General features: G+C 38.8%; 80 protein-coding genes, 2 tRNA genes and 1 pseudogene (2 of these 83 cut by a window edge). 48 read left to right on the top strand and 35 right to left on the bottom strand.

Features of this window, described 5'->3' with window-relative positions; genetic code table 11:
• A protein-coding gene (locus tag LV716_RS07905; protein WP_163417203.1) for an outer membrane beta-barrel family protein crosses the window boundary here: on the bottom strand, positions 1-949 show its 5' portion. 1,472 nt of this gene lie to the left of the window's left edge; the window shows 949 of its 2,421 coding nt (coding positions 1-949); its start codon is at positions 947-949; its stop codon lies beyond the left edge, outside the window.
• A gap of 154 nt (positions 950-1,103) precedes the next feature.
• On the opposite strand from LV716_RS07905, the gene lepA reads away from it, so the two are divergent.
• Entirely contained in the window at positions 1,104-2,900 is a 1,797-nt protein-coding gene (gene lepA / locus LV716_RS07900) for a translation elongation factor 4 (RefSeq protein ID WP_163417202.1), read from the top strand.
• A gap of 49 nt (positions 2,901-2,949) precedes the next feature.
• On the opposite strand, the gene LV716_RS07895 is transcribed toward lepA, so the two are convergent.
• The 3 genes and pseudogenes from LV716_RS07895 to LV716_RS07885 all read right to left on the bottom strand — a co-directional run bounded on the left by LV716_RS07895 (position 2,950) and on the right by LV716_RS07885 (position 7,504).
• Positions 2,950-3,213 (bottom strand): hypothetical protein, encoded by a 264-nt coding sequence (locus tag LV716_RS07895; RefSeq protein ID WP_163417201.1) that lies wholly within the window; start codon positions 3,211-3,213, stop codon positions 2,950-2,952.
• Positions 3,214-3,391: 178 nt separating this feature from the next.
• A pseudogene (locus tag LV716_RS07890) lies at positions 3,392-5,247 on the bottom strand (cation:proton antiporter).
• A 52-nt stretch (positions 5,248-5,299) separates the two neighbouring features.
• Entirely contained in the window at positions 5,300-7,504 is a 2,205-nt protein-coding gene (locus LV716_RS07885) for an amino acid permease (RefSeq protein ID WP_163417199.1), read from the bottom strand.
• Between the two features lie 283 nt (positions 7,505-7,787).
• Between LV716_RS07885 and LV716_RS07880 the strand changes: the two genes are divergently transcribed.
• The 5 genes from LV716_RS07880 to LV716_RS07860 all read left to right on the top strand — a co-directional run bounded on the left by LV716_RS07880 (position 7,788) and on the right by LV716_RS07860 (position 14,278).
• Positions 7,788-8,654 carry an MBL fold metallo-hydrolase gene (locus LV716_RS07880; protein ID WP_163417198.1) on the top strand — a complete coding sequence of 289 codons (867 nt, stop codon included), beginning with the start codon at positions 7,788-7,790 and terminating at the stop codon, positions 8,652-8,654.
• Between the two features lie 28 nt (positions 8,655-8,682).
• Positions 8,683-10,332: a S8 family peptidase gene (locus LV716_RS07875; RefSeq protein WP_163417197.1), complete on the top strand. Its 1,650-nt coding sequence runs from the start codon at positions 8,683-8,685 to the stop codon at positions 10,330-10,332.
• Between the two features lies 1 nt (position 10,333).
• Positions 10,334-12,190 (top strand): M1 family metallopeptidase, encoded by a 1,857-nt coding sequence (locus tag LV716_RS07870; protein WP_163417196.1) that lies wholly within the window; start codon positions 10,334-10,336, stop codon positions 12,188-12,190.
• A gap of 65 nt (positions 12,191-12,255) precedes the next feature.
• A complete protein-coding gene (rnpA, locus tag LV716_RS07865; protein WP_233759261.1) occupies positions 12,256-12,669 on the top strand; it encodes a ribonuclease P protein component in 414 nt (137 codons plus the stop codon).
• Positions 12,653-14,278 carry a S41 family peptidase gene (locus LV716_RS07860; RefSeq protein WP_163417195.1) on the top strand — a complete coding sequence of 542 codons (1,626 nt, stop codon included), beginning with the start codon at positions 12,653-12,655 and terminating at the stop codon, positions 14,276-14,278. The genes rnpA and LV716_RS07860 overlap by 17 nt, the downstream gene beginning before the upstream one ends.
• Before the next feature lie 89 nt (positions 14,279-14,367).
• Here the strand turns inward: LV716_RS07860 and fucP are convergent, their stop codons facing one another.
• The 11 genes from fucP to LV716_RS07805 all read right to left on the bottom strand — a co-directional run bounded on the left by fucP (position 14,368) and on the right by LV716_RS07805 (position 36,193).
• The gene (gene fucP, locus LV716_RS07855) at positions 14,368-15,645 is read right to left on the bottom strand and encodes an L-fucose:H+ symporter permease (protein ID WP_163417194.1); all 1,278 of its coding nucleotides are present in this window, start codon (positions 15,643-15,645) and stop codon (positions 14,368-14,370) included.
• Between the two features lie 33 nt (positions 15,646-15,678).
• Positions 15,679-16,620: an aldose 1-epimerase family protein gene (locus LV716_RS07850; protein ID WP_163417193.1), complete on the bottom strand. Its 942-nt coding sequence runs from the start codon at positions 16,618-16,620 to the stop codon at positions 15,679-15,681.
• Positions 16,621-16,643: 23 nt separating this feature from the next.
• Positions 16,644-19,478 carry a TIM-barrel domain-containing protein gene (locus tag LV716_RS07845; protein ID WP_163417192.1) on the bottom strand — a complete coding sequence of 945 codons (2,835 nt, stop codon included), beginning with the start codon at positions 19,476-19,478 and terminating at the stop codon, positions 16,644-16,646.
• 33 nt (positions 19,479-19,511) lie between these two features.
• A complete protein-coding gene (locus LV716_RS07840; protein WP_163417191.1) occupies positions 19,512-22,130 on the bottom strand; it encodes a glycoside hydrolase family 2 protein in 2,619 nt (872 codons plus the stop codon).
• A 40-nt stretch (positions 22,131-22,170) separates the two neighbouring features.
• Complete coding sequence (locus LV716_RS07835; protein ID WP_163417190.1) at positions 22,171-24,219, bottom strand: hypothetical protein; 2,049 nt, start codon at positions 24,217-24,219, stop codon at positions 22,171-22,173.
• A gap of 11 nt (positions 24,220-24,230) precedes the next feature.
• The gene (locus LV716_RS07830; RefSeq protein ID WP_163417189.1) at positions 24,231-25,805 is read right to left on the bottom strand and encodes a glycoside hydrolase family 28 protein; all 1,575 of its coding nucleotides are present in this window, start codon (positions 25,803-25,805) and stop codon (positions 24,231-24,233) included.
• 43 nt (positions 25,806-25,848) lie between these two features.
• Positions 25,849-28,026 carry a Sip1-related alpha-galactosidase gene (locus LV716_RS07825; RefSeq protein ID WP_233759260.1) on the bottom strand — a complete coding sequence of 726 codons (2,178 nt, stop codon included), beginning with the start codon at positions 28,024-28,026 and terminating at the stop codon, positions 25,849-25,851.
• 42 nt (positions 28,027-28,068) lie between these two features.
• Positions 28,069-29,796: a family 43 glycosylhydrolase gene (locus LV716_RS07820; protein ID WP_163417187.1), complete on the bottom strand. Its 1,728-nt coding sequence runs from the start codon at positions 29,794-29,796 to the stop codon at positions 28,069-28,071.
• Between the two features lie 187 nt (positions 29,797-29,983).
• Positions 29,984-31,582, bottom strand: coding sequence for a RagB/SusD family nutrient uptake outer membrane protein (locus LV716_RS07815; protein WP_163417186.1), 1,599 nt, complete (start codon positions 31,580-31,582; stop codon positions 29,984-29,986).
• Between the two features lie 13 nt (positions 31,583-31,595).
• Positions 31,596-34,877, bottom strand: a complete 3,282-nt coding sequence (locus LV716_RS07810; protein WP_163417185.1) for a TonB-dependent receptor — start codon at positions 34,875-34,877, stop codon at positions 31,596-31,598.
• Between the two features lie 149 nt (positions 34,878-35,026).
• Positions 35,027-36,193, bottom strand: coding sequence for a FecR family protein (locus LV716_RS07805; protein ID WP_163417184.1), 1,167 nt, complete (start codon positions 36,191-36,193; stop codon positions 35,027-35,029).
• 103 nt (positions 36,194-36,296) lie between these two features.
• Here LV716_RS07805 and LV716_RS07800 point away from each other — a divergent pair, with 103 nt between their 5' ends.
• Positions 36,297-36,890: an RNA polymerase sigma factor gene (locus LV716_RS07800; RefSeq protein WP_163417183.1), complete on the top strand. Its 594-nt coding sequence runs from the start codon at positions 36,297-36,299 to the stop codon at positions 36,888-36,890.
• Between the two features lie 165 nt (positions 36,891-37,055).
• On the opposite strand, the gene LV716_RS07795 is transcribed toward LV716_RS07800, so the two are convergent.
• Positions 37,056-37,286, bottom strand: coding sequence for a hypothetical protein (locus LV716_RS07795; RefSeq protein WP_163417182.1), 231 nt, complete (start codon positions 37,284-37,286; stop codon positions 37,056-37,058).
• 195 nt (positions 37,287-37,481) lie between these two features.
• Here LV716_RS07795 and LV716_RS07790 point away from each other — a divergent pair, with 195 nt between their 5' ends.
• The 17 genes from LV716_RS07790 to LV716_RS07710 all read left to right on the top strand — a co-directional run bounded on the left by LV716_RS07790 (position 37,482) and on the right by LV716_RS07710 (position 51,681).
• Positions 37,482-38,543: an AraC family transcriptional regulator gene (locus tag LV716_RS07790; RefSeq protein ID WP_163417181.1), complete on the top strand. Its 1,062-nt coding sequence runs from the start codon at positions 37,482-37,484 to the stop codon at positions 38,541-38,543.
• 60 nt (positions 38,544-38,603) lie between these two features.
• On the top strand, positions 38,604-39,740 hold the full coding sequence (locus tag LV716_RS07785) for an NAD-dependent epimerase/dehydratase family protein (protein WP_163417180.1): 1,137 nt from the start codon (positions 38,604-38,606) through the stop codon (positions 39,738-39,740).
• Between the two features lie 128 nt (positions 39,741-39,868).
• A complete protein-coding gene (locus tag LV716_RS07780; protein WP_163417179.1) occupies positions 39,869-40,801 on the top strand; it encodes a hypothetical protein in 933 nt (310 codons plus the stop codon).
• Positions 40,802-40,940: 139 nt separating this feature from the next.
• The gene (locus LV716_RS07775) at positions 40,941-41,549 is read left to right on the top strand and encodes a hypothetical protein (protein ID WP_163417178.1); all 609 of its coding nucleotides are present in this window, start codon (positions 40,941-40,943) and stop codon (positions 41,547-41,549) included.
• A 159-nt stretch (positions 41,550-41,708) separates the two neighbouring features.
• Positions 41,709-42,161 (top strand): nuclear transport factor 2 family protein, encoded by a 453-nt coding sequence (locus tag LV716_RS07770; RefSeq protein WP_163417177.1) that lies wholly within the window; start codon positions 41,709-41,711, stop codon positions 42,159-42,161.
• A 157-nt stretch (positions 42,162-42,318) separates the two neighbouring features.
• Positions 42,319-43,050 carry an NAD(P)-dependent oxidoreductase gene (locus LV716_RS07765; protein ID WP_163417176.1) on the top strand — a complete coding sequence of 244 codons (732 nt, stop codon included), beginning with the start codon at positions 42,319-42,321 and terminating at the stop codon, positions 43,048-43,050.
• Positions 43,051-43,184: 134 nt separating this feature from the next.
• Positions 43,185-43,694, top strand: a complete 510-nt coding sequence (locus LV716_RS07760; RefSeq protein ID WP_163417175.1) for an N-acetyltransferase — start codon at positions 43,185-43,187, stop codon at positions 43,692-43,694.
• Positions 43,695-43,715: 21 nt separating this feature from the next.
• Entirely contained in the window at positions 43,716-44,171 is a 456-nt protein-coding gene (locus LV716_RS07755) for a GNAT family N-acetyltransferase (RefSeq protein ID WP_163417174.1), read from the top strand.
• Between the two features lie 94 nt (positions 44,172-44,265).
• Positions 44,266-45,765, top strand: a complete 1,500-nt coding sequence (locus LV716_RS07750) for a S41 family peptidase (protein WP_163417173.1) — start codon at positions 44,266-44,268, stop codon at positions 45,763-45,765.
• An 8-nt stretch (positions 45,766-45,773) separates the two neighbouring features.
• Positions 45,774-46,616 carry a CPBP family intramembrane glutamic endopeptidase gene (locus LV716_RS07745; protein WP_163417172.1) on the top strand — a complete coding sequence of 281 codons (843 nt, stop codon included), beginning with the start codon at positions 45,774-45,776 and terminating at the stop codon, positions 46,614-46,616.
• Positions 46,617-46,723: 107 nt separating this feature from the next.
• Positions 46,724-47,260, top strand: coding sequence for a GNAT family N-acetyltransferase (locus LV716_RS07740; RefSeq protein ID WP_163417171.1), 537 nt, complete (start codon positions 46,724-46,726; stop codon positions 47,258-47,260).
• Between the two features lie 86 nt (positions 47,261-47,346).
• Positions 47,347-47,838, top strand: a complete 492-nt coding sequence (locus LV716_RS07735) for a hypothetical protein (RefSeq protein WP_163417170.1) — start codon at positions 47,347-47,349, stop codon at positions 47,836-47,838.
• A gap of 127 nt (positions 47,839-47,965) precedes the next feature.
• Positions 47,966-48,322 (top strand): hypothetical protein, encoded by a 357-nt coding sequence (locus LV716_RS07730; protein WP_233759259.1) that lies wholly within the window; start codon positions 47,966-47,968, stop codon positions 48,320-48,322.
• A 78-nt stretch (positions 48,323-48,400) separates the two neighbouring features.
• Positions 48,401-49,252: an HAEPLYID family protein gene (locus LV716_RS07725; RefSeq protein ID WP_163417168.1), complete on the top strand. Its 852-nt coding sequence runs from the start codon at positions 48,401-48,403 to the stop codon at positions 49,250-49,252.
• A 176-nt stretch (positions 49,253-49,428) separates the two neighbouring features.
• Entirely contained in the window at positions 49,429-49,773 is a 345-nt protein-coding gene (locus LV716_RS07720) for a hypothetical protein (RefSeq protein ID WP_163417167.1), read from the top strand.
• A 74-nt stretch (positions 49,774-49,847) separates the two neighbouring features.
• Positions 49,848-51,083 (top strand): DNA (cytosine-5-)-methyltransferase, encoded by a 1,236-nt coding sequence (dcm, locus tag LV716_RS07715; RefSeq protein ID WP_163417166.1) that lies wholly within the window; start codon positions 49,848-49,850, stop codon positions 51,081-51,083.
• The gene (locus LV716_RS07710; protein ID WP_163417165.1) at positions 51,073-51,681 is read left to right on the top strand and encodes a hypothetical protein; all 609 of its coding nucleotides are present in this window, start codon (positions 51,073-51,075) and stop codon (positions 51,679-51,681) included. Before dcm ends, LV716_RS07710 begins: the two co-directional genes overlap by 11 nt.
• Before the next feature lie 2 nt (positions 51,682-51,683).
• Here the strand turns inward: LV716_RS07710 and LV716_RS07705 are convergent, their stop codons facing one another.
• The 3 genes from LV716_RS07705 to rpiB are packed head-to-tail and all read right to left on the bottom strand — an operon-like array spanning position 51,684 to position 53,487.
• A complete protein-coding gene (locus LV716_RS07705) occupies positions 51,684-52,124 on the bottom strand; it encodes a GNAT family N-acetyltransferase (protein WP_163417164.1) in 441 nt (146 codons plus the stop codon).
• Positions 52,124-53,044 carry a cation diffusion facilitator family transporter gene (locus LV716_RS07700; RefSeq protein ID WP_163417163.1) on the bottom strand — a complete coding sequence of 307 codons (921 nt, stop codon included), beginning with the start codon at positions 53,042-53,044 and terminating at the stop codon, positions 52,124-52,126. Before LV716_RS07700 ends, LV716_RS07705 begins: the two co-directional genes overlap by 1 nt.
• An 11-nt stretch (positions 53,045-53,055) precedes the next feature.
• Entirely contained in the window at positions 53,056-53,487 is a 432-nt protein-coding gene (rpiB, locus tag LV716_RS07695; protein WP_163417162.1) for a ribose 5-phosphate isomerase B, read from the bottom strand.
• A gap of 595 nt (positions 53,488-54,082) precedes the next feature.
• Here rpiB and rnr point away from each other — a divergent pair.
• From rnr to LV716_RS07680, 3 genes are read left to right on the top strand one after another with little or no spacing between them, the layout of a single operon-like run.
• Positions 54,083-56,281, top strand: coding sequence for a ribonuclease R (gene rnr, locus LV716_RS07690; RefSeq protein WP_163417161.1), 2,199 nt, complete (start codon positions 54,083-54,085; stop codon positions 56,279-56,281).
• Between the two features lie 35 nt (positions 56,282-56,316).
• Positions 56,317-56,997 carry a head GIN domain-containing protein gene (locus LV716_RS07685; protein ID WP_163417160.1) on the top strand — a complete coding sequence of 227 codons (681 nt, stop codon included), beginning with the start codon at positions 56,317-56,319 and terminating at the stop codon, positions 56,995-56,997.
• Between the two features lie 5 nt (positions 56,998-57,002).
• On the top strand, positions 57,003-57,692 hold the full coding sequence (locus LV716_RS07680) for a LysE family translocator (RefSeq protein WP_163417159.1): 690 nt from the start codon (positions 57,003-57,005) through the stop codon (positions 57,690-57,692).
• On the opposite strand, the gene LV716_RS07675 is transcribed toward LV716_RS07680, so the two are convergent.
• From LV716_RS07675 to LV716_RS07645, 7 genes are all read right to left on the bottom strand, one after another.
• A tRNA-Cys gene (locus tag LV716_RS07675) sits at positions 57,692-57,762 on the bottom strand. The genes LV716_RS07680 and LV716_RS07675 overlap by 1 nt on opposite strands.
• Positions 57,763-57,851: 89 nt before the next feature.
• A tRNA-Cys gene (locus LV716_RS07670) sits at positions 57,852-57,923 on the bottom strand.
• A 59-nt stretch (positions 57,924-57,982) separates the two neighbouring features.
• Complete coding sequence (gene folB / locus LV716_RS07665; RefSeq protein ID WP_163417158.1) at positions 57,983-58,339, bottom strand: dihydroneopterin aldolase; 357 nt, start codon at positions 58,337-58,339, stop codon at positions 57,983-57,985.
• Positions 58,340-58,382: 43 nt separating this feature from the next.
• Positions 58,383-59,333: a type IX secretion system membrane protein PorP/SprF gene (locus LV716_RS07660; protein ID WP_233759258.1), complete on the bottom strand. Its 951-nt coding sequence runs from the start codon at positions 59,331-59,333 to the stop codon at positions 58,383-58,385.
• A gap of 19 nt (positions 59,334-59,352) precedes the next feature.
• On the bottom strand, positions 59,353-73,689 hold the full coding sequence (locus LV716_RS07655; RefSeq protein ID WP_163417156.1) for a T9SS type B sorting domain-containing protein: 14,337 nt from the start codon (positions 73,687-73,689) through the stop codon (positions 59,353-59,355).
• Positions 73,690-75,756 (bottom strand): type IX secretion system membrane protein PorP/SprF, encoded by a 2,067-nt coding sequence (locus tag LV716_RS07650; protein WP_163417155.1) that lies wholly within the window; start codon positions 75,754-75,756, stop codon positions 73,690-73,692. It lies immediately after the preceding gene.
• A 5-nt stretch (positions 75,757-75,761) separates the two neighbouring features.
• The gene (locus LV716_RS07645; RefSeq protein ID WP_163417154.1) at positions 75,762-77,993 is read right to left on the bottom strand and encodes a gliding motility-associated C-terminal domain-containing protein; all 2,232 of its coding nucleotides are present in this window, start codon (positions 77,991-77,993) and stop codon (positions 75,762-75,764) included.
• A gap of 265 nt (positions 77,994-78,258) precedes the next feature.
• Here LV716_RS07645 and LV716_RS07640 point away from each other — a divergent pair, with 265 nt between their 5' ends.
• From LV716_RS07640 to LV716_RS07630, 3 genes are all read left to right on the top strand, one after another.
• A complete protein-coding gene (locus LV716_RS07640) occupies positions 78,259-79,947 on the top strand; it encodes a glutamine--tRNA ligase/YqeY domain fusion protein (RefSeq protein WP_163417153.1) in 1,689 nt (562 codons plus the stop codon).
• Positions 79,948-80,157: 210 nt separating this feature from the next.
• Positions 80,158-81,435, top strand: a complete 1,278-nt coding sequence (locus LV716_RS07635; RefSeq protein ID WP_163417152.1) for a POTRA domain-containing protein — start codon at positions 80,158-80,160, stop codon at positions 81,433-81,435.
• A gap of 318 nt (positions 81,436-81,753) precedes the next feature.
• Entirely contained in the window at positions 81,754-83,169 is a 1,416-nt protein-coding gene (locus tag LV716_RS07630; protein WP_163417151.1) for a BspA family leucine-rich repeat surface protein, read from the top strand.
• Positions 83,170-83,442: 273 nt separating this feature from the next.
• On the opposite strand, the gene LV716_RS07625 is transcribed toward LV716_RS07630, so the two are convergent.
• From LV716_RS07625 to LV716_RS07615, 3 genes are all read right to left on the bottom strand, one after another.
• Positions 83,443-84,372 (bottom strand): SPFH domain-containing protein, encoded by a 930-nt coding sequence (locus LV716_RS07625; protein ID WP_163417150.1) that lies wholly within the window; start codon positions 84,370-84,372, stop codon positions 83,443-83,445.
• A gap of 207 nt (positions 84,373-84,579) precedes the next feature.
• Complete coding sequence (gene gltX / locus LV716_RS07620) at positions 84,580-86,097, bottom strand: glutamate--tRNA ligase (RefSeq protein ID WP_163417149.1); 1,518 nt, start codon at positions 86,095-86,097, stop codon at positions 84,580-84,582.
• 54 nt (positions 86,098-86,151) lie between these two features.
• Positions 86,152-87,201 (bottom strand): alkane 1-monooxygenase, encoded by a 1,050-nt coding sequence (locus LV716_RS07615; RefSeq protein ID WP_163417148.1) that lies wholly within the window; start codon positions 87,199-87,201, stop codon positions 86,152-86,154.
• Between the two features lie 74 nt (positions 87,202-87,275).
• On the opposite strand from LV716_RS07615, the gene LV716_RS07610 reads away from it, so the two are divergent.
• From LV716_RS07610 to LV716_RS07580, 7 genes are all read left to right on the top strand, one after another.
• On the top strand, positions 87,276-90,719 hold the full coding sequence (locus LV716_RS07610; RefSeq protein WP_163417147.1) for a hypothetical protein: 3,444 nt from the start codon (positions 87,276-87,278) through the stop codon (positions 90,717-90,719).
• Positions 90,712-91,131 carry an rRNA maturation RNase YbeY gene (gene ybeY / locus LV716_RS07605; protein ID WP_163417146.1) on the top strand — a complete coding sequence of 140 codons (420 nt, stop codon included), beginning with the start codon at positions 90,712-90,714 and terminating at the stop codon, positions 91,129-91,131. Before LV716_RS07610 ends, ybeY begins: the two co-directional genes overlap by 8 nt.
• 2 nt (positions 91,132-91,133) lie before the next feature.
• Positions 91,134-93,002: a tRNA uridine-5-carboxymethylaminomethyl(34) synthesis enzyme MnmG gene (gene mnmG / locus LV716_RS07600; RefSeq protein ID WP_163417145.1), complete on the top strand. Its 1,869-nt coding sequence runs from the start codon at positions 91,134-91,136 to the stop codon at positions 93,000-93,002.
• Positions 93,003-93,104: 102 nt separating this feature from the next.
• On the top strand, positions 93,105-93,620 hold the full coding sequence (locus LV716_RS07595; protein ID WP_163417144.1) for a hypothetical protein: 516 nt from the start codon (positions 93,105-93,107) through the stop codon (positions 93,618-93,620).
• 61 nt (positions 93,621-93,681) lie between these two features.
• Complete coding sequence (locus tag LV716_RS07590) at positions 93,682-94,227, top strand: hypothetical protein (RefSeq protein WP_163417143.1); 546 nt, start codon at positions 93,682-93,684, stop codon at positions 94,225-94,227.
• Entirely contained in the window at positions 94,205-95,035 is an 831-nt protein-coding gene (locus LV716_RS07585) for a bifunctional 2-polyprenyl-6-hydroxyphenol methylase/3-demethylubiquinol 3-O-methyltransferase UbiG (RefSeq protein ID WP_163417142.1), read from the top strand. Before LV716_RS07590 ends, LV716_RS07585 begins: the two co-directional genes overlap by 23 nt.
• A 239-nt stretch (positions 95,036-95,274) precedes the next feature.
• Positions 95,275-95,781: an OmpH family outer membrane protein gene (locus tag LV716_RS07580; RefSeq protein WP_163417141.1), complete on the top strand. Its 507-nt coding sequence runs from the start codon at positions 95,275-95,277 to the stop codon at positions 95,779-95,781.
• A 25-nt stretch (positions 95,782-95,806) separates the two neighbouring features.
• Here the strand turns inward: LV716_RS07580 and LV716_RS07575 are convergent, their stop codons facing one another.
• The 3 genes from LV716_RS07575 to LV716_RS07565 all read right to left on the bottom strand — a co-directional run bounded on the left by LV716_RS07575 (position 95,807) and on the right by LV716_RS07565 (position 98,007).
• Positions 95,807-96,367 (bottom strand): DUF5946 family protein, encoded by a 561-nt coding sequence (locus LV716_RS07575; RefSeq protein WP_163417140.1) that lies wholly within the window; start codon positions 96,365-96,367, stop codon positions 95,807-95,809.
• 76 nt (positions 96,368-96,443) lie between these two features.
• A complete protein-coding gene (locus LV716_RS07570; RefSeq protein ID WP_163417139.1) occupies positions 96,444-96,842 on the bottom strand; it encodes a DoxX family protein in 399 nt (132 codons plus the stop codon).
• A gap of 13 nt (positions 96,843-96,855) precedes the next feature.
• Entirely contained in the window at positions 96,856-98,007 is a 1,152-nt protein-coding gene (locus LV716_RS07565; protein ID WP_163417138.1) for an ATP-binding protein, read from the bottom strand.
• Positions 98,008-98,266: 259 nt separating this feature from the next.
• On the opposite strand from LV716_RS07565, the gene pgk reads away from it, so the two are divergent.
• The 3 genes from pgk to LV716_RS07550 all read left to right on the top strand — a co-directional run bounded on the left by pgk (position 98,267) and on the right by LV716_RS07550 (position 102,235).
• A complete protein-coding gene (gene pgk / locus LV716_RS07560) occupies positions 98,267-99,457 on the top strand; it encodes a phosphoglycerate kinase (RefSeq protein WP_163417137.1) in 1,191 nt (396 codons plus the stop codon).
• 123 nt (positions 99,458-99,580) lie between these two features.
• Positions 99,581-101,224 (top strand): lytic transglycosylase domain-containing protein, encoded by a 1,644-nt coding sequence (locus LV716_RS07555; RefSeq protein WP_163417136.1) that lies wholly within the window; start codon positions 99,581-99,583, stop codon positions 101,222-101,224.
• 12 nt (positions 101,225-101,236) lie between these two features.
• On the top strand, positions 101,237-102,235 hold the full coding sequence (locus tag LV716_RS07550) for a DUF4837 family protein (protein ID WP_163417135.1): 999 nt from the start codon (positions 101,237-101,239) through the stop codon (positions 102,233-102,235).
• 81 nt (positions 102,236-102,316) lie between these two features.
• Here the strand turns inward: LV716_RS07550 and LV716_RS07545 are convergent, their stop codons facing one another.
• The 3 genes from LV716_RS07545 to tatA all read right to left on the bottom strand — a co-directional run bounded on the left by LV716_RS07545 (position 102,317) and on the right by tatA (position 105,645).
• Positions 102,317-102,487: a DUF6747 family protein gene (locus LV716_RS07545; protein ID WP_163417134.1), complete on the bottom strand. Its 171-nt coding sequence runs from the start codon at positions 102,485-102,487 to the stop codon at positions 102,317-102,319.
• A gap of 665 nt (positions 102,488-103,152) precedes the next feature.
• Positions 103,153-105,282 (bottom strand): OmpA family protein, encoded by a 2,130-nt coding sequence (locus LV716_RS07540; RefSeq protein WP_233759257.1) that lies wholly within the window; start codon positions 105,280-105,282, stop codon positions 103,153-103,155.
• Between the two features lie 168 nt (positions 105,283-105,450).
• Positions 105,451-105,645 carry a twin-arginine translocase TatA/TatE family subunit gene (gene tatA, locus LV716_RS07535; protein WP_163417133.1) on the bottom strand — a complete coding sequence of 65 codons (195 nt, stop codon included), beginning with the start codon at positions 105,643-105,645 and terminating at the stop codon, positions 105,451-105,453.
• A gap of 280 nt (positions 105,646-105,925) precedes the next feature.
• On the opposite strand from tatA, the gene LV716_RS07530 reads away from it, so the two are divergent.
• The 8 genes from LV716_RS07530 to LV716_RS07495 all read left to right on the top strand — a co-directional run.
• Entirely contained in the window at positions 105,926-106,795 is an 870-nt protein-coding gene (locus tag LV716_RS07530; RefSeq protein ID WP_163417132.1) for a M23 family metallopeptidase, read from the top strand.
• Positions 106,796-108,292: a GH3 auxin-responsive promoter family protein gene (locus tag LV716_RS07525; RefSeq protein WP_163417131.1), complete on the top strand. Its 1,497-nt coding sequence runs from the start codon at positions 106,796-106,798 to the stop codon at positions 108,290-108,292.
• A 58-nt stretch (positions 108,293-108,350) separates the two neighbouring features.
• Complete coding sequence (locus LV716_RS07520) at positions 108,351-110,036, top strand: hypothetical protein (protein WP_163417130.1); 1,686 nt, start codon at positions 108,351-108,353, stop codon at positions 110,034-110,036.
• A 1-nt stretch (position 110,037) separates the two neighbouring features.
• Entirely contained in the window at positions 110,038-111,030 is a 993-nt protein-coding gene (locus LV716_RS07515) for a hypothetical protein (RefSeq protein ID WP_163417129.1), read from the top strand.
• 103 nt (positions 111,031-111,133) lie between these two features.
• Positions 111,134-112,213, top strand: a complete 1,080-nt coding sequence (gene wecB / locus LV716_RS07510) for a non-hydrolyzing UDP-N-acetylglucosamine 2-epimerase (protein WP_233759274.1) — start codon at positions 111,134-111,136, stop codon at positions 112,211-112,213.
• Positions 112,213-113,454 carry a UDP-N-acetyl-D-mannosamine dehydrogenase gene (wecC, locus tag LV716_RS07505; protein ID WP_163417127.1) on the top strand — a complete coding sequence of 414 codons (1,242 nt, stop codon included), beginning with the start codon at positions 112,213-112,215 and terminating at the stop codon, positions 113,452-113,454. Before wecB ends, wecC begins: the two co-directional genes overlap by 1 nt.
• Entirely contained in the window at positions 113,454-114,725 is a 1,272-nt protein-coding gene (locus LV716_RS07500) for an oligosaccharide flippase family protein (RefSeq protein ID WP_163417126.1), read from the top strand. The genes wecC and LV716_RS07500 overlap by 1 nt, the downstream gene beginning before the upstream one ends.
• Positions 114,703-115,343: the 5' portion of a CapA family protein gene (locus tag LV716_RS07495; protein WP_163417125.1), read on the top strand. It continues 481 nt past the right edge of the window; 641 of the gene's 1,122 nt are visible here — the first part of the coding sequence; it begins with the start codon at positions 114,703-114,705; the stop codon falls past the right edge of the window. The genes LV716_RS07500 and LV716_RS07495 overlap by 23 nt, the downstream gene beginning before the upstream one ends.

Raw genomic sequence — 115,343 nt, 5'->3', positions numbered from 1 at the left:
TTTCGTCAAAATCATAATCCAAGATTATCGTTCCATTTTGTGCCTGGGACTTATTAATTTGTTCATAGTTTGTGTCCCAGTTGGCAAAAACATTATCAGTATCGTCTATAAAGTTGATGCCTTTGTTGGTTTTTCTAAGTTCTTTTTTAGGACTGATACTATAATTTGCGAAGAGGTTTAACTTTTCCGTTTTGTAGTAATGGCTTGTGCCAAAACTATATTTAGGAAAGACAGCTTGTGTAAGGCTTGCATTAACACTTCCTTTGTAGCCCGGTATAATATTTTTGCTGGTCGTTATATTTAAAATAGAACCTCCTTCCGCTTCATACCTGGCTGGTGGGTTATAGATTACCTCAACAGATTTGATGTTGGCACCTGAAAATCCTTCCAACAAGTCTTTCACTTCCTGACCGGACAATTGTACTTTCCTATCGTTGATATAAACCGTTGCACTTTGTCCCCGTATCTGAAGCTCCTCCTGATTCACAATAACCCCTGGTGTACTTTTAAGAATATCCCATGAGCTTCCTTGTGAAATTACCGTGTTCTCGACCGAAAAGACCAATCTATCCGGTAATCTTTCAAGGGTCGGTTTCTTTGCAGTTACCACTACTTCGTCCAACGCTGTCGTCTCTAAAGAAATTATTAATGCGCCCAGTGCTATGTCTCCTATCACATCCAACGCTAATGGTTTTGAGCCTTTTCCTACGTAACTTGCTTGTAGTAAATATAAATCTGGTTCCACTTCAGAAAATACAAATAGACCATTATCATCTGCAGAAGTTCCTTTAACAAACGTAGAGTCAGCTGCTTTTAAAAGTAGGATATTTGCAAAAGAAATGGTTTTATTTTGCTCATCAACAACTTTCCCTTTAATCTCAAAGCTTTGCCCAATACTACTTTTGCAAACGAAAAGCGCTAATAAGAAGGCGTAGGAAAAAAACTTCATTTAGAGTTGGGGTTAGTCTCCAAATCTAAGAAAATAATTTTAGAGCTATTGTACCATTTGAACACTCATATTTATAAAAACACATGCTGTAGGTAGCTAAAACACCTATATTTGCAGTTGCCAGCAAGCATTTCTTTGTTGGGCTATCGTTGTTATGAAAAAGATTAGAAATTTTTGCATTATTGCACATATAGATCATGGTAAAAGTACCCTGGCCGATCGTTTGTTGGATTTTACAGGTTCCGTAACGGAACGTGAAAAACAAGACCAGCTTTTGGACAATATGGACTTGGAGCGGGAACGTGGCATAACCATTAAAAGTCATGCCATCCAAATGGAATACACCCATGAAGGTGAAACCTATATACTCAACTTGATCGATACTCCCGGACACGTTGATTTTTCTTATGAAGTATCCCGTTCGATCGCTGCATGCGAAGGGGCACTTTTGGTTGTTGATGCCGCTCAAAGCATACAGGCACAGACCATATCCAACCTCTATTTGGCATTGGAGAATGATTTGGAAATCATTCCCGTGCTCAATAAAGTCGATTTACCAAGCGCAAATCCAGAAGAAGTAACGGATGATATCGTGGATTTACTAGGTTGCAAACCTGAAGAAGTAATCCCGGCAAGTGCCAAGACCGGTATTGGTATAGAAGCCATTCTAACGGCAATTATCGAACGTGTCCCAGCACCACAGGGAAATCTGGACGAATCTTTACAGGCTTTGGTATTTGATTCTGTTTACAATCCTTTTAGGGGCGTTGAAACCTATTTTAGGGTAATCAATGGTGAAATTAAGAAAGGCCAGAAGATAAAATTCGTTGCTACCGATAAGGATTATTTTGCCGATGAAATTGGCACCCTTAAACTAACACAGGTTCCTAAAACCACCATCTCTTCGGGTGACGTTGGTTATTTGATAACAGGAATAAAAGATGCTCGCGAAGTAAAAGTTGGAGATACGATTACCGATGCCGCAAACCCAACCCAAAATGCCATTGAGGGTTTTGAAGACGTAAAACCCATGGTTTTCGCTGGAATATATCCCGTTGATACAGAAGATTTTGAGGAGCTCCGTTCTTCTATGGAAAAGCTACAACTTAATGACGCCTCCTTGGTTTTTACCCCAGAGAGCAGTGCCGCATTGGGTTTTGGTTTTAGGTGTGGATTTTTGGGAATGCTCCATATGGAAATCATTCAGGAACGATTGGAGCGTGAGTTTAACATGACCGTTATTACAACGGTTCCCAACGTTAGCTACCATGCTTTTACGACCAAGGACAGGGAAGTTCCGTTAATTGTAAATAATCCATCGGATTTGCCGGACCCTTCAACCGTGGACCGCGTTGAGGAACCTTACATAAAAGCCACGATTATCACTAAATCGGATTTTGTGGGCAATGTAATGTCGCTCTGTATTGAAAAGCGTGGACAGATCACAAACCAGACCTATCTGACAACAGAACGGGTAGAATTGATTTTTGATATGCCCCTGGCAGAAATTGTTTTCGATTTTTATGATAGATTGAAGACCGTTTCCAAAGGATATGCTTCTTTTGACTATACGCCTATTGGGATGCGGACTTCCAAATTGGTTCGAGTGGATATTCTATTGAATGCGCAGCCCGTTGATGCTTTATCGGCACTGGTACATTTTGATAACGCCCAGCACATTGGAAAAAAAATGTGCGAAAAATTGAAAGAGCTTATCCCAAGACAACAATTTGATATCCCCATACAAGCAGCAATAGGTTCAAAAATAATCTCTAGGGAAACAATAAAGGCGTTGCGTAAAGATGTTACCGCAAAGTGTTACGGCGGTGACATTTCCCGTAAAAGAAAACTATTGGAAAAGCAGAAAAAAGGGAAAAAGCGTATGCGTCAGGTAGGGAACGTTGAAATCCCTCAACAAGCTTTTATGGCGGTATTGAAGCTAAATGATTAAGAGACGTCTCTTTCAAGACATCCCTTATTGTTCTTTTCTGTTGATTTGATTACTGTGTGAAGTCCAAATCCAAGTCTATATCTCCACTGCAAAGGCCATCGGCAAACTCTTCAAAGGTGTTGTCTCCCAAATCCACATTGGAGGATTCACCATCTACTTCTAGTCTTGCCGTTCCATCACCATTATCAGTAATAGTAATAGGGATGAGACCTAAGGCGTCACATGATCTACTGTCACCGCCATCATCGTCTTTTGAACAGCCCATAAAAATCATTGAAGCCATTAATGCCAGGGGTAGGATAGTTCTTTTCATAAAATAAGGTTTGATTTTTGTTATGGAAAAAGAACGCAGGCTTTCTTCACGAATTACATTTTATATGCATTGAAATTTGGAATTGTTGCGAACCTCAAGAAAAGTGTTGTCAATCTGCAACATGAATATAGCTTTTGGAATATGTCTAGCGTTTTTAAGTATTTGACTAACGAGTATCTCAATCTTCTTCTTGGGAATCTTCCCCTATGGTTTCGATATCGAATGCTTTTCCCAGATAGACCAATTTATAACCTTCTTTTACATCCGTAAATTCTTTACTGAATGCAGAGATAATTTTTAAATCCCCCTGTCGTCTTTTAAGAACAATGGGATAATATCATTATCTGCTTTAGTTATTTCAATAAGGCCGTTGTACTGTTCCTGTCCTTTTAGTTCTATCTCATGGATGGATGGGTTCTTCCTAGCAGCTTCGGTCAATTTTATAAAATCGTCAGTATGCGAAAACAAGCCTTCTTCGGGATTATTTTGCGGATCGTTCATTTCGTCAGAATTTACGAGCCTAAACGCCCCGTTTTCACCAAACTGTTTCTGGAATTTATCTATAGCAAATTTATTGATGTCAGAGTTGCCGGTCAGTGCCATAAGGTATCCCATATCGTTCAGTTCAATATTATCGGTCAAAGAATCTGAATAAATATTGGCGGCTAGCGCTTCTAACCCCAAGCTTTTGGCTTTTCCTACATTGGTCTGATTATTATCGATCAGCACAACGTGTCTGCTATTCTTTTTTAGATAACTTCCTATAAGCCTAGATACTTTTGAGGCGCCAATAATCAAAATCCCTTCGGATTTGGTCAAGAAAACACCGACCAGTTTTGCAAATAATCTAGCAGTAGTGGCATTTAAGAGTACCGTACCCAAAACAATCATAAAAACCAAGGGGGTGATATATTCCGCGCCCGGTTCTCCTTTTGCCAATAGTTTGGAACCAAAGAGGGAAGCAATACCCGCAGCCACAATACCTCTGGGGCCTACCCAACCGATAAATAGTTTTTCTGTCAATTTTAATCCCGATCGGTGCGTACTCAAAAAAACACCCAATGGCCTGATTATGAATACCACCGCTGCAAACAGCATTGCCGTCTGCCAGTTGTACAAAAGCTCTAGGTCACTAATATTGATGTTGGCCGCTAAGAGTATAAAAAGTATGGAAATCAATAAAACGCTCAAGGATTCTTTAAAATAGAGCAATTCTTTTAGGTTGGGCAAGTTCATATTTCCCATGACCATTCCCATGACCACTACCGCCAAAAGTCCAGATTCATGTGCAAAAACATCGGATTCAACAAACACCAGTAATACTACAGAAAGTGAAACTACATTCATTAAGTAATGTGGAATCAAGTCTTTTTTAATGGCAAATGCGAGTGCATGAGCAAATGTGAAACCGAAAGTGGTTCCAAAGAGCAAAATCTTTCCAAACTCGACCAAGGCCGTACGGGTAAAGGCACTACCTTCTCCAACACTTATAAATTCAAAAACCAAAACAGCTACCAAGGCTCCTATAGGGTCTATTAATATGCCTTCCCATTTTAATACCGTAGAGACATCCTTTTTCAGTGGAATGTTTCTCAAAATAGGGGTAATAACCGTAGGACCGGTAACGATGATAAGCGCAGAGAACAAAAATGATATTTGCCACGAAAGTCCAAACGTATAATGTGCCGCAATCCCCGCACCAAAGAACGTAACTATGGAACCAATGGTTATTAGTTTTGTAATCACCGGCCCCACATTTACAATTTCAGAACGTTTTAAGGTCAACCCTCCTTCAAATAGTATAATACTTATGGCAAGGGACACGAAATAATACAATCCGTCCCCAGGAAAAAGGCCATTTTTGCCGTTCCAGATAGGCTCAATAAGCTTAACCGCATCTTCGGTATACAATGTGGCTATTGGCCCGACCAACAAACCAATCAAAATTAACGGTAAAATTGCAGGTAGTTTAAGTCGCCAGGCCACCCATTGCGCAATAATTCCCAGAATAATTATACCTGCAAGTTCAAGCATCCATTTGAGTTTTAGTAAAAATACTAATTAATACAAATGCTAAAGCAATTATCTAGTGATCTCTCATGGTCAATCGTAACACGGAGCAAGCTGATTTTTCCGTGAACTTATCTTTTCCAGTACCAAAAAGGATATCCACCCAATTATCCTTCTGGGGAGTTCCCAATATGAGCAGGTCAAAACTTGCCGAAGCCCTGGAAATAGCCCCAATGGAATCGTCCTCCTTTTGAACAATGACCATGCTGGGCGTATCCACTTTTTCCAATAGCTTTTTTGACTTGGTTTCCATGGCATCAATGGTTTCATCATCCGTTTTACTGGGCACCACGTGCAGTAATGTTAGAGAAGCTCTGTAATAGTTACAGATTCGGTCTGCAACGGCAATAAAGTTTTTGTCTTTTCTCCCCGGCCTTAACGCCAATAAAACCTTGCCGATATACCTAACACCATCATCCTTGAACAGGGCAAAATCTGAATTGATGTGCGTTAATAACCATCCTATGGGATTGCTGACCAAGATTCCGCTATGTGCCCGACCGTTCCACCCCATTACCAACCAATCGCAGTGGGTCTGATTGCTCAATTCATGTATGGTATCAGAAATTTCATGGGTTACGGCTGCTTCAAAATCCAAATCAATGCCCTGTGACACTGCCAAGCGTGAAACTCTTCTTTCCAAGGACGCTATTCTTGGGTTTTCTTCTACCATAGCATCCAAAAACGTCTGATTGGGAACTTCCGTTACGTTGACCACTTGAATTTTTTCGTTCTTATTGATTGCCGCACCAATTTCTACCAGCATTTCTGGGGAACGCTCGTTCCCCAATAAAGGAACTACAACACCAGCATCCGAAGCTAGCTTACCATCAAGGTTCTGTAAGCTACCTGTGCCATTATTTCTATAGGTGATTTTAGCATTTCGCTTTCTTTTGTACAGTAGGTACAAGGCAGGACGATGTCCGTATTTTCTAAGGATTCCCGTTCTAGTGGCATTTCTTCCAAAAAAGTAATAGATAACCAGACCAAGAATAAGGATACCGACTATAGCCAACATTGGACCAGAACCCAGGAAAATCAATAAGGCTATTCCGCTAAAAATCCCGAATAATTGTACAAATGGGTATAATGGAGAGCGATATTCCGGTTTATACCATTGCGCGGACGTTTCACGCAAAACGATAACGCAGGCATTGACCAAAATAAACATCATCACCATAAACGCACTTGCCAACTTTGCTATTTTCTCAACGTCTAGGAAAATAATGACCATTGCCATCAAAAAACAAGTCATTACAATAGTGACCACAGGGGTTAAATACTTTGCGTGAATTTTGCCCATAAAATCTGGAAGCAATTTATCTATGGCCATTGCAAAAGGAAATCTAGAAGCAGCCAAAACACCAGAGTTTGCCATGGAGATCAAAGTAATGATACCAACTACAGAAGCAATATAACCTACATTGTTCCCTCCTAATAACTTAGCAATGGTATAAATAGGTTTAATGTCTGTTTTGAGTTCATCCAAGGGGAGGTTTCCTACTAGTACAAAAGCAACCGAAACATAGATTATCGTCATAATGAACAACGATAGAATCATGGCAAGGGGAAGGTTTGTGCCCGGATTTTTTATTTCTCCGGCTATGGCAGCCACTTTAGTAACCCCTGCATAAGAAATGTAAACGAACGCCACTGTGGAGAATAATCCCATTTTTCCTTTTATCATAAAGGGGTCCAATAACTCTGCGGAAGTTCTTGGGATTCCGAACAATAAAATCAACGCAAGACTGATAAGACTTATGCTTACGATAAAGATTTGAACTTTACCTACTTTTTTTACGCCCAAAATGTTCAAAAACAGGATTAAAGCTAAAAATGTGACCGCAACATATTTGGTCAGTCCCGCATCTATATTGATTAATATGGACAGATAAGCACCAAAGCCTACAAGTGCAAAAGCGCTTTTAAAAAGTAGGGAAAGCCAAAGGCCTATTCCAGCGATAGTTCCAAATAGCGGTCCAAAAGCACGTTCAATATACACATAGGTTCCACCTGAAGAAGGCATGGCGGTAGCCAGTTCAGATTTGGAAAAAGCAGCAGGTAAAATACAGACTGCGGCCAAGAGGTAGGCCAGCCAAACGGAAGACCCTGTTTTAGCAGCAGCTAAACCTGGTAAGACAAAAATACCGCTTCCCAGCATTCCACCTATGCTAATGGCAATAACGGAGGTTAAGGATAAACTACGCTCTAACTTCTTCAATACGGTTTTGGTCTAAATGTTAAATGTAGCCTTTTTGAAACAAAAATCTAGCATGTTCCCAATACACATTGGACTTAATCTATTTATGCGTGTCGATATGGATTAACCAAAAGAGGCCAGATTGTTTCGTTGTAATTCTAGTGCTTTTTATGGTTCCCTCTTTTCAAAACCTAAAAAACGGTGGTATCTCAGGTAGTTTTTGTTAAAAAACGACTAATAAAATCATCGTTTTTAATTAATTGCGTTACGCTTTTCTTATTTTGCATGCTATTTCTCTTTCTGAATGACAATTTATCCCATCGAGACCGGTAATTTTAAGTTAGACGGCGGCGCCATGTTCGGGGTCGTTCCAAAATCCATTTGGAACAGAACCAATCCTGCCGATTCCAATAATATGATTGATATTGCAGCTAGGTGCCTTCTTGTTGAAGACGGTGACCGTCTTATTTTGATAGACACTGGCATGGGCAATAAGCAATCTGATCGGTTTTTTGGTTATTATCATCTATGGGGGGAGCACTCCATGGATAAGTCCTTGAACGCTTTGAACTTTCGTAGAGATGACATTACGGATGTCTTTATGACCCACCTCCATTTTGACCATTGTGGGGGAAGCGTACAATGGAACGCTGATAGAACGGGTTATGAACCTGCCTTCAAAAATGCGCGTTTTTGGACCAATGAAAGTCACTGGGAGTGGGCTATAAACCCTAATGCCAGAGAAAAAGCTTCCTTCCTAAAGGAAAATCTTTTACCTATGCAGGAAAGTGGACAGCTTCATTTTGTACAACGAACAAATACGCCTTTTTTGGAAGAATCGGAATTAGGTTTTGGAATTCTTTTTGTGGATGGACACACAGAGAAACAAATGCTTCCGCACATAAAGTACAAAGGCAAGAACATTGTATATACAGCAGATTTGCTGCCCACAGTGGGCCACATTCCACTGCCCTATGTTATGGGCTTTGATACCCGACCACTAATAACCTTAAAAGAAAAAGCAACTTTTTTAGATACTGTTGTCGAAAACAATTTCCTATTGCTCTTTGAGCATGACGCACATAATGAACTATGCACCTTAAAACAAACCGAGCGAGGTGCTCGTGTGGACGAACTGTTTTCTTTTAACGAAATATTCAATTCACAGTAAAGTTTTACATTTCTATAAAATGATATTTATGAATCACAAATACATCAAATCTTCTTTTGCATTACTTCCTTCATTTTTAGTATTGATGGGCTGTGGTGCCACAGCTCTAGTCTCCACTCCCGTTGAGAATATTGACACCATACCTCTAAAGGTTTCTGAACTTACCGAGGCACAGAAAAAAAACTGGGGTCATGCAGACCTTGTTAGGGATACAATTCCGGGGATGAGTGTAGATAGGGCTTATGATGAAATCATTAAAAACAAAAATGGAAAGACCGTAATCGTTGCGGTTGTAGATTCTGGAATGGACCTAGAACACGAAGATTTGAAGGACGTGCTCTGGACCAACAAAGGCGAACGCCCCAATAATGGCAAAGATGATGATGGCAATGGGTATGTTGATGACATTCATGGTTACAATTTTTTGGGTGAGTCCTATAACGAGCAACTGGAATACGCTCGTATGCTCAGACTGAATATTGGTGATGCTGCGACCAGGGCCAAAGCGAGATTAAAACTAGATGAAGAATATCCAAAAGCCTTGCAAAACAAGCAGCAGTACGAACAAATCTTTCAGGTGGTCAAAAATGCAGATGAAGCTGTAAAAAAGGCATTGGGGAAAGACACCTATACAAAATTGGAATTGGCTTCTATCGAAGCTAAAACTGAGCAAATGCAGCAAAATGTTGCTGTGCTGAACCAAATGTTCACGTATGGGGATACCATTCCAGAAGTACTGGAAGAGTTATCAGAAGGCATCACCTATTTTACGGAACAGGTAAATTACAACCTCAACAAAGATTTTGATGGAAGGGAACCAGTGGGTGACGACCCATACGACTTTAACGATAAAAACTATGGAAACGGAAATCCAAAAAACCAAGTTGCTACCGAAAGCCACGGAACCCATGTTGCCGGAATCATAGCTGCCAAAAGAAACAATGGCAAAGGTGTAAACGGTGTTGCAAGAAATGTCCAGTTAATGAGTGTTCGTGCGGTTCCCAATGGAGATGAATATGATAAGGATATTGCAATGGCAATCCGATATGCAGTAGACAATGGGGCAAAAATCATTAATTGCAGTTTTGGCAAATCCTTTTCTCCTAATGCCGAGTGGGTCTACAGTGCCATTCAGTATGCAGCATCAAGAGATGTTTTAATTGTCCATGCAGCTGGAAATGACGGTAAGGATTTAGATAGTGCTGATAATGCCAATTATCCCAACGATCACAAGCTCACAAATATGGAATTTACCAATAACGTCATTACCGTGGGAGCGCTTACAAGCAAATATGGATCTGAAATGGTTGCTACTTTTTCCAACTACGGAAAATCAAATGTGGATGTTTTTGCTCCAGGAGATGCTATTTATTCCACCATGCCAGGCAATGAGTATGATTTTCAAGGGGGAACTTCCATGGCAGCTCCAGCAGTTGCAGGTGTGGCTGCGTTGATTCGGTCCTATTATCCTCAATTGTCGGCCAATCAGGTAAAACAAATCATCGTTCAATCCGGGTTAGGCTCAAAAGCATCGGTTATTGTGGCTGGGGATGAAACCAATGCAAAGACTTTCGACAGTATTTCAAAATCAGGAAAAATGGTCAATGCCTATAATGCACTTCTACTTGCCGAAAACATTTCAAAAGGTAAAATGACCTTAAACAATAACACGAAATAACATGAACAGCGCACGATTTCTATTTTTTGCAGTTTTAGTAGCCGGACTTTCAAAAATCTCAGCACAGAACAATACTGCTTACTGGCAGCAACATGTTGACTATACCATGGATGTGGAAATGGATGTGGAAACCTTTCAATATTCTGGAACCCAAAAACTCATCTACACCAACAATTCTCCAGATGAACTGGGTAGGGTCTATTACCATCTTTATTTTAATGCCTTTCAGCCGGGGAGCGAAATGGATATTCGCCTCCAGACCATAAAAGATCCTGACAAACGAATGATGGCGGATGGAAAAAGCAGAATTGCTTCCCTTTCAGAAACCGAGATGGGTTATTTACATGTGCAATCGCTAACCCAAGATGGGAGTACTGTTTCTTTTAACGAAGAGGGCACCATATTGGTCGTGGATTTGGACAAACCCATCCCTTCTGGCGGAAAAACAGAGCTATCTATGGAATTTAAAGGTCAAGTGCCTTTACAAATTAGACGTTCGGGCAGGAACAATGCGGAAGGTGTTACGCTCTCCATGAGCCAATGGTATCCCAAACTTTCAGAATATGATTTTGAGGGCTGGCATCCCAACCCCTACATAGGACGTGAATTTCATGGTGTTTGGGGCGATTTTGATGTAAAATTGACGCTTGATAAGGATTATGTTGTTGGCGGTTCTGGGTACTTGCAAAACCCCAATGAGATAGGGCACGGATACGAAACTCCAGGCACTAAAATAAAAACGAAGGGAAAAACATTGACTTGGCACTTTAAAGCGCCCAATGTTCACGATTTTATGTGGGCGGCAGACCCAGACTATATTCACGATATGGTAAAAATGGATGATGGACCTACCCTCCATTTCTATTATAAGAATGATGCGGAAATCATTGAGAATTGGAAAAAGCTTCAACCTAAAACCGAGGCTGCGATGCGTTTCTTCAATAAAAATATTGGCAAATATCCTTATAATCAATATTCTGTTGTTCAGGGCGGTGATGGAGGCATGGAATACGCTATGAGTACCCTCATTACAGGAAAGCGACAATTTGGAAGCCTTGTAGGTGTTATGGTCCATGAAATGGCACACTCATGGTTTCAACATGTTTTGGCCACTAATGAAGCTAAGTACGAATGGATGGATGAAGGCTTTACTTCCTTCATCAGTAGTCTGTGCATGAACGAAATCATGGAACAGAATAAAGAAAACCCTTTTGAAGGTTCCTATAAAGGTTACTATGCGCTTGTCAACTCTGGATTGGAACTTCCCCAAACCACCCATGCGGATAGGTATACCACAAATTTTGCATACGGAATTGCAGCTTATAGCAAAGGGTCTATTTTCCTGTCGCAATTGGGCTATGTTATAGGACAAGATAAATTAATGGAAACCATACGAGCATATTACGAAGCTTTTAAGTTCAAACATCCTGTGCCCAACGATATAAAAAGAACTGCAGAAAAGGTCTCTGGAATGGAATTGGATTGGTACTTGACCGATTGGACAAAAACGACCAATACTATTGACTACAGTATAAAAAGTGTTGAAGCTGAGGGCGAAAAAACCAAAGTGGTCTTAGAACGTTTGGGCGAAATGCCAATGCCTTTGGACATTTTGATTGTTGGCTCGGACAGTACCCAAGAAACATACTACGTGCCTTTGCGCATGATGCGGGGAGAAAAAGCCAACCCGTATCCTAATCTAGAAAGAACTGTGCTAGACGATTGGGCCTGGGCCTATCCTACCTATGAATTTGTCATTGACCGCCCCTTGAGTGCAATTACGGCAATAGTGCTAGACCCATCCCAATTGATGGCAGATGTGAACGGAGAGAATAACGTATATCAATCCAATCCATGATGTAATTTTAGTTGAGTATTGTTTCCCTAAGGAGGCAATCAAAAAGTAAAAATCTTAAAAACGAAGTGAGTGAAACTTCAAATAAAAGCCCAATAGACTTTTCTTTTCCAAAAAAAGAAAAGCTTAAAAACAAGAAGCTTTTTGAAAAACTTTTTAGTGAAGGGAAGGGCATTACTGCATTTCCGATAAAGTTGTTGTACATTAAAACTGGGTTTGATGATGATGTCAATTTTAAAACTGGCGTCGTGGCTCCAAAAAAAAGATTTAAGAGTGCCGTTAAGAGAAATCGTGTAAAACGAATGTTACGCGAAGGGTACCGTCTTAATAAGCACCTTGTTTTTAACAACATACAGGGAGACTTTGCGTTCCTATTTTTATACCTTGGTCATAAAATGCCCGACCTTCAAGAGGTTGACAAGGCAATGAAACAGCTCTTATTGGCTTTTTTAAAAAAAGAATCCCATGAAAAAAATAATTAAAAAAAGAGTTTTAATCCCCGTTTTGGCCTGTACTTTTCTGGTCATAGGAAGTGGATTTAAAAGCGACTTTTTTGAGATTGCTAAGCAAATCGAAATTTTTACCACGCTTTTCAAAGAATTGAACATGAATTATGTGGATGAAACGAATCCAGCAGAACTTATGGATTCCGCCATAAAAAATATGTTGAACAATCTAGACCCCTATACCCGTTTTTTAAATGAACAGGATGTTGAGGCTTTTAAAATCAACAATGCGGGAGAATATTCTGGAATTGGGGCACTTGTTCGTTCCTATGAAAATAAATTGCTCATTGTTGAACCTTACAAGGGCTATCCAGCGGACAACGCTGGGTTAAAGGCTGGTGATGAAATCATTAAAATAGGAGATACTAAAGTAGCCGACTTTGATGATAATGCAAGTGAGTTGTTAAAAGGTGCGAACAATACCAGTGTTGATGTCACTTATGTAAGGCAAACAGAAACAATGACCGCTACCCTTAAGCGCGAAGGGGTTGAAGTCGATGCCGTTCCTTTTTACGATATGATCGATGATAAAACCGGTTATGTGGTATTGTCCAAGTTTAACAGAAAAGCTTCAGGACAGACCAAGGCCGCGATTTTGGACTTAAAAGGAAAAGGTGCTGAGCGATTGGTTTTGGACCTACGTGGAAATCCTGGCGGACTTCTTTCCGAAGCCATCAATGTCACTAATTTATTTGTGCCAAAGAACCAACTCATTGTCACCACAAAATCCAAGGTAAAAAAATTCAACCAAGAATATAAAACAAAAAATCAGCCTTTGGATTTGGATATTCCCTTAGTGGTATTGATAGATGGCAGTAGTGCATCTGCCAGTGAAATTGTTTCTGGGGGACTTCAGGACTTAGATCGTGCAGTAATTATGGGCGCCAGAAGTTTTGGAAAAGGATTGGTACAACGTCCAATGAAACTTACCTACGGCACGCAACTGAAAGTGACCATATCTAGATATTATACGCCATCTGGCCGTTGTATTCAATCTTTGGATTACTGGAACAGAGATGGGGAGGGCAAAGCGGTACGAAATACTAAATTTAATGAATTTACCACAAAAAATGGTAGAACGGTACAAGATGGTGGCGGTGTAATGCCAGATGTGGAAATCGCATCATTAAAGTCGAACACCCTAATAGATGCCTTAAAACAAAACAATATCATCTTTGATTTTGCCACGGATTATTACTACAGCCATTCCTTTGGCAATGTTGACGACTTTACTTTTTCCGATACAGATTTTACCACGTTTAAAAACTTTGCGCGGTCACAAAATTTTTCCTTTGAGACCAAGACCGAAAAATTACTTGAGGAATCAATAAATGCCGACGAACATCTGCTGGGCAAAGAGGTACAGGAAAAGTACAAAGATTTGTTATTGGCGATAAACAGGGGGAAGATTTCGGCTTTGGATACCTACAAAAAGGAGATTAAAAAAGATTTGGAAGATGAAATCGTAAAACGCTATTTCTATCGTGATGGTCTTTACGAATACTACGAAACGCACGACGATGCCATTTTAACCGCAAAAGCATTGTTAAACGATAAAACCAAGTACGAAGCTATCTTAAATTAGAACGTGTTTTTAAAAAATACAGTACTAACATAATTGCTGTTCTAGAATGTTATGTACAAAATCACAAATGAGCACCATTAGTTTTTAAATCAAGCAAATTTCTTTCCATAGAACGCTATGGCCATAAAACAAATCAATGGCAATACAAACGAAAAATTGACTTCCGGCACACCCAAAAAGTGTATGTCCGTATAACCTGGACCACCTATATCCAAAATCAATCCTTGTAACGTAGGCATCAATGCACCTCCTACTATCGCCATGACCAAACCAGCGGCCCCTATTTTTGATTCATCTTCCGAGAGTCCTTTAAGTGAAATTCCATAGATAGTTGGAAACATGAGCGACATACAAAAAGAGACCCCAAGTAAGCTATAGAGTCCAAAAATGCCTGTTATAAAAATGGTTCCGGTCGTAAATACAATTGCCATAATTGCAAAAAGCATAAGCAAATATCCCGCATTAAATATGCGCAAAAGGGCAGTACAAATAAATCTGCCAACAAAAAAAATGATGAAGGCAGCAAATTGGTAGCTTCCAGCTGTAGCAGCATCTATGCCTATGGATTCTGCATATTGATAAATGTAAGTCCAGCACATAATCTGTGCGCCCACATATAGCGTTTGTGCCAGCACGCCCCTGCTATAATTTGCTTTCTTAACAATCGACTTAATGATTGCCCCCATACTTTTTTTAATCCCTGTGTCGCGATTCTCGGGCATTTTAGCAATAAGTATCAATACAAGGACTAAAACAACAGTCAATCCAAGTGCTAGATAGGGATTGCGTATGACTAGCAGATCACTGGTTCTTATCGCTATTTTTTCAGATTGAGAAAGCACGGAAAAATCGGCATCTACAGACTGTAGTTTTTTTAACACGAAGTGTTGCGCCACCAGAATTCCTCCTAAAAGTCCAACTGGATTAAATGCTTGTGCTAGATTCAACCGTTGGGTAGCAGTTTCAGATTTGCCCATCGAAAGAATAAAAGGATTGGCCGTGGTTTCTAAAAAAGCTAAGCCAAAAGTAAGGATATATAGGCCTATCAGGAAAAAGACAAAACTCTCACTGATTGCGGCAGGATAAAATAAAAAGGCTCCCAAAGCGTACAACAACAACCCTATTACTACGCCTGTTTTGTATGAATATTTTCTTATAAAATACGCCGCTGGCAACGCCATTGTAAAATACCCTCCATAGAATGCCATTTGAACTAGGGACGCCTGTAGGTTAGATAGCTCCAAGACCTTCTTAAAGGCTGTCACCATGGGGTCGGTAACGGCATTAGCAAAACCCCAAAGTGCAAAAAGGGAAGTAATGAGCACGAAAGGAAGTATTAATTTTTTTGGAACTACAGCTACTTTCATAAATTTATTTCTATAAATTGTTGATTCTTCGTCTTATTGTATGGTTATTTTACATTCCCATTGATAGTGGTCTGATGGAACCAAATCTATGATTCCTTCTTTCTTTTCAAGTTCTCCTGAAGCATTGTTCCAATCTGGAACACCAAACCAAGGCTCAATACAGACAAAGTCACCGTTCTTTTTAGGGGACCATATTCCCAGATAGGGCACTTCTCCAAAAGTTACCGTGACCGACCTCTGATTTTTGGTGTTCTTCAAACCCAAGCTTTCAGATTTTATCCCTGCTAAAATAACTACATCGTCTTGAAAAAGGTCTTTATCCAATTCAATCTTTTTAGTGCCTGACAAAAAATTTCTTTGTAAGCTATCGATAAGATTTTCGTTCATTACAAGTCTATCCACGGATTCTGAATGGGAAAATTCCAAATAGTGGTCCCCCATTGTTTCGTCTTGCCCAATTGGCCAATTGAAACCGGGATGGTAGCCCAGCGAAAAATACATTATATCATTCCCTGTATTTTCCACATCAAAAATTACAAAAATACTATCTTCTTTAAGTATGTAGCTTACCCGAAATACAAAGTCAAAGGGATATATTTTTTGGGTGGATGAACTACTTTTTAATTGGAATATGACCTTCTCATTGGATTTCTCAACCACTTCAAAATCCGATATTCTGGCAAAACCGTGTGACATCATCCCATACTGTTTTCCATTATACCGATACTGGTCATTCTTTAAATTGCCTATGATTGGAAACTGAACTATGGCATGGTCGCTCCACGTAAGGCTATCTCCCTGCCATAAATACTCTATATCATCTTCTAGTAATTTGATACTTATAAGTTCTGCTCCTGTTTTTTTGGCTTCTACTTTGATATATTCATTTTTCAAAATAACTGTTTGCCCATCTTTTGCAATATTTTGACATCCAAAAAGTAAGACTATCAATATAACGGGAAACAAATTCTTCATTATTTACCTGTTCAATTCCAAGTCTATTTTAATTGCAATACAACAGCATCACCATTATAATTATGGGTAGCATTAGATTGTTTCCCATTTAATGGGTCTATTGTCATAATATTGAAAACTTTATCTTTCTTATGCCCATTGAAAGCACCCTCACTTTTACCTATTTTTAGTTTTCGTTGCTTATCATCCCAAGTGAAATCAATGGTATTGTATGCGCCATTCTCATAATTGTAATTATTGCCTTCATCTTCATAATAGGTAAAGGCTCCATTTGCTCCAGTATAAATACATATTTCTATAGGGGCATTCGGTTTCTCATCAACATATTGTTGTTTTGGGCCAAATGGAACAATTGCGCCAGATTTTACATATAATGGAAATATATCAATTGGGTATTCTTTGGTTACAACTTTACCTCCTTCATGAAATTCATTGGTCCAGAAATCGTACCAACCAGAGCCGTCAGGTAGATATACCTTATCGCTCATATCAAAAATCTTTTTCTCTTTCTTTTGTTTAGGAATCTCTAATCCTAAATTAACTGTTGAGCTACTTCTACCTTGATAATATTCCATCCTAATTTTATATTTTTTACCTTTCTCTAAAGTGATTTCATGATTGTACAGTGTTGCTGGTTGAGGTCTCCATTCGTCTATGACCAATTTATCATCCAGCCATAATCTGACACCATCATCAACGATGGTTCCAATAGTGTGTTTCCCACTTTCAGGAGCGATTAAATAGCCTTCCCACCTTATGGAAAAATTTGTCAGCTGTAAACCTTTGGGTAGACCACCACCACTCCAATTAAAACTGATTTCTTTATCAACCCTGGTATAAACCGCCTTATTTAATTCTGTATCGTCAAAGTAGGTACCCATCAAACCGGCTTCACCAGATGGAGTCCTCAAGTATTCTGAAGAAATGATTGGAAGTAAAGTTTCTGGTGTATGGTACATATGCTTGGTAATTGGTTTTACCAAAAAAGAAGACCCGAACAAATACTGATCTGTTATATCAAAAACCTTTCTGTCATTAGAAAAATCCATTACCATACCGCGCATCATTGTTCTTCCCTTATCCGTTACATCCCAGGCCGTTGAGTAGATATAGGGCATTAGCTGATACCTTAGATGCAGCACTTTTAACAGGGCGTCATAGCACTCTGGGTTACGATCTTTAAACTGCCACACTTCGCGGGGTGTATCTGTACCGTGTGAGCGAAATATTGGTGTAAATGCCCCAAATTGAAACCAACGTGTATAGAGCTCATGAAAAGCAGGATCTTCAATGCCTTTGGGATACTCTCCATTGCTCCCTTTAGAGAAGAAGCCTCCAATATCATGTGTCCAATAAGGCACTCCGGCCAAAGAGAAGTTAACTCCAGAACTAACATGCTGTTTTAGCGTCTGAAAATTTGATGAAATATCACCAGACCACGTAACGGTGGCATTTCGCTGTTGTCCTGCCCAGGCTGACCTAGTCAAGATAAAAACCCTTTTTTGGTCGGTCGCCTTCCTATGTTTTTGGTATAGGCCCTGACTCGTCAGCAAGGCAAAGGTGTTTAGGTATTTAGATACCGGACCAAGAGCTACTTTTTTGACTTTCAAGATTTCTTCGGTAGTAATATCCTGATTCCAAGAACTAAAGAATTCTGGTTCGGTTCCATCCATCCAGTACCCATCCACACCATTATCAAACAACCCCTTCTTCAGATGCTTCCAATAGACTTCTCTTGCAGCTTTGCTATATGGATCGTAAACCTTACTGCCAGGACTCGACCAATGGCCCTGGTCCAAAAAGTAACCTTTGGCATCCAATTCCTTGGCAAGTTCTGCTTCCGCACCAATGGCTGGCCATATAGATACCATTAGGTTTACATTGTTATCATGCAGTTTTTTAATATTCTGTTTGGGATTTGGATAGCGTTCTGGGTCAAAATACATACTACTGAACTTAGTCTTTTCACCCCAGTATTGCCAATCTTGTATGATGTTGTCCAATGGAATCTTGTTTGTCCTGAATTTTTGTACCACTTCGTGCAATTCATCAAAGGTTTTATAGCGTTCCTTGCATTGCCAAAAACCATAAGCCTTTTTTGAAAATAAAGGGGCTTGTCCGGTGAGGTTCCGATATCCCAAAATCACATCATCTATATCATCGCCTGCAATGAAATAGTAATCGATTTGGTCTGCTACTTCAGATGAAAAGAAGGTCACCCCTGGGCTATCTTTAAATATAGTCCGTGAATAATTATCCCAAAGGATACCATAGTTATTGGAGGAAGTAAGCATGGGTACCACAGAAATCTTATTCGAATGCGCCAGTACCAATTCTTCGCCCCTGTAGTTCATATATTCATCCTGAAACTGCCCCAATCCGAACAAACCTTCGTCTTCGGTAAGTTTAAAAGCTTGTTTTACACTATAGAAGGACTCACCAAAAATGGTGGTGTCCCGCAGTGACGGAAGTATCGTTTTATGTTCCTGCAAATAGGTTTTCCCCTTTCGATCTAGAAATGTGATTGCGCCCATTTTTTGATCTACTTGTACCTCCAAAACCTTTGTTTTTAGGCGAAGCATTTTACGATTTTTTACATCGAAATTTAGAGTTACTGGTTTTGAGTTGACCACCAAGCTTGTATCAGTAAACTGATGCCCTTCTTTTACGGTGGTCACCCTTACTGTACCGGTACTATAGAACTGGATTCTTTTTCTATTTCCATCAACAGCATACTCAATGCCAGTGTTTGTTTTTTTGTATTTGAACTTTTGGGCTGAAGCTATTGAACAACAGCTTATGGCCAATAAAAGAAATAGTTTGTTACCTATAATCTCAGTTTTTAATTTATTGCGCATAATCTTAGTTTTTAATTTTCAGGTAGTTATACTTTATTTTACAGCATCGCCATTACCGTCATAACTATCGGTCAAGGAAATGATTTTGATGTGTGTTGCAATTTCCGCTACTTCGGATTTGGTTTCTACTTTGATGACTTTAGTTGTACCACCATCCATATCAAAATAGTTATCTGATAGAAAAAGGTCATCATTCTCCGTGGCGATGTATACGTATTTGGCCAGTTTATCAGAAGTTAAAGTCATTTCAAATCCACCATCCACAGGTTTGGCAGTGTAGGTGATATTTGCTTTGGGCAAATCCAAGTCTCTATCTTTTTTAAAGAAATAGCGGTTTTCACTGAGCACTTTATTTTCAGAAGAGACCGTCATTTTTACATATGCCGATTTTCTGTCCGTTTCCTTCAGGAGATCTTCAACTTCTGCTGCGAGATATTCTTGCGAGGTATTTGGTGCAATAGTTACCGTTTCAGTTTTTGACCACAATTGGTTCCCTTCAAAATCCAATACCTGTGCACTAATTTTTGCGTTCTCAATGGGGTTTAATTCATCGGAAACGATATAGGCGATCAACTTACCCTCTTTTTCCAATGGAGCGACCAATATCTGGCCATAAGTCTTTTTCATCTGATAGTGCAATGCCTTCCATTTACCATAGTAATCAATACTGGACCATGATGCTGCCGGCCAGCAATCGTCTATTTGCCAATACAGGGTTCCCATGCAATAGTTGTCCGTTCTATTTCTGCGATGGCTTTCTACCGCTATCTTCACGCCTTTTGCTTGAAGCGCTTGAACTACGTAAACGTAATTCTCAAAATCTTTGGGCTTGTTAAAGTTTCTTTCCAAATAAGTATTGATGAGTCGGTTGCCGTAATCCAGGTCTTTACCTTCATCTGCCATGCAACGCTGATGGGAACGCATCACATCTGATTCTAAAAACCAATCTTCTTTAATCGAAAACTTTTTTATGGATGCAAACTCGGGATACGATTGGAATCCGTATTCACTAACAAAACGAGAAACGTTTTCCTCAAAGTTTTTAAAAGGTTCCTTTCCGTGCCATACACCCCAATAATGGGTGTCGCCATCTTCTTTTGGCCTATCGTCACCAATGCCCGCAATGGGTGAAGTAGGATGATAATAAATATCGGGATGTGCTTCGGCGATTGCATTGGGTATTGTTTTGTAGAAAAGTTTTTTCAAGTCCGCCTCATACTGTTTTTGAACATCTTCTTCATACAATTCTTTCCAGCCCCAGGAATACCATGAAATTTCATTTTCATTGTTCCCGCAAAAAAGTGCAATGGACGGATGGTTTCGCAAACGGGTTACATTATCCACCACTTCATTTCTTACATTTTCCAGAAAATCATCATCAGAAGGATACATGCCGCAGGCGAACATTATATCCTGCCATACCAATAGCCCTTTCTCATCACATAAATCGTAGAAAATATCCTCTTCATAAATTCCACCGCCCCAAACACGTATCATGTTCATATTGGCCTCTTTTGCCGACCCTAGAATATGTTCATAGCGCTCTTTGGTCACTCTATTTTGAAAATTATCTTGAGGGATATAATTAGCACCTTTCATAAATACGGGAACGCCATTTAATTTCACATATAGGCTTTTTCCAAATTCATCATCATCCCTTACAATTTCAAGAGAACGGATTCCTATGCGTTTGCTCATCATATCGGTTGCACCATCTTTTGATTTGATCGTAGTTTCAAAAGTGTAGAGCGGTTGTTCGCCCAGGCCATTGGTCCACCAAAGTTTTGGCTGTTCAATTTTCATGGGGACGACTATCGTATTAGCGCCAGGTTTTAATGTTACCATTTGTGTTGCCAACGGTTTTCCTTCATGGCTAATGACCATATCGGCCGTCGTTTCCGAGGTTGATGATATTTCGAATTCCGCAGAAATCTCGGCTAATTCTGTAGTCACCTTTTTTTGTTTGTAAAAAACATTGTCAATTTTAAAATCGCTCCAGCTTTTTAGTTTTATCGGCCTCCAAATTCCAGCTGTTATTAGCCTAGGGCCCCAATCCCATCCATAATGGAATCCTGCTTTTCTGGAGTATAGATTAAGCTTAACATCTGCCTGGTCGTTGTTGCGAAAAGCCTGTAATCGGTATTCTGCATTATCGTATTTAGGCCGATTTATCTTGAATACGTTGTGAAAATAAATGCGAAGTGTGTTCTGCCCTCTTTTTAGTTTAGCCCTAACATCGACATCCCATGTCCTGAACATATTTTTAGCCGCAAGGATTTTCTCTTCGTTTAGATACACATCGGCATAAGTGTCCAGGCCTTCGAATACCAAATTTATATTTTGTTCCTCAAGCATTTGGTCAGATACTTCAAAACGGGTCTCATACTCCCAATCCGTCTCACCGATCCATTGTTGGTTTTTTTCGTTTAATCTGTAGAACGGGTCTTCAATAACCCTATCATTGAGCAAATCTGTATGAACGTTTCCGGGGACACTTGCACTGGACCACACCGAGTCATTGGCTTTTCTATACTGCCATCCTTTATCAATATTCATCTCGGATACACTGGTGACGATTTCTTTAGGGCCATTACATGCAATCATTGTAACCGCTATACCAGTGAGGAGCAGATTAAATTTTAGTTTTATCATAGTGTTATACGTTTATCTAGGTTTTACAAAATCAAATATGTTATTTAAGAATTGTTGAAAAAACTTTTACTCGAACATCGTTTTCGTATGTTTTTAATACTATCAAAAGCAAATCTCCGTGCTTGTTCAATGTTGTAATAAAATCGGATGAAGGCAACGGTTTATCATTGATATGGACATGGACATTGCTATTGTTCCATTTGTTGATTTTAAAAATCGGATTTATCAGTTTTGTTTTCGGTGTTATCCTGAAATTGCATTGGGACGCCTTCGCCTTGTTTTCGAATTCAAAGTATTTATTCTCATGACTATATCCAGTAAACGAACATGAAGCACCCAGCACTTTTATAGTTCCTGGGTAGAGCCATGAATCGGTTTTTTCTTTTGCAATACTACCTTCCCTTTCATCGCTCATGCCTAGTAGCGATAACCATTGCCTGTATTTTCTACCGTTCTTTGCCACCAGAAAATTATCCTCCCAATCCTGACCTAAGTACACGCCCATACCTACTAAGGATGTGTGCGCAATATGCTCCGGCCATGTTGACCCTGATTTAAAGGGGTGCTGGTAGGGTTCTTTGTTCACGGGCCAGTGCCCAAAATTATTTTTCCTATCATGCCATGTAATCTCATAGTTGAGGGGACAGCCGGAATATGTCCAGGGAACTCTGACATCATCGCTAAAAGAATTGAACAGATCAGGCGCTCCTTTTACGTGGGCTATCATTGTAGTTGCTCCCAGTCTTTGACTATCGTTTCGAAATTTTCTATCACTTTCGTTGTTGTACTGCTCGGGCGCTTTGCCTTGTTCATAGAACGTGAGCGATGGATATTCCAGTAACTTGGCAGGTCTGTTGTTTTCTCCAGCTATGACCATCATTTCCATTAGTTCATGCCAGTTTCTAAAGTTGGTATCCAGTTTTGGGGCATATTGGATTTTTCTTATAATACTGCCATCAGCATAAATGCTATAATATTCCGTTACCTCTGGCAATTGTTTTCCCTTGCCATTGTCTGGATGTTTATAATCAGGGTCTACAAGCTTATAGGACCACTTGATGATTTTGCGTACTGCATTATCTTTCACAATCTCTAAATTGGTGTATGCTCTTAATCTATCCGACATGGGTTCATGGCATCCCGGATTTCCACCGTTCCAGGTTTCTACAAAACCATATGTAAATAGAGAAGTGTTGTTTAAATGCCATGCAGGAACATTGTTCATTAATTCCCAGAACACAAACTTATGGTCATCTTTAGCAAATGGGAATTTGTCGCCAAAAGTGACCACTAACGCAGGGGCGGTATACCCTGACCATGTAAACGGTCTTTTTGTTACGGCAAATCCGGTTTCTGTATCTTTTTGATCTTTGATGGGCCGTTGGGTGACTTTGATGCTATCAACATGCACGGTTTCATCAAGAGAGAAAACCCCGATAAAATAGGGTTGTGATAAATCGCCCCATTCTTTTGAAGGGGCCAATTCCATCCAGTCTTGGTAAACCACTCCATCAACTTGTTTTTCAACCGCATAGTAGAAATGCAAGAACTTTTCTCCATCGTGTCTCAGTATCCGAAGCTTTTTTGCTGTTTTGGTATAAGGAACGGAATATTCTTGGCCAGTGAGCAAATGCGTATATCTAGCTCTTTTTGCCAAACCTGTGTTATCAAAAACATCCTTTTTTCCTTCTTGTTCATCGACTAGTTTGATTTCTATTATACCATCATTATTTCTTGTGATGGTTATCATGGCATAGTCATCAGAACTAGGCTTTCCATTAGTCGATTTTATCAAACCCAATGCAACACCAGAGTCTTCAAGAAAATCCACTTCAACTTCAAAGTGCCCTGAGAAATCAGCACTTGAATAATACGCTCCATAAATGTCTCCACTTTCTAAGCTGACTTTAAGCTTTCCTTCAACGGCCTTAAAAAGTCCGGATGCACCATTTGGGCCAAAAGGCATCCAACCATTGGCTCCATTAGTAAAATCTTCGCTGTAAACCACCGTTCCTGACTGGGCAAAAATGGAAAAATGACAAGCAAGGATTCCTAAAAGGAATATGTGTTGGATGTATTCTCTAAGCATTCAACTGGCCTTTATTCGATTATTCTAACCTGATTGGTGTTTTCAGGTGTCATTTTAAAATTTGAATGGTTCTTTAATACAATCTGGTCTTTCTGTTTTTTTTCCGGCAATGCCAATTCCTTAAAGTTGATTTCTTCCACGGTATCAAATACAAATGCCGGCCTAAAATCTGAATCCTTTAGTCTAAGGGTAATATTGTTGAGTTGTATTCCTTTGGTATGCCGTACATAAAACCCCCAAGCGGGCAATTCCCCAAACATTGAAAACTCAGGATAGCTCCTAATCTTGTCTGGAACTTCGTTCAACCTATGTAACGGCATGTAGGCCTGCGCTTTTGAAGCTCTACCGGGATATGAGATTTCAATATTCTCTAAAACAACATTTTCCACGTTGTGACCCGGTATGCCTGTAATGGACGAAGGGTATACATTATGGTTGTCGCCACAATCGCAAGCCCTAAGGTCGTAGTCAATGTCTGGGCGTAAAAATGGAACCTCAACTTTCATATCCTTGATATGTACGTTCTTTATACTACCTGGTTTTTCTCCACTACGATGGCCCAATCGTATGAAAATTGCATTGCCCGTATTTTCCGCAACTATATTTGATACGTTTATATTTTCGATAACGCCTCCGTCAACGGACTCAATGGCGATTGCGGACCGGAATGTATCGTAGACTTTAATATCCTTTATGGTCACATTCTTAAAACCACCCAAAGATGCGGTTCCAAACTTTATGGCACTGGCACTGGAACGTACCGTACAATTTTCAATAAGCACCCCGTCATTAAAGAAATTAGGGTAGTAGGATTTTAAGCAAATGCCATCATCTGCCGAGTTTACATTACAATTGATGACCTTAACATTCTTGGAGTCCGTAATATCCATACCATCATTGTTCCAATATGCCTGGTTATTGATATCTATTCCGTCTAATGTGAGATTTGTGCATAACTCAAATGAGAGGCCCCAAGAAGCTGAGTTTCTAAATTTCGTTTTTGAAAAAGTAACATCTCTACAGGTAGAGATACGCGTTAATTTTGGTCTCATTTTTTCATTGGGACGCCTTCCTCCTTTATTATAATTGGGATCAATGGCAATACCTGCATGATGAAGGCTATCAACCGCCAAGGCCAGAGCCCTACCTTGTCCGTCGATAGTTCCACCTCCTGAAATAGAAATATTATCGACTTTATATGCAACGATCAGTGCCAACTGTGAGTTATCATCTTTTTTTGGGCTCTCTGGCCTGCCGTCCATTTCCAATCTTCTGTAGTGACTCGGGATCGTGCTACCCAATAGCGTTGCGTTTTCACGAACGTGGAGCTCAACATTGGACTTTAGTTCTAGTGTCCCCGTGAGAAATTTTCCCTCTGGGACAATCACTTTCCCCCCACCTTTAGATGTAGCTTTGTCAATCGCCTTTTGAATAGCTTCGGTATTTAACGTTTTCCCATCTGGTACCGCCCCGTATTTCATGATATTGTATTCCTTGGGTTTTTGTGCGAAAGATTTGTTACTGTACAATCCTATTAAAAAAACGGTCAATAGGAATAGTAAAAAATGTTTTTGGTTTGAATTCATAGCTCTTGTTTTAACCTCTTAATCATATTTTAAATGTTCTCTTTTACCATTGAACCTCAACAGTATGGTTTTTACGTTCATCTTCTTTGATAATTTCTACGGTCAATAGCTCGTCGTCAAAGTTGAAACCCACTACAGAACCGTCCACTTCAACGCTTTTAGGCGTCTTGGGGATAATGGCACTGAACAATCCATGGTCGGCAAGGGTAGTCTTTAAGGATTTTTTAGTGATTTTAGTATCCAAAATGGTTCCTGGGGCATTGTATTTATCGACCAATCCCAATACCCCCACGTTTTCTTTGGCGGGGATTATAAAAAATAATTGTGTCTGCATCCGTGATAACATAACATCTAGAGTATCATCCCTTTTTAGATTCCAATGCATTTTGGAGAAGTACTCATAAACAATAAATTCATCTCCATCGATACCATAAACATCATTGGCGGAAATTTGCCCCTCTACAGTATCAGTATCGGCCATGTTCCAGACGCCCAATAAGCCTACATTGCCACTCATTGAAAAGGCCTTGAACGGTTTGGCTTCTTGAATTTGGAACAAACAATCCTGTGTTGGGGTCAGAGCCTTGGAAGGACGAATAAGCCGACCATCGGAATAGCAGAGTCTTCGAAGAATTTCAAAATCCTGCTCTCCGGGTTTATCCGTAATATAAACAGGTCCGTTATTCATTGCCCTGGCCAGTGCATGAAATTCTCCATCTGGATTGTATGACTCGAACATGTCGAGATCGGGATACACCATGTGTTGAAAATAGAGCGAGTTGTAGAGTCCCATTACCAAATGAACCGCAGCATTTCCATAGGGTAATTTGTAGCCGACACCGCTTTCTTCTTCGGCAGGAAAATAATCTTCTACTGACCTTGCCACAGCAGAAGTTCCAAAGTTTAGGTATGCCTCTGCGGTCATGTTCATACAGTTGATTATGGTACCATCAAAAAACTCATCAGCAGAATTGTAGAGAGCTTTGTGCATTTTTTTACTTAAGGTAAATACAGGATAATTTTTAGGCGCCATTTGCTCTGTGACCAACTGGTTGTCTACTTTTAAAAAAGAAAAGCCTTCGTCTTTGAAGTATTGGTGCATTTCCTGATAAAATTCAGGTAATGCAGGGCTATCGGGTTTTATAAAATGATAGGTTTTTGAATCCAGGGAATCCGATGGTACGGCCCATGGTTTTGTTTCCCAAGAAAATAACTCATCCTTATACTTTTCGCCAAGTTCGGAGTCAATATTGATGCCGTTCCAATACCCATTAAGCGTATGCCAAACTCCTATTTCTTCAATACCGCACTCTTCTTTTAATCTTTTGTTCATAGCGGTGAACCCTTTCGGGAATTTCTCGGGATCAGGACGTAAGGAGTTCAGCATTCTGTTCTTGTGGTCGAACCACCCGTCATCGATCATGACCCATCCCAAAGGAAAATCGTTATCGGTAAATGTTTTGACCGATTCTACAACAAAATCTTCCGTTAGTTGTTTCCCGTTATCCGAGGCATTCCAAGTACACCATCCAATAAAATCCATTCTTTCGGGATAGGGTTTCTTTTCCTGCATATTTTCAGGCATACCCATTTCAGTTATTCCTGTCTTATAAAGCAATCTGAACAGTTCATACGGGTCATCCCCAAAACCGATAAGCATTTGCGGAACGGTATCCATATTTGCTTCCGGTGGTCCTAAACTTGTAGATTTAGCACCAAATTTCCCATCTTTTTTTCCAAGCGTAGTTCGATACCCGTTACCACTCATGGGCATTACAGAACCGTACAGACCATCATCATATCGCCAATAAAAAAACTGCACGTCCCAATCTTCAATTTCATCGGGACCATTGATCAATATTGGTTTTGTCCAAGCATTCCAAGGTTTATATCTCCACAAGGTAATGCCCTTTTCAAATCCTGGAATCGAATCAAAAAACGAACCATAGAATTCTTCGGGACCATTGATTGGATCTCCTTTTGTGGTTAATCTGACCGCTACAAAATCTCCAACAATCTTTGCATCTATTGGATTCGTACTTTCATTGGCATATGCAGGGCCGGCAACTTTTAATCCAGTAAGCCTGTCTATGCCCTTAAAGGATATGTTAATTCCTGATTCCCCATCATGCACTTGTAAGATATTTTCTTGTGAGCATGAGTACAGGACATTGGCAAGTACTAATAGGGTTAGTATACTTTTAAACATGTTCAAAATCATGACTGTATTAATAATTTTGTTGAAATGATGGCTTTATTTTTTTCATGGCAAATCTTTGTTGATAACAGTAAACTTTTGAAAATCAGCATTTTTTGATAGGGTCGAACTACCGCCGCAGGCAAATACTCCCATAACTGTTCCTGTCCAGACATTTTGCCTCCCAACACCGACCCAGCCTAAATCGGGAACTCCCCGGGCTTTTCCTTGTCTAACATAATGCCACGAATCACCAAAATAAATTGATGAGCCCAAGGTTTTCCAAGTCTTTCCATTTCCACTAACTGCAAAGGATACCGTTTCATTTCCATCAATGCTCATCTTTAAATGGACGGTATTACCATAGTTGTTTTCAATGTGTTTTACTATTTTTTTGGTAGCAGGGATGGTACTCAAAATCTTATGTATTTCTGGATCTTTTAAGGTTCCAGGATTCAAATGGGATGGAAATAATTTGTCGTAGTAGCCTATTTCAATGACCTTTTTGCCATCAGCATATGTAGAAGTGAGCCAGATACTCCTATTGGGATCATGGTAAAGGTGAATTCCCGCTGCCTCACCATTTTCAGTGGCATCAAAAGTTACTGTTGAAGTGATATCAAATTTTTTCCGGATTACGCGTTGTAGAAACAATCCTTTCCTCACGTTTTGCGAGCCTATATCACCTTGTTGTGTTTTTATTCGAAGATATCCTGGGTTTTCATTGAGGCTCCACGATTTACCACTATAATCTGGTTTGGTATGAAAAAACCATTGTTTTCCTAAAATAGGAGCGTTGAAATCATCGGAATCCTGAAGTTCATGCTTTACGGGTTGTAGCGATGGAAAAGCATTTTGTTCACTTGGGACTTTTTTGTTCTTTGGCTTCCACCAGCCATCTTCTGACCATATTACGGGTTCCAAACATGTTTGGCGTCCAAGACTGTAGTGTGAAAGTTCATAGGCATGATACGTCAAATACCATTCTCCATTTTGGGTTTGGAATACCTCTCCGTGTCCCGGCCCCTGCAGTTTTGCGTTCGTGGTATGTGGTGCATACATGACGGGGTTGTTTGGATCTTCTTCCCAAGGTCCCGATAAATACTTCGCCCGATAACTCATTATTTTATGATGTTGATACGGCCGGGTGCCTCCCGGTGAAATCAGATAGTAGTAATAGCCGTTACGTTTGAAAATCTCTGGACCTTCTCCTCCTGAAACTTCTGCTATGGGAGGGCCATCGATTCGCAATCCATCCGAAGTCAATTTGTAGATATTGCCCCCCGTTTTGGTCAGATACATGCTACCATCATCGTCCACAAAAAAACCTGGGTCATACCCTTTGGTCACGACACCTCCATCTGTATATGGCCCAGCTGGATCTTTAGCGTAAAAAACCTGAATATCATCCCTTACGGGAGCATATACCAGAAACGTTTTTGTGTGGGGATTATAGCCGATATCGGAACCCCAAACACCAGCATCCGTAATGCCACTTGGCATATTTGAAGCATTTGCCACATCGGCAAACCCAAGATATTCCCAGTGTACCAAATCTTTTGAATGGGCAATATGTAAACCCGGCATCCATCCAAAAGTTGAACGGACCGTATAGTAATCTTCACCAACACGTACCACCCCAGGGTCGCTCCAATCCCCTTGAATCACAGGATTGGAATACACCTTAGTGCTTTGGCAGTATCCATGTGTACCGATAAATATTGTTAATACGACCAGCTCTTGCCTAAGCAATAAACTATTCGCAATCAACTTTTGTATTGATTTCAAATACATAGTACAACTCATTTTTCATATTTCCGATAGGGAATCTTACATATTGGACTTGAAAACCAGACCAATAGATTTCTGTGCATTGATTGCAGATATAGTTATTTTAGAGCGATAAAACCCTTCCCCCCATCAAAAGGGAAGGGTTCTTGAATAAAAACTAAATTCAAACTAAACTAACTCAAAACTATTTTTAATAACCTTGATTTTGGGGGTAATCATTCGATGTTCTATCTATCTGTGTCAATGGGATGGGACGCAAGACATGAAAATCCTGTATGTTAGATGCGCCTCCCGGATTATGTAGTCTTACACGTTCCACCAATTTACCAGTTCGTACCAAATCAAACCATCGCTTTCCTTCTGCAACAAATTCTTTTGCTCTTTCTTCTAAAATCACATCAACATCAACCGCATCAATAGAGGGCAATGCTCCAACATTGTCAACATTATAGGCCCGCATACGTACTTCATTCAGGTATTGTAGCGCCTTGGTTTGATCAGGTGAAGCTTTTAAAGCATTTGCCTCCGCAGCAATTAACAGGACATCAGCATATCTATACACAATGAAGTCGCGATCGCCCGAATCTGAATTGACATCTATTCTATTGGGCTGCTCCCATTTTTTCACTGAAGGGTAGATTCTTTCAGTAAGTTCATCCCTATTATAAATTTCGTTGGCAAAAGGTCTCACTTCCTTTTCCTCTGGCGACAAAGCAATTCTGGGCAGATAAACCGCTGTATCTCCAATAGCAAGCCCATCTGGTAAATTGTCGGGGTTATTTGCAAACCAAACACTCCTGAAAGTTCCATCATAACGTTGATCTTCATCGTCAAAAAGTTCTAACAAGTAACTTGTTGGTTTGAATCTCTTAAATGGTCTCCCATTCTGCAAATCTCTTCTCATACCGTTTCTTCTATCATATTCCATTAAAAAGAACAGATGTGCAGGGTTTCCCGTAGCGTCAAATAAACGATCCGCAGCAAATTGCACAGAATAAATGACTTCAGAATTATCATCATGATTTTCCAATTTCCATAAATCAGAAAACGGCTTAACCAATGAGAAAGGACCATTGTCGATGACATCTTCGGCAAATTCTGCAGCCAAATCATAATCCCCATTGGTTAAATGGACTTCTGCCATAGCTGTCTTGGCAGCCCACGAAGTAATACGCCCACGATCACTTTGCATTTCTGGAAGATTATCTATGGCAAATTGTAAATCGGCAATAATCTGAGCATAGATTTCGGAAACTGGAGTTCTATTGGCCTCGGTTTCTACTCCTGAAGTTTCTTCTGTCGTTAAATGTACGGGACCCCATTGACGAACCAACCAATAATAATAGTACCCTCGTAAAAAACGGGCCTGTCCAAGAATGTTGTTTAACTCATCTGTATCTTCGATTACATTAGGAGCACGTCCGATGACTACATTTGCTGTATTGATTCCACGATACAAATCATCCCAAGCTGCTATAAGCACTCCGTGATCTGCATTGAGGTCTGCGTCATATCTATTGTATCTTTTATTCCCTCCATCTGAACCATTTTGAAAGGTATCGGTACCGAGCGTGGTCAACGTCCAGCCATCTTCCCTGTTATTACCGTTACCCATTAATTCAGTAAAAGATGAATAAGCCCCATTCAGGGCAAAATCAATGCCTTCGGCTGTATTGAAAACACCTCCAGTTGCTTCTCCGGTAAGCTCTTCTTCTAGGTATTCTTCGCACGAAATAAAGACCAATGCCGCTATCAACGCTATAGTTTTTATAAATTTCATTGTTTTCATGTTAAAGTTGTTTTTAAAAAGTAGTACTTAAACCAAATAAAATAGTACGGGGACTTGGCAGCCATTCATCAGTATCGTCAGTACCTCCATCAGCAACATCAGGATCTACCCCATCAATTAAGCGGTCATCAGATCTAAATAGAAATGGGTTTTGTGCGGTTACATAAAATCTTAATTTTTGTAAGCCTATTGTATTTAAGAATATCTCATTAAAGCTATATCCCAAAGTAATATTTCGAATTCTTATGTAAGATCCGTCAAAGTAATTTGAAGCGCCTTCGTCCCTGGGCCCTTGCCGATCATCGTCAGGTCTTGGAAAACTGTTGCTAGGGTTTTCTGGCGTCCAATAATCAACTAGAACATTATTGCTCCTTCCAACCAACGAATTGTTCGCAAACAACGCACGTTGACGAATGGTATGGCCTTGTCTGGTAAGAGCAACAACAGAGAAATCAAATCCTTTGAAGTTTATGGTGTTGGTAAGGCCTGCTGTCCATTGGGGATCTCGAAAACCAACAATTCTACGGTCATCGTCATTTATCTGACCATCTTCATTCAAGTCTGCCAACTTGATCTGCCCAACCTCTCTACCAAAGGACTCTGCTTCTTCAGCTTCATCCAATTGCCATATGCCATCAAAAACACGATCAAAGTAGACCGATTGTTGTTCCCCAACAAACCAACGGTTACCAATATCTTCAGTATTGCCATCAGCTAGAGCTGCAATAGTGCTTCTATTCTGAGAGAAGTTAAAGTTGGTGGACCATGAAAAATCTTTTCCTTTCACATTAACCGTATTCAAGGTGATTTCAAACCCTTTGTTCTGTGTCTCTCCAACATTACGAAGTACTTCTGTAAAACCTGATGTACTTGGAAGCCTTTGGTTTAAAAGAAGGTCTGTTGTCTTGCCATTGTAATAATCGAACGTTCCTGAAACCCTGTTATTAAAGAACCCAAAATCAAGTCCGGCATTAAGAGAAGAGGTAATCTCCCATGTAAGATCAGGGTTGGCAATTTCATCAGGCCTAAATCCAAACGCAGGTACGTCATCGAAAGAGCCTTCGGTTCTTGTTATTGTTCCCTGTGTGCTAAAAGCAGGTATTGTATTACGACCAGAGGTACCATAACCCACCCTAACCTTTAAAAAATTTATTGTTTTTGAATTCGATAGAAAATCTTCTTGGCTAATTACCCATGCCCCCGAAACACCGGGGAAAAAAGCCCATTTATTACCTGGTGCCAGCTTGTTGGATGCATCGTATCTTGCAGAGGCCCCAAGGATATACTTATTTTTGTACGTATAAGAGAAACGCCCTCCGATAGAAGTCCATCTTTCCCGTTCCAACTTGCTGTCAACACTCCTATTCTCTGCCGAAGAATCACTTAGATTGTTAAACGTAAAGCTTTCTGCCTGCACTCCTCTGACCTCGGCACTGGTCTCTTCCTCTTGAATATCCTGAACGTTGAAAAACACGGTAGCATCCAAGCGATGTTTGTCATTGAACGTTTTTTTATAATCGAAAATATTATCAATGTTGTATGATGTCGTGGCCTTATTGAATTTCCTAGCCCTATTCTCACCTCCTCTACCTACTGTACTTTGCGAACTACGCCAATCATTACTACGCTCAAATCGAAGTTCAGGACCGAAGTTAAAGGTAAATTTAAAACTATCTGAAAGCTGGTATGAGGCGAAAATATTAGCAAAATAATTGAAAAATCTATCGTTGTCTATATAGTTTCCATCTACCAAATCGTTTAAAGGATTCCAGTAATTACCATCTCCCAATGGATCTGTCGTGGGTGTAGTACCATCTTCTTCAAAGGGTCTGACTAGAGGCAAACTTTGAAAGATAACATTAATTAAAGATCCATGCCTCCTGTTCTCACGATCAGAAAAAGCCACTTGTTGTGAGAGGCCCAGTTTTAATCTTTCAGTTGCATTGACATCAATATTGGTTCTTAAGGTCAAACGCTCAAATGCCGATCCTTGGATTATTCCCTCTTGTTCAAAATAGTTCATTGACACATTATAGCGTACTTTTTCCGTACCACCCAAAACACCGATTTGATGATTTTGTTGCAAACCGCTTTGCAGCAAAAGATCTTGCCAGTCAGTATCTATTCCAGCATTGAAAGCCTCTAATTGTGGAGCAAACAGACCTTCTTCCAAAGATGGTCCCGGGTCTCCATTTCTTTCTGCCACTGTACGCAATGATTCCAGACGTAATTGACTCCATTGTTGGGCATTCATCATTGGTATTCTTTCAAAGGGTTCCGAAAATCCGTAATATGCATCATAACTGATTTCCGTCCTGCCCACTTTACCACGCTTAGTGGTGATAAGTACAACACCATTGGCCCCTCTTGCCCCATAAATTGCCGTAGCAGATGCATCTTTCAATACATCAATGGACTCAATATCGTTTGGATTAAAATCTGCAAGACCTGAAGAAACGGGAATTCCGTCAACCACAAACAATGGGTCATTTGAAAAACTCAAAGAACTTCGTCCTCTGATCAATACTTCGGGCGAGGTGCCTGGCGCATTGGTCGTAAACCGTATATCTACCCCTGCAGCCTTACCGGCCAAGGCATCTAAAGGGTTACTCTCTTTGGTAATATTTACTTCATCGCCAGCAACTGAAGTGATTGCTGCCGTCACATCTGCTTTTCTCACAGTACCGTAACCAACTACTACAACCTCATCTAATTGGGAAGAGTCTTCTTGAAGCTTTACATTTATTTGGGCTTGATCGCCAACAACAATCTCTTGAGCTTTGAAGCCAACATAAGATATCACCAAAACAGCGTTGGAATCCGCTACCTCGATAGAAAAATTACCATCAAAATCGGTCTGTGTTCCATTTGTGGTCCCTTTAACTATTATTGTAGCTCCCGGTAAGGGAACTCCAGCCCCATCCACTACGCTACCTGAAACTTGCTGTTGCATTTCTTCATCGGAATCCTTTATTATAGGAGTAGCCGGCATTCTCTTCACCACAATTGTGTTATTATCGGTGAAGGCGTAAGTAAAATTTATTGGTCCTAAAAATCTATCCAATAGGATTTTTGCTTTAATGGTTCCCTTTTCCAGAAAGAGTTCGGGTGCATTTTTCAGCAAATCACTTCTGTAAATAAACTTGTAGTCGGTCTGTTTATTTATCAGTTTAAACGCTTGTTTTACATTTAGTGTTCTATCTTTCTTTATGGCTATATCTGCATTTTGCGCAAAACTTTTATTAGTGCTTAAAGCAAAACTAATTGAGCAGCAAAGAAAAATGAATGTTCTCATAACATACAGTAGGAAGTTTTGTCCATAGCCGGACGACCTCCCAGTTGAAGTAATTTTCATAAATTAGCATTTGGTTTAGTTAAACATTGTTTTAGTTAAATCAGCTTTGGAAAAGGCTTAGTACTGTCCAAGGTGTTGGCCTTTTCCTTTTATTTTATAAGTAGTACATTATCTTTAATTTCAAATTTTACTTCACCTTCACTTGAAGCTTCAATAATCTCAAGTAACTGATTCAGTGATTTTGTTCTCTCGAGAACGCCCGTAAATGGAATATTCCTGAATTTTTCAGATTCGAAGAAAACCTCAACATTGTACCATCTAGAAAGCACGTCCATCATTTCATGTAGCGACTCATCTTCAAAAATGAACAATCCCCGTACCCATGAAGTAATGACCGAAGCATCCACATGCTCTACGATAATTTGATTTGAGCCATCGTTTATAATCGATTGTTGATCGGGTTTTAAAAGCTGGCGGTTATTGTTTTTTTCAACCCTAACCTTCCCTTCGGCCAACGTTGTAACGATGGCATTATCATCCCTATTTGCCCGAACATTAAATTTTGTCCCTAAAACATGTATTTCTTGAGAGCCTGTGCTAACATTAAAAGATGCCCCATTATGCTTCTCGCTAGGCGAAACTTCAAAATAGGCTTCGCCATATTCAAGTTCCACTTTTCGAGTTTCGCCCGAAACAAAATTGATAGGATATTTTAATCTGCTTTCAGAATTGACCCAGACTTGCGTTCCGTCCGATAGTTTTAAGAAAAACTGTCCCCCTCTTGGCACCGATAGATAATTATAGCGTTGTTTCCCTTTTTTGTCCACATCTTTTTGAGAACTGTACACTACTTCTTCTCCGTTACTGCTCAAGTTTTCACCTCTGTACTGTTTACCCTTCTCTAAAACTATTTTTTTGCCACTTTCCAAAGTAAGTACCGCTTTGTTTGAACCACTTTCAATTGTTTGGTTCACCAAAACGTCTGTAGTGGCGCCTCCCGATCTGGTATTGTTATTTATGTAAATAGAAATACTGATTATCAATACGATAGAAGCAGCTATAGATGTATACTTGAAGTAATTCAGCCTCTTTTCCCTTTTCTTGGTTTTAAGTTTTATATTGACTGCTTCTTTGGCTTTATCCAAATCATACTTTTTCATGCAAAGTGATATTATGTAATCTATCCGCACCAATTGATTAAATAGTGGAATGTTGTTGGCATCCTTAAGTGAAGTTTCAAGATTTTCTAATTCTTTACTGCTCGCTTCTTTATTAAGGAATTTTACAATTGTTTTATAGATTTTTAACATTTTCATTTATATAATTACGGATTAAATATTGTTACCCCTCTATATTTTTTTGCTTTTTTTTCACAAATGCCTATTTTGGCATTATAATTTTTATGAATATCCTATTTAGATGGATTTTAAAAATGATATTCTTTTAGCAAAAAGATTAAGTTCTGGTGATTCCAAGGCATATGATTACCTGATGGATTCATTTTACCAAAACCTTTGCGTTTATGCCTATTCTTTGACAGGAGATGATTCTAAAGCCGAAGATTTGGTTCAGAATGTATTTGTAAAACTTTGGATCAACCGAAAGAAAATAAATCCCAAATACGCTATAAAAAACTTCTTGTACAAGTCGGTTTACAACGAGTTCATCGATGATTATCGAAAGAACAAGCCTGTTATCTACCTAGAAAAAAAATATTTGGAAGCCATAGATCTTGTGGTAGAAAATGATGAGCGAAACTTTGATGAACTGATCAAACTAGTGCACAAGGAAATAGAGAATTTGCCTAAAAAATGTAAACGGATATTTTTACTCAGCAAAAAAGAAGGCCTTACCCATTTAGAAATTTCAGAACTTTTGGGAGTTTCTGTCAAAACAGTAGAAGGACATATGTCAAGGGCATTTAAAACCTTGGGAGAAAAACTAGGGCCGAAAATTGAGGCTGCTCTATTTCTTTTGTTTGATTTTAGAAGGCAATTACACCAACTATCATAGCTTTTTAAAACATCATCGAAAATTTTATTTCAGATTTAACTCCATTGCATCCCCTTTGTAATCGTAAGTAATATATTGTAACTGTTTGTTCTTCGTAGAAGGACCTATGGTCGTTATTCTAAATATTTTGTTTTTGACCTGTGCTTTAAAAGTACCTGTGCTTTTTCATATCTTTAATTTTTTGCGTGCATCGTCGTAATACGTAAGCTGGGGGTCTTTCTCTGTATATATTCTAATGTCTGTAGGGGCATTTGGCATCTCGTCCACATATTGCATTTTTTGTCCATATGGAACAATAGAGCCCTCCTTAACAAACAAAAGAAAAATATCTATTGGATATGATTTTAAAATGGTTTGTCCTCTTTCATAATGACTATCTTCAATTACCGAAAACAAGTAAAGGATGGTTGATTGTTAATAAAACTCTATCCAAAATTATAAATGCACAATAGTAGTAAATAAGGATAAATGCGTGTACTAAACCAGAAATTAGCGCATATAACCTGTGACTACCAACTTAACCGCTGTACAGTATAAAAGTAGATTACTTCGAATTATTATACCTTAGTTTACATAAATTTTAGAGTACGAATGTCTAATGAACTGATTATAGTTTCCGGTATTGGAGCACTACAATGTATTTTGTTCATACTCCTTCTTTTGCTCAAAAAGAACAAAAAACTACCGGATACTATTTTAATGTTCTGGTTTTTCACCTTCTTTATCCACCTAGCAATAAGTGTTGGCAAAGAGTTAAGTCCCAGTCCTAGCGCCGAGATTTTTTTAATGACCATTGGGTTTTTACATGGCCCACTTTTTTTCATGTATACAAAAGCCATCTTTGATCAGGATTTCACTCGAATGGATGTTTTACACTTTATGCCATTCATTCTATTTACAGTGTTTAGATTCCTTATTCAGCCAAATTTTGAAATGTTCCACCAGATAGCGCTATTGTTCGCAAAGTTAATTTCGGTTACCCTTTACCCTATTTATATCCTCTATGCTTACAACAAGCGTGTTTTAAAATTGAATATCAAAAAAGCTGATGGTCGTATGCTCAATCTTTCCTGGATCAGGATTATCGCAATTCTATTCTTGATCAGTACTGGAGTTGGTGTTATTAGACTTAGTGTAGAGCTTATGGTAGGTGTACCGTATTTTAAAATATGGGATTTAATACGATATATAATACTCGTTACCGTTATAGGGTTTTATGGTTTAAAATATGGTATGGTCTACAAGCCCGAAGTGCCTTATGAAGCATTTTCGGATAGTAAAAAATACAGGAACAGTCCTCTTAAAAATGAAGATATCATCCATTTTCGAAAAATGATACATACTTTTTTTAGGGAAAATAAGGCATACCTTCAGCCTGATTTTTCCCTATCCGCTTTATCAAAAACCCTAAACATTCCCAAGCATCATCTTTCTCAAATTATTAATTCAGAAATGAATTCAACCTTTTATGATCTAGTCAACTCAAAAAGAATAGAATATGCTATGTTAAGAATTAGAGAAAGCAACAATCTAACATTGGAGGGCTTGGGTTATGAGTGTGGGTTTAATTCAAAATCCACTTTCTTCAGTAGTTTTAAGAAAGAAACAGGCAAAACTCCCGGGCAGTACAAAAAGGAAATTGGTACGGATTAATTAAGGACATCCAAAATGTCTTTCTAAGTCTCTTTTTTTGTTGGAAAAAGTGAACCGATCATGAACAAAAGAGATTTTATCAAAACCCTTGGAACGGCCTCCGCCTTTACACTCCTCAACCCCATTAGTGCTTTTGGGGCTCAAGAAAAAATCAATAAAAAAGTATTGATGTTAGGTGGGCGGGGATTAATTGGTCCGAGCATCGTTGAAGCATTTCTGAACTCAGGTTGTGAGGTTACATTATTGAACAGGGGGAAAACAAATCCCCAGTTGTTCAAAAATCTCCCCATTATAATCTGTGATCGTGAGACCGAAAACAAACAAGGGCTCAAAGCTATCGATAAGAAATATAAGGACCAGTATTGGGATATTGTTGTCGATACCTGGCAAAAATCCCCAAAAGCAGTGTCCGATTTTCTTGAAGAATTTAAAGGTCAATTTGGTCACTTCCATTACATATCAACTGTTTCGGTCTATGATAAATGGGACAATAAATTTATTGAAGAGACAGAACCCTTAAATCCACTTCCAAAATTTCCAAAAACTATTAGTGAAAACCATAGGTACGCCATAAGAAAAACCTTAGCCGAAGAAGCAATCAGGGAAAGGACGACCAATTACACCATGTACAGGTCACATGGAATGAAAGATTTTAGGGTTTCACATCCGGATGATCCAAATGAAGAACCCTTTTGGCCAGTTCGATTTTTAAGGGGCGGAGAAATTGTATTGCCCAAGGTCAAAGACCACCATATTCAGCTCACGGATATAAAAAGCCTAACAAGGTTCCTAGTACATTGCGCCAACCAAAAAATATATGGAGCATTTAATGTAGCGCATGACCCAACACCCTTTAAAGACTATGTGTCCAGTCTTGTTCATGCTACAGGTGTACCTGAAAAAATTCATTGGATAGATGGTGATTTTCTCATACAAAATGGACTCCTGCCTTATAAAATAGTCCCGCTATGGAAGCCCAAACCCGCGGGGTCTTACTATTTCAACGTTCAGAAAGCAATACACTCGGGCTTGGTAAATAGACCTATGGTAGAAATGATAACCGATCAATTAAATGGCTATAAAAGCAGGCATCCAAGAGACGACGTTAGGTTTGGGGAAGTTGTAAATGGAAAACAGCTTAAATATTATGCTATGGACAAGGAAAGGGAGGTGTTAAAAAAATGGCTTTCTTTATAAAAGAATACGTTTAGAGGAACCGTCCAAAATAGGATTGCTAAAGTTTGTGGTCATTCCGAAAATAACCACTATTTTAACCTTAGCTATAGGTTAGACAAAACCGATGGCAAACATTAAAGCAATCAAAAATGAAGTGTGTACTGTCACTATTTTTTACACTGATATGTTTTTCTTCTTGTACTACCGAAAATTCAAATCTTGAAATGGAAATCGATGAGGAAGGAAAAGAAAATGAAGAGGTAATTCCTGAAACACCTGCAGAAGAGACAAAAAGCTATTTAAGTAAACTTTCTTCAGATGTTACTGCTACAACAGAAGAAAACTCTTTTGATTTTACTGATTTTAACAACTCCTTTCTCAAAAACCAAAATGGTACAATAGAATCATGGGAAATAGGTTTCATTGGTCAGACGACCAAATGGGGGTTTCAAAATGAATCTGGCAATATTACCAAATTGACCATAACGGAAGTAAATGAAGAAAACCAAAGCTCATCTACCGAGGAAATTAGTATTGCCTATAACGAAAACGATAAAATAGTAAAAATAGAATCTTTCTCTGACGAAGTTAAAAACCAAGAGTATGATATTGTCTACAATGATCCTGAAATAGATTTTATTGACCAAATTGACAATAGGCACAGAAAAATTACAATGGGCTCAAACAATAATATAATCGCTTTTTATCAGGAGAGTATAGATTTTAAAATTGACTTTGAATATTCCAATGGAAATTTGAGTAAAAAAACACTGAACCAGACCAACATACTATCCTATGCCTATGACGATAAAAACAATCCTTTCAAATCAGAATGCTATCTCAATCTTTCTTTATTAATCAATTATCTCAATGTAATTGGTGGTTGGGAGTTTTTATTTTATGACGAGAACTATGTTTTCAACAATGCAAATAACATTATTGGGTTTACTGTTGAAAACAATGATTTTGGAGGGTTGGAAAATCAACGATTTTCTTATGAATACAACTCGGAAGATTACCCCATAAAAAGAGTGAACATAGACAGCTCAATTACGTTAGACTATATATACGCCCAAGAATAATACTACAATGCTAAGTGTAGTGAAAAACCTTTATTCAAAGCCATCTATTTCTAGATGCCATATTTTCACTGCGCAAAAAACCTACAAAACACTAATCCAAACAACCGATCACAAAAGACCACTTTAACTTATATCTCTAATGAAAAAAATCTACTTTCTATTTCTGGCTATTATTTTAAGTGCATGCACTAGTGGAAAGTATAGCTATCTCTTTGATACAGGAAAGCAACTCGATTTTGGCAAGGGAAAATGGCTGATGAATATGACTGAATCAAATTCAAAGGTTTTTGACAACAAGCTGTACAATGCTAGTTATAAAGAATTTAAGGCAATACTAGGTGACTCATTAATTGATATGAATTCATTGCGGACAACAAAACTTGTCGCTCCAAAAGTTGGGTTTGAACTCACCAAAACCGAATTGAAAAAACTAAAGGAAGATTCTGGGTGTGACTTCTTGATCAACATTAAGGGAACCATTGTCAGCAATGGGGCTGGAACGGTATCGTTCGATAACGGGAACGGATATTACAGTGCCAGCAACCAATCCTCAGTGGCTGTCTTAATTTATGACCTAAATTCTGCAACGGTATTCTCTTCGTCACAGGCAGTGGGAAAGGCTACAGCAGAAAATTCACATTTTGATAATGATAATGCAGTACCCAGTATTAATTCAAGTGCAGAAACATTGATGGTGGCAGCAGCAAAAAAATTAATCAGAAAATACGACAAATACAGACTGGACTGAAGTTAACGATATAAAGCTCGCCATATCATAAAAACAACGACACCCAAATACACTTAAAGAATTGCCAATATCGGTGGTTGTATATCGAAATTTGGTAATTTAAATCCCATAATTTCCAGTATACAATATATTACAGCATATTTAGAGCAAATAGCAACTATGAAACGATCTATCATCCTTTCCACATTCCTTTTTCTCCTCATCAACTTTTACCTCCAAGGTCAATCCCAAAAAGACTCTACGGACATTAAACAAGTGGCATTGGATTATATCGAATCCCAGCATAATGTAGAACCTGGGCAATTTGAGCGTGCTGCCCATCCAAGAATGGTAAAAAGGACGTTTTGGACAGATAAAAAAACAGGAAAGGAATATTTAAGGGAAACGTTTACCGATGCCATGATTTTGCTTGCTGAAACCTACAATCAAGACGGCAGTAATTTTCCGGACAACCCTAAAAAAGAAGTTATTATTCTCGATATTTATGATAAAACTGCTTCGGTAAAACTCATTGCGGATGATTGGATCGATTATATGCATATTGTAAAACTCAACGGGAAATGGCAGCTTGTTAATGTATTATGGCAGTTTAACAATTCTGAAGACCATTAAATCTTGAAAGACAACTTGAAAGACAATTCCCAGAACACATCTTTCAATAAAAAGTATTGAAGCGTTTAATTTTTCAATTCATAAATTTCAATGCATTCATTAGTCATTGTTACTATTTTTAGCAAAAAGTATTCGATTAAAAAACAGCTTGTATCCAATGAAAAAAGTACTGATAACAGGAGGCTTTGGAAAAATAGCAAAACATTTTATACTCAACTTCAATCACAAATACAAGATAACCGCAGCGGACATTGTAACAGACGCCAAGACCTTTACCAATAACGTAACCATTGAACAGGCCGATTTAATGGACTTTTCAGTCTGCCTAAGACTGTGTAAAGGAATCGATACGGTAGTCCATTTGGCCGGATTGGTCGACCCCGTTTCAGAATCGGAAGAACTATTGGAAACAAACATAAGAACAACCCAAAATATTTTTAAGGCAGCTGTTAAATCGAAATGCAAAAAACTGATTTTTGCCAGTAGTGCCCAGACCATCGAAAGCTATCCTACCGACATCCAAGTACATAAAGACATGCACGTAAGACCTAAAAACATTTACGGAGTTTCAAAATGCTTTGGGGAGGCTTTGGCGGCGTATTACGCCCATAACAAAAACATCTCTGCAATATGCTTGCGAATTGGTGCCTACGAGTTCCCAAAGGACTTTACCGAAATGAACGCTCGGGATTTAAGCGCATTTTTACATCCCGATGATTTTAACCAATTGTTAATTGGATGCATTGAGGCACCAAACCTAAAGTACGAGGTTCTTAACGCTATTTCAGACAACAGACACAAAAGACTGGACATAACAGAATCAAGGGAAAAAGTAGGGTATCTTCCTAAAGCGGATGCTTTTGAACTTTTTAAGCTCAAAGCAGATTGACCCTTCGTTTTCATTGATTGCTTTTTAAGAAGTCCTTAATTTATTAATTTTAGGAATGTTGAAAGGAAACCCTTTTTTCGTTTCCGAATTAACTTCTGTGCTTAATAGTATAAGCGCGATCGACCCAAAATATTATGGAAATACAAAATAGCCAATTGACCGACATTCCCAAAATATTTGAGTTATATCGAATCGCCTCCGCTTACATGGAATCGAAAAAACAAGTTCCCTGGCCAGAATTTCAACAGGAGTTAGTCTTGACAGAAATTGAAGAAAACAGGCAGTGGAAATTGCTTATTGATGACCAAATTGTCTGCGTTTGGGCAACCGCACTGAACGATGAATTGATTTGGGGTATCAAAAACAACGAGTCTGCCATCTATATTCATCGTATTGCAGTCAACCCCAATTTTCGAGGTCAAAATCTTGTGGGGAAAATAGTTGGGTGGGCCAATGCATACGGCCAAGAAAACAATCTCAAATTTATTAGAATGGACACGGTCGGTCTAAATAAGGGATTGATTGGCCACTACCAAAAACATGGCTTTCAATTTTTAGGAACCAAAAAGCTCGAAAATACCAATGGACTTCCTGATCATTATAAACAAGGCGAAGTATGTTATTTTCAAAGAGAGATTAAATAACCTGGAAAACCTGACACCAAAATGACATTCAGAAAAGCTACAAAAAATGATGTTGCAACAATCGTTGCAATGATTGCCGATGATGAACTTGGAAGAAAACGAGAGAGTTTTCAAAAACCTTTACCTGAAGAATACATAAAGGCTTTTGATAAAATAAATGCCGATGAAAATCAGGAGTTGATAGTTGTTGAAAATGAAGATGCTGAAATTATAGGCACTTTACAATTATCTTTTATACAATACCTAACTTATCGCGGGGGAATAAGAGCACAGATTGAGGCGGTTAGGATACGAAAGGATAAAAGAGGGCTTGGAATTGGAAAGAAAATGTTTGAATGGGCCATTGATAGGGCTAAAGAACGAAATGCCCATTTATTACAATTAACGACCGACAAAAAAAGACCCAAGGCGATTACGTTTTACGAGGATTTGGGATTCAAAGCATCACACGAAGGAATGAAATTACATTTTACATAAAACCTTCCAAAGGATAAAGAACTTGCCAAATTGAATCAAGAAGATTGCATACAATATCAGTTGCATTATACCTCAACAACAAAAGCTGTATAAAATGAAAAAAGTTCTCGTAGTATCAATCCTAATATCTTTCTTTTCTTTTGACAAAGAACCTGAATATTTAACAAGAAGCGCTATTGAACAAGATTTAGCATTCTTTGATGAATTTCTTCAAAACAATTCCTCATACCAAGGATTGAACGGATACAACTACAAAAAAGATTTTGATGCTTTTTTAGAGGGCACAAAAGATAGTGCCATAACCAAAGTAGATTTTGGCATGTTTTTAACCACCTCCATTGGCAAAATAGGTGACCGGCATGCTTACGTCAGGGGAGATCAATTGCCCAATAATTTGTTTCTTCCGTTTATTGTAGCACCCATCAAGAATAAGGTTATTGCCTTAGAATTTGATCAATCAAAAACCGAATATCGCCCGTTATATCCTGAATATCCATTTTTAAAATCCATAAATACTGCTCCGATAAACGACTTTCTAAAGCGTCTCAGGCCAAAAGATGTTAAAGCCCCCAAGGCGGCGTTTCAGACTCGTGCCGTTAAAGAGCTTAAATACATGGAACGGAATTATGCCGTTATGGATAAAAAGCCTCCCAAAGAATTTCTGTTCACCTTTACAAATGGTAATACCGATACCATTGTTAAAACCTCTTTAGAGAGCAAGCGAAGTAAATATAAAACGTGGGACGAAAGATTTGCCCGTTTGTACGGACAGGAGAAAGAAGAGTTGAATAATCTAGAGCTCTGTAAATCACTGTTACGTATTGATGAGGACAACATAGCATATGCCAGACTCCCAAGTATGGTTCATTCCAGAGATGCACCCATTTTTTTCAAATACTTCAATCGTTTTTTCCAAGAGGTAAAGAACAGTAAGGCATTAATTATAGATGTACGAAGTAATGGCGGGGGTACCCGTGATCTAATTCGAGAACTAGCGGGCTATCTTGTCCATCCAGATTCCATACATGTTGTCAATGTGGCAAAGCAACGATGTAAATTGCCCCTTAGTGAGCATTTAAAACGTAGTTTACATCGTCGGTTTTTGTTTTCTAAAGAGGAATTGGATAGCGAAGAGCAAAATGCCGTTAAAAAGTTTATGGCTGCGTTTTCCCCAATGTATACTTTAGATGACAAAAAATTTAGCCAATATCATTTTTATGTTCTAAATGGGAAAAAGATATCCAATAACAAATATCACTACGATAAACCAGTTTACATTCTGGCAAACGAAAGAAGTTTTAGTGCCGCATCCATTCTTGTTTCTGTATTCAAGGGATTACCTAATGTGAACATTGTTGGGGTAAATACCGATGGTTCTAGTGGAAATAGCGTAGCGTTTAGATTACCAAATTCAAAAATAGAAGGAAAAATAAGCACCATGGTTTCATATCAAAAAAATGGTAAAATACTAGATGGCGTAGGCACCGAACCAGATATCGTCATTGAAAGAAATATAGACCAGGTTTTGTGGAAAAAGGATTATCAGCTAGATAGATTGAAGGACATCATAAACGCTGAACCAAACGACAATTAAAAGGCTAAATGGGTTTCAGGCACTTGTTTTATACTACTACCAATAGATTACGGAGTTTCTGGAAAATCATATTATTCATCTGTCTTTTGTCACTTGCTGTTTCCCCCATAATTTTAATCAAAAATTCTCTTCTACAGTTTTTTTTAGCAGCCTTGGTGTTGCTATTTGGATTATACCTTAATGCGCGCTATTTAGACAAAAGAGATTTTTTGGAATACGGTCTTGTCTTCAAAAAAGAAACGTTTTTTCATTTCTTTTTCGGAGTTTTAATCGGTTCGATTGCTATATTATTGATATTGTGGATAGGAAAAGTAACGGGAGTCTTGTCCATTTCTAAAAGATTTCCTCCGCCCAGTATGCTATCCCTTCTCCCATTTGCATTAAAAATGATACTTGTGGGGTTTTTAGAGGAGACCTTTTTTAGAGGCTATCTGTATACTTCTATTTATGATGGGTTTACATCCAAAACCAAAAAGCAAGCTTTATTACTTGGGTTGATACTTTCATCGGTGTTGTTTGGATTGGCTCATTTCAATACAAGCAATGCTTCTCTTCTTTCCATTCTGTTTCTTTCCATAAATGGTGTGATTTGGTGTATCCCCTTTATCCTTACAAAAAATCTAGGGTTGTCCATTGGTATGCATGCAGCATGGAATTTTACTCAAACTGCTATCGGATTCACTATGAGCGGGAACAAGGCTTCCTATTCATTTTACGGAATCGAAAATAATGGCTTGGCGATATGGTCTGGAGGGGCATATGGCCCAGAAGCTGGAATTTTAGGACTTATCGGTTTTATGACCATGCTGCTATTGTCCTTAGCCTATTTAAAAAGGAAAGCCAAAATATAAGCTGCTCTTGATTATAACAACTATTCTTCTGCACATTTTATAGCTTCTATCCTAAATGTGTAGTACCTTCATTAAAAGATAGCTTCAATACGCAAAAACTCAGACAAATGACCATAAAAGTGGCTCCTGATGTAGAACTCAGAAAACTGATATTATCAGATGCAACAGTTATTTTTAAAGCAATTGACAGTCAACGAACCTATTTGGGAAAATGGTTGCCCTTTGTTGCCTTGACCAACGAAATCAAGGATACGGAAAACTTTGTCAATACTGTGGTCAATGCCCCTGAAGATGAAATAGAATACACCTTTACGATTAGGGTGAAAAATGAATTTGCGGGCGTAATAGCACTTAAAGATATCGATGCACTTAATAAAAAGACAGAAATTGGATATTGGCTCTCCGAAAAATTTCAAAAAAATGGGATTGTAACAAAGTCAGTTGAAAAACTATGTGATTTTGCTTTTAACGATCTCAACTTGAACAGAGTTCAAATTAAATGTGCCGTTGGGAACAAACCCAGTATAAATATTCCAAAAAGATTGGGTTTTGAGTTTGAAGGCGTTGAGCGTAGTGGGGAATTATTGACTGGAAATATTTTTACGGATTTAGAAATATATAGCAAATTGAAAAATGATTGTTAATTAAAAAAACGATTACGCTTATTGAGTCAATATTGTAGTATCTTTTCGTTGATTTAGCTCCAAATTCAAAATAAATAATTGTAAAAATGAAACAAATACTTGTAATACTTGGCCTATTATTCTCATTATGGGGCAGCGCCCAAAGTTATAAGCTGTCCAATGAAAAAGTTCTTTTCGAATTTAAGACTACAAAAGGAAAAGAACTTGTAATAGCAATGGACTCCAATGAAGAATATCTAGTGTACAGATACGGTTCTGAAAATAATATAGAACTTGAATTTCCAGAAAATTTGGGGACAAGTTGGAACAAGTTCAAAAACTCATGGTATTTCAGAGGTGGTGGTGTACAAAATGACGCCATGGATATAGATTACCTTTATTTTGACAAGGATGGCTACAGATACATAGTTTTTCAAGAATCTTATGCAAAATCTGAAGTAATACAATATGGAATAAAAGTTATCAATCTCAAAACCTCTAAAAAGACAATTATTAAAGCTGATCCCGAGACAGTGAAGGGGTCGTTGTCCATTTTTCGTGATATGAAAAAAATCGAGAAAGGTGACGAGTTGTTTTAGGCTATAAGCCTAAATAAGTTGATTAAGAATTGCCCGATCCTTCCCACAAAAAACAAAGGAACAATTAATTGGATTAAAATAGCGTTATTTTTGAACTGTGTTAAGTAAAATTAGAAATAGCGCATCTGTGAGATTCTTTTGGGGGCTGATGGGAGTTTATCTTCTTAACATCAGTGTAGATACCGCAGACCCTAATCCCGAACATATTCCAGAAGACCTGACTATCAACGATCAGGAGAGTATCATTGAAATTGCCATAGAAAAAATATTGGGATTTGAAGATGCTATTCCTGAATATGATGACCCCGATCATGAAGATCACAACAAAAAAAGCAATGTCAAAATAGACTTGACTGTACAGTACGCAGCCAACTCCAACGACTCCCAATCTTTTTTCGAGACCAGAAGACAAAAACATCCTGATTTTGAATCAGTTTTAACAGGGGGCTTTTATCAAATCAACACCCCTCCGCCCAAAATCTGATTTATTTTTTCTACAAAACCTATCTAGGCGCTAAAACCACACGTCTAAACTTTCTTATTTCTAAAAAATAAATCAAAAATGAATATCAAAAAATATTTGATGCCTTTCATTCTATTGGCATCATTCACCCATTCCATTGCTCAAATTACCGATGCAAAAAAAGATAGTCTTTACATACAACAAGTAGAGAGCCATAAAGAGCCGAGCAAAGTCTTACATGCCGAACCGCTTTACATTGACCTTATACGTGATTTGGGTGCAAGAAAAGGAGAAAAGGAATGGAACATAGGCTTAGGCTTGACGGATAACTTAAGGTTTGATTCTTATGAAGCGTTAATTGAATATGAATGGGCACCCGCCGACCGTTTAGGGTTGGAGGTTGAGCTTCCTTTCACTTTTTACTCTCCATTAAACGGAACTGGAAGAGAATCCGTCCCTTCCAATCAGTTAAATAGTATAAAAGTTGCTGCTCAATGGACGTTTTTAGTAAATGAGCCCAATGCTACATCAATGGCCATAGGTTACATCAATGAATTTGAACTGTCAGATTTCAGGAATTTTGGTGACCCTTTTATAAAAGGAAATGTTTACAATCCTTTTTTGATCGTTGCCAAACGCTGGGGAAACAATTTTCATTCCTTAATATATACCGGCCCAATGCTTGATCACAATTTTAGCACCAACGACATCAATATGACGTATGATATCAATACAAGTTTTCATTATATGATTACGGGTACCAGAAATTTTCTTGGAGTAGAATTCAATAAAACCCTGGATAACACTGATTTTGATATGACCATGCGTCCACAAATGCGATTGGGTATTGCAGATAATTTAATGATCGGGATTGTGGCAGGTATACCTGTAAGCAGGGAGAATGAACGATTTAGTTCCTTTGTTCGACTTATATGGGAGCCAGGACATTAATATATCTTTAAAAACATGGTCGATGGTTTTGAGTATAATCTTCATTGATTACACATTCTCCATCGACTGTGTTTCAAGAATACCTTCTATTGGATTTTTCATAACTTCATCTAAAAAAGAAGTGAGTATAGTATCTATTTATAAATGTTGACGCTTCTGATTTTACGATTGATCATATGAAAAAAATAACCTCACTTATTCTATTAACTTTTCTTTTTCAGAGTTGCCACACCTATAAAACCGTTGCTATTTCCGAAATCGAAAAAGGAAGAACCTACGAACTTACCCTGAAAAACGGACAAAGTTTTGAATCAAAATGCCAAGAGGTAAATGAACAGAGCATTGCATTGGTAATCAATAAAAAGGTGATGGAGCTACCTACTTCTAGAATTGAAATGGCCAAACGAAAAAAACTGTCCGCCTTTAAGTTGGCTAGTGGGTTATCGTTAGCAGCAATAGGTTCTGTTCTTTTAATAAAAAATGGCGATAAAGATACGTTTCTTGAACAGCTAACAGAATAATGTAGAAGTTGCTTTTTGATTAATACATTTTTATTGTTTTTGATAACCCCATAAACAAATCCTACTTTTGAAAGATGCAACAACTTACCGTTTGTGAACTTTTTGCGGGTGTCGGCGGTTTCCGATTAGGGTTGGAAAACACAGAGAAATTCAAGGTTATCTGGAGCAACCAATGGGAGCCTTCTACAAAAAAGCAACACGCTTCCTTAGTCTATGAAGCCCGTTTTGGCACTGATAACCATTCCAACGTTAATATCGAAGAGGTTCCAACATCAGAAATTCCCGATCACGATATGTTGGTGGGCGGATTTCCATGCCAAGATTATTCCGTAGCGACCACGCTCAAGAATTCAAAAGGATTGATTGGTAAAAAAGGGGTTCTTTGGTGGTCCATTCATCGTATTCTTTCAGAAAAAAAGAAAAAACCTAAATACCTTCTTTTTGAAAATGTAGATCGGTTGTTGAAATCACCCTCCAGCCAAAGAGGGCGTGACTTTGCCCTAATGTTAAAAAGCCTTTCTGATTTGGGCTATGCCATTGAATGGCGTGTTATCAATGCTGCGGACTACGGTATGCCGCAGCGTAGAAGACGGGTTTTCTTTTTGGGATACCACAAATCAACTTTAATTTATCAAAAAATTAAAAATTCCAACACAAAGTATTGGTTGGAACAAGACGGTATTCTTCCTGATGCTTTTCCAGTTGATCCAACTTCTAAAAATAGTTTCAATTTTAAGTTAGAAGGTGATTTGGTATCATTATCAAATACATTCAATAAAGACAAGGAACTTTCTCCATTTTTAAATTCTGGTGTTTGTATAGAAGATATGGTCTCAACTAGTAAAACCGCTGCGTCTTACGATGGCGATAGGAAAGTTATGGCTAATATCATGGAAAATGGTACTGCCAGTCCTGAACTTTTTATTTCAGAGGAAGACCTACCCAAATGGGAATATTTAAAGGGTGCGAAAAAAGAAGTGCGAAAAACCAAAGCAGGCTTTGAGTACAACTACAGCGAAGGCAATATGGTTTTTCCTGATGCGGTAAACCAACCATCCCGTACCATCATTACGGGCGAGGGCGGTAAATCCCCTTCAAGATTCAAACATGTGGTTGCAACAAAAAAAGGGCTTAGAAGATTGTCTCCAATAGAATTGGAACGGTTGAACATGTTTCCTGACGACCATACAAAATTGGAAGGTATTTCCGATGCAAAAAGAGCATTCTTTATGGGCAATGCGCTTGTTATTGGTGTAGTCGATAAAATTGGTGACGCTTTGGTAAAAAAAATAAAGACACTTGAAAAGTAGTTTCCTTTCGGATTTATCAAAAGAAAAAAAGCTTTCAAAGTTTCTGGACGCGTACTATGCAAAATACCTTCGGCATTACAATTTTAAACGTATTCAAGATTTAGAAGAACAAAAAGCCGGGGTCGACGTTATTTTTAAGAACAGAAAAAACAACTCACGATTCTTTGTTGATGAAAAGGCCCAACTGGACTACCTTAACGATAATCTCCCCACTTTTGCCTTCGAACTCTTCTATGAAATCAATGGGAAACAAAAACAAGGCTGGCTGTTTGATAAACATAAGAAAACGCAATTCTATGCATTGATAACGGCCATATACACAGATGCTGTTGCTATTTTTACTTCTTGTTGCATTACGCTTGTGAATCGGGAAAAACTAATTATGTATTTGAATTCCCTAGGACTGACCCAAGAACATTTTGAACATTTAACAACCCTTTCTGGGAACTTTCATGGAAAAATGCAATTGGAAGCAATCGATTCTAAGCACCAAGGATATCTATTCTTTTCTAGAAAAAATAAGGTGGAAAAGCCCGTAAACCTCGTTTTAAGATTAGACTTTCTAATTGAGATTGGAGTAGCTAAAAAACTGGTATAAGCTCATGCTTTTTTCATTCTGATGTGGGGAATACCATCTTCCAAATATTCTTCTCCATATGAAGTAAAACCCAAATCAGTGTAAAACTTTATAAGATAGGTCTGTGCCGATAGCTCAATGGTCCCATTAGAAAATCTTTTGCTTATTTCTTTTAGCGATGCTTCCATAATCAGTTTCCCATAGCCATATTTCCGCTCTTCTTTGGCTACAACTACCCTTCCTATGCTTGGATTATCAAAGTAATCTCCCGGTTTAAAAATTCTGGTATATGCAACGACTTTTCCATCTTTTTTACCAAAGACGTGCAGCGCTTTTTGGTCTTTATCATCCAAGTCCTGATAAATACAGTTTTGTTCAACAACAAATACCTCGCTCCGTAAACGCATAATTTCGTAGAGCTCCGCGTTGGAAAGTTCATCGAATATTTTGGTATATACTTTCATTAATCCTGGACGATTACATTTTTAGAATCACATTTATCAAACTCAGGCTGAATGTTCACATGATTGATTCCATGTTTATGATAAACGTGTTCTTCTATTTCTTCCAAGATTTCATCGAATTCGGAAAGCCTAATGTCATTTTTAAAGTCTATGTGCGCCTCTAAATGTATTTCGTCCTCATTAAGTTGCCAAATATGAACGTGATGTACATTTTTAATAGAGTCGATAGTACAGATAGAGTTTACAATATCTGTCACTACTATTGATTTTGGTGTGAACAACATCAATACTTTAGTGGATTCTTTCAGTAAGTCGTACCCCATATAAATTAGATAGATGCCAATAGCCATGGTCAGGACCGCATCAATCCAAAAAACCTGATAAAACTTCATTAAAATTCCTCCTATCAGTACTGCAACAGAAGCCATCATATCTGTCAATAAATGCAAATAAGCGGACTTCATGTTCATATTATCCTTAGCATCCTTCTTTAGCAACAGAACACTAAAACCATTGGCAGCAATACCCAATAAGGATAACCAAATCACTAAATCTGAAGCAATTTCCTTTGGTTGAACCAGCCTTTCAACCGCTTCAACCATCAAAAATATAGCGACCATCACCAATGTTGCCGCATTGATAAAGGCAGCCATTATTTCTGCCCTTTTATAACCAAAAGTTTTGAGGGACGACGCTTTCTTTTTTCCCAACCGAGTAGCAATGTAACTTATGATTAAGGAAAGAACATCACTGAAGTTATGCAACGCATCTGATAATAGTGCAAGACTCCCTGAAATAATCCCCCCTATTACTTGAGATATCGTAATAGCGATGTTGAGAAATATAGATATGAGTAGGTTTCTCCCTTTTAAGTTTCCGTGAGAGTGTGAATGACCATGGTGGTGATGGTGGTGCCCCATGAAATCTTTATTTACCTACAGGGAATCTTTTCAATTCTCCTTTCATGCCTTCCTCCTTCAAACTTGGTGTTCAAAAAGGTTTCTACCATATCCAATGCTTGTGGAAGAGCTATAAATCGGGCAGGAAGACTTAAAATATTTGCATCATTGTGCTCTCGTGCCAAAGCTGTAATCTCTTTTGTCCAACATAGCGCTCCTCGTATGTTTTGATGCTTATTGATGGTCATACTTGCTCCATTTCCACTCCCACATACCACAATCCCCATATCTGCATTTCCCTGTTCAACATCTGTTGCAACGGGATGCACAAAATCTGGGTAATCTACACTTTCAGTCCCATCCGTACCATAATTGATAACCTCAATGCCTTTCGACTTTAACAATCCTATTATGGCAAGTTTATATTCCGTTCCTGCATGGTCATTTCCTATAGCTATTTTCATATATATTGTTTTAATTGGGGTACCCTACAAAAGTACAATTCTTTTTATGGAGCTATGTTGATAAAAACTACTAAGTACCTGCACTTCATTAAAAAACAGTTAATTACAAAATCCTTGTTTTTGTTGATTTTTTTAAAAGAATTAGCAGCAACTAAATTTTGATTTTAAGAAAAAAAGTATCAATAGGATTTTTTTGGTAATCATTAACTAATATTCAATTAAAAATTAATCAACACTTAAGAAACATTTTATCATACTAGTTAACATTAAAAATACATTTACTTTTCAATAAATTCATGTTAAGAACACTTATTAAATACGGTTTATAAAAAACGTAACTCTTTGATTTTTAAATTTTATTCCGTGTGACAAATTGTGAACAAAAAAGTTTCTATGTTCAGAGCAACTTTTTTTTGGATTTTTTATTCCACATTTCAACACACTATCATAATCACCATTTTTATTTAAAATTTTTAAAAAAGAAAATAGTACTATTAAGTATTGTTGATAAAATCAGTTTTGATTTGCGATTAGTTTCTGTTCGTACTAGGGTCAAGGATTATAATTTGTATTTTTCAAAAAATTAAGATTTTAAATGTCAAAGAAAAAGAAGAGAGCTAGAAGCCAGCGAAAGAATGAGATTACAAGAGGCATTTTTACAGTACTTGAAAAAGAACCTTCAAAAACCTTCAATTATAAACAGATCAGCGCAAAACTTGGTATTATCGATACACAAGGACGTAACGAACTTATTAAGCGCTTAGGCCAGCTTAAAGCAAGTGACCGAATTTTAGAAGTAGAAAATGGGAAGTTTAAGAAGAAACCCTCACTTCATACGTATTTTACGGGAACAGTCGATTTGACTTCCAGCGGAAACGCATACATTATAATCGATGATATGGATGATGACGTTTTTGTCCCCTACAACAGATTGAACAAAGCGCTGCATGGTGATACCGTAGAAATTTTTCTTAAACCAAAACGTAAAGGAAAAAAAGAAGAGGGAGAGATAGCTACTGTCATTGAGCGTAAAAAGACTTCCTACGTAGGGATTGTGGACAAGCAAAAGACGTTCGCTTTTGTAAGACCGTCCGATTCACGAATGTATACCGATATTTTTATTCCAATGGAAAAGCTAAAAAACGCTGAAGATGGGGACAAGGTGTTGGTAGATTTGGGAGAATGGCCAGATAATGCCGATTCACCTTACGGAGAGGTGACACAAATTCTAGGCAAACCAGGAGAACACAATACGGAGATACACTCTATTTTAGCGGAATACGGACTGCCTTATGAATTTCCATATGAAGTTGAGCAATTTGCCAATACGTTGGATACCTCCATTAAGGAATCTGAAATTGCAAAAAGAAGGGATATGCGGGATGTGCTCACGTTTACCATAGATCCCAAAGATGCCAAAGATTTTGATGATGCACTTTCCTTTCAAAAACTGGAAAATGGCAATTATGAAATAGGAATTCATATTGCGGATGTATCGCACTACTTGCAACCAAATACTGTTTTGGAAGACGAAGCATACGAAAGGGCAACTTCAGTTTATCTTGTAGATAGAGTGGTTCCTATGTTGCCCGAAGTATTATCCAACAATGCTTGTTCTTTAAGACCTAACGAAGAGAAATATACATTTTCTGCCATTTTTGAAATGGATGATAAAGCCAATTTAACAAATCAATGGTTTGGGAGAACCGTAATTGATTCCAATGAGCGTTTTGCCTATGAAGAAGCGCAGCATATTATAGAGACGGGAAAAGGAATAATTCCAGATGATATCTCTATTAGGAAGTCGGGTTATAAAGTCTCGGAAGAAGTTGTAGAAGCAACATTGACCTTTGATAAATTGGCTAAGATCATGCGAAAACAACGTATGGACGATGGGGCTATTTCTTTTGATAAAATTGAGGTAAGGTTCAATCTATCTGAGAACAATGAACCAGAAGGTGTTTATTTTAAAGAAGCAAAAGATGCCAATAAATTGATTGAAGAGTTCATGCTTTTGGCAAATAAAAAAGTCGCAGAATTTATAGGTAAACAAAAGAAAACCTTTGTCTACCGTATTCATGATGAGCCAGACGAAGAAAAATTAATGGCGCTGAACGGAGTTATTTCAAAATTTGGTCATAGTATAAACCTTAGGGACAAAAAGAGTCTTAATAGCTCTTTAAATCAACTCTTGAAAGACGTAAAGGGAAAGAAAGAGCAAAACCTTGTGGATACCCTTACCATTAGAAGTATGAGCAAGGCAACCTATACCACAGAAAATATAGGGCACTATGGTTTGGGATTTGAATACTATACGCATTTTACATCGCCCATAAGAAGATATCCAGACGTAATGGTACATAGACTGTTACAGCATTATTTAGATGGTGGAAAACCGCCAAAAGAAATGGTCTACGAAGAAAAATGTAAACATTCCTCCAGTATGGAGATTCTTGCGGCAAGCGCAGAACGGGATTCTATAAAATACATGCAGATCAAGTTCATGGAGGACCATAAGGACTCAGAATTTGTGGGTGTCATATCCGGAGTCACAGAATGGGGCATTTATGTGGAAATAGTCGAAAATAAATGTGAAGGTATGGTACGAATACGCGATATTAAAGATGACTATTATACATTTGATGAAAGACAATATGCCATCATAGGCGAGCGAACAAAACGTATGTACCAATTAGGTGATGAAGTTTATGTAATGGTAAAGCATACAGATTTGGTAAAACGGCATTTAGATTTTTCGTTGATCGGTAAGAAAAGTAATACTATTTTGGAATAAAACGTGTTATTCTTTTGAGAATCAAATTTTAACAGATGAAAGTAGTAAAGATTTTATTGTTGGTTATCTCGCTCCAAGCATTGTATGCACAAGATGAAAAGATAACACAGGAACTCAAAAAATTTACTGAGGTGAAGGGATTTGATGGACTTTCTATTAACCTTATCAAATCAGATGTAAATAGGGCTGTCATAACAGGAGCGAACACCAAGAAAGTTGCAATCGTCAATAATGCTGGAGTATTGAAATTGCGAATGGAAATAGACAAGATTTTCAGTGGATACAGAACATTTATTGATTTGTACCATACCGAAGAAGTAAAAGTAATCGATGTTAATGAAGATGCGAGAATATCATCTGAAGAACTGATAATTCAGGATGTATTAGAACTGAAAGCACAAGAAGGGGGAGAGCTTTTGATCAGTTGTCAAACAGAACAATTGTTGATAAAATCAGTTACAGGAGGAGATATTACCGCGAAGGGTTTCTCAGATAATCAAGATGTACGTATCAATACCGGAGGAACATATGATGGAAAAGAATTTAAAACAAGGCTAACAACAGTATCTGTGAACGCAGGAGGAAATGCAAAAATTTATGCAACTGACTATGTTAAGGCAGATGTTAAGGCAGGTGGAGAAGTATTGGTATATGGAAATCCACAGAAAATGGATGAAAAAACTGTTTTTGGTGGAAAAATAAAACGCTTAGATTAAGGAAAATGATAGATGACATTCAGGCAGCGATTCCTCTGGGGTTCCTATTGAGCTTTATGATAGGGCCTGTTTTCTTTGTGCTGTTGGAAACCAGTGCAATCAAAGGTTTTAGAGCGGCCGTTGCTTTTGATATAGGTGTTATCATAGCGGATGTTGTATTTTTGGTCATAGCGTACTTTAGTAGTTTTCAATTGTTGGAAAATTTGAGCAACCAGCCAGGTCTGTTTGTTTTTGGTGGAACTATTTTACTTGTCTATGGGATAGTAATTTTTATAAAGAAGACCAAAAAAAAAGCAAACATAAAAGCATCTACAGGTACGTATCTAGGTCTTATGGTAAAAGGGTTTTTATTGAACTTTATCAACATAGGAGTACTAGCTTTTTGGTTGGGATTAATTGTGATAGTAGGTCCAAGCCTAGATAATGATGGTAACCGGATTATAGTCTTTTTTGGTACAGTTATCATCTTCTATTTTATAACGGATTTGATAAAAATTATTCTTGCAAAACAGTTAAAGAGATATTTGACCCAAGAGAGAATAGTTTTGATAAAAAAAGGATTGGGAATCGTTATCATTGTTTGTGGAATTGTTTTGATAACCAAAGGATTTCTACCCAAAGAGAAATTCAATATACAAGACGGAATAGATAGAATAAATGAAAAAAGCCCAACAAGTCTGTTGAGCTTTTTTTGAGGCATCGAGCGGATTCGAACCGCTGTACAAGCTTTTGCAGAGCTGTGCCTAGCCACTCGGCCACGATGCCAATTTAAGTGGAGCAAATCTATAAATAATTTATGAAATACCTTCGGGAACTGATGTAAAAGTAAGTTTCTTAATTTTGAAACAACTTAGAGGCATCGGGTGGACTCGAACCACCATAAAAATCCTTGCGGGACCTTGTCTATCCAATTCGACCACAATGCCATTTGATAACGCAAATTTAATAAAAGCGTAATACTAATACGCTGTTCGCATACAGCTATTTACCGAGTATATTCAACTTTCACCGAAACACTTTCCACATCGCCACCAATAGGTGGATTTATTTTTGAAACTTCTATTTCTGCATTGTTAACAGCGGGCAATTCTGAAAATATTCTATCGATGATACGTTTGGCAACATGTTCCAAAAGGTTGGAACGTATACCCATTTCTTCTTTCACAATATTGTTTAAATGAACGTAGTCAACGGTTTCGTTGAGTTTATCGGATTGAGCCGGTTTTGATAAATCAGCCGTTACTTCCAAATCTACCCTATAATCGCTACCAATAAGCATTTCTTCTTTGAGACATCCGTGATTGGAGTGTACCCTAATGTTGTTCAATCTAATTTTACCCACTATCCTTAAATTAAGACGGACAAAAATAGTTCAAATCAAATAATTAGTACATACACCTACAATTGCTTAGACCTTGGAAGAGATCCATACCTACAGTCAGTACATGTGTTCCTGAGCTATACCCAAGAATTTCATTGGTAATTACTTGATATGAATATCCAAAATAGAAGTTACTTTTCTTCAGACCGGCAATAGGTGCTATGTATAATGGCTTTCCTATCTGGTCATTCAAAAAACGGTAAGTAAGTCCTACATAGTAATAATCCTCAAAATCATGAAACCTGAATTTTGTGTTCAAATCCGTTACCGAACGACCATCACTTTCAAACCATTGGAAAAATACAGAAGGCTCTATTTCCAGTTTACTGTTTTTACTTTTAGAAATGCTATAACCTGCATAGGCATAGTAGTTTCTTAACGTATTGGGTTCAAAAACAGGATTGAACTGCTCCAAGTTCTTGTTCAGAATATTGGATGCATTTAAGGTGATATAAAATTTATTGTATCGGTATAAAAAACCAAGGTCAAAGTTATGGTTGGTAGTCGATTTATCATCCGTTGGGAGCTGTCCGTTACTATCCCTAAAATTCTCAACATCAATTCTAAACTGGTTAAAGTTGTAAGAGATTCCAAAAGAGAGAAAGATATCGTCGTATCGATTTAGCGTAAGGTGATGGGCAAAAGTAAGTCTAGATCCCCTTTGCTTTGTTTCACCATTACTATCATTGTACAATAACATTCCAATACCTGATCGATTACCAATTCTAGCATCGGCTGCCAAAGTCTGGGTATCTGGGGCATCTTCTATACCCACCCATTGAGTAAGGCCTGTAAGTCTAACCTTTATATGGTCACCAATTCCAGCATAGGTAGGGGACATTATGAAAGGGTTATCCGCAATGTACTGTGACAGTTGGGGAATGGTCAACTCCTGCGCTGAAACACCAAAGGTGAGCAAAAGAGTAAAAATTGGGGTATAGAGGTTTTTAAACATGCTGCTGTAGGTTAAGCTATCATTGTCGATATAGGGTAAAATGTCCAATAAATTCACGGTCATCAGTCTCGCCCTGAAGCTTTATGATGTGCCAGTAATCTCCTGTGGGAAGGTCGCTATTTTGATAAGCTCCGTCCCATCCGCTATCGCCGTATCCCATGCGATAGAGCTCTCTACCATAACGATCAAAAATGATCATTAGTACGTTAGGGAAGGCCTCAAGATTTTCTGGTATCCAAGTATCGTTCAATCCGTCGCCATCTGGGGTAAAGAAATTAGGAATTTCAATGTCTATGAACTCCAAAAATATCTCTGCTGTTGTCTCACATCCGTTCTGGTCTACTACTGTAACTGTGTATGTATCAGTTCTATTGATAATAAAAGTATTGTCATCACCATTATCTATATCACCAAAATAGAAGGTATAGTCTTCCAATCCTCCGGTAGCTGTTGCAGTGATTTCATTGATATTGCTATTCTCCAATACCAATTCTAGAGGTTCAAATGCAGTTATGCTGAAAGTAATCGTATTAGGACAACCATTGGAATGTAAAATAGTAAGACTATGTTCACCAGGAGCAATATCAATGAAATCAGGTGCCAATTGCATTGCAGCAGGGTCTGTGGTATCCATTCCGTACAGAACTTCACTTGCTACCGTTGGATCCTCAAATACAATCTCTAAACGATTGGTAGGTAAATTACCTGAACACTCATAAATTGGCGTTACGGTAGCTGCTAGGTTAACACCAGGATTTATCTCCACAAATACATTCGATTCACATCCCTGTGCATCTCTTACGAACACAACATGTGTTCCGGCAGGAAGGTTTTCGAACAGTGTTTGTCCCAACACATAATCTGAATCTAAATTAGAGTTAAGAGCCGTTTCGTAGGGAGCCGTACCTCCAGTGATATTTACCTCAAAGGAACCATCTTCACTATTAAAACAAACTTCGTCCATTATATTGATGGCATTTGCTTCAATTGGCGTTGCGGGCTCTATCTCGAATTGGAATACTTCAAAACAACCATTGCTATCTTGAGCTATTACATCATAAATACCTGGTGCAAGATCTGTAAAGGTATTTACGGTATCAAACTGGTTTAAGTTTGGCGTAATGGCATAAACGATATCACCTGTTCCACCAGAAACTTCAACGGTTATAGTACCATCTTCAAGACCTGAACAGGTTACGTTGGTCGATTCTTGTCTATCTATTTGTAATGGAGCAGGATCTATAATATTTATTACAGTACTGGTATACGTACAATCCATACTGGTAATGTGCACATAATAAGTTCCAGCGGGCAATCCATTAAATTCACCTGAAGTCTGAGAACTTCCCGTAACAGAATTGGTTAGACCTGCGTCAGTAAATAATTCATAGGAATAGTTTCCTAATCCACCTGTTGCTGTAGCGCGAATTGTCGCAGAAGCTTCACCGGCACAATTAATAATAGCGGCGCTATCATCAATAATAGCATCTAAAGGAACAACGGGGTCTATGGTAATCTGATTTGATATCATCGCCTCACATCCATTGGAATCCCTTACCAAAAACTGATAGGTATCAGGAACCATATTGGTAAAGGCGTGGGTATTTCCACTATCAAAATTTGTCCAAGTAGATGTACTGGTATCAAAATACTGATACGTTCCACCTGTATTTCCACCTGTTGCCGTTAGTAATAGACTTCCATTTGTACCACATGTTGCCTGAGCCGTCTGAATCAATGAAGCTTCCACTTCATCAGTAGGCTGAATCTCAAATTTTGGCGTTTCGTCATCACAGTTCCAACCATCAGCAACGGTTATACTGTAAATACCAGCACCAAGATTGTTAAAGGTGTCACCGTTTTGGAAACCAGAACTTGAAACAGGTGTGGTATCTGATAGGTTTTCAAAAACATTCAATTGGTATTGATAGTTTCCACTACCGTCCGTAGCTGTCGCGGTTACACTACCATTGGTATCTCCAAAACAAGTAAGTACTGCCGGACTACCCGCAATTGTTGCCGTAATTGGCGTAGGAGCAACTAAGGTAGGCACAGCTGGGGTAATAACACAACCATTATCGTCTGTAATCTGAACAGTATAGGAACCTGCCGAAAGTCCAGAGAACACAAAACTGGCCACATTGGTAGCATTGTACACTTGGGTTGTGGTCGTATTGGTCAACTGAATGTCATACGGAGGATATCCACCATCAGGAGACACTTCTATTTCACCTTGATCATTAGTACAAGTTACGTTAGCAACTTCAACAGGAGTTGCGGTCAATGGCCTGTCCGGTGAAACAATGGTAATCGTATTTGAATCTTCAACACACAGTGGATTACTGGTTTGTGTTACTCTCACAAAGTAATTGCCACCTACCAACAATGGGTCGGTTATGGACAATGGATTAGTAGCGGTGTTTCCACTATTGGAAATGGTAGTTGTAGTACCATCAGCATTGAACACTTCGTAGTCATAAGGACCAGAATATCCCGTAACATTGATTTCCAGGGTGCCAGCGCCTCCAAAACAAACTGCTGGTGCAGTTGCCGTAGCTGTAACCTGAATCAAGTCGAAAGGCAATATTTCGTAAGGAGCTGTATCAAAATAGCAACCTGTATTGGTATCCGTTACTCTAAACGTGTAGCTGCCGGGAGCTGTTAAATCGAACTCCGCTTCGATATTTGAAGGTGTGCCCGTTTGGGTTCCAGATGGATTCCCTGTTGGCAATAGTTCGTAGGTATATGTATTTGAAGGATCTCCGTTGTCAGTAACCGTAATCAATACTTCTTCGGCATTGTTACAGCTAATGGCGATATCTTGTGTTACTACAGCAGTAAATACATTTATGGGTTGAATAGGTGCTACTACTGAGGTTTGCGGACAAGAGTTTCCATCGGTTACGTACACTGTAATATTCTGAACAGATCCCGTATCTGTAATGTCGAACGTGTTCGATGTTTGGAAATTCACATTGTCGATACTATATAAGTAAGGTCCAGTTCCACCTGAAGCGGTAATTGTTATAGTGGAAACGTTTACGGCATTACTTGCATTACAAGCAAAAGGTGTAGCTATAGCAGAAACATTCAACAGTGTTGGTTCCGTAACGGTTTCATCGTAAAAATCATCACAAGATTTTGAAGAAATTACGCGTACACGGTAATCCCCTGCAGGAAGGTTATCGAACGTAGCGCTAGTTTGCGCAAACCTAAACGGATTCACTAAGTCCGACATTTCATAAAGCTCGTACGTATACGTTGGGTCTGTCACAGTTGCAGGATCTAACTCAACGGTTAAACTTCCATCTGTTCCACTATTACAGCTTACAGGACCCATTACTACATTCGAAATTATAGGATCTACTTTATCCTCTAAAATCTGTGTTGTTGTTGCGGTACAAGGTGTAGCTGTATCGGTATCCGTTACAGTAAACGTATATGTTCCAATTTGTGTAAGACCTGTAAACACGCCAGTAGTATTATTTGCCGTTGTAACTGCATCTGGGAACAATACTTCATAATCAAGATTAGAAGAACCTCCAGTAACGGTAATGGTTACCTGTCCTCCTGGATCTACGGTACAATCAATAGGTTTAACTACTGTTGGTGTGGCAATCATTTCATCATAAAGAACTGCTGTTCCTATAGTTGTGGTACATGACCACTGATCCGCAATCAATACCTCATAGGAACCTGCACCTAAGCCAGAGAATACGGTACTTGGTTGTGGAGAACCAACAGCACTACTATTTCGGATAAGCTGATAGGTAAAGTTGCTATTTTGACCACCACTTGTTCCAACAACTTCTATTTCACCCTGTAGGTTGGTACAATTTTCTACATTAATTTGAAGAGTAGCCGTAATTGGTGTTGGATCTACTAAAATTACACTTGGTAACTGATGTTCACAATCAAACTGATCTTTTACCCAAACCTGATATGTTGTTCCTGGGGTTGCACCGCCCGAAAGATTTTCGAATAATGGAGAAGCAACATAGTCAGCTGGCGCAGAAGGTGCAGTCGTTCCCACATAGTAGGAATATCCGCCCCATCCACCTGCAGCATTGATTACTTCGATACTTCCATCATTTAAATTACAGGTAACTTCGGTAACTTGTGTGCTTGCCGAGATACCAACATTAGGACCGGCAATGGTAAACGATTCTCCATAGACACACGCAGAGCCTGGTGGATTTGTGTCCACAACCTCAACATAGTAGGTTCCAGCTAAAAGTCCGGTTATGGTAAAACTTCCATCAGCATCACTTCCTGTTGAGGTTACATCATCCAATAAATCTGTTGGTGTGTTGTTTACATCATAATATAAAGTATAGCTGGTAGCATTACCGTATGTTACGCTACTGGCATCTTGAAGATTTAGTTCCACCTCACCGTTGGCATCACCAAAACAGGTAATGTTTGTGGTACTCACGACATCTAAATCCAATACTTCTGGGTCTGCAACGTCATGGGACGTTGTAATGATACATCCAGTCACTGTATTCCTAACCTCAAAGTTGTTGGTTCCAACAGGCAGACCAGTAAAACTACCAGAAGCTTGGAACGTTCCTCCAGGCAATAATCTAAACTCGTAATTAGCTGGCGTGCCAGTTGAGTTAGTTATAGAACCAGTGGCCGTTATCGTGATTTCTTCCCCGGTAACACAGGTTGCAGGAGTATCGATGGTCACACTTGCAGATACCAATTCATCAAAAGGATTTATGGTTTCTGAAATGGTTCCTACACAGCCATTTTCGTCGTAAACATTTATAGTGTAAACACCACCTGCTATATCGGTTTCTATAAACGTTTGGTTACTTCCAGATTGAACGATTGTTGGAGGTTCAATAGCACCGGTATTTGGGTCATCTTCTTCGATAAATTCATAGATTACGTAATTTCCGCTACCTCCTGTAATCGATGCTCCGTCTATGGTAATGGAAGCATTGTCCCCATTGTTCCCAGAAGTACATCCAAACTCAACAATTATAGCATTGATATTGGCAATAGCATCTGGCTGTGTGATTACCTGTGTTTGGGTAGTTGTACAACCATTCGCCGCTGTTACTTCTATAGTGTAAGTTACTCCGGTAGCATTTCCTACCAGACCTGTAAATGTAGCATTGACATTACTTGACGTGGTTGGCGCAATAGGCAAACTAGGAGCCGGAGTGATTCCGGTTGCTGCAGTAATTTCAAAAGTGTATGGGCCAATTCCGTTGTCCGTAGCACTTACGGAGATGGTTCCATCAGAAACTCCATTACAGCTCGCATCGGTATGCGACGTTACACTGAAGGTAGGAGTAATAGCAGGGTCTACTGCTATATTAAACACTCTTGTACATGCTGGGCTTGATGTATTTTCATCATATACGGTAATAGTGTAGTTTTCTACAGTCGAAGTATTAAAGACAAATGGATTGCTCGGCAATACTTGCTTGGCCGTGACGATTCCTGAACCATCAGAAATCTCATAGTGATATAATCCTGAACCATCGGAAACCTCTATCGTAATTTGAGCATCTGGAGTACTAGAACAATCTAACAGCTTAGTTAATGTTGCACTTGCTTGAAGTACAGGGTGAACCACAACAGGCCCTGCAGAAGCGGTACATCCATTGCTATCTCGAACAGAAACATTGTAGCTTCCGGGAGTAACATTGTTAAAAATTCCTCCATTATCCACATAGGTCGTACCGCCATCCAAAGAGTAGAATAACTGGGCTGCAGTAGTTGATGCAGGAATTGTAACCGTTGCAGGGTCACTACAATTATCTACTGTTATGATTCCAATGGTTGGGTTGGGTGTCAAAGTCAGAGAAACAAATCCAAGTTCATTTGAACAACTGTATTGGTCCTCAACGGATATTCTATAGCTTCCTGCAGCAGAATTTGCTGGAACTTCAATCGGATTATCGGTTGTAGTTGTAATTGTTATATCATCAGTTAGATCAGCGGGTGTATTGTTGATATCATGATACAGGGTATAGGTATATGTTCCACCACCGCCCATTGGGTTTTGTATTTGAATAAGTCCAGGGTTGTCACAACTGATGTTCTCAAGAACAGTAGGAGTTCCTGTAATTGGATCAAGTTCTTCCAATAGTTCATTTTCGGTTGCACCGATACAGCTATCAATACCTCCATCAACTTCTACTACTTCTATAAAATAATCCCCTTGTCCAAGCCCAGGTATAGTAATGTTTTGTGGAGAAGCGAATGGAACGTTTCCACCACTATCGGCAACAGGAACAGGACTTCCCGCGACCATATTGTATACATTCCATCTAAATTCAGTTCCAAATGGAGCTTGGGTATCCGTAACAGTGTAGGTTATGCTTCCTGTAGTTCCACCAGAACATGTTGGGGTAATGGCAGAAGTTATTTCCAAAGGAACAGTTATAAGATCATTTACGTTAACGTTACTTTGTCTAACACAACCTGCCGCATCTCTTACAAAGAACACATAAGTTCTACCAGGGATTAATCCTGTGAATACGTGAGGATCGCCCAAACCTTTGGCTGGTGATGTCCAAGGAAGCGTTGGGGCGCCAGGATTAAATGGATCATCTGTATAGTTATATTCATAATCAGGTGTTCCTTCAGATCCTTGAACAGTTACTTGCAGTTCATTACAGTTAACGACAAGTGCCGCTATCGTTATATCCAAATCATCCAAAGGATAGGGAATGATAAATGGAGGGAAATCGGTTTGGCAGATATTACCCGAAGCATCAACGGTTCTCATAGATGGGTTCACAACATCACCTGAATTATAACCTGTAAAACGATCAGTTGTTCCTGGGTTTGTACTATCTCCTGGCCAGGTTGTTCCGCCATCGGCACTAAATTGAATAGTTCCAAGTGTTGTGGGGTATCCTGTAAATTCAAAGCCAAAATCGTTGGGGTCACCTGTACATGCTGCAGGTGTAATACCTTGAATAGTAGCTGTTAGTTCATCAGGGTTAGTAATGCTTATCAATGTTTCGGTAACCGTACAACCCGTAGCGTCCGTTACGTTTACGGTATAATTACCTGGCATTAAGTTGAAATAAGTTCTGCTGGTCGCTATTACATTGGTATCTGTTTGGTCAGAAGTACCATTATCGACATCAACAATTTCAATAGTGTACGGACTGATTCCAGAAGTGATATCTACCAGAATCGAACCTGTGCCGTCATGACAAATGGGATCCGTTGGCGTATTGGTCACTGTCAAAGGAGTAGCAGGGCCGACCGTTACGGTCTCCATAAAATCACAATAGGCATTTACTGTAGAAGCATCTCTTACATATACATCATAATCACCATCGTTTCCTGTAGTTACCGCAAACGTATTACTGCTTGAAAATAATCCAGAAGGGCTGGTAGTTGTGGGAACAAAGGCGTATTCCAAGTTCGTTAAAGCTGCAGGAGCGGTTACGGTTATACTACCATCCGCACATGTACTAATAGCTACAACATCTATTGTTGGAGCACTGTAAATAGTTACATTCTGCAACGTTCCTTCGCAACCAAAACCATCTCTAACGTTAACGGTATAGTTTCCGTTAGCAAGTCCAGTAAAGGTGTATGTTGTAGCCGTAGTTGGACTTGGAGTTACCCAAGGGCCACCGTTAAGACTAAATTCGTAATCATTATTGCCAGAGGTAACATCAACTTGGATGGTTCCATCATTGTTTCCTCCATAGCATGCGGTGGAAGTGAATGCAATGGACGCAAATGGCGCTACGGTAATAGCAGTATCGATAGGATCTTCACAAGAGTTTGAATCTCTAGCCCTTACAATATAATCACCAGCAGCTAGACCAGAAAATACAGTTGAAGTCTGATAAGCCGTGATAATACCACCTACACTATCTTCCAGTTGATATTCATAAGCAGGAGTGCCTCCCGTTACAGAAGCCGTAATTGTTGCACCCCCATTGGAACAGGTGGCAACTTCAGTGACCGAAGCCGTTGTGACAAGGGCATTTGGTTCTGATAGTGTCTGGTTTAAAGTTATAGAACAGGAGTTGTCCAAGACATCCCTTACTTCAATAGCATAGGAGCCAGCAGATAGCCCGTTAAGAACTACGGGACTTGTTGTTGAGGTGGTAAAGGAACCGGTAGACCCAACCCTATATTCAAAACCGTTGGTTGTATCAAAATTTTCTACTTCAAAAGTGATACTTCCATCTGTTCCAGCATTACAAGAAATATCTGAAAATGCTGTAATATTTGAACCGAACGCATTGCCAGCTTCGATAACTACGTTAAGTGTTTCACTACCTTCACAGACCTCGGGTATTTGTACGGCTTGTATATCATCTATTGCGATATCATTTCCATTATTTCCAGAGGCAACAGTTCTAATTACGATATCAATATTGTTGTTGGCACCTGGGTTTAATGAAATTGGTGGAGGGCGAAACCAATCGTTGGCACCGTTATTTTTTGGGACTAATCCTGTAGTAGCACTAGCTATAACATTGTTTGAGCCATCTACCAGTTCAATTAGAATATCTGGGTCGAGACCAGATCTACCTTGTCTTAGGAAATTGAATACGGCCAAAGAAACTTCTATATCAAGGTTGGGTACAACTTCTACACCTCGTTTTGCGTAAACTACAGTATTTACACCTGGATTACCAACATTAATTGCCAAAAATCGGCCAGAAGGCATCAATGAAGCATCATTAGGGCTTAACCAAGAATTAAAAGGTAACGTCACCACTTGGGTCACGGAATATTCCAAATCATTGATACGACTATTGGCACTGTTCGTAGTTCTTCCATTTATAGCAGCACATGCCGTTGCACTTCCATCTTGTGGTTCGTAACAATAATAGTCCCCATCGATTTCACTTATAGGTGTATTAGGTCCAGTACCAAAGTTCTCTAGTAAGATTACACTTGGAGAAGGCGGTGTATTATTTATATAATTAACGGTAATCGTATGAGACCCTACTGCCACATTGTCAAAAACATTTGAAGTATTCGGTGTATTTGGTGTTGCATCGATTTCATACGTGTAGCTATAACCCGCATTATCTGGTGTAACGGTAATGATGCCTTCACCATCACATTCATAATCTATCGTTGCGGTAATTCCGGGAGGTGTAGGCTCGGGCTCTATGGTTACTGCCATTTCAAAAGTACAATTGTTGGCATCCCTTAGGTAAAGGGTATGGGTTCCTGGCAAAAGGAAACCGATAGGGCTTGAACCATAATTGGTTCCACCATCAAAACTATATTCATAGGGAGCGGTTCCGCCAATTTCATTTGTTATCCGCACTTCTGCACCGAGACCGGGATTACATTCCGCCAATTGCGTTACAGCGGCAGACGCTGATAAAGTAATCGGTTCTGATATGTTATAAATTTGATTTATAATACAGTTGTTGGCATCCCTTACACGGATATTGTAACTTCCAGCAGCTTGGTTAACAAACATGTTTGAAGGCTGAAACGTAGCACCATTGTCAATACTATATTCAAATGGAGCTTCTCCACCGGATGCTGTGATAGTAATAGTTGCTTGTGCTTCGCCACTACATTGAATTCCTGTATCCGAAATGTTCAATGATAAAGGTGCATCTTGGACAATGGTTAAATCGAACGATGCTTCACAAAACCCTGAAGCCCCTCCATTATCCCTTACATAAACATCATAATCTCCTGTTCCAGTAACACTAATTGGGTTAGTTGTTGAAAAACCAGTTGCAGTAGCACCATCAGCAACAATGGCATAAACATAGTTTCCGTCACCTCCAACAGCAGTGATATCAACATTGGTTGCTGTACCACAAGCGGTGATATTAGGTGCGGAAGCTATTACACTCAGCTCTGGGTTTATGGTTATGGATTCGGAATCGGTACAATTGTTACCATCTCTTACATCAATGGTATATGTTCCTGACGTCAATCCAGTAAAAACGTTGTTGGTTCCAAAGGCCCCTCCATTTAGGCTGTATTCATAATTACCGTCCCCGCCAGAAGTAATGTTTGCGGTTAATGTTAAACCAACAGCATCATCAAAACAAGTATCGTTGGGAACAATGGCCAAAACAGGAGCGATAGCTGCATTCAAATTGAACGTTGTTGTAACCACGCATCCGTTTGCATCGGTTACTGATGCCGTGTAAGTTCCCGTTTGTGAAAGTCCGGTAAAAGCACCGGTACTGTTTGTTCCAAAAGCAGTTGCATCTGGATTAGTAAGTGTAAATGTATTACTGCCCCATCCTCCAGTAGAGGTTAATGTTACGCCACCATCCGTTGTACAGGTTGGCTGTATTTCCGAAGCGCTTATGGTCAAAGCAGCAGCAGGCGCATTTACTATAATACTTGCGGTAGCCGTACAGTTTGTAACATTGTCCGTTACTGTAATATCGTAAGTTCCATCATCTAGTCCGGTTAAAGGAATAGAAGTATTGGTTTGGTTATTGGCTGAAAAGTTTGAAGGTCCTGTTACCGTATAATTGTAGTCGGTATTAAAATCCGAAACGGTAAATGTTATTTCTCCATCGGTGTCCGTAAAACAAGTGATGTTGCTTATTAATTGTCCGGTAACATTAATTTCGGAGATAGGGTCTACCGTAAAGGTTTCTTCATAAGAGCAGTCCTTACTATCAGTTACCCTGAAAGTATACGTTCCCGGGGCAAGACCATCAAAGTCCGCAGTGTTTCCGGTAGTTGAGGTCGCTGGTATTGTAGAAGGTGCCGTAATTTCAAAAACAAAAGGTGCAATACCATCAGTTGCTGTTACGGTTACATCAGACGTTAATGCAGGACAACTAGGAGTCGATGCTGTAAAGTCCAGATTTGTTGGGGGGTTGGTCTCAAAAACAACAGGGTTTGTTGTGAACGTACAATTATTGGCATCCCGAACGGTAATGGTATACGTTCCATCCGCTAGGTTGGAAAAGCGTTCCGCTCCCACTCCATTGACAAAAGTTACCCCATCAATACTATATTCGTAAGGAGCAACACCTCCTGTTACGTTCTGAACTTCGATACTGCCATTTTGCAAACACGTATAATCCTGTATTACAGCTGGGTCGGCATCGGCCGTTACAGCGGAAGTCTGTCCTCCTATATTGAAGGTTTCTACAAAATCACATGAAACACCTCCTTGGGTTTGTGTTATGGTGAGTGAATAAGCGCCTTGAGGTAAGCCTGTAAACAATCCAGAAGTGTTTGATGCAGTAGATGCATCCGGATAGGTTAATGTGTATGATAAAGCGTACCCGTTTGAGTTGGAAACAGTTATTTCAAAAGTACCATCGGCAGCCCCAAAACATGTTTCATCTGTGGTGGCAGTTGTATACACTGCGGAAGGAGCAATGGCAATCGATACACTGTTCGAAATAGAAGAACAGTTGTTGCTATCAACCACGACAAATTCATAATCCCCTTCTTCGCCATTCACAAATGTGAAATCGTTTTCAACTTGGTATGCACTGGCAGGAATATCATTTATGCTTGTATACAGCGGAGCACCATTGTAACTCCATATAGCATAGACATATTCTGGATTAGGAAAACCGCCTGTGCCTGTAACCGTGATTACGCCATCGGTACAGTCAATGTTTTTAGTGGTCAATGCGGTTACAGCTAAATCGGTAACATCGTTTATGGTAACCTGTTCTGTGTAGGTACATCCATCATCAGTAGAGATGGAAATGTCATAAACACCATCATTTAAGTTTTCAAAAGTGTAGTTGTTATCGTTAGAAGGACCAAAAGTATCAATGGTCGTTCCTCCTTGCGCAACTTCGTAATAGTATTGTGCTTCAACATTTAGAATAGAAATGGCTATTTCGCCCAAACCGTTGCAATCCGTATCCTTAGTATCGACATCAACCTGGAAATCCCTATCCAATATACCAATGTTGTCCAGAACAAAGACACAGCCGTCTGTTACCCCTTGTTGTCTCATTTCAACAGTGTAAGCACCATTGGTAGTAATGTCAAAGCTTGGATTAGGATTGTATCCAACCACTTCATTACCAGTATCTTGATTTATTAATCGATACTCATAGTTTATGGGCATATTGGTAACCGTAATATTTCCGTTCGTGGAACAGATAATATCCCTTGTAGTGTACTGGGGGTCTAACGGATTTTTAAAGATATTGAAGTAAAAACGGCTGAAACATCCATTTTGATAATTGATGACCAAGCGATATTCTCCAGCATCAGAAGCAAGGAAATTACTTCCAGTACCGGCAGAATTCCAAGTACAGGAGTTATTGGTGTTTGCGCAATCTTGGGTGGAAGCACCACAGCTTGATTCGTCGAGCCTTTCCCAAACGATACTATCTGCATCTGGTATGTTTATCTGTACGAGTTCGGTATCATTCAAGCCACATAAAAAGATTTCTGGAAGCTCGCTACCATCATTGGGACAGATTACAACTTCACCATCAACGGTATTCGAGGTATCGTTGATCAAAGCCGAAATTGGGTTTGATTGTGTTGCACCAAAACGCTCAACAACAATAATTTCCCTAAAATCCTTACATGGATCAGCTACTTGTTTATCTACGATGAAAGTAGCTGCTTCATCAACGATTAAAGTACTTAAATCGGAATCTGGGTTACCATCGTTTAAAACGGTGTCGCCAGCATCAATCTGGTTGTTTCCATTTTCATCACGGTACCAGATATAATTATCAAAGCCATCACCGGCATTGAGCACCACATTGGCACCACAAAGCAGTACAGTTCTGGTAAAATTACATGCGGTTAGGTCGTCCAGAAGAAAGTTAGTGGCACCAGGTGTTGTAAATCCGCAATCATCAAAGTCGGATACACTGGGGTCATCACTTATTTGGTTGTCATTAATGATGCCCTCATACGTAGAGAACGCTACGTTTTCTATAATATCGGTACAGGCATCAACAAAGTCAAAACAGTTCTCTGCAACCCTGACTCGCATTCTTATCTCAGAAATAGGATCGCCTTCTTCTACCAGATTATCTGGAATGGTAAATATGATTTCTTGTGTGGCGGCATTATAGGTATAGGTAACACCTGAAGGTACGGTTATGGTCGTGTTGTCCAACGTAACATTTGCCGGAAGAACATCCCTGATTGTGTAATTGGTGGCGTCATCGTTTCCAGTATTGACAAATGAGAGCACATAATCCAAACTTTGACCAAGGTTTACACCCTGTCCTGTAATATCATTTCCTCCAATATCCTCTACTTTCTTTTCCAATACAATATTGGGCTCTATGATTTCGACGCCAAATGTGACCAAAAACGCCCCAAATGCGTCACCCTGTGTAAACAGCCTTAATGTAGCATCGGTTTCTTCATTGGCAATGACACTATTTGCTGGATTGTTTATCTCAAAAATATCTGAGTCAAAACCTAGAGTATTGGTAGAGTTGATATTTCTATTGGTAACATTGGCCCCATCAATTGTGATATTGGAGTTAAAAAAGTTGTTCGCTGGATTCGCACCATTAGAAAGGCTTGTAAATCCTGGATTTAGGGGTGTTTGTATTCTAAATGCATCTCCTGATATACCCCTATCCCCTTCAACCACACTGGCACCAAGTCTGGCACGAACAGGTCCTGCAGGAATTGTGTTGAAGCCTGAAACGTTAATGTCCGCACTTGAGCTTCCACTTACGCCAGCGTATCCATCAAAAACCGAAATGTACTTTCCTGTTAAGGTAGGATTTTCATAAATCACCACCAAAGTCCAACCTCCTGCACCACCAACACTTCTACCACGCGTGGCTCTAATATTACCTACAAAGTACTCTCCCGAAGGATCGGCCAATGCCTGAAGTTCATTGGTTACGTTTTTAAAACAGGTGTAAGGAGAATCCTTGAAGCTGGCATTATCATATATTATGGCATCTTCCTCACCAACTGGATCGGGGTTGTTGTCCGCTACAATATCGATATAGCTTCCACCAGGAACTCGAAATTTAATTTGTGTAAAGTCCAACCTTCGTGTATCGTTGGCAGGTAAACTGGCAATTTGTGAGTTGTTCAAGACCTCTTGTTGGTAGTTGGCGGACCAATATAATCCTGCCCAATATATCCTTGAACAAAAAGGCACGGTGAGTGTTGAACTACTAGAACTAAAAGTAGAGGGGTCAGCGTCCACATCGATGTAATCCCTATGGAAACCATTATTGTTCGAACCACCATTATAAGGGTCATTGGCGCTATTGCTCCCATCAACCCTATTGATGATACTATTGGACAAAAAGGTATAATCTCCCTTAATATTTATGTAAGAATCTGTCAGTCTCGGGGTAAACGGAACTTCTACCTGAGCATTAACTCTAGAGCCTATAAACCATATGCCCATTAGGCATAGAACTGTTCTAATAAATGGATTGGTCATCTAACTATTGAGGTTTGGTTTTACTCGCATGATCCACATTTTGTCATCATACGAAGCATTAAGTTTGGTGTAATAAGAGGTCAGCGCGTTGGTCCAAGTATCATGTCTTTTAATGTACACATACCTGTAGTTGTCTTCTGGGTTAACAAAGTAACCGGCATTCAGTCCTTCAGATTTCAGTTTTTTTACGAAGCGGTTTGCATTTGAAGCTTTTTCAAAAACATTGGCTATAATGTAAAAACCGGAACCTAGGCCATCAACATCATAATCGGTATATGATACTTGGGAAGCTTTGCGCTTGGTTTTGGTTATGTTATTGTGTAGGTTGTTATTATCGTATTCGGAATTATTTGTGTTGGCGATCGAATTGAATCCACCACTAGAATTGGAATCCACTCCATTTACATTCATGACCCATGCGTCGCCTTGATAAGCGCCATTGAGTTGTGAATGATAGGCATCTACGGCATCTTGCTTATTTCTATATCCTTTTAGATATACATAGGTAAGACCATTTTTTGGGTTTTCGAAGAATCCTGCTTCAATTCCCTGCGCTTGCAGCTGCTCTAGAAAGGAGTCAACATTATTGGCATCCTTAAAAACGTTTGCAATTAAGTAATGGCCACTTTCTACATTAGGAATCGTAAACCTTTTAAATCGACCAACGTTTTTATTATTATACCGATTGGTTCTGTCTCTTTTTGCGGTAGTGTTTTCAGCTAAACTTTTGGGTCTGGTTTCGTTAAGGCGAATTACTTTTTTTGCTGCTGTTGTGTTAGATAGTCCGTTTTCTGCCAATGCAGGTTCATTGCGTTTACTGGACTTGATGTCCATGCTATCCATGTTGGCAAAATATACCTCTTTTGCTTTTTCTTCCAACTCGGGCATTTGTCCGCGAGTTTCTCTTCGCACCATTTTCATTACGGTCTCAAAACGCCTTTCAAGATCACTGTTCCTGTTGGTTTCAATAGAGTCCTGTCTTAAAAGGAGTTCGTCCAAGATGACATCGTTTTCCGCTAGCTTTTCTTCTAAGTATGCAATTTTTAGGTCTTTTTCAGAAATGGTAAGTTCTTCTTCAGGTGCGCTCTCGTTATCGACCAGACTATCGTCTTCTTTTTCGAGCATTACCCGGTCCTCAGTTAAGTTAGGTGTGAAGGAATAGGCCAAAGAAATTTCATGGCTGACCCCAAAATTTTCAAAATTGTTGGTCAAACCTTTTTCAATGGTATAACCTAAAGAAAGGTTTCTGTTCAAGTTAAAGCCAAGCCCTGCGGCTGCCCCATAAAAATCATCATATCCAGCTTGTATCCATCCAAGTTTGGGAAGGTCTAAAAGTAAACTTCCACCTAAAACAAGGTCTTCTTGCCCAACTTGGCGAACTCTGGCCAAAGGCATCAATCTTGCCTGTTCCAGTATTCCAGAAGCATTTTCAAACTGATGGGTATATTGTAGGTGTCCAGAATATGTTTTTTCGTTAAAATCGGTAACGGATTCACTACTTTTGAGGTTGTAATCAAAGAGATTTTCGGCAAAGACCCCAAAATCAAACTTGCCATAAGAAAGATTGAATCCAGGTTGAAAAGTAACTAAGGAACTACTTTCCAAACTATTTAAGAATGGGTCATCATCAAGTGCGTTTGCCCTATCTTGATTGAAGGCACTTTGATAGTATGAAAAGTTTGCCCCAAACGTAAAGTTGCTCTTTTCACTTAGTTTAATGCCATAAGCGTAATTGGCATGCACGCCAAAGTTGTTAAATAACCCTTCACGGTTGGTGAACAGACTTAAACCAACACCACTTCTATCACCAACTCTACCACTATAGCTTAAAAAATAAACTTGATTGTTGTCATCAAAAGAAACCGATTGGTTTCTGTGAAACAAGTTAATATAGGATTTGTCCTCTCTAACTGTTGAGAATGTCGGGTTTATCAAAAACCTGTTAAACTTAAGCAGGTTTTGAGAAGGGACATTATATTCCACAAATGGAGTCTCTTCCTGGGCGCGTACTCCAGAAAGAGATAAGATTAAGATTATGAACAGTAGTAGAGGTTTGTTTTTGTACATTCTGTTTATTTGATCACAGTTATGGTTCCTTGTTTTAAACTTTCCCCACCCTTTGTAATTCGATAATAGAAAATCATACTTTGCTTAGTGAAAGCAGTAGTGGACTGGGGCCAGTTATTTTCATAATTGGTTTGACTAAAGACTTCTTTACCTCTTTCATCATAGATGGTAACCAAGGTTTCTTGGTCTCTAGAATACGTATTGGGCAGCACCCATAAATCGTTGATTCCATCACCGTTGGTAGTAATGACATTTGGTATGGCGAACGTATCCCTGAATGTTACGGTGATAACCCTGCTAACGGTGCAGCTTCCAAAGCTTGCTACTAAAAGAAACTCTCCTTCTTGGTTAAAACTGAAAGAATTTAGTGAACCCAAAAGCGAATTATCTGCGTTTAACCATTCGTAAGAAGTTGCTCCACTTGCGGTTATGGTAACCGTTTCACCTTCTATAATAATAAGGTCTTGCGGTCTGTCCAGAACTAGCAATGAATCATCAAAATTTACGATGGTTATTTCGTTGGATACTATAGGACAATCATTGGTTTTTACAATCAATTGATATGTTCCTGTTTCTACCGCAATTAAATTTTCTGTGGTGGTATCAATAACTTGACCATCCTTTATCCATTCAAATGTTTCGCCGCTTAGATTTTTAGATGTTTCCAGAACTATAGGGTCACCTCCTTCACATAATACAGTTTCGTTGGAAGTAATGGTCAAAACCTCATTTGATGCCAATTTCACATCCAAATCATTGGATGAAGCATTAAAAGTGTTTAATGTACCTTCTAAACGGTATGCACCATTTTCGTTAAAATTTGAAACTATTATAGTTCTTGAGGTCTCTCCACTAACATTGCTGGCGTCTTTCGTCCATTGATAAGTAAAGGAAGAAAGCAAATCAGAAGTAACATCTGTTTTTGCTCCAGAACTGCTTACAGCATTTATAGTAGAAAGGTTAAGTGTAGCTTCGGTGTTTTCACAAGAAGTATAAGTGCCGGCGAAATCAACAACAAACTCAAACGAACTTGGAGAAACGATAGTTGTGCTTTCAGAATCAATAGGAGCCGCAGAGCAGCTTCCGCCCGTTTCTGTTACTCTAACATAATAAACCCCAACTTCATTTACATCTATGCTTATTTCATCAGCTCCAATTATTGGTGATCCGTCCTTAAACCATTGATATGTAGGTGTGGTAGCTGTAGTAGTTACCGATAATGTTTTTGTTTGTGAAGGTAGCAATACGATATTGGCATCGTTTTGTCTTGTTACATCAAAATTGCCAAGGTTGTTAATAGCTACTGGAGCGGACCGTTCTTGACAAGCGCCCGCACCACTAATTTCTACCTCATAATTTCCTTCATAACCAGAAGCACTGGTATTAACGGCATAAGTATGTGCGTTGACAGTTGGTCCAGATACTATGGCACCATCCTTATACCAGGTGTATGTAAGTCCACTGCCACTAATATTGGCTGTTAGCGTATATGGGTCTCCAGGACAAAGACCTACATTATTGGAACCGTTAATGGCAATTCCTTGGCTTGTTCCTGTTGATATTTCTATAGTGTTAGATAGCGTATTTGCCGAACCTGAACATACAGTTCCATAATCCAACTCCACATAGTACATTCCAGTGGTAGATACGGTCAAGTCTTTTGATTTTTCGCTAAGAAGCGTACCACTTCGGTACCAATTATAACTGTAGTTGTTTGGGTTGGGTATGTTATGTGGAGACAGTGTCACGGAACCACTTCCACAGATTTCAATCGTACCCCCGGGAGGAATGGATCCACTGCCATTTTCGCTGATAAGTAGTGGTGAGTTGTAATCAACAAAGTACATAGGGTAGGCATCTGTTGCCGGGCTTGTCTTTGCAGGACTGGTACTACGAACTCTAAGTTTAAAGTTTTCGCCGTTCACATCTGTAGGTACTGCAAAAGTGAAGTCAAAATTAAAGTCAGCATTTTTGTCCGAAAGTCTTGAAAGTTCTCTGGGAGAACCAAAGTTACCGTTAGCGTCGGATAGTTCTAGGATAAACTCGTTATTTGAATCTACTAAGGGAGGTGTCCATCCGAAACTAACATCATATTCGTTAAAGCTAACAGATGCACATGCTGCCGTCCAAACAGTGGTTGGTTTGTTCAATACTTGAGAATGTAGCGAATTAGCCCCAAGTAATGTCATTGCACACGCAATGAGAAGAATGCTAAAATGTGAACCAATTGTCTTCATCAGAGTTAGTTTTAAGAGGTTTTGGGCAATAATGCCCTATTAAAATTGTGCCCCTTAATTTTATTCAGTTCTCAAAGGCGTTCGTAAACGCCTCTATTTTCATATAACATTCTATAACAAATATGATTTTATTTTGGAGGAATGGAAAGATATTGTTGTAGGGTATACCAAAAGTGTTGTGAAACGGCTTTCTTTGTATACACCAAATTATGATTTATAGCTTTAAACGCTGGATTTCATTACATTTGCGCTTCAAATTTTGGGTATGGGAGAAGATGCTAAATCACTTAATTTTATTGAGCACATTATCGAAGAGGATTTGGAAAATGGCTATGGGAAAAACGACCTTCGTTTCCGTTTTCCGCCAGAGCCCAATGGCTATCTCCATATTGGCCATGCCAGTTCTATTTGCTTAAACTTCGGACTTGGATTGAAGTACAATGCCCCCGTAAATTTACGCTTTGATGACACCAACCCGGCCAAAGAGGAAAAAGAGTATGTTGAGGCCATAAAAAGGGATGTGGAATGGCTAGGTTTTAGATGGGATACCGAAAGGTATGCTTCGGATTATTTTCAACAATTGTATGATTGGGCAAAGCAGTTGATAAAAGAAGGAAAAGCCTATGTTGACAGCCAAACTTCTGAGGAAATGGCCGAACAAAAGGGGACACCTACTGAACCTGGCAAGGAAGGTCCATATCGAAATAGAACCGTAGAAGAAAACCTGCGTCTTTTTGAAGGCATGAAAAACGGAGAGTTTGAAGAAGGAAAGCATGTGCTACGTGCTAAAATAGATATGGCTTCTTCAAACATGTTGATGCGTGATCCTATCATGTATCGCGTATTGCATAAACCGCACCACAGAACAAATACCGACTGGTGTATTTATCCAATGTACGACTGGACACATGGCGAGAGCGATTATATAGAACAGGTTTCGCATTCGCTTTGTACACTCGAATTTTTACCACACCGAGAGTTGTACAATTGGTTTTTAGATCAGTTGGTAGCTACTGAGAAATTAAGGCCCAAACAGCGAGAATTTGCACGTAGAAACCTGAGCCATACTGTGGTAAGTAAGCGAAAATTACTGCAATTGGTAGAGAGTGGTGTTGTAAATGGATGGGACGATCCAAGAATGCCAACAATTTCAGGGTTGCGAAGAAGAGGATATACCCCGGAATCCATACGTAATTTTTCAGATACTATTGGAATCGCAAAGCGTGAAAATGTGGTTGACGTTTCCTTGCTGGAATTTCATGTGCGTGAACATCTTAATAAAATTGCTCCAAGGGTAATGGCCGTTCTTAACCCTTTAAAAGTGGTCATTACCAATTACGAAGAAGGAAAAGAAGAGTGGTTGGATGCAGAAAACAATCCTGAAGATGAATCTGCAGGAAGCAGAAAAGTTCCTTTTTCTAGAGAAATCTACATAGAAAAAGAAGATTTTAGGGAAGAAGCCAATCGTAAGTTCTTTAGATTGAAGCTGGGTGGTGAGGTTCGTTTAAAGAACGGCTACATCATCAAAGCGGAAAGCTGTACAAAAGATACCGATGGGAATATTACAGAAGTACAATGTACGTATGACCCAAAGAGTAAGAGTGGCAGTGGTACCGAAGAAAGCTTGCGAAAAGTAAAAGGCACCTTACATTGGGTTTCTGTACAACATGCCATTGAAGCTGAGGTAAGGGTTTACGACAGACTTTTTACAGATGCGACACCAGACGGTCACAAGGACAAAGATTTTATGGAATTTGTAAATAAGGATTCCTTTCAAAAAGTTACAGGATATTTGGAACCAAGTCTAAAAGATGTAAAAGTTGGTGACAGATTTCAATTTCAACGATTGGGCTATTTTAATGTTGATTCAGATTCCTCTGAAGGAAACCTTGTTTTCAACAGAACGGTAACCTTACGAGATACTTGGGCGAAATTGGAGCAAAAAAACAAATAATAACGAATTTCTATTTGTTTTTAAAATATTATAGCTTTATACTATTAAAACCGATTGGTTTTTAATGGTTTTACGAACACTTTTTACATAATCAATGTGTAGCTATAGTCTATGATTCAAAAAGCTTTTAGAACGTTTTAAACGTAAAAAACGGCATTCCCTGTAGGGATTACGATAATTTCTCGTCTGAAGATTAGAAAATCGTATGCCGTGAAAAAGTTATTCATACCCTGTCTTCTATTTTGTTGTGCATTTGGGCTTGCACAAGAACAGAAAATAACCAAGCTGGAATTTGAAGGTTTAAAGCGAACCAAAGAGTCTTTTTTAAGGAGGTTGGTAAAAGTTAGGGCAAATACAGTTTATGATTCCGTTTTGGTAAAGCAAGATATTGAGCGGTTAAAACGATTGCCCGGAATAGCGAATGCAAAAGATAGCGTTTATACTCTTGGCGATGAAAAAGCATTGGTCTATCGAATAGAGGAAAATTTTACTATAATTCCGGGCTTACGGATTGCAACGGCGAACAATGGTGAATTTGCCTATAGAATCTCAGCATTTGAGTTCAATCTATTTGGGAACAATCAACTCATAGGAGGCTTTTACGAGCGCAATGTCTTCGATTCTTACGGTGTTTTCTGGGAGCATCCTTTTCTGTTCAGCGATAAATGGGGCATTGGATTCAGTTATCAGGACAACACAACACAGGAGCCCGTATTTTTTGAGGAAGGGATAAAAGATTATCGTTTCAATGCAAGAAGTGCAGAAGGAAATCTATTGTTCTTTTTTGATTTTAAGAATGAAGCAGAGCTTGGGGTTTCGTTTGTTAAAGAAAGCTATGACTTTTTTGGGGATGAACCTTTGCTGGGGAGACCTCTTTCTCTAGAGGCAGATAAATTGATATACAGAGGGCAATACCGTTATGTGGATTTGGACATAGATTATCAATATATTGATGGTACGATCAATGAATTCACAACACAGTATATCAGTTTCCTAAACGGAGATGAGCCGGGAACAGAATTTTTAGGGGATTTTGTCTCTTTTAGGAATGATTTGATTCACTACAGAAAACTGGGAACCAAAGGGAATTGGGCAAGTAGATTACGTTTTGCTGCCGCTTTTGGCAACGATGACTCCCCCTTTGCGCCATTTACCCTGGACAACCAATTGAATATACGAGGTGTTGGCAATACAGTGGACAGGGGAACGGCTGCCTTGGTGCTGAATACGGAGTACAGGCATACGTTCTATGAAAAAGGATGGTTTGCAATCCAAGGAAATGCTTTTATAGACGCAGGATCTTGGCGAGAACCTGGAGAGAACTTCGGGCAGTTGTTCGATGGAACATCTACACGCTTATATTCGGGTGTGGGGTTTCGATTGATTCACAAACGGATTTTCAACGCGGTATTCCGGTTGGATTACGGCTTTGGTATTTCCAATGAATCCACAAATGGGATTGTCTTTGGCATAGGGCAATACTTCTAGATACTCGTTCAACCTATATTAGTCCAAAAAAGTACGTTATGTCACATTGAGCTTGTCGAAATGCTTGATAACCATGTAATAGATATACGATTTCCACAGGCCAACACTCAAACCCCAACACCTAAAATAGCCTAATGGAGCTATTGTGGAAGATTTTGGTCCGGTCCAACTGTATAGCTTTTTTTAGGACGGTTCCATAAAATTCCGTCAACCCAGAATGGCCATCCATCAAACGAATGGGGGCATCCGTTCATTTAACGGCTTAACCATCACCAAGAAATCCCAACTTGTACAAGTTCAATTTAAAATTCAATAAAGATGAAAAAGAACATGTACTTATTTTTTAGCCTTTCTCTTTTTATGTTCTCCTGCGGCAAAGATGATTCGCCCAAGGCACCAGAGGAAGAGAACAAGGCCCCGGTCATAGCGGAACAGTCCTTTACCGTTGCCGAGGATATTACCGATGCCCAGGCCATTGGAACGGTAACCGCGAGCGACCCGGACGGGGACAGCCTTACATTTTCCATAGAATCCGATGATGACGGGCTTTTTGACATCACCGAGGCCGGTGTACTTAGTTTAACTACCGGAAAATCCCTGGATTTTGAGACCAAAACGGCACATACCCTTTTTGTGAGCGCTTATGATGGCGTAGAGGAAACAAATGCGAAAGTTACGGTCACTGTCCAAGATGTGAACGACACTTTTGTCACCACCTGGAAGACCGTTACGGATGGGGAAAGTATAGAGATAGGCTTAGTAGAAGGTTTGGCATATGATTTTATGATCGATTGGGGAGATGGCACCATTGAGAATATTACCAAAGATGAGAATATAGAACATTCGTATGCAACGGCCGGGGACCATGTTGTGGCGATCCAGGGAAATTTTCCCGGCATGATAATGTCTCTTCTCGCAAGTGCGCCCAAACTTATGAGTATAGACCAATGGGGCAATAACAAATGGGAGAGCTTGGAAAGTGCTTTTGCGAGTTGCGAGAACATGGTCTATAAAGCTACCGATGTGCCCGACCTGTCACAGGTCTCTTCCCTTGCAGGTATGTTCACAAGTGCCAAACAATTTAACGGGGATATCGGCAATTGGGATGTAGGCAATATTACGGATATGAAATCTATGTTTCTTGCTGCATCGTCCTTCAATGGTGATATTAGTAATTGGAATACGGAAAACGTCACCAACATGCCTTTTATGTTCAATGGTGCATCCTCGTTCAATCAGGATATTGGTGATTGGAATACGGAAAACGTCACCAGCATGTCTGGAATGTTTGGAGGGGCAATTTTGTTCAACCAAGATATAAGTATGTGGAATGTGTCGAGCGTTACACAGATGGGTTCCATGTTCTTTGGGGCATCCTCGTTCAATCAGGATATTGGTGGATGGAATACAGAAAAAGTCATCTTCATGTCTGGAATGTTCTCTGGGGCTTCCGTGTTCAATCAGAATATAGGGGGTTGGAACATTGGCAGTATAACCAACATGGAGAACATGTTCGATAACAGTGGAATGGACATAATAAGAATGAACAACACAGTGATCGGTTGGTCCAATTTTGTAGAAAATAATAACGGACCATTTGGAATTAACTGTGGTATGGAGGGTATGATTGCCTGTTTTGAAATTAATGAAGTTTTTAATGCAATTGCTTATCTCGAGAGCGAAGGTGTTGATTGGGAGCTGGAAGGATTATCTCCTGTTGGTAATTGCCAGTAAAGCCTGGTCGGTAAGATCTTATAAAACCGCCCTTAAATTTTTTAAGGGCGGTTTTTTTATGTGCCAAGAACAGATAGCGTACAGGTCTGTTTCCTTAAGGGGTATTCAGGAATAGCTAAAATCCTGCGATACCCATGAATCTGCATTCCTTGTTCTAATTGCCCCAAAAAAGAGCATAAAAGTAATGCTCCATGTCACATTGAGCCTGTCGAAATGCTTGATTCGCTATAAACCAGTAAGAGGTTTCGACAGGCCCAACCTGACAACTAAGACCTATTTCTTGTCTTTATCCACATTTGTTTTTTTCATCTGTTCCCCTATCATATTGCTTGCCGTAAAGGAAGCAACCATGTTGTTGAGCATATCACTGCCCGCTTGTGGGGAATTTGGAAGCAGAATCAGATTGGTATTGGTTTCCTCCCCAATGGACTGTAGCGTGTCGTAATGTTGGGTAACAACGATAAGGGCAGAAGCCTCTTGCGAATTGATGCCCACTTTGTTCAAGACCTCAACGGACTCTTCCAGACCTCGGGCAATTTCCCTACGCTGGTCCGCAATACCTTGGCCCTGTAATCGCTTGCTTTCCGCTTCGGCCTTTGCTTTTTCTACGATAAGGATCCTGGCGGCATCCCCTTCAAACTGTGCTGCAATTTTTTCACGTTCCGATGCGTTGATTCGGTTCATGGCCTCTTTCACCTGGGCATCCGGGTCAATATCGGTAACCAGGGTCTTTATGATATCATAACCATATTCCGACATGTATTCCTGTAGCTCACGTTTTACGGCAATGGCAATATCATCTTTTTTAACAAAGACATCGTCCAATTTCATTTTAGGGACTTCGGCACGCACCACGTCAAAAACAAAAGAAGTGATTTGATCGTGTGGATATTCCAATTTGTAAAAAGCATCATACACCTTGTCCCTAATGACAACATATTGTACAGAAACCTTAAGTTTCACGAATACGTCGTCCAAGGTTTTGGTTTCGATCATTACATCCAACTGTTGAATTTTAAGGCTTAACCTTCCAGCAATTCTTTGAACAAACGGAATTTTAAACTGTATCCCCGAGTTTCTAACGCTTGTAAACCGTCCAAAGGTTTCAATGAGAACTGCAGTTTGCTGTTTAACAATAAATATTAGAGAGAAGAAGACAAAACCCACAATAAGTATTGTAGGTATAAGGTATACTAGGTTCATGGTAAATGGATTTTAAGTTTCGATGTTAAATTACAAAAAGACTGTATGAGATAAGTAGCTTTTAAGAAGGAATTGTTACATGGTTTTAGGAACTAGGGGTTTTCTTATCTTGTGTTTATACAGAATTGGTCTTAACAGTTTAACAAAATAAAGAAAGGTTATATTCCAATGACATTGAATGCCTTTCAAACACCTAGATTCACATTGCTAACTTAAAACCTCCAACGCCTTCTCAATCCTAGCAACACTTTCCTCTTTTCCCAACAACGCCAAAATATCAAAAATATGGGGGCCTTTCATGTCACCAACAATGATAAGGCGTAGGGGGCCCATCACTTTTCCAAAGGAAAGCTCGTTGTCGGTAATCCAGGATTTTACATTGGTTTCAACGGTTGCAGAATTGAAATCTTCAGTAGTTTTTACAATATCCAATACGTGCTGCATTAATTCTGGCGTACCTTCTTTCCATTGCTTTTTAACTGCTTTTTCGTTATAGGAGGCAGGTGCTTCAAAAAAGTAACTGCCCAATTCCCAAAAATCGGCAACAAAATTGGCGCGTTCTTTTATTAGGGAGACTACTTTTTCAAGATATTCAGCACTCTGAGCTTCGCGAGGAAGCTCTTTGCTATTCAACATCGAACCAAATAAACTGGCCAATTCACCATCATTTTTCTGCTGTAAATATTGGTGATTATACCACTTGGTCTTATCAGGGTCGAAACGCGCACCTGATTTATTTACACGCTCCAAAGTAAAGACCTCTACAAGTTCTTCTAGGCTGAACAGTTCTTGTTCCGTCCCAGGATTCCATCCCAATAAGGCCAAAAAGTTGACCACAGCTTCTGGAAAAAACCCAGCTTCACGATATCCTTCTGATTCGTTCCACGATAACGGAAAAACAGGAAATCCACCCTTTTCACCATCACGCTTGCTCAGTTTTCCCTTACCAACGGGCTTCATAATAAGTGGTAAGTGTGCAAACTCGGGCGATTTCCATCCGAAGGCATTGTAGAGCAATTGATGCAACGCCAAAGAGGGCAACCACTCTTCACCACGGATTACATGGCTTATTTCCATTAAGTGGTCGTCCACGATATTGGCCAGATGATAGGTGGGCATTCCATCACTTTTAAAAAGTACCTTATCGTCTAAAATATTAGTATCTATTTTTATTTCACCGCGTATGATGTCGTGCAACAACAATTCCTGATCTTGGGGCGATTTAAAACGAATCACATAATCTTCACCAGCATCCAGTTTTCGTTTCACTTCTTCCGGATTCAAGGAAAGTGAATTGGAAAGTTTTAAACGGTTGTGCCAATTATAGATAAAAGTCTTGCCTTTGGCCTCATGGTCTTTTCGATGAAAATCCAATTGTTCAGCGGTATCAAAAGCGTAATATGCATGACCTTTTTCAATAAGTTCCATGGCGTAGGCCTTGTACAAGTGCTTACGCTCACTCTGGCGGTACGGACCAAAGTCCCCATCCTTAGATGATGCACCAGGACCTTCATCAAAAGGAATTCCACACCAGTTCAACGCTTCTACAATGTATGCTTCTGCACCTTCTACATAGCGGTTCTGGTCGGTATCCTCAATCCGAAGTATGAAATCGCCACCGTGTTTCTTGGCAAACAGATAATTGAACAATGCTGTGCGAACACCTCCTATATGTAATGGCCCGGTTGGGCTTGGGGCAAAACGAACCCGAACTTTCTGACTCATGGGATATTAAATTGAGCCGCAAAGATACGGTGCATTAAAACGGTAAAAAAGAGTTTAGGAATACGTCTTTTTCATTTCGGAGGGAATCCTGGGATTCATGATGCTAAACCACAATGGGGGTAAAAATGACAATACCATGGAAGTAGGGTAACCGTAAGGCATTTGGGGAGAGATATCATGATAATCCAACAACTGGTATTTTTTGGATGATTTGTAATGATGGTCGCTGTGCCTTGTGAGTTCGTAAAGCACAATTCTTCCAATGACATGGTTGCTGTTCCAAGAATGGCTTTCGCGAACACGTTCGTACCTTCCAGATGGCAATTTCTTTCTGATCAAACCGTAGTGCTCAATATAGTTTACGGTTTCCAATAGCAGAAATCCAACTATTCCAGTTGCCAGAGCAAAGAACAATCCATTCAAATCGAACAGATAGAGAACAAGCCCTAAATAGGCGATTTGAAATAAAGTATACCAAAGCATGTCATTTTTCAAACTAAAAAAAGACCGCTTTTCATTTTTAAGCAGTTTTGATTGAAGCTTCCATGCACTAAAATACTGGCGAATCGTAGAACTGAACCAAAAGGAATAGAGGCTTTGATTGTATTTAGCCGTAGCAGGATCTTCCTTTGTGGCCGCATTGGCATGGTGTCCAAAATTATGTTCAATATAAAAGTGCATATAGAAGGATGGCAACAGTAAAAGCTTTCCCAAATAACGCTCAAAGCTTGCCTGTCTGTGACCGAGTTCATGTGCCACATTAATGCCATTGACACCAAAGACGATTCCCACAGAAAACACCAGCCCTATAATTTCATATAGTGCGTAGGTTGTTGTGGAAAGATCCCAAAGGGTATAGCCCAGAAAACCAAAAACGATGGGAACGTTCAAATAGAGCATCCAATCGAAGAACTTGCTCTTTTTCTTTTCAAAACGCTCTTCTTCGGACAAGTTGGTGGAGTCTTGTGGAAGTAGCACTTCTAAAAACGGAATAATAGCAAAAGCGTAGAAAGGTGTGAAGAAACTCCAATACCCTTTAAAATAAATACTGATGACGGCAGAAAGCGGAATCGTCATAGCGGCTAGGTATTTAAAATCTTTCATATGAACGGTTTTAACAAAAAATTTTCAGCGCAATCCCTTGGTATCAGGTATCTTGGTAATAAATATAACGGATTTTGAACAGTTATCATAAGATACTTGATAAGCTAAATCGCTTTATAAAGAAGTATTATACCAAGCAATTGATCAAAGGAGGGCTCCTTTTTGTAACGCTAGGCCTGCTTTTTTGGATGGCAATTCTGTCCTTGGAATATGTATTATGGCTCAGTCAGGAATGGCGGCTTGCCTTATTCTCGGTGTTTGTTCTAGTGGAGCTGTTCTTGCTGTATCGGTTTATTTTGATGCCATTGTTCTACTTGTTCCAAATTAAAAATGGAATTTCCAATAAGGAAGCTTCCCGTCTTATCGGCAAACATTTTCCACAAGTAGATGATAAGCTCTATAATTTATTGGAACTATCGGAAAACCAAACAGAGTCAGAACTATTGCTTGCCAGTATTGAGCAGAAAGCGGAAAGCCTTGGCGTGGTTCCTTTCACTGAAGCTATCAGTTTTAAAGAAAGCTATAAATACGCAAAATATGTAGTTATCCCTTTGTTGCTCCTTGGCTTTATTTGGTTGTCTGGCAACATTGCTTCGTTTTTCAATTCCCATAAAAGAATAGTCAATTATGATTTGGCATTTGAGCAACCAGCTCCATTTAAGTTCCAGGTATTGAACGATAAGCTGGAGGTTTTGGACAATGAACCTTTAATAGTATCTGTTTCGGTTGTGGGCAATGTAAAACCAGAGAATGTCTATATGGTCGTAAATGGAGAGGAATTGCTTTTAAAGCAATCAGAAGGAATATATACGCAGACATTTGAAGCACCTGTGGAGGAAAGCAGTTTTTATTTGACCGCTAATGGGTGGGATTCAAAAAGCTATACTATTAAGAGCTATAAGACACCTGTTTTGATAGACTTTAAAATGAAGCTTGATTTCCCGAATTATCTGGGAAGGAAAAATGAAGAAATTACGGGAACTGGAAACGCTGTTGTTCCCGAGGGAACAACAATATTATGGCAAATTGAAGGAGATAATGTAGCGAATATATCCATGGTTACTTCGGATACGGTTCGGCTTTTTCAAAAGGATGGAAATAGCTTTACATATAAGAACAATATCTACAAAAATCTGGCTTATGAACTCAAGACATCAAATGCGCATGTGCTAGATTTTGAGAAGTTGGCCTATACCTTGGACGTAATTAGGGACCAAAGTCCCACTGTCAAAGTAGAGCAGATTTTAGATTCCATTAACCCCAATCAATCCTTTTTTACTGGACAGGCCGCTGATGATCATGGCCTTAACCAAATAAGGGTTGTATGTTATCCGTCAGATGACCAAGAAAATGTGCAACGGTTGTTGCTTGAATCGCCCAATACAAACGTTCATCAGTTCTATTATACATTTCCATCAGGATTGGATTTGCAGGATGGGAAGAACTATAAATTATTTTTCGAAATCGTTGATAATGATGAACTTAGAGGAGGAAAAGTAATTAAAAGCCAAGTGTTTGATGCTACATTGTTGAATGTTAATGAACTAAAAAACAAGGAGTTAGAGTTTCAGAATACTGTGATGGACAAGATGGGAGAGACTTTGGACAACTATAGGGAGCAGCAAGAAACATTATCCAAAATCAATACCAAACAGAAAGAGGAAAAGAATTTAAATTTTGAGGATAAGAATCAGATAAAGGATTTTTTGCAAAAGCAAGAAGAACAGGAAATGCTGATGGAAAAATTCAGCAAGCAACTTAAAGAGAGCCTGAGTAAGGATGATGAAAATAGCGAGATGAAGAAAATGCTTCAGGAGCGGTTGGAACGTCAAGAACAGGAAGCAAAGAAAAATGAAAAGCTGCTTGAGGAATTAAACAAGCTTGCAGATAAAATAAACAAAGAGGAGCTTAAAAAGAAGCTTGATGAGTTGGGCAAAAACCAAAGTAAAGGTGCTCGTAATCTAGAGCAGATTCTTGAGCTCACTAAGCGGTATTATGTTACAGAAAAAATGGCTCAACTGTCAAGAGAGTTGGGTGAGCTTTCCAAGAAGCAGGAGCAATTATCCAAAACTGATGGAAAAATCAAAGACAAGCAGGAGGAATTGAATGAAGAATTCAATAAGCTTTCGGATGAGTTGGATGAATTAAAAAATGACAATGATGATTTAAAAAAGCCGATGCAAGTTGATGTATCGAAAAAGGAACAAGACGCTATCAAGGAAGATCAAAAAGATGCTTTGGATGAGCTAAATAGTGAGGAAGAAAAAAATTCTGAACAGTCTGATTCGAAAAATTCCAATTCAAAACAAAAAGCATCTCAAAAACAGAAATCAGCTTCTCAGAAAATGAAGGAAATGAGCAAATCTTTACAGCAGAGCAGTATGGGAGGCGGAGGTTCTTCAATAACAGAAGATGCGGAAATGTTACGTCAGATTTTGGACAATTTGATTACATTTTCCTTTAAACAGGAAAAGCTATTTGAAGGAACAGAGAACGCCAATTTGGATGTTTCCCAGTTTTCAAAATCGGTAAGGGATCAAAAGGAATTAAGACGGTTGTTCGAACATGTGGATGACAGTCTTTTTGCTTTATCGCTACGTAGGGCGGAACTATCTGAATTTGTCAATGAACAAATAAACGAGGTGTATTACAATATTGACAAATCCTTGGAGAGTATAGCTGAGAGTCAAGTGTATCAAAGTGCATCATACCAACAATATGTTATTAACGCTACAAATAAATTAGCCGACTTTCTAGCTAATATTCTGGACAATATGCAGCAAAGTATGCAATCAGGTCAAGGAAGCGGTCAGGGTTCCGATTTTCAGTTGCCAGATATTATTAAGGGACAGGAGAGTATTCAGGAAAAGATGGGAGATTCTGGAAAGCAGAGCGGAAAAGGACAGAGTGGTGAGCAAGGTGAGCAGGGAGATGGAGAAAAGGGAAAAAGTAAAGGCGGCGAAGGAGAACAAGAAGGAAAAGGAAAAGGGAAACAGGGACAGGAAGATGGTCAAGGAAAAGATGGAAACGGAGAAGGCAATGGCAAAGGAGAAGGTAAAGAAGACAAAAATGGAACTGGTGGCTCTAATGGGGTAGACGAAATGGGCTTAAGCGAAATTTATGAAATCTATAAAGAGCAGCAATTTTTGCGACAACAATTGGAAAAGCAGTTAGAGGATTTAATCAACAAGTCCGATAAGAATCTAGCGAGAAAACTGATTCAACAAATGGAGGACTTTGAGAATGATTTGTTGGAAAACGGAATTACACAGCGCACAAAAAATAAAGTTAATACCATACAGCACGAATTGCTGAAGCTCAAGAATGCTACATTAAAACAGGGAAAGAAAAATGAGCGTGAGAGTAGCAGGGTCAAAAAGAACTTCACCAATCCTATTATAACAAAGCCTGAACTGCTAAATGAATATCAAAACGACGTTGAAATATTAAATAGACAAGCATTACCTTTGCGCCAAAATTACGAAGAGAAGGTAAAGAGGTATTTCAATAATGATTGACTTCCATTTTAAGTCGGACTTGATTTTAGAAGACAAAGAGAAATATTCCGATTGGATAACTAGAGTAATTCAAAGTGAAGCACATAGCTTAGGGGATATTGATTATATCTTTTGTGACGATGATTATCTTTTAGAAATCAATAAGGAGTATTTAGAGCACGATACGCTTACCGATATTATCACTTTTGATTATTCGGAAGCTAAGTTTGTTTCTGGTGACATTTTCATCTCTTCGGATAGAGTTGAGGACAATGCAACTTCGTATGGTGTCGATTTCAATACAGAATTGTTAAGGGTAATGTGCCATGGCATTTTGCACTTGTTAGGATACGGAGACAAATCTGAAGATGAGCAACGAGAGATGAGGCTTAAGGAGGATGAAAAGATAAAAATGTTCCACGTGGAACTATAAGTATGTTTGAGAAAGAGTACGATGTAATAGTTGTTGGTGGCGGGCATGCAGGAGCAGAAGCCGCAGCAGCGTCTGCAAATATGGGTTCCAAAACGTTGTTGGTCACCATGAACCTTCAAAATATTGGACAGATGTCTTGTAATCCTGCTATGGGCGGAATTGCCAAGGGGCAGATAGTTCGAGAAATAGATGCGCTCGGAGGTTATAGTGGGATTGTTACCGATAAATCTGCAATTCAGTTTAAGATGCTGAATAAGTCTAAGGGCCCGGCGATGTGGAGCCCGAGAGCTCAGAATGACAGAATGCGTTTTGCGGAAGAGTGGCGATTGGGTTTGGAGAACACACCAAATGTTGATTTTTACCAGGAAATGGTTTCTGGTTTGTTGGTCGAAGGTGATACTATCGTTGGCGTTAGAACATCTTTGGGCATTGATATTAAGGCCAAAGCAGTTGTATTAACAAATGGAACCTTTCTAAACGGACTAATTCATATTGGTGAAAAGCAATTTGGAGGAGGTAGGGCTGGTGAAAAAGCCGCAACCGGTATTACGGAGCAGTTAGTTGATTTTGGTTTTGATAGTGGACGAATGAAAACAGGAACACCACCACGGGTTGATGGCCGTTCATTGGATTATGATAAAATGATTCCACAACCGGGAGATGAAAATCCAGAGAAGTTTTCTTATTTGGAAACACCTATTTTAAGAGAGCAACGTGATTGCCATATGACCCACACGAGTGCTTTGGTTCATGATTTGTTGCGTGAAGGGTTTGATCGTTCCCCAATGTTCAATGGCCGGATTAAAAGTATAGGACCGCGATATTGTCCTTCAATAGAGGATAAAATAAACCGTTTTGCGGATAAGGATTCCCATCAAATATTTGTAGAACCTGAAGGATGGCATACGGTTGAAGTTTATGTGAATGGATTTTCTACCTCGCTTCCTGAGGATATTCAGTATAAAGCATTAAAATCCGTAAAGGGTTTTGAGCAGGTTAAGTTCTTTAGACCTGGTTATGCTATAGAATATGATTATTTTCCGCCAACACAATTAAGGCATACGCTGGAAACAAAGCTTGTAAACAACCTGTATTTTGCGGGCCAAATTAATGGTACTACAGGCTACGAAGAAGCGGCCTCACAAGGATTGATGGCGGGTATAAACGCACATCTAAAAATCAACGAGAAAGAACCTTTTATCTTAAAAAGAGATGAAGCATATATAGGTGTCTTGGTCGACGATTTAATTACCAAGGGCACAGAAGAACCGTACCGAATGTTTACCTCCCGTGCGGAATATAGAACCTTATTGCGACAAGATAATGCCGATTTACGATTGACGCCTAAAAGCTTTGAGATTGGTTTGGCGAGCGAAGAGCGTTTGAAAAGAATGGAGGACAAGCAACATAAGTCCAACAGCTTTGTACATTTTTTTAGAAAGACGAGTTTTACTCCAGAAGAGATCAACCCTATTTTAGAGTCTGTTTCTTCTTCACCAGTACGCCAATCCGATAAGCTTTTTAAAGTTTTTTCCAGGCCAAAAGTTACTATGGAGCATATGCTTCGGTTAGAATCTGTCTCATCGTTTGTTAACGAACATGAATTTAATTCCGAAGTGCTTGAGCAAGCAGAAATTCAGGTTAAATATTCTGGATATATAGAAAAGGAAAAGAATAATGCGGATAAATTGCATCGCCTTGAAAATGTAAAAATCCCCGAAAACTTTGATTATTCAAAGCTAAAGTCGTTGTCTTATGAGGCAAGGGAAAAGCTGGAATCGATAAGGCCCGTTACCATATCGCAGGCCTCTAGAATAAGTGGTGTTTCTCCTTCGGATGTTAGTGTGCTATTGGTTTTTCTAGGCAGATAGCCTTGGTTTTGTTCCACGTGGAACAAAAGCTATTTTCTTTACTTTAAAATATGCTTTGGTTTAGTTTTTGATTCCATCTTCTTATCAAAAACAACCTTAACGATGTATAAAATAATCGCATCATTTCTATTGGTTTTAGTAGTATGTTCCTGTACTCCTTTCCAAACGGCCCCAACAATAGACGATTATCAAATTACCAAAGGAGCACAATTAAAAGAAGGCCTTCCCGAAAAGAACTTATTTGTGTTTGAAGACCCAAAAGACGCAAATGAGTTTTATAACTATATCAACACAAAATTTAATTTAGAAAACTATTATGTTGATGTAGAAGTGCCTTTTAATCTTGATGGGAAAAACTACTTTTTGTCGTTTTACGAGATAGAAATGCTAGATAGAACAGTGGATGCTTTTGGTACTATTTTAGGAATTATAGCTGGTGAAGAACTAGAAGAAGAACCAGAAGAATTTAAACATTATATCGCCATCGAAGTTTTTAGTTCCGTCGAAAATGACTGTTTAAAGGATACATATCCATCAAGGGAAAGTATAGTAGCGCACCTTAATATTTTAAAAAGTGAATATTTAAACGGAAGAAACTGGAACAGACAGGTACGATGAAATATTTGGCAATAACCAATGGCTTGATTTTTGATAGTTTTATTTCATCAATCCAATACCAATGAAGAAAATAATAGTCCTGTTACTTTCCGTTATTGTTTTGACCTCATGCATTCCAATTAGAATTGCTCCAAATATCAAAGACCACAAAGTAACAAAAGGCAAAAGATTCAAAAGGGGTCTGCCCAAAAAGACCATGTTTATTTTTGAAGACCCCAAGAATGAAGATGAGTTCTATAATTACGTCAATACTAAATTTCAGCTTCAAGACCATTATGTAGATGTGGAAGTTCCATTTGAGCTTGAAAATGAAAAATACTACTTCTCTTTTTATGAAGTGGAAATTCCAACAAAAACAATTAATCTTATCCCTTTATTTATTGATGGTGTTTTAAGTCAAACAACAGATATGGACCCACTTTTGGAAGATGCACATGCATCAAGAATTGGAAACTGGTACATTGCCATTGAAGTTTTTAACGATAAAGAAAAGGATTGCCTTCATGAAGATTCCGAATCTAGAATCAAGGTTTTACCGTATCTTGGACAACTGAAAAAAGAGTATTTGAATACGGTGAACTACAATGAGGTTGTTTTTAAAAACTAAAGACTTTTCTGTTTCAGGAGAATCCTTTGAGCTACGTCAAGATGAAGAGTTTGATATGCTCATTACACATCCCCAACCTGAGAATTTAGCTAAATATTACGATAGTGAAGTCTATATTTCTCATACAGACGCTAAAACTTCTTTGGTAGATAGATTATACCATTGGGTGAAGGGCTACAGTTTAAAAAAAAAGATTCAAATTATTGATAATCAGATAGATGAATCAAAATCTTTATTGGATATAGGCGCAGGAACAGGTGATTTTTTAAAGAGTGCGATTTCAAAAGGATTTAAGGTAGCGGGAATCGAGCCAAATCAAAAAGCAAGAACCAATGCAGAGCTGAAGGGGATTACACTTCATCAAGATTTGGCAGATGTAAAAAATCATAAATTTCAAGTAATCACCATGTGGCATGTGCTGGAGCATTTGCCAAACCTACAAGAGCAAATAAAGCAGATAGCGCAGTTGTTGGAATCCAATGGAACATTGTTTGTGGCAGTTCCAAATTTTAAATCGTTTGATGCGAAGTATTATGGAACACATTGGGCGGCTTATGATGTGCCTCGGCATTTATGGCACTTTTCAAGACAATCTATCCAAATGCTTTTTGAAAAAGAGAAGATGGAGGTTGTTTCAATAAAACCTATGTTGTTCGATGCTTTTTACGTTTCATTGCTTTCCGAAAAATATAAGGGCAATCCGTTTTATTTGATCAGTGCTTTTTTCGTTGGACTGTGGTCAAATATTAGAGCGTTCTTTTCAAAAGAGCACTCTTCGCTGATTTACATCATTAAAAAGAAGGATTAGTTGTTTTCAAGGCTTTTTAGCGCCATTCTTTGGTTTTGCCTTGTAATACCGTTTCGAATAAAAGAAATGCTTTCTAAGGCATATTTCTGAAGGCACTAAGAATAAGAAACCCTGATGAGGTCTTAGCTTTAAAATAGAAATCCCTTATACTTTAAAAGACAGCAATATAGATTCATAAAAATAAGATAATGATCATTCAAAAAGCTTTTCTATTTTTGCGCATCATTAAAAAAGGAAACATGAAAAAAATTATAGTATTTGTATTTGCCTTAACCGCTGTTGCGTGTCAACAGGATAAAATAGGTTATGTTGACAATGTGAAGCTTATGGACGGCTATCAAGAAAAAAAAGATGTTGAGGCAAAGTTCAAAACTAAAGTAGATGCCCTGACGAAGAAAAGGGATAGTATTTCCCAGGCATTTCAAATAGAACTTCAAGCATTTCAGGCTAAAGCGCAAAAAATGTCTCAAAAAAATGCACAAGAGGAATATGGCGTACTTCAACAAAAAGGGCAGTTCGTGGGCCAGCAACTGCAACAAGAAGAGCAACTTTTACAACAAAACAGCCAAGCAGAAATGGATTCTTTGGTAAGTAAGGTGAAAGATGAAATCAAAGCCTATGGCAAGGCCAATGGGTACACCTATATTTTAGGTGGCGGCGATGGAGGAGCAGTATTGTACGGAGAAGATGCCAAAAATCTAACAGGTGAAGTCTTGAAAATCTTGAACGACAAGTACAAAAAATAAGAGTAACTAATTAATGTTCATCTTATCAAAGACCTCCATTTCTATGGAGGTCTTTGTTTTTATCCATAAACCTTTCAGCGATTACATCTATAATTTGATGATATGTATTCCATGCCTGGTAAACATCCTTCCCCCATGTTTTAATACTTTTTTTGCACGATATCTCATCCACAGAATCGTTTATAACATCAAGCACGGTACTTTTTCCTCTTCGCAATAACGAAGGGGTGATCAGGATTTCATTAGGTTTTTCGACCTTATACATTTTTAAGCAGTCGCTTAGCAATGCGGAAAGATTGTAATCCCAGATAACGCCATATTCAAAAATTAAATGTTGTCTGGTCAAATGAAAATGATTGTTCCATCTTCCATGAATTTCTGAATGCTGAAGTGTGTGGGCATCGACAGCTAGAAAACGGTAAAAATGATTTTCTTTTTTTGAATAATCTATGATTGGGAATCCAAGATTAAAAACCTCAACACACTCATGTACGCCCCTAGTGGTTTTAGCACCGCAGAATTGACAGTGACCCTTACTTTTTAGCGTAATGCCGTTCTTTTGGGCAAAGGAGCTATAATCTTGCATTTTCCGAAGACCTAATTCAGAAGTTGGATCTTTCTTGAAAAAATATTGTGAAATGACAACTTCTATCTGGACTAATTTATTGGTGTAATAAGTAGACTAAAAATATAGTCGGCACAAAATAGATAACAATGGTCTTGGCTCCCTCATAATCCTTGGCGACACGTTGCCCAAACAAAAGCATTAAAAGTGTTATCGCAGACAGCATTGCACCATAAAAGCCAATAACGCTTTCACCAGAAGCGATAAACTGAACCATTCCCACAACCGATAAAGTACCAGAAACCAACTCCAACAACAAAATAATGCCCAAAAGCAATGGAACGGAGTTCTTTAAAAAAGTCTTTGAAAAATGACCGGTAAGCCAAGACAAATTGCTTTTCCAATCCAATACTTTATCGACACCGCTCTGCAAAAAAGTAATGGCTAAAAAAAGGAAAAGTAGAATTTGCACAGGGTAGTTAAAAATGTTGTCCATAATAGGGTAGTTTTTAAGCTGCTTTGGTATGTAGCAGCCTCGTGAGTTTTATAGAGAGATCAGTAAAAATAATTTTAGAGTTCCCATTGCGTTCCACGTGAAAGATTGCCTTTTCAAGTTCCTCAACAATGTTCATAATATTGTTTTCGTGCACAAAAGGCGCAAATTTGCGCAGGTCAAAACCTTCTAAATGTATCTTGGCGTAAACCAGACTCTCCACCTTGTAGTTTAGTAAAAGTGCTTGTCGCATCATCGTTAGGCAATAATTTAAAAATTGTTTTTGCACCTCTCTGCCGGTTTTGGCTACTTCATCGCTCCACAAAATCAATTCCTGTATCGCACCTTTGTTTCCTTTAGCTTTAAATGCACTACGTACCCATTGTACAAACCAACGTTCAAACACCAAATCTTCCGAATCTTTGTTCAGTAGATCAAGAGCCTTGTTAAAGTTTCCATTGGCTTCATGAGCAATAGAGTGTGCTTCACGTTCCTGTACACTTTTTGTCATTAAACCTTCGGCTATTGCAGTTTCGCTCAAAGGGGGAAAATTTAGAATCTGGCACCTGGATTTTATGGTATTGATAATTTGTTCCTCATCCTCTGCGATTAAAAGCAGTACGGTTTTTTCGGGAGGCTCTTCAATAAGTTTTAAAAGTTTATTGGAAGCAGAAATATTCATTTTTTCCGCCATCCAGATAATGAACACTTTATAACCTCCTTCATACGATTTTAAAGAAAGTTTCTTTACAATATCCTGAGCTTCGTCAACTCCTATTTGACCTTGCTTTTTTTCAATGCCTATCAATCTATACCAATCAAAAAGATTGCCATAAGGTTGCTCTTTTACAAACTGTCGCCAATCCTGTAGATAATGATCGCTTACCGCATGGGACTTTACTTTATCGGAATTCGAAACGGGGAAGGCAAAATGTAGGTCGGGATGGGTCAGCGTACTGCATTTGGTATTACAAACTAAATTTTCTCCATCGTTTTCCCCATTTTGATTGTTGCAAAGTAAATATTGGGCATAGGCAATGGCCATGGGCAATGTACCCGAGCCTTCTGGCCCTATGAACAATTGCGCATGGGCTACCCTACCGGAATCAGCAGTAGTGGCAAGATGGTTTTTAATGTGCCCGAGTCCTAAAACGTCTTTAAAAAGCATGTTCAAAGATACATTTTTTAGGTTCTGAAAAGTTTAGCACTGTTTTCAAACAGATATCCCCAGAGCAACCCCAAAAGACATTTGAAGTTCTGAGCATCAAACTTCAAAAAAAGATTTGCTATAAGATTTGTACTAATTCGTGTCCAACAATTCCAAAGGAATTAAAATCACATGAAATTAAACCTTAAAATATGACAACTGTTACCCCTTCAAAAAGCAGGAAATCTTTACTTTTGAACTTACCTATAAATAGATACAGATGAAGACCATAGACGATTATAACTTCAAAGGAAAAAAAGCATTGATCCGTGTAGATTTTAATGTGCCTTTAGACGATGATTTCAATGTAACGGATACCAGCAGAATCGATGCTGCAAAACCTAGCATATTGAAAGTTTTGGAAGATGGCGGGTCTGCTGTTTTAATGAGCCATCTGGGAAGGCCAAAAGGCCAAGTGAATCCAGGCATGTCACTATCCCATATTTGCGAAAAGGTATCCGAAATTATTGGCGTTCAAGTAAAGTTTGTGGGCGATTGTATTGGCGATGAGGTTACAAAGGCCGTGTCAGAACTAGAAGACGGTGAAGTACTGTTACTGGAAAACCTTCGTTTTTATGCTGAAGAAACCTCAGGTGATGCCGCTTTTTCAGAGAAACTTTCCAAACATGGCGACATCTATGTTAATGATGCATTTGGAACGGCACATAGAGCGCACGCCTCAACTACGGTCGTTGCCGACTATTTTGAAGGGAACAAATGCTTTGGATATCTTTTGGCAAAAGAAATAAAGGCGATAGAAAAAATAATGCAAACTGGGGAGAAACCCGTAACAGCTATTTTGGGGGGTGCAAAAGTTTCATCCAAGATCACCATTATTGAAAACATATTGGACAAGGTTGACAATCTGATCATTGGTGGTGGAATGACCTACACGTTCATAAAAGCGCAGGGCGGTCAAATAGGGGATTCTATCTGTGAAGACGATAAGATGGATTTGGCCATGAATATTTTAAAGCAGGCAGAAGAAAAAGGAGTTGCGATTCATCTGCCGGTAGATGTTCTGGCAGCTGATGCATTTGATAACGGGGCAAACACCCAATTTGTTAAAGTAAACGAGATTCCTGATGGATGGCAAGGATTGGATGCAGGGCCACAAACGTTAGAAGCCTTCAAACAGGCTATTTTGAATTCCAAAACCATACTTTGGAACGGACCTGTTGGCGTTTTTGAAATGGAAAGTTTTGCAAAAGGAACCATTGCCGTAGGGAACTTTATTGACGAAGCTACCCAAAATGGTGCTTTTTCCCTTGTAGGAGGCGGAGATTCCGTTGCGGCAGTAAAGCAATTTGGCTTCGAAGAGAAGGTAAGTTATGTGTCTACCGGAGGAGGTGCAATGTTGGAAAGTTTAGAGGGAAAAACACTTCCTGGAATAGCTGCAATATTGAAGTAATAAGGGCGTTATGATTTAATAGGGGAAATCCTAGGGTGGTATGTTTTTAGGCTGAAAGCTTTAATATTTCAGAAAAAAACACCATTTTCGTTTGCCCCAAAAATAAAAAAAGCCTTGTCCAAAATGAATCAAAATTTAAAAACCGTTGCGCTCGTAGCACTTCTTCTTTCAACACGATTACTCGTAGCACAAGTACAAGATTCCATTGGGACACAACAAACGGAAAATAAAACACTTAAAACAATATCTGCCAAGACAGATTCCGTTTCGGGAAAAGAGATAGTGCCCTTACAGCTAAAAGCTACAGAAAACACAATCGATGGTGAGAGGGGATTGGTGGAAATAGACGGGAAAAAAGGATTCAAGCTTCAAGACTTGGAAGAAGCTAGAAAATACGATAGCTTGTGGCTAAAGGAACTGCACAATAGCGCACAACTGTTCAGTGAAATGCTTTTGGAAGTTCAAAATCCAGAAACAGAAGCGACAACCTTAATAGACTTGCCAACGGATACTTTGAAAGCGCGATTGGCCAGAATCGATGAGAAGACTCCTTTCAATATTGCCTATAATCCATCACTGGAAAGTGTAATAAAATCTTTTTTGACAAGAAAAAAGGATTTGATGCAACGCATGCTAACGGCGAGCCAATTTTATTTCCCACTTTTTGAACAGGAACTGGATAACTATAATATTCCTCTGGAAATAAAATATTTGGCAATCATAGAATCTGCGCTGAACCCACGTGCCAAATCGCGGGTTGGTGCAAAGGGCCTTTGGCAGTTTATGTACAGTACAGGAAAAATGTACAATTTGGATGTTAGCAGTTACGTAGATGAACGCAACGACCCCATCTTAGCCACCAAGGCAGCCAGTAAATATTTGTCCAAATTGCATAGTATTTTTAACGATTGGGATTTGGCCCTTGCGGCTTATAATTCTGGCCCAGGCAATGTAAACAAAGCGATAAGACGCTCTGGCGGTTATAAAAATTATTGGAATATCCGTAGAAACCTTCCACGCGAAACAGCAGGATATTTGCCTGCGTTTTTGGCAACGATGTATATTTTCGAATATGCGGAAGAACACGGACTCCAGTACAAAAAAGCAGATAGGCCTTATTTTGAAACGGACACCGTACACGTAAAAAACCTTATCACTTTTGACCAGATTTCAAAATTGGTGGATATAAGCACAGAAGAGCTGGAAATGCTAAATCCTGCGTACAAGCTTAATATTATTCCCAAAATAGAAGGAAAGACCTACACACTTAGATTGCCTGTAACCAAAATCGGAAAATTTGTAAGCAACGAGGATGCCATCTATGCCTATGCAAAAAAAGAATTGGATTCTCTGGAGAAACCACTTCCACAATTGACCGTAGCAAAAGATCAGGTTAGGTATAAGGTTAGAAGTGGGGATTACTTAGGAAAAATCGCAGAGCGATATGGTGTTGGCGTGAGTCAAATAAAAAGATGGAACGGTTTAAGGAGCAATAATTTAAGGATAGGGCAACGGCTTACCATTTTTCCAAGAAAACCGTATATCGCCAAACAAGCTACGGTCAAAACCAAATCGTCAAAATCAACATCTTCGGTAGCTTTGGCAGATGGCACAAAAGTACACACTGTGAAAGAAGGTGACTCGCTCTGGACTATTTCAAGAAAATATCCGGGTATTTCTGTAGACAATTTACGAGAATGGAACGGTCTTAGTGGTAACAATCTAAAACCGGGCACAAAACTAAAATTGTGCGATTGTTCTTCGTAAATTTAACACAAGATGAAAAAATCAGGACTATTTTTATTCACCATCTGTATGGTGATGTTATTATCATGTAAAGAAACAGGACCAAAGGAGCGATTTCTTCCGCCCTCTACAGGTGGTATAAACTCCCTTATGGTCGTTATGGATACTGAACTATGGAAGGGCGGGGTCGGTGACAAGATTAGAGAACATTTTGCCGCACCTGTGCTAGGACTACCACAAGGAGAACCCAAGTTTACCATAACCCATATTCCAACACAAGTTTTTAAAGGAGCAACTGCGTATTCACGCTCGGTGCTTTATGTAGAACAGGATACACTTTCCCTCGCGCACATAAAATCCGATGTATATGCCAAGCCCCAAAAAATAGCGGTGGTCAAGGGCGAAACGTATAATGACCTTGCAGGCAATATCGATGCTTTGGCGGATAAGGCTATAGAAGCTTTTAAGGGCGTAGAGATTTCAGAAGCCCAAAATAGGTTTATGCGTTCTTTGAGCAAGGATGATGCGCTCAGTAAAGAATTCAATATAGATTTAAAAGTACCTTCTTTATATAAAGTGGGAAAGCGTGAAAAAAACTTCATATGGATGGATATACAGATTCCTAAAGGCTATATGAATATCATTGCTTATGAAATGCCATGGAACGCTTTTGACAACGACTCTACTTTTGTTGATGATATCGTCAAAATGAGGGATTCTATTGGGGAAAAATATATTCCCGGACCAGATGTACCAGGAAAGAAAACTTATATGATGACCGAAAAGGCCTTTGCCCCCTACATTGCTCCAGTGGAAATTGGAGGTAAGAAAGCAGCAGAAGTCAGAGGAATTTGGGAAATTAACGGATATCCAATGGCAGGACCTTTTCTGACCTATATTATCAATGATAAGGAAAACAATAGAAAGCTTGTTTTAGAAGGGTTTACATTTGCCCCCTCTGCCGAAAAACGGGATTATATGTTTGAATTGGAGGCTATTTTAAAGACCGTAGAATTTGAACAAGGTTCCTAGGCGACTCAACAATTATTTTGGATAAAATAAAAAGCCCGGTTCAATTATGAACCGGGCTTTTTGTTGCTGTTAATTGTTTCTTTAGTCAAAAGCGAATCCTGTTGCAATCCGATAGACAAAAGCATAAAGTACGATAAAGAACATGACAAAACTGAACCATGCAAATACCTTAAAATATTTTTTTATTAGAATATGTCCAAGGTTACGGAAACCTTCTAGGTATATCTCTTTAACAAGTAGTAAATTTTTCATATGTATGCATTTAAGATTTAAAGACAAGGCAAAGATTAGCTTTTCATGGTGTGGAGAGAAAACTATAAGATGAAAGGCAAAAAAATTGTGATGAAAACCGACAGCATCCCTGAAAAACCCATGAACCACAGGGTTTTATCGACAAAATACAATGGTTGAATTGCAATATGCCGATGTAAAACCAGTTTTGCTGCTTTTTAAGCTTATTATATAAAAAACAAACCCCCGGCCAAGGAGCCAAGGGTTCATCATATTAAGCAATCACATGAAAAAATTGGTAATGTATGAGGCTAAAGTAAAGAAGACTTCAGGATATAAATACCTTAAATTGACGAATGCCCCTTTTGAGTTGACGAATGGAGCTTTTAGGGGTTAAGAAAAAGGAATTAGTTATTGATTGTAGGGTTTTAGATGATTCGAAGTCCGCATGAGGTACGAAATACGAAGTGTGAAGTTTTTTTGACGGGTGGGCGATAGCAGGTAATTTGAAGTATGAAGGGCAAAGTTTTTTGTGGACAGGTAAAAGTTAAAAGGTGAAGTTTTTGAACGTTTGTGTTCTACTACTTATAGAAAGGTTCGGTATGAAGCGAATAGCTCGAGGCACAAAGTCTTCAATTGCAAGATGAAGGATGCCGATGTAAAAAAGCAGTTTTGAAACAACGAACCTACATTTCTACAATAATAAACTCTGAGCGTCTGTTCTGTCTGTGCTCGGAAGCGGCACACGGTGTTCCGTCCTCACAACCGTTCAATAGTTTTTCTTCCCCGTAGCCTATTGCGCTTTCTATTCTGGAAGCATCTATCCCTTGAGATACGATATAGGCTTTGGTAGCTTTAGCGCGTTTGTCAGAGAGGTATTTGTTGTAGCTGCGATTTCCTCTAGCATCGGTATGGGATTCAATCTTGATGACCATGCTTGGGTTTTCCTTCATGACACCGACAAGTTTGTCCAATTCTGTAGCGGCTTGTTTTTTGATTGCAAACCTATCAAAATCAAAATAGATGGCCTCTGTTTCAAATTTAAGTTCACCCTTCTCCTCTACAAGCACACCGTTTTCCTCAGCAATTAGTATCTCCAATGGCTTTAAGGATTGTGCTACAGTAACGCTCTCATTGTCTCTTGTGGAAACTGATGTGCTTTGTTCTTCATACTCTTTTTTAACGGTGTTTATAGTGTATTTAGAAAGCGGGTCAAGGTTTTCAAAGATAAAAGTACCATCAAGAGCTGTTGTGGTTTCAGCTACCCAAGCATTATCCTTATCAATTAAGGTAACGGTCGCTTCTGAAAGAACTTCTCCGGTTTCCAGGTCTTCAACAATCCCAGAAATAGCATTTAGATTGACTATATTCTTAAAAGAGTAAATGTCGTCATCTCCTTTACCACCTTCCCTGTTGGAAGCGAAGTAGCCCTCTTGGGTTTCTTCATTGATGATATAAGAGAAATCGTCTCGAGTACTGTTAATGGGCATACCCAAATTGGTTGCCGTTCCAAAAACACCATTGGCATAGTCTGCCTTATAAACATCTAGCCCACCAACGCCCATGACCCTATCAGAAGAGAAATAAAGTGCGTTTTCCGTGATAAAAGGAAACATTTCCTTTTTATCGGTATTGATGTTTCGACCTAGATTTTTTGGTTCTGAGAACGTACCATCTTCCAGAATATCTACTACATAGACATCTGTAAGCCCATAACCACCTGGCCTGTCCGACGCAAAATACATTCTTTTTCCGTCTGAGCTTATGGCAGGATGTCCGTTGGAATAGTTTTCACTATTAAAAGAAACGCTTTTAGCCTTGGTCCATTCATCATTAACAAAATTGGATTGATAAATTTTTAGGTGATTAATGCCGTTCTTTCCACGCTTTAGCTTTTTTCCATAATTGTTTCTGGTGAAATAAATGGTTTTCTGGTCTGGTGAAAAAGAGATAGATGCCTCATGATATTTTGTGTTGATGTTTTTAGAGAACTTTTTAGCATTCGTTAAATCTCCATCCGTTTCATTTTTCTTGGCCGTGTACAGGTCAAGAAAAGGTTGATTGTTCCATTTATAGTTTCTTGTAGTTAAGAAAGCAGAATCTTTGGCCGAGGTAAAGACGACCTCATTACCATTGTAGAACATTGGAGAGAAATCGGAATATTCAGAATTGATCGACATGTTTTTTATATCGACTAAGGCTCTTCCGTTTAAAGCCTTGATTTCTTTTTCGACCTCTTTCTCGGTCATTTCTCTTTTTTCGTTGAATTCCTTGGTGAGTTTAGCAGCCCTTCTATAGCGACCAGTACCCTTTAGGGTATGAGCATATTTAAAGAACGTTTCTTCGGTTATGCGATCATTGTAGGATTCATACAGTTCGTGGTACCATTTATAGGATTTTTCCAAGTTACCACTGTAATAATGGGAATCACCAGCTTTGGAAAGCAATTTGAAGGTATGGACTTCATTACTTTTTTCCAGAACCATATCATAGATTTTTGCAGCTTCTGCATACCACATCTTTTCAAAAAGGGCATCTGCCTTTTTTATCAACCTTTCCGATGCTCCTTTTTTGCGTATAAATCTTGCTAATTTTTTATCTTCAACATTATCGAGCTGTTGAATAAGTTTTGTTCTTGAAGATTCAACAATTGCATCATTTGAAGCCTCTTCGTCATCAAACTGTAAAAAAGAAATGGATTGTGCTTGTAATCCTGTTACAAGTAAAAGAGATAAGGTTGATATCAGATATTTCATAATACTCCATCTGAACAGTGCCTCGTAAGAAAAATCAGTTTTAAACGGGGCATTCTGCATTTAACGTAAGTTTCAAACGCTAAAATAGAACAACGAGGTACCTAAAATAACTTTTTGTTGTGAAAGGGTGTATTTGTAGCGTGTAGGCAGTATAAATAAGGTTTTGCGCAGTAATGCCTGTAGATACAAGACACTGGAATTGGAAAGGGATTACTTGTGGTGCGGGAATTAAGATTCGGACTCTTTGCCGCCCTCCAATTTCTCCTCTTCTTTTGATGCGTCCTTAAACTCTTTTATACCACTGCCCAAACCTCTCATAAGTTCGGGAATCTTTTTTCCTCCAAAAAGCAAAAGAACTACCAGTACGATAAGTACAATTTGCCATGGGCCAAGCATACCAAGATAAATAGTTTGAGCAATCATAGTATCAATACTTTTAAAGTGAAAGGTAAAATTACTAAAAAGAACCTTAAGGCTCTAGGTATTAACGAAAATTAGTGTCTAAGATTGTTTATGGCCTTTATAGAAAACCTTTGTTGTGTATTTAACCCATTATTTGTAGACATAGCAAAGGCAAGAAAAGTAAAAAAAGGTGAAATTATAGTATAAAATGCGAAATTCATATAGAAAAGAACGACTCAAGGTTAGTTCATTGTAAAAAGCTTAACACCAAAATTAAAATCTAAAGTTATCTTTGTTCATTATGGGAAAGGACAAGAGAAAGAGAAAAGAGATAAAACGCAAGTTATTGCACAAGTATCGCTTGGTCATACTCAACGAGAATACTTTTGAAGAAAAGATATCTTTTAAACTAAGCAGATTGAACGTTTTTGTCACAGGAACTCTTTTTATTATTGTATTGATAGGGCTTACCACACTCTTCATTGCATTTACACCGCTTAGAGAATACATACCGGGGTACTCTTCTACGAGATTGAAAAGACAGGCCACGGAACTTACCTATAAAACGGATTCATTGGTCACTGTTTTAAATTATACCAATAGGTATTTAGATAACGTTCGTCTAGTATTGCGAGGAGATATTGAAAACAATGAAACGAACCGTGATTCATTGTTCGAAAAATTTAAACTAGACCCATCCACAATAGACCTAACCCCCATAAGAGAAGATTTGCTCTTGCGCGAAGAGGTTGAATTAGAAGATAAATACAATCTTTTTGAAAGAAATATCGAAAATGTGGAGACCTTGTTGTTTTCTCCCATTAATGGAACGGTCTCACAAAAATTCGACCCAAAGAACAAGCACTTTGCCGTTGATGTGGTCGCACCTAAAGATTCCCCAGTAAAATCAATAGCTAATGGCACCGTTTTGTTTTCCGAATGGACAACAGAAACAGGTTATGTTATTATTGTTAAGCACCAAGATAATCTTACCTCTGTTTATAAGCACAATGGCTCTTTGACCAAGTCGCAAGGGGATTTGGTGCGTGCAGGAGAAGTTATTGCATCAATTGGTAATACAGGCGAATTGACCACGGGCCCTCATCTTCATTTTGAATTATGGAAAGCGGGGAAACCAGTAAACCCATTGAATTATATTGATTTTAAATAAATGTCGTTAAAAGCATTTGCCGCAAAACTTTTTGCCAGGAACATTGTTAGAAAAACAAGTAAATGGGCAGATAATCCTATAAGGACACAACAAAAAGTTTTTGAGCACCTTATTACCAAAGCAAAAGAAACGCAATTTGGCAAAGACCATGACTTTTCGGCTATTAAAACTTTTGATGACTTTGCAAAAAAAGTGCCTGTTAGGGATTATGAAGCACTTAAGGGGTATGTAGAAAGCATAATTGCAGGTGAGGACGATGTTCTCTGGCCAGAAAGGCCTATTTATTTTGCCAAAACATCGGGTACAACTTCTGGTGCAAAGTATATTCCAATTACCAAAGAATCGATAAAGCATCAAGTTGAAGCATCTCGTAATGCGATTTTAAATTATATCCATGAAACGGGCAATGCGGATTTTGTAGACGGTAAAATGATTTTTCTTCAAGGCAGTCCAATACTGGAAGAAAAAGGAGGGATAAAATTAGGGCGTCTTTCAGGTATTTCTGCACACTATGTTCCCAATTACCTTCAAAAGAACAGACTGCCCAGCTGGGAAACCAACTGTATCGAAGATTGGGAAACCAAAGTAGATAAGATTGTGGAAGAGACCGAAAATGAGGATATGACCGTAATTGCGGGAATTCCTTCCTGGGTTCAAATGTATTTTGAAAAGCTCAACACAAAATCAGGAAAAAAGGTTGGCGAACTTTTTAAAAACTTCCAACTTTTTATATATGGAGGTGTAAACTATGAACCGTACAGGGCCAAGTTTGAGAATTTGATTGGACGCAAGGTGGATAGTATTGAGCTATTTCCTGCAAGTGAAGGCTTTTTTGCCTATCAAGATTCCCAAAAGGAGTTGGGAATGCTGCTGTTGCTCAATTCAGGAATATTTTATGAGTTTATAAAAGCGGATGAATTTTTTGAGGAGGATGCAAAGCGCTTGACCATAGGCGAAGTAAAGATGAACGTTGATTATGTCCTTATCATTTCTACGGATGCTGGTCTTTGGGCCTATAACATTGGAGATACCATTCGGTTTATTTCATTAAAGCCTTACAAAATTATTGTTTCTGGAAGGATAAAACATTTTATATCGGCATTTGGGGAACATGTCATAGCAAAGGAAGTGGAGGAAGCATTAAAAACAGCGGTTTCAAATACAGATGCCTTGGTAAACGAGTTTACCGTTGCGCCGCAAACTTCTCCGGAAGATGGTGAGCTACCGTATCATGAATGGTTTATTGAATTTGAAAGACCGCCATCGGAAATTTCTAAATTTTCAGAGTACATAGAGCAAAGTATGCTGCAACAGAACAGTTATTATTTAGATTTGATTGAAGGGAATATACTTCAGCCCTTAAAAATCACTCAAATAAAACTGGGTGGTTTTCAGGATTATATGAAATCCATTGGCAAGCTGGGAGGGCAAAATAAGGTGCAACGGCTTTCCAATGACCGAAAAGTTGCAGACGATTTAGCCAAGTTTCAGATTTAGACTTTGAACAAACTGTTTTCTTTCATTCGAATTCGTGTATTTTTGTCAGAAGTTAATTATGGCAAACAAAGTAAAACAAACAACCAGGGCCCAAGAATCGACCAACGCAATCGAACGGTTATACATTACCATGCGGCATTTGCTCAACCGCGGATTTTATAAGCCTTCAGGAGTTTCTGGGAATGCGCTGCGCAATGCCTTGCTTCTATTAAGACCGGAAATCTACGGCTCGGTGGCCGAAGATAAAGCAGAGCTCAACGGGCTTATTTATGTATTGGAACGTTTGCCAGAAGGTATTGAGGAGTGTAGGTTCATCAATTTAACTTCGGATGAAGGATTTTCCAAATCGCACCTAAAGGCAATAGTACCACCAAAACGGAGAAGAAACTGTTATCGTATTGACGATGAGCAGATGAACATTGAGATTACGCGAGGAAGAAGCGATATTTATGATATTCTCACACACCTTACTTTTTTGTTCATAGAATCTGGTAAAATATGTAAGCGTGTCTTGGTTGAAGAAGGCAATGATACCACAAGGGATTGGACGAAACTGGCGGAATTTGTCCAAAGCGAAGAAAAGGATGATTCAGAACGGGAAGTAGCGTTTATACATACGGCCAATATATTGGGAAGAACGTTTGAAGATGTGGTCGAGATTGAGAACAAACTCAGCACGAAAGATAATCCTGATCGCTTTCTAAACTTTATTTATTGGCTTGGAAAATTGGCCATTGAAGAAGAGACTACGGGTAACAAGCGTACCATTACTTTTAGCCCTATACTGCGTGAACGACTAGGACACCATATTCATGGGGAGCGCTGGGCAGAAACAATAAAGCAAACACTTAGCAAACATAATTTACTACACAGGCCACTCCATATTATAAGTGCGAACATGCATAGCGTTATGAACTCCTTGTTTGCCAAAAAAGCTCTTGCCAAGGATTTTCCTGATTCTGAATCTTTGGATATTTATGAAGCCTTAAGCTCTACCAAGAACAAGGAATTTTCAAAAAAAGTGAAGGATTGGGGAGAAAAGAACGGCATGTTGTTTATAGATGACAAATCTGGAGCCAACATAGATGTCCAACTTTTTGATTCCGCAAAATTTGGAAACAATACATGCTGTTATGATTTGTCCGATACAGTTTCCAACGAAGAAAAACCCGTTATATTTGTGATGGATTATGCTTTTGGCGAGCAGGCATTTGAAACGATAGATGAACTTTTAAAGCCATTTTCGGAAGAAAGCGAAAAAAAGTTCCTGAACGTAGATTCTATATCCATTATGGGAAAAGCAGGTATTTTGGAAGGTGGTAAAGGGGATTTAATGATTCCTTCTGCGCATATTTTTGAAGGTACTGCGGACAACTACCCTTTTAAAAATGAATTGAATGCTTCAGATTTTGAAGGCAATGGATTGAAAGTTTTGGAAGGCACGATGGTTACGGTTTTGGGAACATCACTTCAGAACAAGGATATTCTTCGGTTTTTTCATGAATCGACATGGAACGTAATCGGGTTGGAAATGGAAGGAGTTCATTATCAAAAAGCGATTCAATCTGCTTCTAAAATCAGAAAAAGTATTAAAAAAGATGTAAAAGTTCGCTACGCGTATTACGCCTCGGACAATCCTTTGGAAACGGGGAGTACTTTGGCCTCTGGTGGACTGGGAGCTACAGGCGTGAAACCAACATATTTGATAACGGACAGAATTTTAAAACAAATATTCAGCACATAAGATGGCAGATCAACCAGTAAACAGTAATTCATCCGATGAAATAGATTTGGGACAGTTGTTCCAACTGATAGGAAAAGGATTCAATAAAATTGGGCTTGCTTTTTTGAAATTGTTCCTGTACTTAAAAAAACATGCCTTGATATTGGGAGGATTAATTATTATAGGTTTGGCTGCCGGTTATGGGCTGAATCAGGTTACGGAAAAAAAAATGAAGATAGAAGTCATTGTTAAACCTAATTTGGAGAGCAAGGATTATCTATACAATGTTGTGGAAGAAATAGAGAATAATTTAAGAGCTGAGAATTTCCAGTTTTTTACAAGAATTGGTATAGATACTTCCAGCTTACGAGAATTTAAAATCGCTATTTCCCCTATGGAAGAGGAAGAAAATGCAGAGGAAAATTTAGCGTATTTAGAACTTTTGGGAAAATTTCAAGGGAACGAAGATTTTTCAGATGTTATTAAATCTGAACTTTTAAATAGAAGTGAACCTAGCCATATGATTACATTTCTATTCAAGGATATTGATAAAGGTAGGGTCTTTGCCGAAAAAGTGATGCAATATATTAATGCAAATACATACCTTAGAGACCTAACAGAGGTCGCCAAGCAAAACGCATTGGACCGTATCGAGAAAAATGAAATTTTTGTCGATCAAATAGATATTTTAATTTCTGCTTATACAAAGAGCCTTGAATCTGAAGGTGAACAAATCAAAAATCAAAGAATTACATTTAGTGCCGAAGAGAAGACAGAGATTACGGGTTTATTCGAACTCAAAAATCAATTGATTTATGATATTGAGCTCAAAAAGATAGCGCTTAAAGAACAAAAAGACCCTATAAACATCATTAATTTTGGGAGTTCGCAACAGGTGAAAAAAGCTTTTTTTGGAAGAAGTGTTATTTTGATTCCTTCACTGTTGCTTTTACTCTTTTTGGGTATTTCTGCGTTGATTGCGATAAATAAACGAGCATCCAATCTTACTACTTAAGTATTATATTACTTAAAATGGGTCGAATTTTAAATCTTAAAAGTTTCTATTGAAAAAAAAACGTAATCTTATCGTTTTTGGAACACGGCCAGAAGCTATTAAAATGGCACCATTGGTAAAGGAATTTCAGAAACATCCAAATATTTTTGAAACACGGGTTTGCGTAACGGCTCAGCATAGAGAAATGTTGGATCAGGTACTTCGCTTTTTCGAAATCATACCTGATTATGATTTGGATTTGATGCGACCAAATCAGAATTTACATACGCTCACAGCAGCTATAATTACACAACTTAAAACAGTATTTGATGAGTACGAGCCTGATTTTGTCTATGTTCATGGAGACACGACCACCACAATGGCATCTAGTTTGGCAGCGTTTTATGCTGGAGTAAAAGTATGCCATGTAGAAGCTGGTCTCAGAACTTTTGATATGCAGTCCCCTTTTCCTGAGGAAATGAACAGGAGTGTTACCGGGGTAATTTCAAATGTACACTTTGCACCAACAATTACCTCAATGAAAAACCTACTCAAAGAGAACAAAGAAAGCAACACTATTTTAGTTACTGGAAATACTGTCATAGATGCATTAAAGTATAGTGTCAACAAAGTAACATCGGTTGATTTCTATGACTCAGAAGTGGCTGAGTTGAATAGTGTAATTGATACAGAAAAGAAGGTGATTTTAGTTACGGGACATCGCAGAGAAAACCACGGGCAGGGCTTTATTAATATTTGTGATGCTTTAAAGCAACTTGCGATTTCTTATCCGAAAATTCAAATTGTCTATCCAGTGCATTTGAACCCAAATGTTAAAAAACCAGTCCACGAAATGCTGGGAGATATTGATAATATTAAATTAATTTCCCCTTTGTCTTATCCAGCATTTGTTTGGTTGATGAACAAGTCTTATATGATTATTACGGATAGTGGCGGGGTACAAGAAGAAGCACCTAGTTTGGGAAAACCGGTCTTGGTTATGCGGAATACTACCGAGCGACCAGAAGCGGTTGAGGCTGGAACGGTGATTTTGGTGGGAACGGATAGGCAAAAAATCATTTTGGAATCAACAAAATTGCTTGAAGATGGACAAGCCTATTCAAAAATGAGTATGCTTCACAATCCATATGGAGATGGCAATGCATGTAAAAAAATAGTAGATTATATATCTAAAATTCAATAATGGATAAAAAACCTGAAGTTGTGATGATGGGGCTCGGTTATATTGGGCTTCCCACTGCCGCTTTGATTGCTCAGAACAAAACCTCGGTTCATGGGGTAGACATTAATCCACATGTTGTCAAAACCATAAATGCTGGTAAAATACATATTATTGAGCCAGAGTTGGATAAAGCCGTTGAAAGCGCTGTAGAGGATGGATATCTAAAAGCTGATATTACTCCTGTTGAAGCTAACAACTACCTTATAGTGGTTCCAACACCTTTTAAGGATAAAAATGAGCCAGACACGTCATTCGTTCATGCAGCTACAGAGGTTATCATTCCCCTTTTAAAAAAGGGAGACCTTTATATCATTGAATCTACATCACCCATTGGCACAACTGAAAAGATGATGCAATTTATCTTTGAAAAAAGACCGGAACTAAAAGGTCAACTCCACATAGCTTACTGTCCAGAAAGAGTGCTCCCAGGAAATGTTATGTTTGAACTGGTAAATAATGATAGGGTAATTGGCGGAGTTGACAAGGCATCAACCGATAAGGCGGTAGAATTTTACTCTCAATTTATTAAGGGACAACTTCATAAAACCAATGCTAGAACAGCCGAGATGTGCAAATTGGTGGAAAATTCCTCTAGAGATGTTCAAATAGCATTTGCAAATGAACTATCGCTGATTTGTGATAAAGCGGACATTAACGTTTGGGAACTGATAGAACTTGCAAATAAACACCCCAGAGTAAATATATTACAACCCGGATGTGGAGTTGGAGGACATTGTATCGCAGTGGACCCCTATTTTATAGTTGCCGATTACCCTATGGAGTCAAAAATTATTGGGACAGCTCGCGAGATAAATAACTATAAGTCTTTCTGGTGTGCTGAAAAAGTTAAGAATGCCAAATTGGAGTTCGAAATAAAACACGGAAGAAAACCAAGCATAGCATTGATGGGCTTGGCCTTTAAACCAAATATCGATGATTTGAGGGAATCTCCTGCAAAGTATATAGTTCAAAAAGTACTTCAAAATGCGAATGATGAAGAATATTTTATTGTGGAACCTAATATAGAAAGCCATAAGGTATTCAAGCTAACCAATTATCAAGAAGCGGTAGAAAGGGCAGATATCGTTGTTTTTTTGGTTGCTCATAATGAGTTTAAATCTATTGAAATAAACGAAGGGACGGTAGTCTTGGATTTTTGCGGAGTCGATAAGAAGCGAATTCTATCGAACAACTTCTATTGATGAAACTCTTAAATGGTCTAAATAATCAATTTGTAAAAAACGTTTCGTTTTTAGCTTCAGGAACTTTTATAGCTCAATGCGTGGGAGTCTTGGCAGCCCCCATACTCTCTAGACTATACGATCAAAACGATTTTGGTTATTTAGGAGGTGTGGTGACACTATCTTTGATACTCTCCAGTACGGCGACCTTAAAGTTTGAAATGGCCATCGTCCCTGCAAAGCAGGATAAAGAAAAAAATGCATTGATAATGCTATCGACGGTTAGTCTGGTTGGTTTTGTTTTGTTTTTTTGTTTGGTAGGTTTGTTTGACCCAGGAGTTCTGAAAGCTCTTAGTGGGATAGAATTTGGTGTAAAAGGAACATTGCTTATTGGCACATTGTCATTGATCTTAGGGGTTAATGCCATATTAATACAATTAACAAACAGAGAAAAAAAATACAAGCGGTTAGCCAAGAAATCCATTTTTGATAAATTATCATTGACCGGGAGTCAGCTTCTTTTAGCTTTTTTTATCGGTACAGGCATAAGCTTGGTTCTAGGAAACATTATTGGAGCTGTTTTTGGCCTGTTAATACTTCTCCCACCTTTTTGGAAAGAATTGATTTCAATCAATCATAATATTAGAGTTTTAAAAAAAACAGCAAAAAAGTTTTACCGATATCCACTTTATACTGCTCCCCAAAACCTGTTAAATTCGGTATCACAAGGTTTACCTGTTATCATGTTTGGAAGTTATTTTGGTGTAATTGAAGTAGGGGCATATTTTTTTGCCATGCGAATTTTACAACTACCATCAGCTTTAATTGGTAATTCGGTAAGACAGGTTTTTTTTAAAGAGGCAGCTGAACATGATGAAAACCATTTGCTTTTGAAAAAGAAGTTTAAAAAAGTCACTTTTACATTGCTTTTAGTTGCTTTGGCCCCAATGGGTGTTCTTTTTTTTATGGGAGACTCAATTTTCGCTTTTGCTTTTGGTCCAGAGTGGACTAAGGCGGGCGATTATGCCAGTTGGATGTTTCTTTGGGTCGGTCTTATGTTCGCAAACCCACCTTCATCTGCAATGTATTATATATTAAATAGGCAAAAGCAACAATTGTTTATTGAAATAGTTTCTTTTACTCTAAGATTTTTTAGTCTTTATTACGGGGGTCTTGCTGGAAGTATGTTACTAAGCGTAAAGCTTTTCTCATTAACAGGGATACTTGTAAATCTTATATATATCGGGTACATTTTTTATATTTTGGAACATGGAAATTTTAATAGGAGGTGATGTATTTTTAGGAGGGGCCATTGAGAACAGAGCAATAAACGAACCTCACAAAATTTGGGGCGATTCTTTGGAATTGTTCTCAAAAGCGGATTTATCCATTATAAATCTGGAATCTCCTATTACCACTGAGAATATAGGGATATCTAAAACTGGCCCTTGTATAAAAGCTTCAACCAAGAGCGTTGAGACATTAAAGAAGGCAGATATCAATCTAGTTACATTGGCCAACAATCACATCCTTGATTATGGAGAAGCAGGTCTTTTAGAAACTATTCGAACATGCCAAGAGAACAATATTGAGTTTGTGGGAGCAGGAAAGAATTTGAAAGATGCCCAAACACCGTATTTTATAGAATCTGAAAATCAACGGATTGCAATATTAAATTTTGCAGAAAATGAATGGGCCTCAGCAAAAAAGGATAGTGCAGGCGCAAACCCAATGAACTTTATAGACAATTTAGCCCAAATAAAGGAAACAAGAAAAATAGCTGATTTAATTATACTAATTATTCATGGTGGACATGAGTTTAATCCCTATCCTAGCCCAAGGATGGTAAAACAATATCGATTTTATGCAGATAGTGGTGTGGATTTAATAGTCGGCCATCATACACATTG

It is taken from the genome of Flagellimonas sp. HMM57 (assembly GCF_021390175.1).
Taxonomy (GTDB): domain Bacteria; phylum Bacteroidota; class Bacteroidia; order Flavobacteriales; family Flavobacteriaceae; genus Flagellimonas.
Note: the sequence above shows the minus strand (reverse complement) of the source record. Positions and strands in the feature narration are given on the sequence as shown.

Coding starts and splice junctions, on each gene's coding strand:
- LV716_RS07630 (WP_163417151.1), top strand. CDS start 81,754: ATGAAAAAGAACATGTACTTATTTTTTAGCCTTTCTCTTTTTATGTTC.
- LV716_RS07745 (WP_163417172.1), top strand. CDS start 45,774: ATGGGTTTCAGGCACTTGTTTTATACTACTACCAATAGATTACGGAGT.
- tatA (WP_163417133.1), bottom strand. CDS start 105,645: ATGATTGCTCAAACTATTTATCTTGGTATGCTTGGCCCATGGCAAATT.
- dcm (WP_163417166.1), top strand. CDS start 49,848: ATGCAACAACTTACCGTTTGTGAACTTTTTGCGGGTGTCGGCGGTTTC.
- LV716_RS07655 (WP_163417156.1), bottom strand. CDS start 73,689: ATGACCAATCCATTTATTAGAACAGTTCTATGCCTAATGGGCATATGG.
- LV716_RS07765 (WP_163417176.1), top strand. CDS start 42,319: ATGAAAAAAGTACTGATAACAGGAGGCTTTGGAAAAATAGCAAAACAT.
- LV716_RS07540 (WP_233759257.1), bottom strand. CDS start 105,282: ATGCAGAATGCCCCGTTTAAAACTGATTTTTCTTACGAGGCACTGTTC.
- LV716_RS07705 (WP_163417164.1), bottom strand. CDS start 52,124: ATGAAAGTATATACCAAAATATTCGATGAACTTTCCAACGCGGAGCTC.
- ybeY (WP_163417146.1), top strand. CDS start 90,712: ATGATTGACTTCCATTTTAAGTCGGACTTGATTTTAGAAGACAAAGAG.
- LV716_RS07515 (WP_163417129.1), top strand. CDS start 110,038: ATGGCAGATCAACCAGTAAACAGTAATTCATCCGATGAAATAGATTTG.
- LV716_RS07565 (WP_163417138.1), bottom strand. CDS start 98,007: ATGCTTTTTAAAGACGTTTTAGGACTCGGGCACATTAAAAACCATCTT.
- wecB (WP_233759274.1), top strand. CDS start 111,134: ATGGCACCATTGGTAAAGGAATTTCAGAAACATCCAAATATTTTTGAA.
- LV716_RS07830 (WP_163417189.1), bottom strand. CDS start 25,805: ATGAATTCAAACCAAAAACATTTTTTACTATTCCTATTGACCGTTTTT.
- LV716_RS07860 (WP_163417195.1), top strand. CDS start 12,653: ATGAAAAAAATAATTAAAAAAAGAGTTTTAATCCCCGTTTTGGCCTGT.
- LV716_RS07895 (WP_163417201.1), bottom strand. CDS start 3,213: ATGAAAAGAACTATCCTACCCCTGGCATTAATGGCTTCAATGATTTTT.
- LV716_RS07785 (WP_163417180.1), top strand. CDS start 38,604: ATGAACAAAAGAGATTTTATCAAAACCCTTGGAACGGCCTCCGCCTTT.
- LV716_RS07835 (WP_163417190.1), bottom strand. CDS start 24,219: ATGCTTAGAGAATACATCCAACACATATTCCTTTTAGGAATCCTTGCT.
- LV716_RS07685 (WP_163417160.1), top strand. CDS start 56,317: ATGAAAGTAGTAAAGATTTTATTGTTGGTTATCTCGCTCCAAGCATTG.
- LV716_RS07850 (WP_163417193.1), bottom strand. CDS start 16,620: ATGAAGAATTTGTTTCCCGTTATATTGATAGTCTTACTTTTTGGATGT.
- LV716_RS07645 (WP_163417154.1), bottom strand. CDS start 77,993: ATGAAGACAATTGGTTCACATTTTAGCATTCTTCTCATTGCGTGTGCA.
- LV716_RS07625 (WP_163417150.1), bottom strand. CDS start 84,372: ATGAACCTAGTATACCTTATACCTACAATACTTATTGTGGGTTTTGTC.
- LV716_RS07735 (WP_163417170.1), top strand. CDS start 47,347: ATGAAACAAATACTTGTAATACTTGGCCTATTATTCTCATTATGGGGC.
- LV716_RS07680 (WP_163417159.1), top strand. CDS start 57,003: ATGATAGATGACATTCAGGCAGCGATTCCTCTGGGGTTCCTATTGAGC.
- LV716_RS07740 (WP_163417171.1), top strand. CDS start 46,724: ATGACCATAAAAGTGGCTCCTGATGTAGAACTCAGAAAACTGATATTA.
- LV716_RS07595 (WP_163417144.1), top strand. CDS start 93,105: ATGTATAAAATAATCGCATCATTTCTATTGGTTTTAGTAGTATGTTCC.
- LV716_RS07805 (WP_163417184.1), bottom strand. CDS start 36,193: ATGAAAATGTTAAAAATCTATAAAACAATTGTAAAATTCCTTAATAAA.
- rnr (WP_163417161.1), top strand. CDS start 54,083: ATGTCAAAGAAAAAGAAGAGAGCTAGAAGCCAGCGAAAGAATGAGATT.
- LV716_RS07570 (WP_163417139.1), bottom strand. CDS start 96,842: ATGGACAACATTTTTAACTACCCTGTGCAAATTCTACTTTTCCTTTTT.
- LV716_RS07790 (WP_163417181.1), top strand. CDS start 37,482: ATGTCTAATGAACTGATTATAGTTTCCGGTATTGGAGCACTACAATGT.
- LV716_RS07840 (WP_163417191.1), bottom strand. CDS start 22,130: ATGATAAAACTAAAATTTAATCTGCTCCTCACTGGTATAGCGGTTACA.
- LV716_RS07825 (WP_233759260.1), bottom strand. CDS start 28,026: ATGATTTTGAACATGTTTAAAAGTATACTAACCCTATTAGTACTTGCC.
- LV716_RS07585 (WP_163417142.1), top strand. CDS start 94,205: ATGAGGTTGTTTTTAAAAACTAAAGACTTTTCTGTTTCAGGAGAATCC.
- LV716_RS07720 (WP_163417167.1), top strand. CDS start 49,429: ATGAAAAAAATAACCTCACTTATTCTATTAACTTTTCTTTTTCAGAGT.
- pgk (WP_163417137.1), top strand. CDS start 98,267: ATGAAGACCATAGACGATTATAACTTCAAAGGAAAAAAAGCATTGATC.
- LV716_RS07875 (WP_163417197.1), top strand. CDS start 8,683: ATGAATCACAAATACATCAAATCTTCTTTTGCATTACTTCCTTCATTT.
- LV716_RS07615 (WP_163417148.1), bottom strand. CDS start 87,201: ATGAAAGATTTTAAATACCTAGCCGCTATGACGATTCCGCTTTCTGCC.
- LV716_RS07870 (WP_163417196.1), top strand. CDS start 10,334: ATGAACAGCGCACGATTTCTATTTTTTGCAGTTTTAGTAGCCGGACTT.
- LV716_RS07525 (WP_163417131.1), top strand. CDS start 106,796: ATGTCGTTAAAAGCATTTGCCGCAAAACTTTTTGCCAGGAACATTGTT.
- LV716_RS07530 (WP_163417132.1), top strand. CDS start 105,926: ATGGGAAAGGACAAGAGAAAGAGAAAAGAGATAAAACGCAAGTTATTG.
- LV716_RS07770 (WP_163417177.1), top strand. CDS start 41,709: ATGAAACGATCTATCATCCTTTCCACATTCCTTTTTCTCCTCATCAAC.
- LV716_RS07555 (WP_163417136.1), top strand. CDS start 99,581: ATGAATCAAAATTTAAAAACCGTTGCGCTCGTAGCACTTCTTCTTTCA.
- LV716_RS07640 (WP_163417153.1), top strand. CDS start 78,259: ATGGGAGAAGATGCTAAATCACTTAATTTTATTGAGCACATTATCGAA.
- LV716_RS07520 (WP_163417130.1), top strand. CDS start 108,351: ATGGCAAACAAAGTAAAACAAACAACCAGGGCCCAAGAATCGACCAAC.
- LV716_RS07575 (WP_163417140.1), bottom strand. CDS start 96,367: ATGCAAGATTATAGCTCCTTTGCCCAAAAGAACGGCATTACGCTAAAA.
- LV716_RS07760 (WP_163417175.1), top strand. CDS start 43,185: ATGGAAATACAAAATAGCCAATTGACCGACATTCCCAAAATATTTGAG.
- LV716_RS07880 (WP_163417198.1), top strand. CDS start 7,788: ATGACAATTTATCCCATCGAGACCGGTAATTTTAAGTTAGACGGCGGC.
- LV716_RS07775 (WP_163417178.1), top strand. CDS start 40,941: ATGAAAAAAATCTACTTTCTATTTCTGGCTATTATTTTAAGTGCATGC.
- wecC (WP_163417127.1), top strand. CDS start 112,213: ATGGATAAAAAACCTGAAGTTGTGATGATGGGGCTCGGTTATATTGGG.
- mnmG (WP_163417145.1), top strand. CDS start 91,134: ATGTTTGAGAAAGAGTACGATGTAATAGTTGTTGGTGGCGGGCATGCA.
- LV716_RS07845 (WP_163417192.1), bottom strand. CDS start 19,478: ATGCGCAATAAATTAAAAACTGAGATTATAGGTAACAAACTATTTCTT.
- fucP (WP_163417194.1), bottom strand. CDS start 15,645: ATGAAAGTAGCTGTAGTTCCAAAAAAATTAATACTTCCTTTCGTGCTC.
- LV716_RS07700 (WP_163417163.1), bottom strand. CDS start 53,044: ATGGGGCACCACCATCACCACCATGGTCATTCACACTCTCACGGAAAC.
- LV716_RS07750 (WP_163417173.1), top strand. CDS start 44,266: ATGAAAAAAGTTCTCGTAGTATCAATCCTAATATCTTTCTTTTCTTTT.
- LV716_RS07820 (WP_163417187.1), bottom strand. CDS start 29,796: ATGTATTTGAAATCAATACAAAAGTTGATTGCGAATAGTTTATTGCTT.
- LV716_RS07800 (WP_163417183.1), top strand. CDS start 36,297: ATGGATTTTAAAAATGATATTCTTTTAGCAAAAAGATTAAGTTCTGGT.
- LV716_RS07755 (WP_163417174.1), top strand. CDS start 43,716: ATGACATTCAGAAAAGCTACAAAAAATGATGTTGCAACAATCGTTGCA.
- LV716_RS07725 (WP_163417168.1), top strand. CDS start 48,401: ATGAATATCAAAAAATATTTGATGCCTTTCATTCTATTGGCATCATTC.
- rpiB (WP_163417162.1), bottom strand. CDS start 53,487: ATGAAAATAGCTATAGGAAATGACCATGCAGGAACGGAATATAAACTT.
- LV716_RS07810 (WP_163417185.1), bottom strand. CDS start 34,877: ATGAGAACATTCATTTTTCTTTGCTGCTCAATTAGTTTTGCTTTAAGC.
- gltX (WP_163417149.1), bottom strand. CDS start 86,097: ATGAGTCAGAAAGTTCGGGTTCGTTTTGCCCCAAGCCCAACCGGGCCA.
- LV716_RS07590 (WP_163417143.1), top strand. CDS start 93,682: ATGAAGAAAATAATAGTCCTGTTACTTTCCGTTATTGTTTTGACCTCA.
- LV716_RS07550 (WP_163417135.1), top strand. CDS start 101,237: ATGAAAAAATCAGGACTATTTTTATTCACCATCTGTATGGTGATGTTA.
- LV716_RS07660 (WP_233759258.1), bottom strand. CDS start 59,333: ATGTTTAAAAACCTCTATACCCCAATTTTTACTCTTTTGCTCACCTTT.
- LV716_RS07780 (WP_163417179.1), top strand. CDS start 39,869: ATGAAGTGTGTACTGTCACTATTTTTTACACTGATATGTTTTTCTTCT.
- LV716_RS07545 (WP_163417134.1), bottom strand. CDS start 102,487: ATGAAAAATTTACTACTTGTTAAAGAGATATACCTAGAAGGTTTCCGT.
- LV716_RS07815 (WP_163417186.1), bottom strand. CDS start 31,582: ATGAAAACAATGAAATTTATAAAAACTATAGCGTTGATAGCGGCATTG.
- LV716_RS07580 (WP_163417141.1), top strand. CDS start 95,275: ATGAAAAAAATTATAGTATTTGTATTTGCCTTAACCGCTGTTGCGTGT.
- LV716_RS07650 (WP_163417155.1), bottom strand. CDS start 75,756: ATGTACAAAAACAAACCTCTACTACTGTTCATAATCTTAATCTTATCT.
- lepA (WP_163417202.1), top strand. CDS start 1,104: ATGAAAAAGATTAGAAATTTTTGCATTATTGCACATATAGATCATGGT.
- LV716_RS07500 (WP_163417126.1), top strand. CDS start 113,454: ATGAAACTCTTAAATGGTCTAAATAATCAATTTGTAAAAAACGTTTCG.